This window comes from Pseudomonas sp. GV085, from assembly GCF_003050925.1.
GTDB lineage: Bacteria > Pseudomonadota > Gammaproteobacteria > Pseudomonadales > Pseudomonadaceae > Aquipseudomonas.
Window position 1 is genome coordinate 230,300 of record NZ_QAOV01000007.1, and the last position, 90,011, is coordinate 320,310.

The 90,011-nt window shown below is 58.4% G+C and carries 75 protein-coding genes, 8 tRNA genes and 3 pseudogenes (1 of these 86 cut by a window edge); 29 read left to right on the forward strand and 57 right to left on the reverse strand.

Translation table 11 applies throughout. The annotated features are described in order from the left end of the window. On the forward strand, positions 1 to 903 hold the 3' portion of the coding sequence (locus C8K63_RS16980; RefSeq protein WP_108217771.1) for an FAD-binding oxidoreductase. The gene continues 381 nt to the left of window position 1, outside the view; only the last 903 of its 1,284 coding nucleotides appear in the window; its start codon lies beyond the left edge, outside the window; the stop codon is at positions 901 to 903. A 331-nt stretch (positions 904 to 1,234) separates the two neighbouring features. Here C8K63_RS16980 and C8K63_RS16990 read toward each other — a convergent pair whose 3' ends face one another. The 23 genes from C8K63_RS16990 to leuC all read right to left on the reverse strand — a co-directional run bounded on the left by C8K63_RS16990 (position 1,235) and on the right by leuC (position 26,344). Beyond that, a complete protein-coding gene (locus C8K63_RS16990; RefSeq protein ID WP_108217773.1) occupies positions 1,235 to 2,206 on the reverse strand; it encodes an XdhC family protein in 972 nt (323 codons plus the stop codon). Between the two features lies 1 nt (position 2,207). Beyond that, positions 2,208 to 3,443, reverse strand: coding sequence for a cytochrome c (locus C8K63_RS16995; protein ID WP_108217774.1), 1,236 nt, complete (start codon positions 3,441 to 3,443; stop codon positions 2,208 to 2,210). 2 nt (positions 3,444 to 3,445) lie between these two features. Then, the gene (locus C8K63_RS17000) at positions 3,446 to 3,985 is read right to left on the reverse strand and encodes a (2Fe-2S)-binding protein (RefSeq protein ID WP_007982256.1); all 540 of its coding nucleotides are present in this window, start codon (positions 3,983 to 3,985) and stop codon (positions 3,446 to 3,448) included. Further along, entirely contained in the window at positions 3,978 to 6,809 is a 2,832-nt protein-coding gene (locus tag C8K63_RS17005) for a xanthine dehydrogenase family protein molybdopterin-binding subunit (protein ID WP_108217775.1), read from the reverse strand. The genes C8K63_RS17000 and C8K63_RS17005 overlap by 8 nt, the downstream gene beginning before the upstream one ends. Positions 6,810 to 7,268: 459 nt before the next feature. Next, positions 7,269 to 7,345, reverse strand: a tRNA-Asp gene (locus tag C8K63_RS17010). A 92-nt stretch (positions 7,346 to 7,437) separates the two neighbouring features. After that, a tRNA-Asp gene (locus tag C8K63_RS17015) sits at positions 7,438 to 7,514 on the reverse strand. Between the two features lie 54 nt (positions 7,515 to 7,568). Continuing rightward, positions 7,569 to 7,644 (reverse strand) — tRNA-Val (locus tag C8K63_RS17020). A 253-nt stretch (positions 7,645 to 7,897) separates the two neighbouring features. Then, the gene (locus tag C8K63_RS17025; RefSeq protein WP_108217776.1) at positions 7,898 to 8,674 is read right to left on the reverse strand and encodes an SDR family oxidoreductase; all 777 of its coding nucleotides are present in this window, start codon (positions 8,672 to 8,674) and stop codon (positions 7,898 to 7,900) included. Beyond that, positions 8,671 to 9,882 (reverse strand): O-succinylhomoserine sulfhydrylase, encoded by a 1,212-nt coding sequence (locus tag C8K63_RS17030; RefSeq protein WP_007995100.1) that lies wholly within the window; start codon positions 9,880 to 9,882, stop codon positions 8,671 to 8,673. Before C8K63_RS17030 ends, C8K63_RS17025 begins: the two co-directional genes overlap by 4 nt. A gap of 81 nt (positions 9,883 to 9,963) precedes the next feature. After that, a complete protein-coding gene (purF, locus tag C8K63_RS17035; RefSeq protein WP_108217777.1) occupies positions 9,964 to 11,469 on the reverse strand; it encodes an amidophosphoribosyltransferase in 1,506 nt (501 codons plus the stop codon). 41 nt (positions 11,470 to 11,510) lie between these two features. After that, positions 11,511 to 12,071 (reverse strand): CvpA family protein, encoded by a 561-nt coding sequence (locus C8K63_RS17040; protein ID WP_108217778.1) that lies wholly within the window; start codon positions 12,069 to 12,071, stop codon positions 11,511 to 11,513. A 98-nt stretch (positions 12,072 to 12,169) separates the two neighbouring features. After that, positions 12,170 to 12,829: an SPOR domain-containing protein gene (locus C8K63_RS17045; RefSeq protein WP_108217779.1), complete on the reverse strand. Its 660-nt coding sequence runs from the start codon at positions 12,827 to 12,829 to the stop codon at positions 12,170 to 12,172. Beyond that, the gene (folC, locus tag C8K63_RS17050; protein WP_108217780.1) at positions 12,813 to 14,120 is read right to left on the reverse strand and encodes a bifunctional tetrahydrofolate synthase/dihydrofolate synthase; all 1,308 of its coding nucleotides are present in this window, start codon (positions 14,118 to 14,120) and stop codon (positions 12,813 to 12,815) included. Before folC ends, C8K63_RS17045 begins: the two co-directional genes overlap by 17 nt. Further along, the gene (gene accD / locus C8K63_RS17055) at positions 14,117 to 15,037 is read right to left on the reverse strand and encodes an acetyl-CoA carboxylase, carboxyltransferase subunit beta (RefSeq protein ID WP_108217781.1); all 921 of its coding nucleotides are present in this window, start codon (positions 15,035 to 15,037) and stop codon (positions 14,117 to 14,119) included. Before accD ends, folC begins: the two co-directional genes overlap by 4 nt. A gap of 217 nt (positions 15,038 to 15,254) precedes the next feature. Then, positions 15,255 to 15,881 carry a phosphoribosylanthranilate isomerase gene (locus C8K63_RS17060; RefSeq protein WP_108217782.1) on the reverse strand — a complete coding sequence of 209 codons (627 nt, stop codon included), beginning with the start codon at positions 15,879 to 15,881 and terminating at the stop codon, positions 15,255 to 15,257. Positions 15,882 to 15,944: 63 nt separating this feature from the next. Next, positions 15,945 to 16,769 (reverse strand): tRNA pseudouridine(38-40) synthase TruA, encoded by an 825-nt coding sequence (gene truA, locus C8K63_RS17065; protein WP_108217783.1) that lies wholly within the window; start codon positions 16,767 to 16,769, stop codon positions 15,945 to 15,947. A gap of 281 nt (positions 16,770 to 17,050) precedes the next feature. Next, a complete protein-coding gene (locus C8K63_RS17070; RefSeq protein WP_108217784.1) occupies positions 17,051 to 19,624 on the reverse strand; it encodes a FimV/HubP family polar landmark protein in 2,574 nt (857 codons plus the stop codon). Positions 19,625 to 19,752: 128 nt separating this feature from the next. Further along, positions 19,753 to 20,763: an aspartate-semialdehyde dehydrogenase gene (locus C8K63_RS17075; RefSeq protein ID WP_108217785.1), complete on the reverse strand. Its 1,011-nt coding sequence runs from the start codon at positions 20,761 to 20,763 to the stop codon at positions 19,753 to 19,755. Between the two features lie 252 nt (positions 20,764 to 21,015). Then, complete coding sequence (gene asd / locus C8K63_RS17085) at positions 21,016 to 22,128, reverse strand: aspartate-semialdehyde dehydrogenase (protein WP_095052129.1); 1,113 nt, start codon at positions 22,126 to 22,128, stop codon at positions 21,016 to 21,018. A 66-nt stretch (positions 22,129 to 22,194) separates the two neighbouring features. Then, positions 22,195 to 23,277 (reverse strand): 3-isopropylmalate dehydrogenase, encoded by a 1,083-nt coding sequence (gene leuB, locus C8K63_RS17090; protein WP_108217787.1) that lies wholly within the window; start codon positions 23,275 to 23,277, stop codon positions 22,195 to 22,197. 65 nt (positions 23,278 to 23,342) lie between these two features. After that, a complete protein-coding gene (locus tag C8K63_RS17095; RefSeq protein WP_108217788.1) occupies positions 23,343 to 24,110 on the reverse strand; it encodes a class I SAM-dependent methyltransferase in 768 nt (255 codons plus the stop codon). Between the two features lie 156 nt (positions 24,111 to 24,266). Continuing rightward, entirely contained in the window at positions 24,267 to 24,911 is a 645-nt protein-coding gene (gene leuD / locus C8K63_RS17100) for a 3-isopropylmalate dehydratase small subunit (protein WP_108217789.1), read from the reverse strand. Between the two features lie 2 nt (positions 24,912 to 24,913). Then, entirely contained in the window at positions 24,914 to 26,344 is a 1,431-nt protein-coding gene (gene leuC / locus C8K63_RS17105) for a 3-isopropylmalate dehydratase large subunit (RefSeq protein ID WP_108217790.1), read from the reverse strand. A gap of 148 nt (positions 26,345 to 26,492) precedes the next feature. On the opposite strand from leuC, the gene C8K63_RS17110 reads away from it, so the two are divergent. Both C8K63_RS17110 and C8K63_RS17115 read left to right on the forward strand, forming a co-directional pair. Next, entirely contained in the window at positions 26,493 to 27,383 is an 891-nt protein-coding gene (locus C8K63_RS17110; protein WP_046038174.1) for a LysR family transcriptional regulator, read from the forward strand. Between the two features lie 67 nt (positions 27,384 to 27,450). Next, positions 27,451 to 30,729 (forward strand): PAS domain S-box protein, encoded by a 3,279-nt coding sequence (locus C8K63_RS17115; RefSeq protein WP_108217791.1) that lies wholly within the window; start codon positions 27,451 to 27,453, stop codon positions 30,727 to 30,729. A gap of 173 nt (positions 30,730 to 30,902) precedes the next feature. Here the strand turns inward: C8K63_RS17115 and C8K63_RS17120 are convergent, their stop codons facing one another. The 10 genes from C8K63_RS17120 to gltX all read right to left on the reverse strand — a co-directional run bounded on the left by C8K63_RS17120 (position 30,903) and on the right by gltX (position 36,960). Then, positions 30,903 to 31,349, reverse strand: a complete 447-nt coding sequence (locus C8K63_RS17120; RefSeq protein ID WP_108217792.1) for an Hsp20 family protein — start codon at positions 31,347 to 31,349, stop codon at positions 30,903 to 30,905. A 130-nt stretch (positions 31,350 to 31,479) separates the two neighbouring features. Beyond that, positions 31,480 to 32,439: a tRNA-dihydrouridine synthase gene (locus tag C8K63_RS17125; RefSeq protein ID WP_108217793.1), complete on the reverse strand. Its 960-nt coding sequence runs from the start codon at positions 32,437 to 32,439 to the stop codon at positions 31,480 to 31,482. A gap of 194 nt (positions 32,440 to 32,633) precedes the next feature. Further along, positions 32,634 to 33,068 (reverse strand): thioesterase family protein, encoded by a 435-nt coding sequence (locus C8K63_RS17130; protein WP_108217794.1) that lies wholly within the window; start codon positions 33,066 to 33,068, stop codon positions 32,634 to 32,636. A gap of 49 nt (positions 33,069 to 33,117) precedes the next feature. After that, positions 33,118 to 33,951, reverse strand: a complete 834-nt coding sequence (locus C8K63_RS17135; protein WP_108217795.1) for an alpha/beta fold hydrolase — start codon at positions 33,949 to 33,951, stop codon at positions 33,118 to 33,120. A gap of 29 nt (positions 33,952 to 33,980) precedes the next feature. Next, a complete protein-coding gene (locus C8K63_RS17140; RefSeq protein ID WP_108217796.1) occupies positions 33,981 to 34,520 on the reverse strand; it encodes a TetR/AcrR family transcriptional regulator in 540 nt (179 codons plus the stop codon). 184 nt (positions 34,521 to 34,704) lie between these two features. Continuing rightward, a tRNA-Glu gene (locus C8K63_RS17145) sits at positions 34,705 to 34,780 on the reverse strand. An 80-nt stretch (positions 34,781 to 34,860) separates the two neighbouring features. Continuing rightward, positions 34,861 to 34,936: transfer RNA gene (locus C8K63_RS17150), tRNA-Ala, on the reverse strand. 53 nt (positions 34,937 to 34,989) lie between these two features. Further along, positions 34,990 to 35,065 (reverse strand) — tRNA-Glu (locus tag C8K63_RS17155). 79 nt (positions 35,066 to 35,144) lie between these two features. Next, positions 35,145 to 35,220, reverse strand: a tRNA-Ala gene (locus C8K63_RS17160). A 258-nt stretch (positions 35,221 to 35,478) separates the two neighbouring features. Further along, positions 35,479 to 36,960, reverse strand: a complete 1,482-nt coding sequence (gene gltX / locus C8K63_RS17170; protein ID WP_108217797.1) for a glutamate--tRNA ligase — start codon at positions 36,958 to 36,960, stop codon at positions 35,479 to 35,481. A gap of 219 nt (positions 36,961 to 37,179) precedes the next feature. Between gltX and C8K63_RS17175 the strand changes: the two genes are divergently transcribed. Then, the gene (locus C8K63_RS17175) at positions 37,180 to 38,268 is read left to right on the forward strand and encodes an HlyD family secretion protein (RefSeq protein WP_108217798.1); all 1,089 of its coding nucleotides are present in this window, start codon (positions 37,180 to 37,182) and stop codon (positions 38,266 to 38,268) included. Positions 38,269 to 38,317: 49 nt separating this feature from the next. Further along, positions 38,318 to 39,808, forward strand: a complete 1,491-nt coding sequence (locus C8K63_RS17180) for an MDR family MFS transporter (RefSeq protein WP_177413254.1) — start codon at positions 38,318 to 38,320, stop codon at positions 39,806 to 39,808. A gap of 103 nt (positions 39,809 to 39,911) precedes the next feature. On the opposite strand, the gene uvrB is transcribed toward C8K63_RS17180, so the two are convergent. Continuing rightward, on the reverse strand, positions 39,912 to 41,927 hold the full coding sequence (uvrB, locus tag C8K63_RS17185; RefSeq protein WP_108217800.1) for an excinuclease ABC subunit UvrB: 2,016 nt from the start codon (positions 41,925 to 41,927) through the stop codon (positions 39,912 to 39,914). On the opposite strand from uvrB, the gene C8K63_RS30365 reads away from it, so the two are divergent. The 3 genes from C8K63_RS30365 (at position 41,926) to C8K63_RS17195 (ending at position 43,901) form a co-directional block, all read left to right on the forward strand. Continuing rightward, on the forward strand, positions 41,926 to 42,075 hold the full coding sequence (locus C8K63_RS30365; RefSeq protein ID WP_158273955.1) for a hypothetical protein: 150 nt from the start codon (positions 41,926 to 41,928) through the stop codon (positions 42,073 to 42,075). The genes uvrB and C8K63_RS30365 overlap by 2 nt on opposite strands. 187 nt (positions 42,076 to 42,262) lie before the next feature. Continuing rightward, entirely contained in the window at positions 42,263 to 43,459 is a 1,197-nt protein-coding gene (locus tag C8K63_RS17190) for an amino acid aminotransferase (RefSeq protein WP_108217801.1), read from the forward strand. 232 nt (positions 43,460 to 43,691) lie between these two features. Further along, entirely contained in the window at positions 43,692 to 43,901 is a 210-nt protein-coding gene (locus tag C8K63_RS17195) for a hypothetical protein (protein ID WP_108217802.1), read from the forward strand. On the opposite strand, the gene C8K63_RS17200 is transcribed toward C8K63_RS17195, so the two are convergent. Next, positions 43,898 to 44,128: a hypothetical protein gene (locus tag C8K63_RS17200; RefSeq protein WP_108217803.1), complete on the reverse strand. Its 231-nt coding sequence runs from the start codon at positions 44,126 to 44,128 to the stop codon at positions 43,898 to 43,900. The genes C8K63_RS17195 and C8K63_RS17200 overlap by 4 nt on opposite strands. 227 nt (positions 44,129 to 44,355) lie before the next feature. Here C8K63_RS17200 and C8K63_RS17205 point away from each other — a divergent pair. The 4 genes and pseudogenes from C8K63_RS17205 to C8K63_RS17225 form a co-directional block, all read left to right on the forward strand. Continuing rightward, positions 44,356 to 44,431, forward strand: a tRNA-Asn gene (locus C8K63_RS17205). A gap of 162 nt (positions 44,432 to 44,593) precedes the next feature. After that, positions 44,594 to 45,940 (forward strand): integrase arm-type DNA-binding domain-containing protein, encoded by a 1,347-nt coding sequence (locus C8K63_RS17210; protein WP_046026911.1) that lies wholly within the window; start codon positions 44,594 to 44,596, stop codon positions 45,938 to 45,940. A gap of 886 nt (positions 45,941 to 46,826) precedes the next feature. Further along, positions 46,827 to 47,807 carry an integrase domain-containing protein gene (locus tag C8K63_RS17220; RefSeq protein ID WP_108217804.1) on the forward strand — a complete coding sequence of 327 codons (981 nt, stop codon included), beginning with the start codon at positions 46,827 to 46,829 and terminating at the stop codon, positions 47,805 to 47,807. Beyond that, a pseudogene (locus C8K63_RS17225) lies at positions 47,804 to 48,076 on the forward strand (hypothetical protein); the annotation flags it as partial. The gene C8K63_RS17220 and the pseudogene C8K63_RS17225, both read left to right, overlap by 4 nt. 338 nt (positions 48,077 to 48,414) lie before the next feature. Here the strand turns inward: C8K63_RS17225 and C8K63_RS17230 are convergent. From C8K63_RS17230 to C8K63_RS17240, 3 genes are all read right to left on the reverse strand, one after another. Continuing rightward, a complete protein-coding gene (locus C8K63_RS17230) occupies positions 48,415 to 49,293 on the reverse strand; it encodes a LysR substrate-binding domain-containing protein (protein ID WP_046026913.1) in 879 nt (292 codons plus the stop codon). A 51-nt stretch (positions 49,294 to 49,344) separates the two neighbouring features. Next, a complete protein-coding gene (locus tag C8K63_RS17235) occupies positions 49,345 to 50,121 on the reverse strand; it encodes a creatininase (protein ID WP_046026914.1) in 777 nt (258 codons plus the stop codon). A gap of 65 nt (positions 50,122 to 50,186) precedes the next feature. Beyond that, positions 50,187 to 50,738, reverse strand: a complete 552-nt coding sequence (locus tag C8K63_RS17240; RefSeq protein WP_052961850.1) for a VOC family protein — start codon at positions 50,736 to 50,738, stop codon at positions 50,187 to 50,189. 244 nt (positions 50,739 to 50,982) lie between these two features. On the opposite strand from C8K63_RS17240, the gene C8K63_RS17245 reads away from it, so the two are divergent. Together C8K63_RS17245 and C8K63_RS17250 are read left to right on the forward strand one after the other, a co-directional pair. Further along, complete coding sequence (locus C8K63_RS17245; protein WP_046026915.1) at positions 50,983 to 51,633, forward strand: FMN-dependent NADH-azoreductase; 651 nt, start codon at positions 50,983 to 50,985, stop codon at positions 51,631 to 51,633. Beyond that, positions 51,626 to 52,981 (forward strand): amidase family protein, encoded by a 1,356-nt coding sequence (locus C8K63_RS17250; RefSeq protein ID WP_256594966.1) that lies wholly within the window; start codon positions 51,626 to 51,628, stop codon positions 52,979 to 52,981. The genes C8K63_RS17245 and C8K63_RS17250 overlap by 8 nt, the downstream gene beginning before the upstream one ends. Positions 52,982 to 53,029: 48 nt before the next feature. Here C8K63_RS17250 and C8K63_RS17255 read toward each other — a convergent pair whose 3' ends face one another. Beyond that, positions 53,030 to 54,448, reverse strand: a complete 1,419-nt coding sequence (locus C8K63_RS17255; protein WP_046026917.1) for an APC family permease — start codon at positions 54,446 to 54,448, stop codon at positions 53,030 to 53,032. A 733-nt stretch (positions 54,449 to 55,181) separates the two neighbouring features. Between C8K63_RS17255 and C8K63_RS17260 the strand changes: the two genes are divergently transcribed. The 8 genes and pseudogenes from C8K63_RS17260 to C8K63_RS17290 all read left to right on the forward strand — a co-directional run bounded on the left by C8K63_RS17260 (position 55,182) and on the right by C8K63_RS17290 (position 63,725). Further along, a complete protein-coding gene (locus tag C8K63_RS17260; RefSeq protein WP_046026918.1) occupies positions 55,182 to 55,814 on the forward strand; it encodes a DUF1989 domain-containing protein in 633 nt (210 codons plus the stop codon). A 76-nt stretch (positions 55,815 to 55,890) separates the two neighbouring features. Continuing rightward, positions 55,891 to 56,814, forward strand: coding sequence for a LysR substrate-binding domain-containing protein (locus C8K63_RS17265; RefSeq protein ID WP_046026919.1), 924 nt, complete (start codon positions 55,891 to 55,893; stop codon positions 56,812 to 56,814). A 279-nt stretch (positions 56,815 to 57,093) separates the two neighbouring features. Further along, positions 57,094 to 58,185 (forward strand): annotated as a pseudogene (locus C8K63_RS31260) (chemotaxis protein); the annotation flags it as partial. Positions 58,186 to 58,386: 201 nt separating this feature from the next. Continuing rightward, positions 58,387 to 59,091, forward strand: coding sequence for a methyl-accepting chemotaxis protein (locus C8K63_RS31265; RefSeq protein ID WP_371920770.1), 705 nt, complete (start codon positions 58,387 to 58,389; stop codon positions 59,089 to 59,091). A gap of 401 nt (positions 59,092 to 59,492) precedes the next feature. Continuing rightward, a complete protein-coding gene (locus tag C8K63_RS17275) occupies positions 59,493 to 60,923 on the forward strand; it encodes a cytosine permease (RefSeq protein ID WP_046026921.1) in 1,431 nt (476 codons plus the stop codon). A 968-nt stretch (positions 60,924 to 61,891) separates the two neighbouring features. Then, positions 61,892 to 62,140 (forward strand): annotated as a pseudogene (locus tag C8K63_RS17280) (integrase arm-type DNA-binding domain-containing protein); the annotation flags it as partial. Between the two features lie 101 nt (positions 62,141 to 62,241). Beyond that, positions 62,242 to 62,574, forward strand: a complete 333-nt coding sequence (locus C8K63_RS17285; RefSeq protein ID WP_108217806.1) for a carboxymuconolactone decarboxylase family protein — start codon at positions 62,242 to 62,244, stop codon at positions 62,572 to 62,574. A gap of 44 nt (positions 62,575 to 62,618) precedes the next feature. Beyond that, a complete protein-coding gene (locus tag C8K63_RS17290) occupies positions 62,619 to 63,725 on the forward strand; it encodes an alkene reductase (RefSeq protein WP_108217807.1) in 1,107 nt (368 codons plus the stop codon). A gap of 105 nt (positions 63,726 to 63,830) precedes the next feature. Here the strand turns inward: C8K63_RS17290 and C8K63_RS17295 are convergent, their stop codons facing one another. The 3 genes from C8K63_RS17295 to C8K63_RS17305 form a co-directional block, all read right to left on the reverse strand. Beyond that, entirely contained in the window at positions 63,831 to 64,604 is a 774-nt protein-coding gene (locus tag C8K63_RS17295; protein WP_256594967.1) for a type 1 glutamine amidotransferase, read from the reverse strand. A gap of 67 nt (positions 64,605 to 64,671) precedes the next feature. Beyond that, positions 64,672 to 65,559 (reverse strand): dihydrodipicolinate synthase family protein, encoded by an 888-nt coding sequence (locus tag C8K63_RS17300; protein ID WP_108217809.1) that lies wholly within the window; start codon positions 65,557 to 65,559, stop codon positions 64,672 to 64,674. Positions 65,560 to 65,600: 41 nt separating this feature from the next. Then, positions 65,601 to 66,383: an aldolase gene (locus C8K63_RS17305; RefSeq protein WP_108217841.1), complete on the reverse strand. Its 783-nt coding sequence runs from the start codon at positions 66,381 to 66,383 to the stop codon at positions 65,601 to 65,603. Positions 66,384 to 66,518: 135 nt separating this feature from the next. Here C8K63_RS17305 and C8K63_RS17310 point away from each other — a divergent pair, with 135 nt between their 5' ends. Next, entirely contained in the window at positions 66,519 to 67,055 is a 537-nt protein-coding gene (locus C8K63_RS17310) for a helix-turn-helix domain-containing protein (RefSeq protein WP_108217810.1), read from the forward strand. A gap of 108 nt (positions 67,056 to 67,163) precedes the next feature. Here the strand turns inward: C8K63_RS17310 and C8K63_RS17315 are convergent, their stop codons facing one another. The 7 genes from C8K63_RS17315 to C8K63_RS17355 all read right to left on the reverse strand — a co-directional run bounded on the left by C8K63_RS17315 (position 67,164) and on the right by C8K63_RS17355 (position 75,315). Next, positions 67,164 to 67,493, reverse strand: a complete 330-nt coding sequence (locus tag C8K63_RS17315) for a co-chaperone YbbN (RefSeq protein WP_108217811.1) — start codon at positions 67,491 to 67,493, stop codon at positions 67,164 to 67,166. 63 nt (positions 67,494 to 67,556) lie between these two features. Beyond that, the gene (locus tag C8K63_RS17320; protein ID WP_108217812.1) at positions 67,557 to 68,255 is read right to left on the reverse strand and encodes a DsbA family oxidoreductase; all 699 of its coding nucleotides are present in this window, start codon (positions 68,253 to 68,255) and stop codon (positions 67,557 to 67,559) included. Between the two features lie 220 nt (positions 68,256 to 68,475). Further along, positions 68,476 to 69,249: an SDR family NAD(P)-dependent oxidoreductase gene (locus C8K63_RS17330; protein WP_108217813.1), complete on the reverse strand. Its 774-nt coding sequence runs from the start codon at positions 69,247 to 69,249 to the stop codon at positions 68,476 to 68,478. 98 nt (positions 69,250 to 69,347) lie between these two features. Continuing rightward, entirely contained in the window at positions 69,348 to 69,902 is a 555-nt protein-coding gene (locus tag C8K63_RS17335; protein ID WP_108217814.1) for an OsmC family protein, read from the reverse strand. A gap of 356 nt (positions 69,903 to 70,258) precedes the next feature. After that, positions 70,259 to 70,834 (reverse strand): TetR/AcrR family transcriptional regulator, encoded by a 576-nt coding sequence (locus tag C8K63_RS17340; RefSeq protein ID WP_108217815.1) that lies wholly within the window; start codon positions 70,832 to 70,834, stop codon positions 70,259 to 70,261. 231 nt (positions 70,835 to 71,065) lie between these two features. Beyond that, positions 71,066 to 74,209 (reverse strand): efflux RND transporter permease subunit, encoded by a 3,144-nt coding sequence (locus tag C8K63_RS17350; RefSeq protein ID WP_108217817.1) that lies wholly within the window; start codon positions 74,207 to 74,209, stop codon positions 71,066 to 71,068. Beyond that, on the reverse strand, positions 74,206 to 75,315 hold the full coding sequence (locus C8K63_RS17355) for an efflux RND transporter periplasmic adaptor subunit (RefSeq protein ID WP_108217818.1): 1,110 nt from the start codon (positions 75,313 to 75,315) through the stop codon (positions 74,206 to 74,208). Before C8K63_RS17355 ends, C8K63_RS17350 begins: the two co-directional genes overlap by 4 nt. 219 nt (positions 75,316 to 75,534) lie before the next feature. Between C8K63_RS17355 and C8K63_RS17360 the strand changes: the two genes are divergently transcribed. After that, positions 75,535 to 76,995, forward strand: a complete 1,461-nt coding sequence (locus tag C8K63_RS17360) for an efflux transporter outer membrane subunit (protein ID WP_108217819.1) — start codon at positions 75,535 to 75,537, stop codon at positions 76,993 to 76,995. An 89-nt stretch (positions 76,996 to 77,084) separates the two neighbouring features. On the opposite strand, the gene C8K63_RS17365 is transcribed toward C8K63_RS17360, so the two are convergent. From C8K63_RS17365 to C8K63_RS17375, 3 genes are all read right to left on the reverse strand, one after another. Continuing rightward, the gene (locus C8K63_RS17365; RefSeq protein WP_108217820.1) at positions 77,085 to 78,356 is read right to left on the reverse strand and encodes an OmpP1/FadL family transporter; all 1,272 of its coding nucleotides are present in this window, start codon (positions 78,354 to 78,356) and stop codon (positions 77,085 to 77,087) included. Between the two features lie 199 nt (positions 78,357 to 78,555). Next, positions 78,556 to 79,182: a TetR/AcrR family transcriptional regulator gene (locus C8K63_RS17370; RefSeq protein WP_108217821.1), complete on the reverse strand. Its 627-nt coding sequence runs from the start codon at positions 79,180 to 79,182 to the stop codon at positions 78,556 to 78,558. A 181-nt stretch (positions 79,183 to 79,363) separates the two neighbouring features. After that, positions 79,364 to 79,741 (reverse strand): helix-turn-helix domain-containing protein, encoded by a 378-nt coding sequence (locus C8K63_RS17375; protein WP_108217822.1) that lies wholly within the window; start codon positions 79,739 to 79,741, stop codon positions 79,364 to 79,366. A 100-nt stretch (positions 79,742 to 79,841) separates the two neighbouring features. On the opposite strand from C8K63_RS17375, the gene C8K63_RS17380 reads away from it, so the two are divergent. Further along, complete coding sequence (locus C8K63_RS17380) at positions 79,842 to 80,591, forward strand: NADPH-dependent F420 reductase (protein WP_108217823.1); 750 nt, start codon at positions 79,842 to 79,844, stop codon at positions 80,589 to 80,591. Positions 80,592 to 80,754: 163 nt separating this feature from the next. Here the strand turns inward: C8K63_RS17380 and C8K63_RS17385 are convergent, their stop codons facing one another. Next, positions 80,755 to 82,272, reverse strand: a complete 1,518-nt coding sequence (locus C8K63_RS17385; protein ID WP_108217824.1) for a nucleobase:cation symporter-2 family protein — start codon at positions 82,270 to 82,272, stop codon at positions 80,755 to 80,757. Between the two features lie 256 nt (positions 82,273 to 82,528). On the opposite strand from C8K63_RS17385, the gene C8K63_RS17390 reads away from it, so the two are divergent. Further along, complete coding sequence (locus C8K63_RS17390) at positions 82,529 to 82,810, forward strand: BrnT family toxin (RefSeq protein WP_108217825.1); 282 nt, start codon at positions 82,529 to 82,531, stop codon at positions 82,808 to 82,810. Positions 82,811 to 82,813: 3 nt separating this feature from the next. Beyond that, the gene (locus C8K63_RS17395; protein WP_108217826.1) at positions 82,814 to 83,119 is read left to right on the forward strand and encodes a BrnA antitoxin family protein; all 306 of its coding nucleotides are present in this window, start codon (positions 82,814 to 82,816) and stop codon (positions 83,117 to 83,119) included. Between the two features lie 53 nt (positions 83,120 to 83,172). On the opposite strand, the gene C8K63_RS17400 is transcribed toward C8K63_RS17395, so the two are convergent. Both C8K63_RS17400 and C8K63_RS17405 read right to left on the reverse strand, forming a co-directional pair. Continuing rightward, on the reverse strand, positions 83,173 to 84,003 hold the full coding sequence (locus tag C8K63_RS17400) for an arylamine N-acetyltransferase (RefSeq protein ID WP_108217827.1): 831 nt from the start codon (positions 84,001 to 84,003) through the stop codon (positions 83,173 to 83,175). A gap of 114 nt (positions 84,004 to 84,117) precedes the next feature. Further along, complete coding sequence (locus C8K63_RS17405; protein WP_108217828.1) at positions 84,118 to 84,912, reverse strand: exodeoxyribonuclease III; 795 nt, start codon at positions 84,910 to 84,912, stop codon at positions 84,118 to 84,120. 206 nt (positions 84,913 to 85,118) lie between these two features. Between C8K63_RS17405 and C8K63_RS30490 the strand changes: the two genes are divergently transcribed. Beyond that, entirely contained in the window at positions 85,119 to 85,451 is a 333-nt protein-coding gene (locus tag C8K63_RS30490; RefSeq protein WP_178086789.1) for a hypothetical protein, read from the forward strand. A 35-nt stretch (positions 85,452 to 85,486) separates the two neighbouring features. On the opposite strand, the gene C8K63_RS17415 is transcribed toward C8K63_RS30490, so the two are convergent. Continuing rightward, positions 85,487 to 86,893 carry a DUF1254 domain-containing protein gene (locus tag C8K63_RS17415; protein ID WP_108217829.1) on the reverse strand — a complete coding sequence of 469 codons (1,407 nt, stop codon included), beginning with the start codon at positions 86,891 to 86,893 and terminating at the stop codon, positions 85,487 to 85,489. A 111-nt stretch (positions 86,894 to 87,004) separates the two neighbouring features. Beyond that, complete coding sequence (locus tag C8K63_RS17420) at positions 87,005 to 88,576, reverse strand: GGDEF domain-containing protein (protein ID WP_108217830.1); 1,572 nt, start codon at positions 88,574 to 88,576, stop codon at positions 87,005 to 87,007. A 205-nt stretch (positions 88,577 to 88,781) separates the two neighbouring features. Here C8K63_RS17420 and C8K63_RS17425 point away from each other — a divergent pair, with 205 nt between their 5' ends. Next, complete coding sequence (locus C8K63_RS17425; protein ID WP_108217831.1) at positions 88,782 to 89,249, forward strand: hypothetical protein; 468 nt, start codon at positions 88,782 to 88,784, stop codon at positions 89,247 to 89,249. Positions 89,250 to 90,011: the final 762 nt, after the last annotated feature.

Below are 90,011 nucleotides of genomic sequence, written 5' to 3' on the forward strand. Positions count from 1 at the left end.
TTCGCCGCGATGACCGCCAGGCAGATGGGTCATCTCGAATCGCAGAAGCGCCTGTGGGAACGATTCGGCCATACCCAGCTCGAGCTGATGGATCAACGCCGCATCCGCGAAGTGGTCGCCTGCGATCAATACGTCGGCGGGATGCTCGACATGAGTGGCGGCCACATCCATCCGCTTAACCTGGCGCTGGGTGAAGCGGCAGCCGTCGAGTCCCTGGGCGGGACGATTTATGAGCAGTCGCCGGCGGTACGCATTGTGCGCGGCGCCAACCCTGTTGTGCACACGCCGCAGGGCAAGGTCCGGGCTAAATTCATCATCGTCGCCGGCAACGCTTATCTGGGCAATCTGGTGCCGGAACTGGCTGCCAAATCGATGCCTTGCGGCACTCAAGTGATTACCACCGAGCCACTGGGCGAAGAACTGGCGAAGACCCTGCTGCCTCAGGATTACTGCGTCGAAGACTGCAACTACTTGCTCGACTACTACCGCCTCAGCGGCGACAAGCGTCTGATCTTCGGTGGCGGCGTGGTGTACGGCGCGCGGGATCCGGCGAACATCGAAGCGATCATTCGACCGAAGATGCTCAAGGCGTTCCCGCAACTCAAGGACGTGAAAATCGATTACGCGTGGACTGGCAACTTCCTGCTGACCCTGTCGCGCCTGCCCCAGGTCGGACGCCTGGGCGACAACATCTACTACTCCCAGGGCTGTAGCGGCCATGGCGTGACTTACACGCATTTGGCGGGCAAGGTACTGGCCGAAGCTTTACGCGGCCAGGCAGAACGTTTTGACGCCTTTGCCGACCTGCCCCACTACCCGTTCCCCGGCGGACAAATGCTGCGTACCCCGTTTGCGGCATTGGGCGCGTGGTATTACGGATTGCGGGACAGGTTCGGGTACTGACTGCTAAATCAAAAGGCCCGCTGCGATGCGTAATGCTGTTCAGTTAAGCGAATGCGGTCTCTGTAGGAGCGAGCTTGCTCGCGATGGTCGTTAACGATAACGCGTATTTACTGGCTAAACGCGGCGCTCTCGAGTCCATCGCGAGCAAGCTCGCTCCTACATGGGAATGCGTTCGGCGTAAGAGCTGCCGCAGGTCGTTAACGATAACGCGTATTTACTGGCTAAACGCGGCGCTCTTGAGTCCATCGTCGGAACGCCGCCCGGAGCAAGCTCGCTCCTACATGGGAATGCGTTCGGCGTAGGAGCTGCCGCAGGCTGCGTTCTTTTGATCTTAAAGACGATTCCGTGGGATACCGCTGCGAATCCGCAAAATGTCCGCCAGCACCGCCAAGGCAATCTCCGCCGGCGTCTTGCTGCCCAGGTTCAAGCCGATCGGCGCATGAATCCGCGCCAACTCGATATCCCCCAGCCCACCAATACGCCGCAACCGCTCGAAGCGCTTTTGCGAGGTCTGCAGGGAGCCCATCACACCGATGTAAAACGCCTCGGTGCGAACAGCCTCCATCATCGCCAGGTCATCGATACGTGGATCGTGGGTCAATGCCACCACCGCAGTGTCGCTGTGACAGCCGCCGCTGGCGATGAACAGCGATGGCAGTTGGCGACGAATCTCCACGTTTTCCAGCACGACGCCTTCCAGCACTTCGTCTCGCGGATCACACAGAATCACCTCGAACCCCAGACCCACGGCAAACTCTGCACAGGCCTGGGCCACACTGGAATACCCGGCCAGCAGCAAACGCTGAGCCGCGCCGACGCGCACGCGCACCCGGTCGATTTCTCGCTCGATACGTACACCCTGCTCACGATCATCGAACAGACTGCGCGCACCGCTCTGCAAATCAACTTCACGGATCAACCGACGCCGGCCCGACAGCGCCGACTCCAGCTCGCGCAAATGCGCTTGCACCTCGCAATCGGCATCCAGCTTCTCGACCAGCACATCGAGCACCCCGCCACACGGCAGGCTGACGCGCGAGCGTGGGTCATCGCCTTCGCCGTAACGAACAACGCTGACCGGCTGCACAAACGCGCCCTCGGCGACTCGTTCGAGAAAGTCTTCCTCGACACAGCCACCGGACAGCGAGCCAATCCAGTGCCCATCAGTGTTCACCGCCAGCAGCGAACCCGGTGCACGCGGTGCCGAGCCGTAAGTGGCCAGCACCGTACACAACCAGATGCGCTGACCGGCCGCCGACCACTCCAGCGCCCGGCGCACCACTTGCAGATCGAGATGCTGCATATCAGTGGGCCTTGTGCTCGAGCGGCGCATCGGCCCGCAGCTTCTGCACGTCGTTCACCGCCAGATCATTCGGCTGACCGCCCCAACCCTGACGCAGGTAGTTCAGCAGATCCGTGAGTTGCTCGTCGCTCAACTTCCCGGCGAACCCTGGCATCGGTTGCATGCGTTCGAATCCGGAGAACTTCTGTTCACCGATACCGTCGTCGATCACCCGTACCAGGTTGCGCGGGTCTTCCAGACGCAACGTGGTGTTGCCGCGCATGGCCACGGCGATGTGCGGCTTGCCCTCACCGCCCGGCGCATGGCACCCGGCGCAGACATTCAAATATTCCTGACGGCCGCGCTGTGCACTTGGGCTCAGTTTGTCCAACGGCACTTCGGTGAGCACTTTCGCCGCAGGCGGCTGATCGCCGAGCAGGAAAGTCGCCATCGCCGCCAGATCCGGATCGCTGAGGCCCTGGGTGCTGTTGTGGAACACCGGGAACATCTCGTTGAACATCGTGCCCTGGGCGCTCATGCCGTGCTTGAGGAACGAGCTCAGGTCCTGATGATTCCAGCCACGGGCCGCCAGGTCATTAGCCAGCAGGCTTGGCGCCAGATAGCCATTGAGAATGCCTCCGGTCATGCGCTTGTCCTGCTGCATCGCACCGGGCAGGCCGCGCGGGGTGTGGCACTCGCCACAGTGCCCCAGCACGTCGACCATGTACTGGCCGCGCTTCCAGGCTTCGCTCTTGCCCTCGGCCGGCGCAAGCTTCACGTCCTTGCCGTACATCATGTTCCAGCCCATCAGGCCCAGGCGCACGTTGAACGGGAAGCTCAGGCTGGTGACCGGTGCGGCACGCTCGATCGGCTCGACGGTTTTCAGGTAGGCATGAATCGCGTCGGAATCTGCTCGCGGCATCAGGTGATACGAGGTGTAGGGCATCGCCGGATACAGGTTCGCCCCGTCGCGGCGCTTGCCTTCGGTCAACGCGGCGAAGAACTCGTCATCGCTGTACAAGCCGATGCCGTGCTCTTTGCTTGGGGTGATGTTGGTGCCGTAGATCGTACCGAACGGCGAAACGATCGGCAGGCCGCCCGCATAGGGCGCACCACCCGGTGCGGTGTGGCACGCCATGCAGTCGGCGGCGCGGGCGAGGTATTCGCCTTGCCTGACCTGCACATCATCGGCGTGAGCCGCCAGTACAGGCGCAGCCAGACCAACCGCCAACGCCAGGCGGCTAAGTAGAAGCTTCATGCTTAACCCTCCTTGACCAGGCCGAGATCGGTCAGCACGTTGCGGGTGGCGCTGTAGTAGCGCACATACCCGGTGCAACGGCAGATGTGATGACCGAGGCTGTCCTCGATGACTTTTTCCAGCTGGCTTTTGACGATGGGCTGACGCTGCAGCTTTTCCACCAGCACGGTCGCGGCATTGACGAAGCCCGGCGCGCAGTAGCTGCACTGGAAGGCGAACTCATCGACGAAGCGCTGCTGGATCGGGTTCAGCTCGGTGACCTTGCCCTGCTCGTCGCGGGTCGCATGGCCTTCGATGGTCCGTACCTTCTTGCCTTCGAAATAGTGCGCGCCGGTGATGCAGGTGCGTACTTCTTCGCTGGTGCCGTCCGGGTTGTCGACGATCACCACGCAGGCGTGGCAAATGCCCTGACCGCAGCCCAGGCGCGAACCGGTGAGGTTCTTGTATTCGTGCAGGTAGTCGATCATCGGCAGGTCATCAGGGATGTCCACCGGGCCGACGGATTGACCGTTGAGGGTCAGTTGAAGCGGACGGTTAGCCATTGAGGGCCTCCTTGATGCGTGCAGAAGTGATAGGCAGGTCGCGGACACGTTTACCGATGGCATGGGCCACGGCGTTGCCGATGGCACCGACTACCGGGATCATCACCACCTCGGCGATGCCCTTGGACGGGTCGCTCGGCGACAGTGGCGGCAGGATGTCCGCCGTCTGTTTCCACACCGCAACGTGACGCGCCATCGGCAGGCGGTAACGGTTGAAGTTCCAGTCACCCTCCCCGGGCCCGCCTTCGTACAACGGCATTTCTTCCATCAGCGCATGGCCGATGCCCATGGCGATCCCGCCTTCGAGCTGGCCCCTGACCAGTTCTTCCACCAGAACCCGACCGCACTCGACCCACGAGTGATGATTGAGCACCGACACTTCGTTCGAACCCTTGTTGACCTTCACTTCCACCAGCGTCGCCACCGGGCTGTAGTAAGTCACCGCCGCATTGTTCAGCTGGGTCGCCGGGTAGGCAATGCCCTGCCGATCCAGCAGATGGAAACCGGCGCTGTTCATCTGCGCCTTCTTCGCCTTCGGTGCGCCGTCGCCGTACTTCACGGCCAGGCCGTCGAGCGGCAAGCGCTCACGCACGCCGTCGATGCTGAACTCGGCCTCGGCCCAGCTCCAGCGGTTGAAACCGTGCACGGTGGCGCCGCTCACCAGGCCACGCTCGTGAACACGCTTGGCGAGCATGGCGAATGGCAGTGGCTCCATGCCGTTGGCCGTGAGCTTGCCATCGACCCAATGGGCGTCTTCGCGGCGCACCACGTAAGGGTTGGCCTGACCGCCGTAAGGGCCTTGGCGCCAGATCTCCAGCGCCGCCGGCCACAGGCCGTGGTTGAACAGCACGCGCGCCGCTTCACGGGTGGCGTGACTGAAGTAGTACGCCGAGTTGGTGGCCGACGAGGCCGAAGCGACCTTGCCGACCCAGCGTGGATTGCGCAGAAAATTGTCCTGCTCGGCCTGGCTCATGATGTACGGGTTGCCACCACTGATCAGCTGCAACTCTTTCCATTCGGTTTCGCCGGTCTTCACTTCGTGCGCCGGGAGACCAAGGAAGTCGGCCACGACCATGGCCTGCGAAGTGGACATGCCGGTGCCGATTTCGATACCGATGTGGCGCAGGCTGATGCGGCCTTCGGCAGTGAATTCAATGCTGGCCATTGGGGCTTCGGAACCGGTACCGAAGTCTTTCTGGCAAATGGCGAAACCGACGCCGTACCAGTTATCGGGGTCGGCGGCTTCGCGTTGTTTCTTGATCGCGTCGCGGTTTTTCCAGGTGTCGTGGACCGCCGCCTTGTCGAGAATCTCGTGCAGGCGCAAGGCACCGGCCGGAATCGCGCCCTGGGTGTTTTTCATGCCCGAGCGCAGTGCGTTCTTGCGGCGCAGTTCGATGGCATCGACACCGAGGCGGCCGGCGATTTCATCGACCATCATCTCGGTCGCCGCCATGCTCTGCAGGGTGCCGTAGCCACGCATCGACCCAGCCTCAACGGCGCGGGAGTGATAGGCCGTGACCTGCAGATCGTTCTGCGGCATGTAGTAGATCGACTGTGCGGCCGTGGCGCCCACCGCCGCCACGGACGGGCTGTAGTTGATTCGCCCGCCACCGTCGACGCTCATCTCGGAGCGGAAAATCTTGAAGCTGTAGTCGTTCTTGTCCACCGCCAATTGATAGCGAATGTCGAACGGGTGACGCTTGATGCCGCTCTGGAACTGCTCGTAGCGGTCGTTGGCCAGGCGTACCGGCACACCGGCGCCGTACAACGCGGCCAGCGCTGCGTAGTAGACGAAAATGTTGTGGTCTTTCGAGCCATAACCGACGGTGTAACCCGGGTGCATGTTCAGGTTGGCCAGGCCGAAACGCGACGGCGCGATCATCTTCGCGGTTTCGGTCGCTGTTTCCAGCGGGCACTGGGTGGCGACGACGAAATGCAGGGTCTTGGTGGCAGGGTCGTACCAGCCGTTGCCGTTGTCCGGCTCCAGGGCGGCCGGCTCGATCGACGGGGTCTTGTAGCGCTCGTCGAACACCAGCCAGTTGTCCGGCGGCGTGTCGATCTGTTGCTTCATGCGCTCGGCGTAGAACAACCCGCGCTCGGTCAGATTGCCGTGCAGGTTCGGCTGGGCATTCCACACCGGACGGCGATTGCGCAGCATCGGGAACAGGATCGAGTCCTTGAGGCTGGCGAACTCGTCTTCGTCCGCCGAGGTCGCGCCGCCAACGCGCACATAGCGGAAGCTGCCGTAAGGGTCGCCTTCGTAGAACGGCACCTGCGCACCGTAACGAATCGCCTTGTCATTGAATTTGAGTTGGTTCTTGGCCTGTCGGAAGCGCTCGAAGTCGTTCCAGATCAGGATCGCCACCGGGTGCCCGATGAACATCGGCACCTTGCCGGCCGGCAACAGCGGATCCGGGGCGTGCTCCTCAGGGAACACGATGCCGTCCTTGACCAGGTCTTCGGCGGTGACGATGCGGTCAGGCTGCAACCCGGTACCGAGCCATGAAAGGTCCAGACCCGCGTAGATGCGGTCCGCCTTGATGGTTTTGAGCAGCATGGCGTGACCCTGCTGCTGCGGCCAGCCCGGCATGTCCTTGGCGCGGATGTCGCGGGCAAAGACCTTGCTGCCGCAGACCTTGGACAAGGCATCGTTACGGGCGCGCGCCTTGCCGTTGTTGCCGAGCCACTGCTCGGACGGCACGGTCACGCTGTTTTCCATCAAGGCGGCCAGCGCCTGGCTGCTCAATGGCGTGAGCGTCACGCTCACACCCGCTACCAGCCCGCCCTGAAGGAACGAGCGCCGGGATATATCACGGTTGGACATGGATCATCCTCTGGGCGGTTATGGGGTCCGCCCTTCTGGTTATGTACTGGAAATCTCGAGTCTTGCAGAAGCCCTTTTCGACGATGCAAAGGGCTGTTGTTGACAGTGCAAAGCTGACCGAAAGGTTAAGTTTATAGGCTTATGACCTTACGGAAAACCGAAAACTGACCGACAAATCAAAAAAACGCGACTATTCGACGCAGCACGTTAACAGTAGCCGTGAATCTCGGTAGCGCGAGGCTGGAGGGGCGGCGCTGAACGACAGCGTCGCTAGCGCCCGATAGGCCATTCCGGCAAGGAGGCATGCAGGGAGGTCCGCCTGGAAAAAGGCGAGAGGAGAAAACCTGAATTTCAGACACAAAAAACCCCGGTCTTTCGACCAGGGTCTTTGCTATCGACTCGAAGTAACCAGTGGTTTCTTCGTAGCTCCAAGGCGTTCAGCGGGCCTCGGGGCAGATATGGCGCAGCGGACGGGACTCGAACCCGCGACCCCCGGCGTGACAGGCCGGTATTCTAACCGACTGAACTACCGCTGCGTATCGCTTTGGACTTGCGTCCAAGTAACTCGTCTGATTGAAAACTCAGTAGCTTTTCAATCTCGAGCCAGGCATGCCTGACTCGGAAAATATGGCGCAGCGGACGGGACTCGAACCCGCGACCCCCGGCGTGACAGGCCGGTATTCTAACCGACTGAACTACCGCTGCGCGTCGGTGGAGGCATTTCAGCCTACCTCTTGCTTTCGCAAGTATCTCGGGGAGTGGTGGGTGATGACGGGATCGAACCGCCGACATTCTGCTTGTAAGGCAGACGCTCTCCCAGCTGAGCTAATCACCCGTTTGCATCTCCGAGGCCGCGAAATTTACGCAGGTAGCGAACCTAAGTCAATAGCAGGATTGAAGTTTTTCTAAAAAAGACAAAATCATTTCATTCCGGCCAGTGTCGGCAACCATCAGTCCTCATCGCGAGCAGGCTCGCTCCCACAATAGAAAGCATGTTCTCTGAAGAAACGCGATCAACTGTGGGAGCGAGCCTGCTCGCGATGAGGACCTCACATACAACATCAATGTTGAAGACGGCCCCTGGTCTGTCACTCGCTGTAAATCATCTTCTTGGTCATGCCGCCATCGACCACAAATTCCTGGCCGGTGACAAACCCGGCATTTCTCGACAGCAGCCAGGCCACCATCGCCGCGACATCCTCGACCGTCCCTACCCTGCCCGCCGGATGCTGGGCATGATCGGCTTCGGTCAAGGGTTCGGCACGCCGCACCGAAGGATCGCGCGCGTCGATCCAGCCAGGGCTGACGGCATTGACCCGGATCTCCGGGCCAAGACTGATCGCAAGTGCATGGGTCAGAGCCAACAAACCGCCCTTGCTCGCCGCATAGGCCTCTGTGTCGGGTTCCGACTGCCCGGCGCGGGTCGAGGCCAGATTGACGATGGCACCGCTGTGAGCGCGCAGGTACGGCGCACAGTGCTTGGCCAGCAACATCGGCCCGCTGAGGTTCACCGCCAACACCCGATTCCAGTGAGCCAGATCGAGGCTTTCCAGGGTGATGTTGTGCGGATCGGCAACCGCGGCATTGCAGACCAGCGCATCCAGGCGCCCGAACTGGCCGAGCACCTCGGCCACCCCCAGCGCGACCTGCCCCTCGTTGGAGACATCCATGGTGATGAACCAGGCGCTGTCACCCAGCACCTTCGCCACTTTCGAGCCGCGCTCGCGGTCCAGGTCCGTCAACACGACTTGCCAGCCTTCGCTGATCAGCCAGGCCGAGATCCCCAGGCCAATGCCCCGCGCAGCACCGGTCACCAGCGCTACGCGACCATTCGAGCCGGTGGCCGGTGCAGACAAGTCGATCACAACGCAGCCAGGCCGCGCGCCAGATCGGCTTGCAGGTCCGCCACGTCTTCCAGACCGACCGCAACGCGGATCAGGCTGTCACGAATGCCTGCCGCTTCACGCTCTTGCGGCGCCAGGCGGCCATGGGAGGTGGTGCTCGGATGGGTGATGGTGGTCTTGCTGTCGCCCAGGTTGGCGGTGATCGAAATCAGGCGTGTGGCATCGATAAAGCGCCATGCGCCCTCTTTGCCGCCCTTCACTTCAAAACTGACGACCGCACCGAAGCCCTTCTGCTGGCGCAGCGCCAGTTCGTGCTGCGGATGGCTCTTGAGGCCGGCGTAATGGACTTTCTCGATGCCTTCCTGCTGCTCCAGCCACTCGGCCAGTTGCTGGGCGTTGGCACAATGGGCCTTCATCCGCAGGTTCAGGGTTTCGAGGCCCTTGAGGAAAATCCAGGCGTTGAACGGACTCAAGGTCGGCCCAGCGGTACGCAGGAAGCCGACCACCTCTTTCATCTGCTCGCTGCGACCGGCGACCACGCCACCCATGCAACGGCCCTGGCCATCGATGAACTTGGTGGCCGAGTGCACGACAATGTCCGCGCCCATTTTCAGCGGCTGCTGCAAGGCAGGGGTGCAGAAGCAGTTGTCGACCACCAGCATCGCCCCTTTGGCGTGGGCGATTTTCGCCAGTTCGGCGATGTCGACCAATTCAGCCAACGGGTTGGACGGTGATTCGACGAACAGCAATTTGGTGTTGGGCTTGATCGCCGCGTCCCAGCCGGACAAATCCGCCAGGGCCACGTAATCGACTTCGATGCCGAAGCGCTTGAAGTACTTCTCGAACAGGCTGATGGTCGAGCCGAATACGCTGCGCGACACCAGCACGTGATCACCGGCGCTGCACAGGCTCATCACCACGGCCATGATGGCCGCCATGCCGGTGGCTGTGGCCACGGCCTGCTCGGCGCTTTCAAGCGCAGCGATGCGCTCTTCGAACGCGCGCACGGTCGGGTTGGTGTAGCGCGAATAAACGTTGCCCGGCACTTCGCCAGCGAAGCGCGCAGCGGCGTCGGCGGCGGTACGGAATACATAGCTGGAGGTGAAGAACATCGGATCACCGTGTTCGCCTTCCGGCGTACGGTGCTGACCGGCGCGTACGGCCAGGGTATCGAACGCTACACCTTCTAGGTCGCTGTCCAGCCGACCGGCATCCCATTCCTGACTCATGCTGTCACTCCTTGCCGTGCTCTTGATAGATGAAAGTCTTTTTGCCAGATACAAAACCGGCCCCTCAGGGCCGGTAGTAACTCAGTTGTTGTACAGATCGATGATCGCACTGACTGCCTGCGTCTTGACCTTGGAGGCATCGTTGCGTGCCTGCTCGATCTTGTTCAGGTAAGCCTCGTCGACGTCGCCGGTGACGTACTGGCCGTCGAACACCGCGCAATCGAACTTGTCGATCTTGATCTTGCCGCCACCGACCGCTTCGATCAAGTCAGGCAGGTCCTGATAGATCAGCCAGTCGGCGCCGATCAGGTCAGCCACGTCCTGGGTCGAACGGTTGTGGGCGATCAGTTCGTGAGCGCTCGGCATGTCGATGCCATAGACGTTCGGGTAGCGAACTGCTGGAGCCGCAGAGCAGAAGTAGACGTTCTTGGCGCCAGCTTCGCGGGCCATCTGGATGATCTGCTTGCAGGTGGTGCCGCGAACGATGGAGTCGTCCACCAGCATCACGTTCTTGCCGCGGAATTCCAGTTCGATGGCATTGAGCTTCTGGCGTACGGATTTTTTCCGCGCAGCCTGGCCCGGCATGATGAAGGTCCGGCCGATGTAGCGGTTCTTCACGAAGCCTTCGCGGAACTTCACGCCCAGGTGGTTCGCCAGCTCCAGGGCCGCAGTGCGGCTGGTGTCCGGGATCGGGATGACCACGTCGATATCATGATCCGGACGCTCGCGCAGGATCTTCTCGGCCAGTTTCTCGCCCATGCGCAGACGGGCCTTGTAGACCGACACGCCGTCGATGATCGAATCCGGACGCGCCAGGTACACATGTTCGAAAATGCACGGCGTCAACGACGGGTTGGTTGCGCATTGACGGGTGTGCAGCTTGCCGTCTTCAGTGATGTAGACCGCTTCGCCCGGAGCCAGGTCGCGAATCAGGGTGAAGCCGAGCACGTCCAGGGAAACGCTTTCGGAGGCGATCATGTACTCGACGCCTTCGTCGGTGTGACGCTGGCCGAACACGATCGGACGGATGCCGTGCGGATCGCGGAAACCGACGATGCCGTAGCCGGTCACCATCGCCACGACGGCGTAGCCACCGACACAACGGTTGTGCACGTCAGTCACGGCGGCGAACACGTCTTCTTCGGTCGGCTGCAACTTGCCGCGCTGGGCCAGTTCGTGCGCGAACACGTTGAGCAGCACTTCCGAATCGGAACTGGTGTTGACGTGGCGCAGGTCAGATTCGTAAATCTCCTTGGCCAGTTGTTCAACGTTGGTCAGGTTACCGTTGTGCGCCAGGGTGATGCCGTAAGGCGAGTTGACGTAAAACGGTTGAGCTTCGGCCGAGGTCGAGCTGCCCGCGGTCGGGTAGCGCACATGGCCAATACCCATGTGACCGACCAGTCGCTGCATGTGACGTTGATGGAACACGTCACGCACCAGGCCGTTGTCCTTGCGCAGGAATAACCGGCCATCATGGCTGGTCACGATACCGGCAGCGTCCTGGCCGCGGTGCTGGAGGACGGTTAGCGCGTCATACAGCGCCTGATTGACGTTCGACTTACCGACGATACCGACGATGCCACACATGCGACGCAACCCCTACTTAATGGATCTGAACTGAACACAACTCACTGAGGCGTTTTGGCCATCGGCAAGAGGTGCTCCTTGAACGGGATATCAGCGGGTACGCTGATTCCGCTGGCAAGCCACTGACTGCTCCACCCGAGGATCAGGTTTTTGGACCAGTCGGCGACCAATAAAAATTTTGGCACGAGCTGTGACTCTTTCCACCACCCGTCCTGCTGTACCGGCCCCAGGCTCAACAGCCCGACGGCGATGACCACCAGCAACCCGCCACGCGCGGCGCCGAAGGCCATGCCGAGGAATCGGTCGGTCCCGGAGAGCCCGGTGACGCGCACCAGTTCGCCGATAAGATAATTGATCATCGCGCCTACGATTAAAGTGGCGACAAACATGATGGCACAGCCCGTGATTATACGAGCTGATGGCGTTTGAATGTACCCGCCGAGGTACTCGGACAGTGAGCCACCGAACATCCAGGCAACGACTCCTGCGATGATCCAGGTCAGCAGCGACAATGCTTCTGTGACGAAGCCGCGGCTCAGACTGATCAATGCGGAGATGGCGACGATCGCTACGATCGCCCAGTCAACCCAGGTAAATGGCACAGTGCAGCCTACAGACGGATAAGGCGGCGCATTTTAGCAGAGCCCGTGCTTATCGGTAAGCTGCTATTGCCAGTGCATTTCATATCGGGGCGATAGTTTTAGCCACGTTCCGGTTGAAAACGCACCACAAACCCCTTGAGATTCTGCTGGCGGTTCAACAAGTCACGCAGCCGGTCGGCTTCGGCGCGCTCGATCAGCGGCCCGACAAACACCCGGTTTTTGCCGTCGGCGGTACGAATGTAGGCGTTGTAACCCTGGCTGCGCAGGGTTTTCTGAAGTTTTTCCGCGCTTTCACGACTCGACAGGCTGGCCAGTTGCACCGACCAGCTGACAGACAAGCCATTGGCATCGACACGGCTTTGCGTGGTGTCCGGCTTGCCCGGTGCCGCGGTGATCGGCTGGGCAGGTGCTGTCGCAGGTTTGGCCGCCAAAGCCGGGACCGGCGCAGGCGCAGCCGGCTTGGCTGCTGGCGCTGGCGCTGGGGCTACCGGCGCAGTTGGCACCGCCGATTCCTGCTGGGCGATTTCGTCATCGCTCGGCACGGGTTCCTGAGGCAAGGCTTGCGGCTCGGGCACCACCACCGGCTCGACCTGTACCTGAGGCATCGCAGGCGCCTGCGGAGCCGCGGGCGCCTGGACCGTCACCTGGCGCTGTTCGTCCTGGCGGGAAAACAGCATCGGCAGAAAAATCACCGCCAGCGCGACCAACACCAGGGCGCCAACCATGCGCTGCTTGTATGCCTTATCCAGCAATGCCATTTGCCGCGTCCTCCGTGGAGCGCCGGGCCAGCCATTGAAGGGCCTCGGCGACACAATAAAATGATCCGAACAACAGGATTTCGTCGTTGCTCGTGGCCTGCGCGCACTGCCCTTCCAGGGCGGCCGCGACACTGTCGTATGACGTGACCGACGCACCAAGACCTTGCAACGCATCGTGCAGATCCGCAACCGAACGCGCCCGAGGCGAATCCAGAGGTGCAACGGCCCAGTGCTGGACACTAGCATTCAATTCGCCGACAACACCATCCAGATCCTTGTCCGCCAGCAGGCCGAAGACCGCCAGACGCTTGCCGACCGGCGGGCGACTGGCCAGACGACGCGCCAGATACTCCGCCGCATGCGGGTTATGCCCCACATCCAGCATTAGATTCAAGCGCTTGCCTTGCCACTCGAACTCACGGCGATCCAGGCGACCGACCACCTTCGTTGCCCGCAACGCCTCGATAATCTGCGCATCCACCCAAGGCAAGCCGAGCAGCAGGTACGCCTGCAACGCCAGCGCAGCATTTTCCATCGGCAGATCGAGCAGTGGCAGGTCGCGCAGTTCAACCGTGCGCCCTTGCGCATCGACACCGCGCCACTGCCAGTTGTGATCGGTCATACCGAGATCAAAATCGCGCCCACGCAGGAAAAACGGGCACTTGAGCTCGCGCGCCTTGTCCAGCAGAGGTTGTGGAGGATTCAGATCGCCGCAGAGCGCAGGCGCGCCCTGACGGAAAATACCTGCCTTCTCGAAGGCCACGGACTCTCGGGTATCGCCGAGGTAATCCGCATGATCGACGCCGATACTGGTGACCAGCGCCACGTCGGCGTCCACCACGTTGACCGTATCCAGGCGACCGCCCAGACCGACTTCCAGCACCACGGCATCGAGCCCCGAGCGCTGGAACAGCCAGAACGCCGCCAGGGTGCCCATTTCGAAGTAAGTCAGGGAAGTATCGCCGCGCCCGGCCTCTACCGCAGCAAAGGCCTCGCACAGCTCGGCATCCGTGGCCTCGACGCCATTAAGCTGTACCCGCTCGTTGTAACGCAGCAGGTGTGGGGAGTTGTAAACCCCCACTTTCAAGCCCTGGGCCCGCAGCAAGGACGCCACGAACGCACAGGTGGACCCCTTGCCGTTGGTCCCGGTGACCGTAATCACCCGCGGCGCCGGCTTGCCCAATCCCATGCGGGACGCTACCTGCTGCGACCGCTCCAGGCCCATGTCGATGGCCGAAGGGTGCAACTGTTCGAGGTAGGCGAGCCATTCGCCGAGGGTACGTTGGGTCATAGGCTGGCGGGTACCGGTGGAACCACGATCGGCTCGATAGGTGCAGCCACGAACTGCGGCGTTGGCAGACCCATCATTTGCGCCAGCAGGTTGCCCAGACGCGGACGCAGCTCCTGACGATCGATGATCATGTCGATGGCACCGTGCTCCAGCAGGAACTCGCTGCGCTGGAAGCCTTCCGGCAGTTTTTCACGCACGGTTTGCTCGATTACACGCGGACCGGCAAAACCGATCAACGCCTTCGGCTCACCGACAATCACGTCGCCCAGCATTGCCAGACTGGCGGAAACGCCGCCATAGACCGGATCGGTCAGCACGGAGATGAACGGGATGCCTTCTTCACGCAAACGCGCCAGCACCGCGGAGGTCTTGGCCATTTGCATCAGGGAAATCAGCGCTTCCTGCATCCGCGCACCGCCGGAAGCCGCGAAGCAGATCATCGGGCAGCGTTTTTCCAGGGCGTAATTGGCGGCGCGCACGAAACGCTCGCCGACGATGGCGCCCATCGAACCGCCCATGAAGGAAAACTCGAACGCAGAAACCACGACCGGCATGCCGAGCAAGGTACCACTCATGGAAACCAGCGCATCTTTCTCACCGGTCTGCTTTTGTGCAGCGGTCAGGCGGTCCTTGTACTTCTTGCCATCGCGGAATTTCAGACGGTCAACCGGCTCCAGGTCAGCACCCAGCTCGGTACGACCTTCAACGTCGAGGAAGATGTCGATACGGGCGCGGGCGCCGATACGCATGTGATGGTTGCACTTGGGGCAAACGTCCAGGGTCTTTTCCAACTCCGGACGATACAGCACAGCCTCGCAAGACGGGCATTTGTGCCAAAGACCTTCAGGCACCGAGCTCTTCTTGACCTCGGAACGCATGATCGAAGGGATCAGTTTGTCTACTAACCAGTTGCTCATGCTTTCTTTCTCCAGTACCGGCGGCCCGAACGCTCTGGTTCGCGGCCCCGTGTATGCCCTAGCGCTAAATTCATGTGTGCGAAGAGGGGTGATGGACTGCCACGGTCAGCGCGAAACATGACCTGCGTGCAACCACAAACCCTCGGAACTGCCTGCTGTGAGCAGTGCATCCGCTTTGTACAGTGCAGTGGACGGCGGCAGTCTGCCAGCCGTCACATCAACAGGTGCTACCACGTACCGCTTTGATAAATGCCTGAATCTTTGCGTGATCCTTGATGCCCTTGCTCGCCTCTACCCCGCCGCTGACATCCACGGCATAAGGCCGGACGCGCGCAACCGCTTCGGCGACGTTATCCGGCGTCAGACCGCCCGCCAGAATGATCGGCTTGCTCAAGCCTTGCGGTATCAGTGACCAGTCAAATGCCTCGCCGGTTCCTCCGGGAACGCCTTCGACATAGGTATCGAGCAAGATCCCGCTGGCACTGGCATAGGCATCACAGGCTGCGGCGATGTCATCACCCGCCTTGACCCGCAGCGCCTTGATGTACGGACGATGCCAACCTTCGCACTCGGCCGGGCTTTCATCGCCGTGAAATTGCAGCAGGTCCAGAGGCACTGCGTCGAGAATTTCACCCAATTCGCAACGGCTTGCATTGACGAACAAGCCCACGGTGGTTACGAACGGCGGCAGCGCCTTGATGATCGAGCGCGCCTGCTGGAACGTCACCGCACGAGGGCTTTTGGCGTAAAACACGAATCCGATGGCATCCGCCCCGGCCTCGACGGCTGCCAACGCATCCTCTATGCGGGTAATCCCACAGATCTTGCTGCGAACGGCTGACATGTCGACACAACTCCAAGACAAATCCGGGAAAGTCCCGGATGTTAACAAAAGCATTCGAGGGCGTCAGCCGCCAAGTTCCGAGAAACCTGTCAGGAAGTGTGGACCGATGTAACGCTCGGGCAATTGGAACTCGTCGCGGTATTCAACCTGAACCAGATACAACCCGAACGGATGCGCCGTCACGCCGCCGGACCGCCGAATCCGGCTCTCCAGCACCTCTTTCATCCACTCCACCGGGCGCTCTCCGGCGCCGATGGTCATCAGCACGCCGGCGATGTTGCGCACCATGTGATGCAGGAAGGCGCTGGCGCGAATATCCAGCACGATCATCTTGCCGTGACGGGTGACGCGCAGGTGGTGCAGCTCCTTGATCGGCGACTTGGCCTGGCACTGACCGGCGCGAAAAGCGCTGAAATCATGGGTGCCGAGCAGGTACTGGGCGGCCTCGGCCATGCGCTCGACGTCCAGCGGACGGTGGTTCCAGGTCACTTCTTCGTTCAGGTGTGCGGGGCGGATCTGATCGTTGTAGATAACATAGCGATAACGCCGGGCGATGGCCTTGAACCGTGCATGGAAATGCGCCGGCATGACCTTGGCCCAACTGACACTGACGTCGTGGGGCAAGTTGATGTTGGCGCCCATGGTCCAGGCCTTCATCGAACGCTCGACCCGGGTGTCGAAATGCACCACCTGTCCGCAGGCATGCACCCCGGCATCGGTACGCCCGGCGCACATCAGCGAAACGGGTGAATCGGCGACTTTGGACAGGGCGTTTTCGAGGGTTTCCTGCACGGTGAGCACCCCGGACGCCTGGCGCTGCCAGCCGCGGTAGCGCGAGCCCTTGTATTCGACGCCCAGCGCGATGCGGAAAAAGCCGTCGGCTGCCATTTCGGCGGCCGGGTTATCTATATTTGCCAAGGTGGGACAGCCTGCTGATGTACCAAAGGCGGGCATTATAAGGCCGCCGGGCGGGGATGCCAGAGGGATCTCCATTGACTGCACCGGCCCTTTCGCGGGCAAGCCCGCTCCTACAGTGCTCTGTGGCGTTCGCAAAACCTGTAGGAGCGGGCTTGCCCGCGAAAGGGCCGGAACAAACGACATCAATTCATGGACCAAACAAAAACGGCAGCCTCAATGGGCTGCCGCTCTTTTTACAACCTACCAATCACTCAAGCCAGGCGCGAAAGCATTTCCTCGGCTTCACTCTTCTGTTCGGCACTGCCTTCGCTCACCACCTCATTGAGGATGTCGCGAGCGCCATCGCTGTCGCCCATGTCGATATAGGCCTGAGCCAGATCGAGCTTGGTGGCGGCTTCGTCAGTGCCCGAGAGGAAGTCGAAGTCATCATCGTCGCCCAGCGCGGCATCTGCTTCGGTGAAGGTCGGCTCGCCGATGCTGCTGGACAAGCTCTCCAACTCGGCGTTGACATCATCCAGCTCTGCCGCGAAGGCATCCGGTGCGTCCATTTCGTCGGCCAGCGACAGGTCGAAATCGGCCGGCAATTCCAGATCATCCAGTGCGACCTCGGGAACGGCCGGGGTTTCGGCAACTGGAAAGTCCTTTACGCCTTCGTCCAGATCCAGCAGGAAATCGTCTTCAGCCAGCATCGCCGGCAACGGTTCTGCACCGAGATCCAGGTCGAGGTCGAAGTCCGACAGATCGTCGAGGTTTTCCTTGATTTCAGTCTGTTGCTGCAACACCGACTCAAAACTCAGATCGTCGTCCAGCGGGAATTCATCCAGGTCTGCCAGCGCCGCCACTTCAGGCTCCGGCGCAGGTACAGGCGCCACAGGCGTGATCGCGTCCAGATCATCCAGGCTCAGGTCGAAGGCGCTGTCGAGGTCATCCTCGAACGGCGCTGGCTCCGGTACCGGTGCTTGCGGCTCATCGAGCAACAGATCCTTGACGTATTGCGCATCCAGCTCGGCGGCAACGGCGGCTGCGGCGATGCCACCGGCAGCCACCAGCGCCATGGCCGGGAAACGGCTTTTGAGTTTTTCAACCTTGGCGAAGTTGTCGCCATTGGCCACCAACTGACGCTCCTGGCCGACGAACGCATCGCGATCGCCTTGCTGTCCGTAGACCTCCATCAGTTTCAAGCGCAAATCGCTGCGCTGAGGCTCTTGCTTGACGCCATCCTCCAGCAACGCGGCAGCCTGATTCAAGCGACCGGCATTGATGTGCGACTGAGCCTGGCTCAACACATCATCGGAACGCTCGGCAGCCGGCGCCACCAATGGCGCGGCGATCGGCGTGGTCATCACGACTGGAGCGACTACCGGCGCTGGCGCGGGAGCAGGCGCCGGAGCAGTCGCCAGCTTCGCGCTCGGCAGTGGAACTTCCAGGCCTTCGAAGCTGCTTTCCGGCAAGTCGAAATCGGCCGAGAACGGCTGCTCTTCGGCCAAGGCACGGGCCATGCGCAAATGCTTCTCGGCTGCTTGCCGGGCTTTGCGGCGGCGCGCCAGCAACAGCAGCAAGAGCAGCAGAATCACCGCGCCGCCACCCACCAGGCCCAGCAGCACCGGATTGGTCAGCAACTCATTGAACTTCTGATCGTCGGACGTCGCTGGAGCTGCCTCGGGCGGTGTAACCACTGGCGCAGTTTCAGCCGGAGCAGGTGCCGTGGCCGGGTTGGCAGCAAGTTCGGCCGACATTGCCGGAGCCGTCGCAGCAGCCGGGGCGCCATTTGCGCCCTCGGCCTGCAACTTGGCCAATTGGTTGTTCTTCAGCTCGATCAGGCGCTGCAGCTTGTCCACCTGGCTTTGCAGGTCGGCCATGCGGCTCTTCAGCTCGGCGTTATCACGACGACTGGTGTCGAGGCTTTCCTGGGTCACCGCCAGCTTGTTGCTGAGGGCCCTGGCATCGCCGGCAGGTCCTTTGCCACGGTTCTTGCCGGACTCGGCAGAAACCAGGCTCAGCTTGTCAGTGGCCGCTTGAACCGGAGCACCATCGGTGCGTGCGCGATTGGTGGCGTCGAGCTGTTGCTCTCCTGCCCCGGGTTTCGCCACATAACGACGACCCTGACGCCAAGCCTTGTTTTGCGCGGCCACTTCGGCAATGGCCTTGGGTTGCGGCAGGCCGGCGCTTTGCGCCTGGTCCGGCAGGCGCAGCACCTGGCCGGTTTTCAAGCGGTTGATATTGCCGTCAATGAAGGCGTCCGGGTTCAGCGCCTGGATGGCCAGCATGGTTTGCTGGATCGAACCGCCATTACGCGCCTTCGCGGCGATTTCCCACAGGGTATCGCGCGGTGTGGTGGTGTATTGGGACGCTTTGGTCGCACCGGTGACGGGCGCGGCAACCGTTGACGTTGGTTGCGCTGCCGCTTCAGCGGTTTGCGGCGAGAATTTGGACGGATCGAGCAGCACACTGTAATCGCGCAGCAAACGACCGTTCGGCCACATGACCTGAACCAGGAACTTCACCATGGGTTCGGAGAGTGGCTTGCTGGAGGTCACGCGCAGGATGCTTTTGCCGCTGGCGTTTAGCACCGGAGTGAAGGTCAAGTCGTTCAGAAACGCCTGGCGGTCGACACCGGCCTTGGCGAAGTCGTCTGGTGAGGCCAGGCTCGGCACCACTTCGGCAGCGGTGAGATCCTTGACATCGAGCAGCTCGATTTCCGCTACCAATGGCTGGTTGAGCGTCGATTTCAGGGTCAACTCCCCGAGCCCGAGGGCATGCGCCATACCGGAGGACAGCGCCGAGGCGGCCGCTATTGCTAACACCAGTTTGCGAACTTGAACCATTAGCTCTTCCTTAGTTTGAACATTCCTCGGCCAGCGAGAAGATATTGATAGTCGCTGCCGTAAGGCATTGCGCGCAACGGCGAGGGTCGTCGCGCGTAATCATTCGACAAATTGTTGCAAAGTATCTTTTACAGCAGGTCTTTAAGCAACAACTCGGCCAGCTGCACAGCATTGAGCGCGGCGCCTTTGCGTACGTTATCTGACGTCAGCCACAGATTAAGTTCCGACGGGTCGTCGATACCCTGGCGAACCCGACCGACGTAGACCACATCCTGCCCTACCGCATCGCCCACCGGGGTCGGGTAATCACCGGCCTCCACCAGCTCGATGCCGGGTGCGTCTTCCAGGGCCGCATTGACTTTCGCCAGGTCGATTTCACTCGCGGACTGCAGGGTCACGCTATAGCTATCGCCAAAAAACACCGGGGCTTGAATGCATGTGACGGAAATCTTCAATGACGGCCGCGCCATGACCTGGCGCAGCTCACGCACCAGGCGCTTTTCCAGCAACGTATGACCTTGCTCATCCGGTTTTCCGACCTGGGCCAACAGGTTGAAGGCCATCTGCCGATCAAAGAATTTCGGCTCCAGCGGCCGCACATTCAGCAGCTCGGCAGTCTGCCGCGCCAGCTCGCTCACGGCCTCGCGGCCCTGGGCCGATACCGCGAGGCTGGCGGTCAGGCTGATGCGCTGCAAATCGAGCAAATCCATGAGCGGCGCGAGCACTACCGCCAGCGTGGTGGCCGACGGACTTGGACTGCTGACCTGAAACGGTTTTTTCAAGCCGGCCAACACCTGAGCGTTGGCCTCAGGCACGACCTGCGGCGCCTTTTCGGCCGGCAAGGCACCGGAGAGATCGATCACCGAGCATCCGGCATCGGTCGCGCGGGAAGCAAAACTCAACGAAACCGCCGGGCCGGCCGCAAAGAAAGCCAACTGCACCTTGCTGAAGTCGAACTCATCGACTTCCCGCACCCGCACGTTCTTGCCGCGAAACGGTACGGAACTGCCGGCCGATTCGCTGCTGGCCAACAAATGAAGGGTGCCGATCGGGAAATCGCGCTCTTCGAGAATCTGCACGAGCGTTTCGCCGACAGTACCGGTGGCGCCGATCACGGCAATATCAATGGACTGGCTCATGGGTTTTACCTCTGGCGAAACGGGGGGAGCGGCACTTTACCGGGAGAGTGGCATGCAGGCAATTCCGTGGTGCCCGGCCCGGCCCCATCGCGAGCAGGCTCGCTCCTACAGGGGTTGATGGCAACACCAACCATTGTAGGAGCGAGCCTGCTCGCGATGGGGCCAGATCAGACAACACATCAACCAAAGCAGATAACCATAAAAAAACCCGTACCTCTTGCAAGGCACGGGTTCTTTCATTGCATCAACCGATCAACGCTCGAGCAAGATCCGCAGCATGCGGCGCAGCGGTTCGGCCGCGCCCCACAGCAACTGGTCGCCGACGGTGAACGCGCCGACGAACTGCGAACCCATGTTCAGCTTGCGCAGACGGCCGACTGGCACGTTCAGGGTGCCGGTGACTTTCGTCGGGCTCAGCTCCTGCATGCTGATTTCGCGGTTGTTCGGCACCAGCTTGACCCAAGGGTTATGCTGGCTGATCAACCCTTCGATATCAGCGATCGGTACGTCTTTGTTCAGCTTGATGGTCAGCGCCTGGCTGTGGCAGCGCATGGCGCCGATGCGCACGCAGATGCCATCGACCGGGATCGGGCTCTTGAAGCGACCGAGGATCTTGTTGGTCTCGGCCTGGGCCTTCCACTCTTCGCGGCTCTGGCCGTTCGGCAGTTCCTTGTCGATCCACGGGATCAGGCTGCCGGCCAGCGGTACGCCGAAGTTTTCGGTCGGGTACGCGTCGCTGCGCATGGCGTCGGCAACACGACGGTCGATGTCGAGGATCGCGCTGGCCGGATCGGCCAGTTGATCGGCGACAGCGGCGTGGGTCACACCCATTTGCTTGATCAGTTCACGCATGTGCTGCGCCCCGCCACCGGAGGCCGCCTGATAGGTCATGGCGCTCATCCACTCCACCAGACCGGCTTCGAACAGGCCACCCAGCCCCATCAGCATCAGGCTGACGGTGCAGTTGCCGCCGATGTAGTTCTTGGTGCCCGCGTCCAGCTGCTGGTCGATCACCTTGCGGTTGACCGGGTCCAGAACGATCACCGCGTCATCCTGCATGCGCAGGCTGGAAGCGGCGTCGATCCAGTAACCCTGCCAGCCGGCTTCACGCAGCTTGGGGAAGACTTCGCTGGTGTAGTCGCCACCCTGGCAGGTCAGAATCACGTCGAGGGTTTTCAGCTCTTCAATGCTGTAAGCGTCCTTGAGCGGAGCAATGTCCTTACCCACGGACGGGCCTTGGCCACCGACATTGGAAGTGGTGAAAAACACCGGCTCGATAAGATCGAAATCCTGCTCTTCCAGCATCCGCTGCATGAGCACGGAACCGACCATACCGCGCCAACCGATCAGACCTACACGTTTCATCGCAACTACACCTTCTTGAAATGTGGACCGCTGCCTTGTCTTGAATTTGGCAGCGGGCCCGAGAGATTACAGATTCCGCAGCGCGGCGACTACTGCGTCACCCATTTCCTGCGTACCGACTTTAGTGCAACCGGCCGACCAGATGTCGCCCGTGCGCAAGCCCTGATCCAGCACCAGGCTCACCGCTTTCTCGATGGCATCGGCTGCGGCCTGCTGGTTGAAGCTGTAACGCAGCATCATCGACACCGACAGAATGGTCGCCAGCGGGTTGGCAATGCCTTTGCCCGCGATGTCCGGCGCCGAACCGTGGCACGGTTCGTACATGCCTTTGTTGTGGGTGTCCAGGGACGCCGACGGCAGCATGCCGATGGAACCGGTGAGCATCGAGGCCTGGTCGGACAGGATGTCGCCGAACATGTTATCGGTGACGATCACATCGAACTGCTTCGGCGCGCGTACCAGCTGCATGGCGGCGTTGTCGACGTACATGTGGCTCAGTTCGACTTCAGGATAATCCTTGGCCACTTGCTCGACCACTTCACGCCACAACTGGCTGGAGGCCAGTACGTTGGCCTTGTCCACCGAGCACAGCTTCTTGCCGCGGACCATGGCCATGTCGAAACCGACACGGGCGATACGACGGATTTCGCTTTCGCTGTACGGCAGGGTGTCGTAGGACTGACGTTCGCCGTTTTCCAGGGTACGAGTGCCACGAGGCGCGCCGAAGTAGATACCGCCGGTCAGCTCACGCACGATCAGGATGTCCAGCCCGGAAACGATTTCCGGCTTCAAGCTGGAAGCCTCGGCCAGTTGCGGGTACAGGATCGCCGGGCGCAGGTTGCCGAACAGGCCCAGTTGCGCACGGATCTTCAACAGGCCGCGCTCAGGGCGGATGTCACGCTCGATGGCATCCCATTTCGGGCCGCCAACGGCGCCCAGCAACACGGCGTCGGCCGCACGGGCACGTTCCAGGGTTTCGTCGGCCAGGGGCACGCCATGCTTGTCGATGGCCGCACCGCCGATCACGTCGTGGCTCAGTTCGAAGCCCAGGGCGAACTTGTCGCTGGCCAGTTCCAGCACCTTGACCGCTTCGGCCATGATTTCCGGGCCAATACCGTCACCTGGGAGAATCAGAATCTGCTTGCTCATGCTTTCCTCATGTCATCAGTCGGTGCGCCCTGGGGCGCTCCCGGAAAAATTCTATCGCTCAGCGCCTATCGTTCTGCCATCAGTACCAGCACATCCGTACTGAACGAACCATCGGCCTCAATCTCGAAATATTCGCGTACTTCGTTGCCCATCGACTGCTGCAACGCGCGGATCGCCGCGCGCATCACTTCAGGTGTGCGCATGCGCTCGACCCAGCTCTTGTACTCCAGACGCAGGCGCTGACGAGTGGTACTGCGCGTGTGCAGCCCCGCCTCGCTGACCTGGCGCAACCACTCGCCAGCAGAATAATCGCGCACATGACTGGTGTCGCGCAGCACTTCGACGCTTTGCAGGTAAGTGTCGAACAGCGGGCTACCCGGTGACAATACGTCGACGAACGCCGCCACACCGCCCGGTTTCAACACCCGGCGCACTTCCCGCAACGCCACGCCCAGATCGCTCCAATGGTGCGCCGAATAACGGCTGAAGACGAAATCGAATTCGCCATCGGCGAACGGCAGGCGCTCGGCGGCACCGTTGACCGTGGACACGTTGCTCAAACCACGATCGACGGCGGCAGCGGTCACCACGTCGAGCATCTGCTGCGACAGGTCGTAGGCCACCACTTCTTTCACCAATGAGGCTACGTGAAAACTCACGTGACCGGCACCGCAACCCAGGTCCAGAACTTTCGCATCGCCCTGCCCGGCCAGCTCAGCCTGCAGCAGCGCGAATTCGGTGCCTTGAGCGTGGACGGCGCTGCTCAGGTAGGCCGAGGCCTGTTCACCGAATTGCTTCTGGACTACCTGGGTGTGCTGGGCGGTGCTGGTCATGGGGACTTCCTTTTGGGGGTGAGTCTTGGGGTGTTTGGGCTGCCGCCTTCGCGAGCAGGCTCGCTCCCACATTGGATTTTCAGTGTTTACAAAATCCCTGTGGGAGCGAGCCTGCTCGCGAAGAGGCCGGCCCTACCTACCGAAATGTCGGATCAGTCACGCGTCGCGAAACAACCAAGGCTGGCTAGCCCGGTGCTTGGCCTCAAACGTCGCAATTGCCTCATGGTCCTGCAACGTCAGGCCGATATCGTCCAGGCCGTTGAGCAGGCAATGCTTGCGGAAGGCATCGATTTCGAAGCTCAGCACCTTGCCGTCAGGGCGGGTCACGGTCTGGGCTTGCAGATCGACCTGCAATTGATAGCCCGGAGTGGCCTCGACCTGCTGGAACAGCTCATCGACTTCGGCATCGCTCAAGATGATCGGCAGCAAGCCGTTCTTGAAACTGTTGTTGAAGAAGATGTCGGCATAGCTCGGCGCGATGATGCTGCGGAAACCGTACTCTTCCAGCGCCCACGGCGCGTGCTCGCGGCTGGAGCCGCAACCGAAGTTCTCACGGGCCAGCAACACGCTGGCGCCCTGGTAGCGTTCGGCATTGAGGACAAAGTCCTTGTTCAGCGGACGCTTGGAGTTGTCCTGATAAGGCTGGCCCACATCCAGGTAACGCCACTCATCGAACAGGTTCGGGCCGAAACCCGTGCGCTTGATCGACTTCAGAAACTGTTTCGGAATGATCTGGTCGGTGTCGACGTTGGCACGATCCAAAGGCGCGACAAGACCAGTATGTTGGGTAAATGCTCTCATGCTTACTGCGCTCCCTGGATCAATTCACGGACGTCGATGAAACGACCGTTCACCGCGGCGGCCGCGGCCATGGCCGGGCTGACGAGGTGCGTACGGCCACCGGCGCCCTGACGGCCTTCGAAGTTACGGTTGGAGGTCGAAGCGCAATGCTCGCCACTTTCCAAACGGTCCGGGTTCATCGCCAGGCACATCGAGCAACCCGGCTCGCGCCATTCGAAACCGGCTTCGAGGAAAATCTTGTCCAGACCTTCCGATTCGGCCTGGGCCTTCACCAGGCCAGAGCCCGGCACGACGATGGCCTGCTTGATGGTCGAGGCCACTTTGCGGCCCTTGGCGATCACGGCCGCCGCACGCAGGTCTTCGATCCGCGAGTTGGTGCAGGAACCGATGAACACGCGGTCGAGCTGAATGTCAGTGATCGCCTGGTTGGCGGTCAAACCCATGTATTTCAAGGCACGGACAATGGAGTCGCGCTTGACCAGGTCCATTTCCTTCGCAGGATCCGGCACGTTCTGATCAACCGCCAACACCATTTCCGGCGAGGTGCCCCAGCTGACTTGCGGCTTGATGTCGGCTGCGTCGAGTTCGACAACGGTGTCAAAGACGGCGTCGGCATCGGAAACCAGGTCTTTCCAGGCTTCAACAGCCAGGTCCCATTCCGCGCCTTTCGGGGCGAAAGGACGGCCCTTGACGTAAGCCACGGTTTTTTCGTCCGCGGCCACCAGGCCTACGCGAGCGCCGGCCTCGATGGACATGTTGCAGATGGTCATGCGGCCTTCGACGGACAGGTCGCGAATCGCGCTGCCGGCGAATTCGATGGCGTGGCCGTTACCGCCAGCGGTGCCGATCTTGCCGATCACGGCAAGCACGATGTCCTTGGCGGTGACGCCGAACGGCAACTGACCTTCGACCGTTACCCGCATATTTTTCATTTTCTTGGCGACCAGGCACTGGGTGGCGAGCACATGCTCGACCTCGGAAGTGCCGATACCGTGCGCCAATGCGCCGAATGCGCCGTGGGTCGAGGTGTGGGAGTCGCCGCAGACCACGGTCATGCCCGGCAAGGTTGCGCCCTGCTCCGGGCCGATGACGTGGACGATGCCCTGGCGAACGTCGTTCATCTTGAACTCGACGATGCCGTATTCATCGCAGTTGTCATCGAGGGTCTGCACTTGCAGGCGCGAGACCTGGTCAACGATGGCGTCGATGCCGCCCTTGCGCTCCGGCGTGGTCGGTACGTTGTGGTCCGGGGTCGCGATGTTGGCATCGATGCGCCATGGCTTGCGCCCGGCCAGACGCAGACCTTCAAAGGCTTGCGGCGAGGTCACTTCGTGGATGATGTGACGATCGATGTAGATCAGCGCAGAGCCATCGTCGCGCTGCTTGACCAAATGCGAATCCCAGAGCTTGTCGTAGAGCGTTTTGCCGGCCATCAGACGGTTCCTCATCAGCTTGTTTCTATGCCCCGGATCTTGAAAGTTTTCAATAACCCTCTGGCTTGTGAGGCTGATCCTATGGGGTTACATTAAATAACTCAAATTCATATTTTTTATGCTTTGGATAACCAACTGGAATGCAACCATGGACCTGGCCAACCTCAATGCCTTTATTGCCATCGCCGAGACCGGAAGTTTCTCCGGTGCCGGCGAACGGCTGCACCTGACCCAGCCGGCCATCAGCAAACGCATCGCCGGGCTGGAGCAGCAATTGAAGGTGCGGCTGTTCGATCGCCTGGGTCGTGAGGTGAGCCTGACCGAGGCCGGGCGCGCCCTGCTGCCGCGGGCCTACCAGATTCTGAATGTCCTCGATGATACGCGCCGCGCCTTGACCAACCTCACAGGCGAGGTGACCGGCCGTCTGACCCTGGCCACCAGTCACCATATCGGCCTGCACCGTTTGCCACCCTTATTAAGGGAGTTCACCCGACGCTACCCACAAGTGGCGCTGGATATTCAGTTTCTCGATTCGGAAGTGGCCTACGAGGAAATTCTCCATGGACGCGCCGAACTGGCGGTCATCACCCTGGCACCGGAACCCCATGCGCTAGTCAAGGCCACCCCGGTGTGGGACGACCCGCTGGATTTCGTGGTCGCCCCGGAGCATTCACTGCTCAATAACGGCAAGGTCAGCCTGGCGGACATCGCCCGGCACCCGGCGGTCTTCCCCGGCGGCAATACCTTTACCCACCACATTGTGCAACGGCTGTTCGAAGCCCAGGGCCTGACGCCAAACATCGCCATGAGCACCAACTATCTGGAAACCATCAAGATGATGGTCTCGATTGGCCTGGCCTGGAGCGTTTTGCCGCGCACCATGCTCGATGACCAGGTAGCACGCATACCTTTGCCGGGCATACAGCTCACTCGCCAGCTAGGCTATATCCTGCACACGGAAAGGACGCTGTCGAATGCTGCGCGGGCCTTCATGGCCTTGCTGGACGCTCAACTCGATCCGCCAGGGACTCAAGGCTAACTTGTGCTACTCCTATAGAGCCGAGAATTCCTGCAACAAAAGCCCAAACTCAGCTCAAGGCTTGCCAATGCCGAAATCTGTAGACCGTATTCCGCCGATGCCGCGAATTCAGGCACTTGATCCGAAAAGCTCCGAACAGAGCTGGGAAAGTGCCTCGCAATTACTGGCCGCGCTCAACGGCGCCCGCCTGGGCGCCTGGTATTGGGACATCGAGCGCGGGCAGATCAGCTGGTCCCGGGGCACGCAGGCGCTGTTCGGCTTCGACCCCCGCAAACCGTTGCCATCGGATCTGGAATACCTCGACCTGCTGCCCCCGGAGGATCGCGCGAAAACCCTTCGCGCCTTCCACGCGGTCATCGCTGGCGCGCCGCTGGAGCAAGCGATGCATCACCGCATCCGCTGGCCCGATGGCAGCCTGCACTGGCTGGAAATCAACGGCAGCCTGTTGCCGGACAAACACGGCAGGCCACGGATGATCGGCGTGATCCGCGAGATTACCCACCAGCGCCAGCGCGAACAGGCGTTGAGCAGCTCGGAAAAACGCTTCGCCACCCTGTTTCACCTGTGCCCGAACATGGTCCTGCTGACCCGCCAGGAGGACGGCCTGATTTCCGAAGCCAACCAGCATTTCGAAAGCCTGTTCGGTTGGCCGGTACAAAACGCGATCGGCCGCACCACCCTGGAACTGGGGCTGTGGGTGTATCCCGAGCAACGGGCCGACCTGGTCAAGGCCACCAAGGCCAAAGGCGAACTGGTGAGCATGGAAGTGCAGTTTCGCGCCAGCAATGGTCAGATCCATGACGGTATCCTCAGCGCGCAAAAAGTCGAGCTCGAAGGCCAGCCCTATCTACTGAGCACGTTCCTGGACACCACCGAACGCAAAATCGCCGAACATGCCCTCAAGGACAGCCAGGAACGCCTCGACCTGGCCCTGGACTCCGCGCAGCTCGGCACCTGGGACTGGCACATCCCCAGCGGCATGCTCTACGGATCGGCACGGGCCGCCCAACTGCACGGCCTGGAGGCCAAACCCTTTCACGAGTCCTTCGACGAGTTTTTCGAAGGCGTGCCCGGCGAAGAACGCGACACCATGCGCGACGCTTACCGCAGCCTGCGTGAAGGCCCGGCCGGCAACTATCAATTGACCTACCGCGTGCAATTGTCTGACGGCAGCTCGCGCTACCTGGAAAGCCGCGCCCGCCTCTACCGCGATGACAACGGCGTGCCGGTGCGCATGGCCGGCACATTACTCGACATCACCGACCAGGTGGAGCGCGAACAACGGCTGGTGGCCTCTGAAGAGAAATTCGCCACGCTGTTCCAGGTCAGCCCCGATCCGATCTGCGTCACCCACCAGGACAGTGGCCTGTTCATTGAAATCAACTCCAGCTTCACCCAGACCTTCGGCTGGAGCACCGCCGATGTGATCGGCCGCAGCGCCGACGAAATAGGCCTGTGGGACGCGTCAGCGAAAAGTCTGCGACGGATCGAACAAGTGATCCGCGAACAAGGCCTGAACAACGTCGCCATTCTCGTCCAGCACAAGGACGGACAGGTCCTGACCTGCGTGATTTCCAGCCGCCAGATCAGCGTCGGCGACCAGCCCTGCATCGTCACTACGCTGCGCGATATCACCCAGCAACAGCGCTCGGAAGCGGCGCTCAAGGCCAGTGAAGAGAAATTCGCCAAGGCGTTCCACTCCAGCCCCGACGCCATCACCATCACCGAGCGCGACACCGGGCGCTACCTGGAGGTCAACGACGGCTTCTGCCGCCTGACCGGCTACCGGGCCGAAGATGTGGTGGGCCGCACGGTGTATCAGGTGGGGATTTGGGCTGAAGAAAAACAACGCTCGGCGCTGCTGGCGGAACTGCAGATCAAGGGCCGGGTTCATCACCAGGAAATGCTCGGGCGCAACAAGCGCGGCGAACTGCTCACCGTCGAAGTCTCGGTAGAGCCGATCACCCTCAATGAAACCGCCTGCCTGCTGTTGACCGCGCGAGACGTCAGCCTGCTGAAAAACGCCGAAGCGCAGATTCGCCACCTGGCCTACCACGATTCACTGACCAACCTGCCCAATCGGGCATTACTGATGGACCGCCTGAGCCAGCAGATCGCCCTGCTCAAACGGCATAACCTGCGCGGCGCGCTGATGTTCCTCGACCTCGACCACTTCAAGCACATCAATGACTCTCTCGGGCATCCGGTGGGCGATACCGTGCTGAAAATCATCACCGCGCGCCTGGAGGCCAGCGTGCGCATGGAAGACACCGTTGCGCGCCTGGGCGGTGACGAATTCGTGGTACTGCTCAGCGGCCTCGAAGGCTCGCGCAGCGAGGTCAGCGACCAGGTTCGCGAACTGGCCGACACCCTCCGCGAACTGCTGTCCGAACCGATGTTCCTCGATGGCCAGCGCCTGCAAGTGACGCCAAGCATCGGCATTGCGCTGATCCCCGATCACGGCTCGACCCCGACCGACCTGCTCAAGCGCGCCGACATCGCGCTCTATCGTGCCAAGGACTCGGGGCGCAATACCGCGCAGATGTACCACAACACCATGCAAAAGGCCGCGAGCGAACGCCTGCGCATGGAAACCGACTTGCGCCTGGCGCTTTCCCGGGGCGAATTTCGCGTGCATTACCAACCCCAGGTCGACGCCCGGGGCGACCGCATCGTCGGTGCCGAGGCCTTGGTGCGCTGGAATCATCCGGAGCTCGGCAAACAGTCACCCACCGAGTTCATCAAGGTGCTGGAAGACAGCGGACTGATTCTGGAGGTCGGCACCTGGATCCTCGACGAAGCCTGCCAGGCCTTCAAGCAACTGATCGACAAAGGCTTGATAGACCCTTACAAATTCAGCTTGTGCGTGAACATCAGCCCGCGCCAGTTCCGCCAGAACGACTTTGTCGAGAGCGTCGAAAACAGCCTGGCCAGCTATGGCCTGCCCTGCTCCCTGTTGAAGCTGGAAATCACCGAAGGCATCGTCATCCAGAACCTGGAAGACACCATCAGCAAAATGCGCCGCCTGAAAAAACTCGGTGTGAGCTTCGCCATGGACGACTTCGGCACCGGCTATTCCTCGCTGACCTACCTCAAGCGCTTGCCGGTCGACACCCTGAAAATCGACCAGTCGTTCATCCGCGACGCCACCAGCGACCCGAACGACGCCGAGATCATCCGCGCCATCGTCGCCATGGCCCACAGCCTGGACTTGAAAGTGATTGCCGAAGGGGTCGAAACAGCAGAGCAGCTGGAGTTCTTGCAGGGGTTGGACTGTCACTTCTACCAAGGGTATTTGCACAGTCAGCCGTTGCCGGTTGAGGAGTTTCAAAAACTATTGAAATAACACCCCCCCCCTGTAGGAGCGAGCCTGCTCGCGATGCACGCGAACGATTACGCGTGCAGGCTGGAAAAATCCGGTTTCCTTCACATGAGTGCAAAAAAAGACCCCGACAAGTCGGGGTCTTTTGGTGTCAGTCGGCTGGGTGACGTTCACCCAGTCCAACCTCTGGCTCTGACTCAGTGTTGCAGAGCCTTCTTCTGCGTGCCGTTGATCGGGATGCGCTTGGCTTTCGCCTCTTCCGGTACCACTCGCAGCAGGTCGATGCTCAACAGACCGTTGCTCAGGCCGGCAGCCTTGATCTCGATGTGGTCCGCCAGCCGGAAGGACAGTTTGAAGGCACGTTGCGCAATGCCCTGATACAGATAAGTGACGTCTTCGTTCGCATCGCGTTTACCGCCACTGATCGTCAGCACACCCTTCTCGACTTCGAGCTCCAGATCTTCTTCCTGGAAACCTGCCGCGGCAATGACGATGCGGTATAGATCGTCGCCGTGTTTTTCCACGTTATAGGGTGGATAGCTGCTGCCTGGCTCGTTGCGCAGGGCGGTCTCGAACAGATCGTTGAAACGGTCGAAACCTACCGAGGAACGGAACAGTGGGGCCAGGGAAAATGTAGTAGCCATGATTCAAATCTCCTGAAAACAATCAGCAAGGTTTTTTGTCTCCGCGACCCGAATTCGGCATCGCGTAATCCTTAGATAGGGACCGCTGATTGCATTTCAAGAGATTTTTTTCAGCTTTTTTTAAAAAAATTCAGGCCGCTTCCGCCACGGGCAGACCTAGCAAATGCGAGACATTATCCAGCTCGGTCTCACGGCGCAGCACGGTGAACAGCTCTACCGCCTCGGGATAATTGCGGGTCAGCATCGCCAGCCATTGCTTCAAGCGACCCGGCGATTGACGCGGCGTCATCTGCGCCTTGGCTTGCAGCCAGAAGTCCTGGATCAGTGGCAGCAACTCGGCCCAGGTCATCTCGACTACCTCCTCCCCGGCCCGCGCTGCCGCGATCTGCCGGGCGAGATCCGGACGCGACACCAGGCCACGACCGAGCATGATGTCTTCCACGCCGCTGATCTCGCGGCAACGCCGCCAGTCTTCGACGCTCCAGATGTCGCCATTGGCGAACACCGGCACCTTGACCACGTCCTGCACTCGAGGGATCCACTCCCAGTGCGCTGGCGGCTTGTAGCCGTCGACCTTGGTCCGCGCGTGCACCACGATGTGCTCGGCGCCGCCTTCGGCCAGGGCCGTGGCACACACCAGCGAACCGTCCGGGCTGTCGAAGCCCAGGCGCATCTTGGCGGTGACCGGAATGTGTGCGGGGACGGCGCGGCGGACGTGTTCGACGATCTGGTTGAGCAGCTCGGGTTCCTTGAGCAGTACCGCGCCACCACGGGACTTGTTGACGGTCTTGGCCGGGCAGCCGAAGTTCAGGTCGATCACTTCGGAACCCAGCTCGCAGGCCAGCGCGGCATTTTCCGCCAGGCACACCGGATCGGAACCGAGCAGTTGCACACGCAGCGGCACACCGGAGGCCGTCCGGGCGCCGTTGAGCAACTCCGGGCCGAACTTATGGAAATAGGCAGGTGTCAGCAACTGGTCGTTGACCCGAATGAACTCGGTCACGCACCAGTCAATACCACCCACGCGGGTCAGCACATCGCGCAGGATGTCGTCGACCAACCCCTCCATGGGCGCCAAGGCAATTTGCATGAAAAACACACTCGAGGAAAAACGTGCGGCAGTTTACTGGTTTCAGCAGGACTCTGCAGAACATCGCAGATCCCCCCTGTAGGAGCAGCCGGTCGACGCTCGATTGCTCGCGAAAAACCTGAGACCACCGTGGGGAGCCAGGCTGGTCGCGTTATCGTTGACGACCATCGCGAGCGAGCTCGCTCCTACATTGGTTAGAGCGATAGCAATGCCGGGCCATAGCCCTCGATGAACTCCGCCGGCATGCGCTTGGGTTTGCCGCTCGACAGCTCGATACAGACGAAGGTGGTTTGCGCGCGCAGCAAGGTCGAATTGTCGCTGGGTCGCTTCAACTGGAAATGCCGGGTCATTCTCAGACGCTGATCCCAATCGACGATCCAGGTCGCCAATTGCAACTCGTCGTCCTCATAGGCTGCCGCCAGATAATCGATCTCGTGGCGCACCACTGCCATCGCCCGGTCCAGCCGCCGGTATTCGACCAGGTCCAGGCCAAGGCGTTGGGAGTGGCGCCAGGCACAGCGTTCGAGCCAGGTCACGTAGGCCGCGTTGTTCGCGTGCCCCAACCCGTCAATGTCCTCGGCGCCCACTTGCAGATCAATGATAAATGGCGTTTCCCGATCCCAGCCCATGCCCGACTCCCTGGTCAGATAATTTCGACCGGGGCAGTGTAACGGATGCTCAAGCGGATTGGCGCGATTGCAGACGGCGACCGGCCAGCAGTGATAACACGCCATCAATCACCCGAGGGTCAGCCAGCACCCGCTGATGCCCACCTTCTTGCAGGCGCAGCAAACGGCTGTCGAACCAGGCTTCGTGAATCAGCTGAGACTCCTTGACCGAGACCATGCTGTCATCTTCGGCGTGGACGATCAGGCCAGGCATATCCAGCTGATAGTGAGCGACATCCAGCGTCGCGGCGCGCATGCCGACGTCTTGCTCGACCTGGCGAATGAACGCCGAACGGGCTTTCGGTGGCAGTCCGACGTAGCGGGCGAATCCACGCAACACGCCCAGAATCCGCGCCGGGGCGGCGATGCTGACCAGGGTTTCCGTGCGCAGGCCCAACTGCACCGCCAGCATGGCGCTGGCGCCCCCCATGGAGTGGCCGATGACCGCTTGCAGTGGCGGCAATTCGGCGGCGGCTTCGAGCATGGCACGCGCAAAGAGCACCACATTCGCCTCGCTGCCCGGCGAGCGGCCGTGAGCCGGACCATCCAGCGCGACCACGGAGTAACCGGCATCGACCAATGCCGTGATCAGGCTGGCAAACTGCGTTGGCCGCCCTTCCCAACCGTGCATCAGCAACACGGCCGGGCCTTGCCCCCAACGCAACGCCGAGAGGCCGAAACGCAAGGTGATCCGCTCGGACTTCGCCAACAGCGGCAGCTCCCAGTCACGGGGCGGCAGATCCCGCGGTGTCATGAAGGCCAGTCGCATTTTGCTAGCGACCAGTTTCGGGGCAAACCAGCCCAAGGTGCCATTAACGCCACGAACCCACTTTAACGCGCTCATCGCATTCTCCTCAGGCCGCAGCCCTCAGGTCAACGCACTGCCGATTTGGCGGCACGCAGTAATCGATCGGACAACTCTCCCGGCCCCAGCGCCCGCGCCAGAGCCAGCCCACCCACCATCAAGGCCAAGTCGGCCAGGGCTTTTTCGGTTTCTTCAGGACTGGCCGCCAACTGCGCAACCATCATTTCGACGTGTTCATTCAATGCAATACGAAACGCTTCCGGCAGCCGTCCCAGTTCACCGACCGATGCCGGGATCGGGCACGCCGATTCGGAGGAATCACGGTGCTTGCGCGACAGGTAAAACGCTGCCACCAGAGTGCGGCGCTCTTCGCCGGTCAATTCCTTGTCCATGTCGGCAATCAGGTCGCGGCGGTGACCGAGCAATTGCTTGAACGCCTCCAGCATCATCGCGTCCTTGCTTTCGAAGTGTGCGTAGAAGCCGCCGACCGTCAGGCCCGCCGCGCCCATCACTTCGCCCACGCTTGGCTCGGCCGGGCCGCGCTGAATCAGCGCTGCGCTGGCAGCCTTGAGGATGCGTTCGCGGGTTTGAGCTTTTTTATCGTTCATCGTTGCCTCCGAATATTACGATTGAAATATTATTCTCATAATAAATTTTAGCAAGTCATGGGTGTGACCGCTGGTCTGAAGAACAGTTTTTTGGAAATGGAGGAATTTGGCCAAACGCCAGACAAACAAAAGGGCCATTCAATAATTGAATGACCCTTATAAAATCCCGCAGAGCGGGTAATCGTGGCGTCCCCTAGGGGACTCGAACCCCTGTTACCGCCGTGAAAGGGCGGTGTCCTAGGCCACTAGACGAAGGGGACACAAACCCTTCTATACAACTGATCAGTGCTGAGAGCTGATCGATTCAAGGCCGGTGTGGCCAGACCTTGAACTGTAAAATTGGTGGAGCTAAGCGGGATCGAACCGCTGACCTCCTGCATGCCATGCAGGCGCTCTCCCAGCTGAGCTATAGCCCCGGATTTTTCGCCTCGCGGCGGAGCGACATCTTGCAACATCGCTTCTGTAAAACTGGCGTCCCCTAGGGGACTCGAACCCCTGTTACCGCCGTGAAAGGGCGGTGTCCTAGGCCACTAGACGAAGGGGACGCAAACCCTTCTATACAACTGATCAACGCTGAGTGTTGATCGCTTCAAGGCCGGTGTGGCCAGGCCTTGAAGTGTAAATTGGTGGAGCTAGACGGGATCGAACCGTCGACCTCTTGCATGCCATGCAAGCGCTCTCCCAGCTGAGCTATAGCCCCTCATCGTTGATGTCATCGCTGAGGACGGGGCGAATCTTAAGGGCGTATCGAAAGTCTGTCAAACTTATTTTTCAAAAAATTTAAAGTTTTTTGCCGACATAACAATCACTTACCGCCCTCGCCCCGAAAAATCGGGAGGTTTTCGCAGAACGCGGACCTGTAGGAGCTGCCGCAGGCTGCGATCTTTTGATCTTGCTTCTGAAAGCCAACGTCAAAAGATCGCAGCCTGCGGCAGCTCCTACACAAGGTCAAATGCTCTTAGGCGATAGCGCCCAACAGCTTTTCCCACTCCTTGTTTTCTTTCTTCGACACGCCGCCCAGCAGATCGATCGCCTGGCGCAGACGGAAACGGGTCAGGTCCGGCCCGAGGATTTCCATCGCATCGAGCACCGACACCGAGCTGGCCTGGCCAGTGATCGCAGCGAACATCAGCGGCATGGCATCACGCAACTTCAACTCCAGGGACTCGACCACCGCTTGAATGGTCGCGGTGATGCTGTCCTTCTCCCACTGACGCAGGCTTTCGAGTTTCCACAGGATCAACTGCATCAACTGGCGGACCTGATCGCCCGACAGCTTCTTCGATTCGAACAGTTTGACATCGGGGTTCACGCCACCGGCAAAGAAGAACCCGGCCAGCGGTGCCACCTGGCTGAAGGTTTCGACGCGGCCCTGCACGTGCGGTGCGATCTTCATCATGTATTCGGAATTGAACGCCCACTTCTGCACGCGGGCGGCGAACTCTTCCACCGGCAGGTCACGCAGCCACTGACCGTTGAGCCAGGACAGTTTCTCGATATCGAAGATCGGCCCGCCGAGGGACACGCGCTTCAGATCGAAGTTGTCGACCATTTCCTGCAACGAGAACTTCTCGCGCTCGTCCGGCATCGACCAGCCCATGCGCCCCAGGTAGTTGAGCATCGCTTCGGGCATGAAGCCCATGCGCTCGTAGAACGTCACCGAAGTCGGGTTCTTGCGCTTGGACAGCTTGCTCTTGTCCGGGTTACGCAGCAGCGGCATGTAGCACAGCTCCGGTTGTTCCCAGCCGAAGTACTCGTAAAGCAGGATCAGCTTCGGCGCCGATGGCAGCCACTCTTCGCCGCGCAATACATGGGTGATGCCCATCAGGTGATCGTCGACCACGTTGGCCAGGAAGTACGTCGGCAGGCCGTCGGTCTTCATCAGGACTTGCATGTCCATGCGGTCCCACGGGATTTCAACGTCGCCACGCAGCATGTCCGGCACCACGCAGACGCCTTCGCTCGGCACCTTCATGCGGATAACGTGCGGCTCACCAGCCGCCAGGCGACGGGCGACTTCTTCCTTGGACAGCAGCAGCGCGCGGCCGTCGTAGCGCGGGGTTTCGCCACGGGCCATCTGCTCGGCGCGCATCTGGTCCAGTTCTTCGGCGGTGCAGAAGCACGGGAACGCATGGCCCAGGTCGACCAGTTGCTGGCAATACTTCTGATAAATATCGCCGCGCTCGCTTTGACGGTATGGACCGTGCGGGCCGCCGACGTCAGGGCCTTCGCTCCATTCGATGCCGAGCCAGCGCAAGGCGTCGAAAATCTGCTGTTCGGACTCGCGGGTCGAACGCAGTTGGTCGGTGTCTTCGATCCGCAGGATGAACTCACCGCCGTGCTGCTTGGCAAAGCAGTAGTTGAACAAGGCGATGTAAGCGGTACCTACGTGGGGATCCCCGGTAGGCGATGGCGCGATGCGAGTGCGGACGGTGGTCATGGCATGTCTCGAAAAGAAAAAAAGCAAAGTTCAAACAAGGCGCGAATGGTAACAGGCGACACCCGCCCGGCTCCAGCGAACAGGGCATTTAAGCCAAGGTTGCGGCTGTAACGCCCGTATGCCGCGGATATCGGCCGACGGCATTTACCGTTTATCGGCTGTATGCCAGATTCACCTGCCGATAACTTCTCTTACAATTTCTCGACTACAGTTTTCCTCATGCCTGCCCAACTCAAGCGTCGCCTCTTCACCTTCCTGCTGATGGTCCTGTTGATTGCGGGGGGCCTGTTTGCCCACTGGTTCTTCAAGGGGCGCTTTTATGAAAGCACCGACAACGCTTATGTCCAGGGCGAGATCACCCGTGTGTCGAGCCAATTGGGCGCGCGCATCGACCAAGTGCTGGTGCAGGACAACCAGCATGTCGAGAAAGGCCAGTTGCTGGTCAAACTCGAAGGCGACGACTTCCGCCTCGCTGTCGACCGCGCCAATGCCGTCCTGGCCACTCGCCAGGCCGAGCGCCTGCAAGCCCAGAGCAAACTGACCCAGCAGGCCAGCCTGATTGCCGCCAGCGAAGCACAAGTCGCGTCCAGCCAGGCCAGCCTGGGTCGCTCGCAGATCGACCTGACTCGCGCCGAGACCTTGCGCAAACCCGGCTATGTCTCGGAAGAGCGGGTGACCACCCTCTCCGCCGAATCCCACATCGCCCGCTCGCAACTGGCCAAGGCCCAGGCCGACGCGCAAAGTCAGCGCCAGCAGGTCAATGCACTGACCGCCGAGATCAAACGTCTCGACGCACAGATTGCCAACGCCGAAACCGATCGGGCCCAGGCCGAGCTGAACCTCACCCGCAGCGAAATCCATGCGCCCATCAGCGGCCTGATCGGCCAGCGCGCTGCACGCAACGGCCAATACGTGCAGGCCGGCGCTTACCTGTTGTCGATCGTGCCGGACGAAGACATCTGGATTCAGGCCAATTTCAAGGAAACCCAGATCGGCCACATGCAGCCCGGCCAGAAAGCCGAGCTGACCTTCGACGCCTACAGCGACACTCCGATCGAAGCCCGGGTCGACAGCCTGTTCGCCGCCTCGGGCGCGCAGTTCAGCCTGTTGCCGCCGGACAATGCCACGGGCAACTTCACCAAGGTCGTACAACGGATTCCGGTAAAACTGACCTTCGCCGCGGACAACCCGCTGCGCGGCAAGATCCGCCCCGGCATGTCAGTGACCGCCAAGGTGAACATCAAGGACGCCCCTGAGGACGTCACCAGCAAAGTGAGCAGCAAAGACGCCGCTGACAATGGCCGGTGATCAACTGATCCGCCCGGTCGGCGAACCGACACGGCGGGACTGGATCGCGGTGATGAGCGTGATGCTCGGCGCCTTCATGGCAGTGCTCGACATCCAGATCACCAACTCCTCGCTCAAGGACATCCAGGGCGCGCTGTCGGCGACCCTGGAAGAAGGCTCGTGGATTTCCACCTCGTACCTGGTGGCGGAAATCATCATGATTCCGCTCACCGCCTGGCTCGTGCAGTTGCTGTCGGCGCGACGCCTGGCCGTGTGGGTGTCCCTCGGGTTTCTAGCGGCCTCCCTGCTCTGCTCCATGGCCTGGAGCCTGGAAAGCATGATCATGTTTCGCGCCTTGCAGGGCTTTACCGGCGGCGCGCTGATTCCGCTGGCGTTCACCCTGACCCTGATCAAACTCCCGGAACACCACCGCGCCAAGGGCATGGCCATGTTCGCCATGACCGCCACCTTCGCCCCCTCCATCGGCCCGACCCTCGGCGGCTGGCTGACGGAAAACTGGGGCTGGGAATACATCTTCTACATCAACATCCCGCCCGGCCTGATCATGATCGCCGGCCTGATGTACGGCCTGGAGAAGAAAGAAGCGCACTGGGAATTGCTGAAAAGCACCGACTACACCGGCATTCTCACCCTTGGCGTCGGGCTTGGTTGCTTGCAAGTGTTTCTGGAGGAAGGCCATCGCAAGGACTGGCTGGAATCGAACCTGATCGTGACCCTGGGCAGCATCGCGCTGGTCAGCCTGATCACCTTTGTGATCGTACAGTTTTCCAAACCCAATCCGCTGATCAACCTTGGCATCCTCGGCAACCGCAACTTCGGTTTATCCAGCATTTCCAGCGTCGGAATGGGGGTCGGGCTGTACGGTTCGATCTACCTGCTGCCGCTATACCTGGCGCAGATCCAGAACTACAACGCCCTGCAGATTGGCGAAGTGATCATGTGGATGGGCGTGCCGCAGCTGTTTCTGATCCCGCTGGTGCCCAAGCTGATGAAGTTCGTCTCGCCGAAATGGCTATGCACGCTGGGCTTCGGGCTGTTCGGGTTGGCGAGTTTCTCGTCGGGCGTGCTGAACCCGGACTTTGCCGGGCCGCAGTTCAATCAGATCCAGATCATCCGCGCCCTGGGCCAGCCGCTGATCATGGTCACCATCTCGCTGATCGCTACTGCCTACATCCTGCCCCAGGATGCGGGATCGGCATCGAGCCTGTTCAACATCCTGCGCAACCTCGGCGGCGCCATCGGCATCGCCCTGCTCGCCACGCTACTGGATGCGCGGACCAAGGTTTACTTTGACTACCTGCGTGAATCGATCGTGCCGAGCAATCCGCAGGTGGCCGAGCGCATTGCCTCGTTGACCGACCGACTGGGCAGTGAAACGGCGGCACTGGGCAAACTCAGCGAAATTGCGCATCAACAGGCGTCGATCATGGCCTATAACGATGCGTTTCATTTTGTCGGGATTGCGCTGGGGATCAGCATGCTGGCGGTGTTGCTGACCAGGAAGTTGCCGGTGGGGTTGAAGGCGGGTGAAGCGCACTGAGACCGAGTTGCCCCAATCGCGAGCAGGCTCGCTCCCACAGGGATCACATTGAACCCTGTGGGAGCGAGCCTGCTCGCGATGAGGCCAGTTCAGACACTACAAATCAAACAGTGATCAACCGCTCGCGCAACTTGGTAATCTCGTCGCGCATCTGCGCCGCCGCTTCGAACTCCAGGTCGCGGGCAAGCTGATACATTTTCTCTTCCAGGGCTTTGATACGCTTGGCGATCTCGCCCGGCGAGCGCAATTCCGCTTCGTACCTGGCGTTTTCCTCGGCGGCCTTGGCCATGCCTTTGCGCTTCTTGCTGCGCGAACCGGGCACGGTGGCGCCTTCCATGATGTCGGCAACGTCCTTGAACACGCCTTTGGGCGTGATGCCATTGGCCAGGTTGAAGGCGATCTGCTTGTCGCGACGACGCTCGGTTTCACCGATCGCCCGCTCCATGGAACCGGTAATGCGGTCGGCATAGAGAATCGCCCGGCCATTGAGGTTACGTGCCGCCCGGCCAATGGTCTGGATCAGCGAGCGCTCGGACCGCAGGAAGCCTTCCTTGTCGGCGTCGAGGATCGCTACCAGCGAGACTTCCGGCATGTCCAGACCTTCACGCAACAGGTTGATGCCCACCAGCACATCGAAAGTACCGAGACGCAGGTCGCGGATGATCTCGACCCGCTCCACGGTGTCGATGTCCGAGTGCAGATAACGCACGCGCACGCCGTGGTCGGCCAGGTAATCGGTCAAGTCTTCGGCCATGCGCTTGGTCAGCGTAGTGACCAGCACCCGCTCCTCGACTGCGACGCGCTTGGTGATTTCCGACAGCAAGTCATCGACCTGGGTCAGTGCCGGGCGGATCTCGATTTGTGGGTCCACCAGCCCGGTCGGGCGCACCACCATGTCAATGACGCGCCCGGCGTGTTCGGCTTCGTAGTTCCCCGGCGTCGCCGAGACGAAAATCGTCTGCGGGCTGATGCTTTCCCATTCGTCAAAACGCATCGGCCGGTTGTCCAGCGCCGACGGCAGGCGGAAACCGTATTCGACGAGGGTTTCCTTGCGCGAGCGGTCACCTTTGTACATCGCGCCAACCTGCGGCACGCTGACGTGGGACTCGTCGATCACCAACAAGGCATCCGGCGGCAGATAGTCATACAGCGTCGGCGGCGCCGCGCCGGCTTCGCGGCCGGACAGATAGCGCGAGTAGTTTTCGATGCCGTTGCAGTAACCCAGTTCGAGGATCATCTCCAGGTCGAAACGGGTGCGCTGCTCCAGGCGTTGGGCTTCCACCAGTTTGTTGTTGGAACGCAAGTATTCCAGGCGCTCCTGCAACTCGACCTTGATCCCTTCGACCGCGCCCATCAGGGTTTCCCGTGGCGTCACGTAGTGGCTCTTGGGGTAGAAGGTGAAGCGCGGCAGTTTGCGAATGACTTCGCCGGTGAGCGGATCGAACGCCGACAGGCTTTCCACTTCATCGTCGAAGAGCTCGATGCGGATCGCTTCGAAATCGGATTCCGCCGGGTGGATATCGATCACATCGCCACGCACGCGGAAGGTCGCGCGGGCAAAATCCATGTCGTTGCGGGTGTATTGCAGGTCGGCCAGGCGTCGCAGCAATTCACGCTGGTCAAGCCGGTCGCCGCGATCCACGTGCAACACCATTTTCAAATAGGTTTCCGGGCTGCCCAGACCGTAGATGCAAGACACCGTGGTGACGATGATCGCGTCCTTGCGCTCCAGCAATGCCTTGGTCGCCGACAGACGCATCTGCTCGATGTGGTCGTTGATCGACGCATCCTTCTCAATGAAGGTGTCCGAGGACGGCACGTAGGCTTCCGGCTGGTAGTAGTCGTAGTAGGAAACGAAATACTCCACCGCGTTGTTCGGGAAGAACGCCTTGAACTCACCGTACAACTGCGCCGCCAGGGTCTTGTTCGGCGCCAGCACCAGGGTCGGGCGCTGCACCTGGGCGATCACGTTGGCGATGCTGAAGGTCTTGCCCGAGCCGGTCACACCGAGCAGCGTCTGGTGCGCCAGCCCGGCTTCGATGCCCTCGACCATCAGGCGGATGGCTTCCGGCTGATCGCCGGCGGGCTCGAAACGGGTGACTAGCTGGAATTCAGACATGAAAAACCTCTGGATCACTCTTGCCGGCAAAACCGGCACGAACGAGAAAGACCGCAAACGACCGATGTCGCCCGAGGAAAATACTGGATTGTGCTCAATGTGGAGCCGATTGCCCGCGCTTTCAAGGCAAACGTCCTACATCCCTTGAAGTCTTTGGCGCTGGCATTCGACTAACGGTCGAAAAATAATCGGAAAAACTTAACCGAAAAGCCGATTCGTCTGTCGCCATCACTCGCGGATGGCCTCTATACTAGCTCCCCGTTTGTGCACCGCTCTAGTGCATTCGGCTGGAGCGCGACACGTCCCTCCACTCTCCATTCAGAGCCGCCGCAAAAATGAGCCTGTTCTCCGCTGTCGAAATGGCACCACGCGATCCAATCCTGGGCCTCAACGAAGCATTCAACGCCGATACCCGTACCAACAAGGTCAACCTGGGAGTCGGTGTTTACTGCAACGAGGAGGGGAAAATTCCACTCCTGCGCGCCGTTGTCGAAGCCGAAACCATTCGCGCCGCTCAACACGTTTCCCGTGGCTACCTGCCAATCGACGGTATCGCCGCCTACGACCACGCCGTGCAGAAATTGCTGTTCGGCAATGACTCGCCGCTGATCGCCGCTGGCCGCGTCATCACCACCCAGGCCGTTGGCGGTACGGGTGCTCTGAAAATCGGTGCCGACTTCCTCAAGCAACTGCTGCCGAACGCCGTTGTGGCAATCAGCGATCCGAGCTGGGAAAACCACCGCGCGCTGTTCGAAACCGCGGGTTTCCCGGTGCAGAACTACCGCTACTACGACGCCGCGACCCACGACGTGAATCGCACCGGCATGCTGGAAGACCTGAAGGCGCTGCCAAACGGCTCGATCATCGTGCTGCACGCCTGCTGCCATAACCCGACTGGCGTGGACCTGAGCCCGGCCGACTGGAAAAACGTCCTGGAAGTCGTTAAAGCCAAAGGCCACGTGCCATTCCTCGACATGGCGTATCAAGGTTTCGGCGATGGCATCGACGAGGACGCCGCTGCCGTGCGTCTGTTCGCCGAGTCGGGCCTGACCTTCTTCGCTTCCAGCTCGTTCTCCAAATCGTTCTCGCTGTACGGCGAGCGCGTAGGTGCCCTGTCGATCGTCAGCGAATCGAAAGAAGAAAGCGCGCGCGTGCTGTCGCAAGTCAAACGCGTGATCCGCACCAACTACTCCAACCCGCCGACCCACGGTGCCAGCGTTGTCGCTGCAGTGCTGAACAGCCCGGAACTGCGCGCCCAATGGGAGGCCGAACTGGCCGAAATGCGTCTGCGCATTCGTGGCATGCGCACCCAGATGGTCGACCTGCTGGCACAAAAAGCGCCTCAGCGCGACTTCAGCTTCGTCGGTCGTCAGTGCGGTATGTTCTCGTACTCCGGCTTGAGCGTTGAGCAGGTTCACCGCTTGCGCAACGAGTTCGGCATCTACGCCCTGGACACCGGCCGCATCTGCGTGGCTGCGCTGAACCAGAGCAACATCAAGGCCGTTACGGATGCCATCGTTCAGGTGATCTGAATCGCGTCGTGATACGAAAAACGGGAAGCCATGGGGCTTCCCGTTTTTTATTTGTCGCAGATAAATCTCAAAGCCTTGTCCCACCCCTCTAAACTGCACACATCTACCCTGTAGGAGCCGGCTTGCCGGCGATGGCGGTCGATCCACCAACATCAATGCTGACCGTTATGGCCTCTTCGCTGGCAAGCCAGCTCCTACAGGTTGTCTTCACCCGGATGTTTCGAGAACCCACATGAAAAACGATGACCTTCGCGCTGACCGCGATGACCTGGATGACCTGGATCACTTCACCCCCCGCGCCCCGACAAAACGCGGCAACCACCTGGTGATGCAAGTGGCCGCCGGTGTGTTTCTCGGCGGCCTGGCCCTGTGGCTGGTGCAATTGGGTGCCACGGCGCTCTACGCCAAGCTGATGGTTGCCACGATTACCTTCGGCGGTTAAGCCAGTTCGCTCGCACGCTGGCTGGCAGCGTCGTCATAGGCGACATAAAGCGATTCGGCGACCTGACTCTTGATCGCCTTGGTGCTTTCCAGCCCCAGGACGAAACCTTCCGCCTTGCCGCCAGCGCGGTTCAATGCTTCAGCGGTGCCGGCCTGAGTGATGGCGTCGAACAACTTTTCGGCGTGGGGGCCGACACCTTTGGGCAGGCTGATCTGAGAGATGCTCATGGGCGCACCCCGTGGTGTCGAGGTGTGAGGGTCAAATGATTCATGGCGCATACCTTTTCGGCGAATGGCCGGCAGCGCGTGTCACCACTTCCGGGCGGCCATGGTAGACCCCTGGGGCGATCCTGGTAACCGCCAATCGCCGCTAAACCACCGCCCGTCCCGATGATTCGCTCCAATTGTTATTAGATGCTTGACTTCCCTTTTTGAATCAGTAAGATACGCGCCATTCCGCGATAGCTCAGTTGGTAGAGCAAGTGACTGTTAATCACTGGGTCCCTGGTTCGAGTCCAGGTCGTGGAGCCATACAAGGTTCCAGAGAAGGCTTTTAAAATCTCTGAAACCCCCGAAAAACCCGCCTTCTGGCGGGTTTTTTCGTTTTGGCGTTCTGTCGGATTCCGGTGGATACCAGCCATTTTAAGGGTAGAGTTTGGGATAAAGGTCAGTTCGATAAAAGGGAGTACCCTTATGTCGCGTACTACTGCTCCACTCTCCGACGCCGCTTGCCGTTCGGCCAAGCCCACAGACCGCGCCTACAAGCTTTTCGACGGCGACGGCCTTTACCTTCTAGTCCAACTCAATGGCCGAAAAGGCTGGCGTCTCAGATACGTCAAACCTGATGGCCGGGAAGGACTGACCTCATTCGGCAACTATCCCATCGTTGGCCTCGCGGATGCGCGCCGCAAGCGCTTGGAGGTCAAGCGAATGCTGGCGGATGGCATTGACCCTATAGGAGCCAAGAACCAAGCCAAGACGGACGCTCTGATCAAAGGCCGCACCTTTGAAAGCGTTGCCCTCGGCTGGCACACGGAAATGTCAGCCAAGTGGGCACCGGACTATTCCAAGACAGTGATGAGTCGCCTCAAAACTCACCTCTTCCCGCTGATCGGCGCTCGCGCCATTGTCGACCTCGACACCCACGACCTTATGCGGCCCTTGGACGTGATCAAGAAGCGCGGAACGATAGACGTTGCTTTAAGGGTACAAAACTACCTGCAGAGCATCATGCGCGAGGCAAAGCGCCTCCGGCTTATCACCGTAAACCCTGCTTACGACCTCGTAGGCTCGATCAAAGCCTCGCGGGTCGTCCACCGCCCCGCCTTATCCTTATCGCGCTTGCCTGAATTGCAGGAACGGATCGACACCTATAAAGGCCGCGCACTTACCCGGCTGACGGTCTTGCTGTCGCTGCACGTGTTTGTACGCTCCAGCGAGCTGCGCTTCGCGCGCTGGAGCGAGTTCGACCTCAAACGTTGCGTCTGGGAAATACCCGACACGCGACCAGCGTTGGAAGGCGTACCCTTTTCCACAAGGGGTACGAAGATCGCAGGCGATATCCATCTTGTACCCTTATCGCCGCAAGCGATCGCCCTACTCGAGCAGATCCACGCAATCACAGGCAAATTTGATTTGGTGTTCGCAGGCGATACCAAATCTTGGAAACCAATGTCCGAAAACACGGTGAACAGCGCGCTTCGGAAGATGGGGTACGACACCAAATCCGAGATCTGTGGGCATGGGTTTCGTTCCATGGCCTGCAGCGCACTAATCGAGTCAGGCTTGTGGATGGATACAGCCATCGAGCGGCAGATGAGCCACAAGGAACGCAACAGCGTCCGCGCCGCTTACATCCACAAGGCCGAGTTCATCGAGGAGCGCAGGCTGATCATGAACTGGTGGAGTCGCTACCTTGAGGCTAATCAGCAGAAGCATGTCAGCCCACGCGAATTCGCCAATCAGACGGGTGCGAATGTCACTCGCCTAAAAGCAAAACGTGGCGCACTGAGTAAGCGCTCGGTCCTCATATCTCAGTGATCCGCTTGTCCACGCGGGTCCACGCAAGCAGGGCTGCAAAGCCGCCCTGCTTGCATGGACCTCACTTAAAAAATCTAAAGCCAACGCAACTATCTGTGGAAAACCACGGTTTTCCATTAGTGGATAATTTCATCCACAGCCGCAGAACTCCCAAAAATTCGAGCATTGACCCGAACTCTTCACAGGCGTAGAAAAGTTCGGGCAAAGCGCTGTCGTTGACAGCAACCCAGGTAGCCAGAACCTTTAAGGCTACGCCACACCGTGGTGGTTCTCCCAAAGTGCGATTAGCGTCCGGCGGCTCGCACAGTCACAGCGATGTGATGGATGCCTACTTTTACCAGCGTACCCACTGCGGCAACTCATTCCCTTTCATAGCTGCTCTGCAGCAACCTATCCGCTTGGCCATTTCCTTGCGCCAACCTGCGCCCGTCTCTTTCTTCCGGAAAGAGACGGGCGCTCCTACCACTGCTGCAGCCCAACTCGTACAAGGCTTTGCGGCATTTCCCCTCGTGACAATTGGCGTGACAAACACCGAAGTTACCCGCAACAGCGATGCAGATGATGGTGCCGCAGCCCACGGAATGGACTGCACCTGACTGACAGTCAGGTATGCCCCGGTCATCGCTTCACTGCCTTCACCCGACTCAGGATCTCGCGGCGCAGGTCTCGTCAGCCAGTGCAGCCTCCACCCGCCCACTTCCTCGGAAGTGTTCAGGAGGCCAGATCATGAGATGCCCAAGCTCCCGGTCGTAAGGAGCCGCCAGTCCTGCGTTAGAGGACAACCCTCACAGGTCGCAGGGGCCTTGATCCCTGATAACACTCAACATTCTTGGCGGGATGACGTGGGGACGGTTTCAATAGTTTTGGCTTCGAGAGGAGTTCGATCATGGCACTGGTAGGTAAACGTGACGGGCGCAATTTTGGCTATGGTCGGCAATTGAGTTATGCCGGGCCGCAAGCGCTGAAAGATCTATTTGGCAGCGGGCATTTCGGCACGGTCAAGGCGCACAGTGATCGCTGGCAGGCGTTTGTACGCTGGTGCCGGTCGGAGGAAGGGCCGGGGTTTAACGATGCGCGGCAGATTAGTTGGCAGACCTTGCTGGACTACGCCGGACATCTGCGTCAGCAAGTTGAACAAGGTGAACTCGCCATCTCCACTGCACAAAACCGATTGTCCAGCGTGAACCGGACCCTGGCCGCGCTTCGCGGTGATCAGTATGTAAAAGTCGTGAGTCCGAGCAAGGCGCTGGGAGTGCGGCGCACCAGTGTTCGTCGTTCTGTGCCGCAAGGCCAAGACCGCGAACAGGTGAAGCGGGTCGTAGAGGTGCTTTGCGAAAACCAGCAGGCACGCGCCGCGGCCATCGCTCAGTTAGCGCGAGCCACCGGTATGCGCTTACGCGAGGCGATTTTGGCCGACCTTCCGCGCCTGAAGCGTGAGTCCGAACAATACGGGAAGATCAACATCCAGGATGGCACCAAAGGTGGCCGTTCAGGCGCGTCAGCACCTCGTTGGATTACGGTAAATGATCATATTCGTGACGCACTGAGGTTTGCCGAAAAGGTCTCGCCTGACGGTAGCCACAACCTGTTAGCCCCGCACGAAAGCTACCTGGATTTCATACAGGGCAGCGTCCGTCCCATTCGAGACCTCCTCCATATGCACAACCTCAAAAGCTTTCATGAATTACGGGCGGCCTTTGCATGCGAACGCTATGAGCAAATTACCCAGCATCCCGCGCCTATCAATGGCGGCCATTGCCAGCAACTCGACCGACGCCTCGATCAAGAGGCCCGAGTGCAAATCAGCTATGAACTCGGACACGGCCGTATCGACGTAGTGTCGGCTTACATTGGTGGTCGAGCATGAGCAGGGCATTCGATATGGAGCTTTTCCTAGCGGGCTTCCTGACCGGAGCGCATGCCACACGCCAACGCCATCTTCGTCAGGCGAAGGCTATCCAAACAGCAATCGCTGAACGCTGGCAACGCGACAATCCATGGACTTGGCAGAAAAAGCATCTCACATGGTTCCTAAATCACCATGTGTACCAGCACGCTGAATCGACGCGCTACTACTATCTGCTGACCGTGCACTTACTTGCTCATCGTCTAGGAAAGGCCTGGCAGTTCAACCGTCAGGCGAAGGTCAACAACCGGCCGAGGTTGTGTAAAAACGTTTTTGAGCGCGACAGGTACTCAAAAACGGACTGGAAATCGCGCATCTACTCGAAACCCACATGTGCTGACGTGCCGATAAATTTCAGATTTAACATAGACTCGCACACTTCAATTTGGTGAAGCTTTTTACACACTTTTGGCCAAAAGCTGCCGTTAGGTCACTGTTACTAATCGCTCCAATCTGCCCCAAGGTATTGTCCATACGCAACTGTCATCCTGCACTTGTGAATGCTGTAGGCACGCATTCCTACAAGCACTATCCGATGGAAAACTCGTAAGCATTCAAGGTAAGGAAGTTACGGCGCGCGGAGCATCTCCTTGAGCACCGTAATGAACTCCAGAGCGACCTGGGATGGTTCTTCCTGGATTGGAAGTAATAACGCAATTTGGTACTTGATGGCCGGAAAGAAAGGTTTCGTCACCAAATTCTTAGTGAATGGGAGGCTCACGACAGGGTCGATGATGCCCACCCCCATCCCGCAGCACACCAGCTCACAGGCCGTTGAGAAAAACTCGGTTTCAGCTACTACATTCCAAGCTGCCTCATAGTCGGAAAAGGCAGTGGCCATTTGCTGATAAATCGGGTCACCTTTAAAAAGCGATATAAAGGGTACACCGTCAAGGTCGGTGGGTGTAATGACGTCCAGTTTGGACAGTGGATGATCCATCGGCATCATGCATTGGCATTCGTATGAAATCACCTCCATGTTTGATGACGGATAGTCGAGTGGCAGTTCGGCAATGGCGAGATCAAATTGCTGCGTGGACATAAGTTCGCGTATCGTCTGGGAATTGCGCGTGATGATTTTTATCTGAAGGCCAGGACGCTCTTTTGCGAAGTTGGCGATCAAGCGCGGCAGTACGTTAATGGAGACACTGGCATAAGCGGCGATAGCCAAATGTCCTCGTTTACCCGTCCGAATTTCCTTTGCGATGCGCGTTGTTCTTTCTACCGCCTCCAATGCTCTCTCAGTTTCGACAAAAAACAGGCGAGCTTCCGGTGTCGGGTGCAGTCGCCCCCCTTTTCGGACAAATAATGACAAACCCGTTTCGTGTTCCAGGGTCGCGATAGTGGTGCTTATAGCCGGCTGAGATACTCTGAGCAGCTCTGCCGCTCGGGTCATTGTGCCGTGAATCATCAGAGTTCTGAAGCACTCAAGCTGACGTATACGCATCTCAACCTCTTGCTAATGTCTCGCGCATTGGCCGCGGAGGACAACGATTTCTCAAGATGCCTCCGGCAGTAAGAACTCATACCGAACCGCTCTCGAAATCCCTTCCACCACATCATCTACAAGTAGCTTCCCCTTCTGAGCCGTCGAGCCCTTAGCCGATGACAGAACACCACTTTCTGGAACCCACTCAATCCGCGTCGGGTAAATATCGTAGACGGGGAATTCTGCAGGTCCGTGTTCCGGGATTTTATGCAGCGCCACCATATCCGGGTGATAGTGCAGCATCATCGAGGTTTCGATGACGGCGGCATGTTCAAGGGCAATACCTGGGAAGCCATTGGGGAATATCGTTGCCAGAGTCGATGCGTTGACGAACTCCCAGTGCTCCAGGCGCATGACTTCCAATCCGGTGTCGGACCCAATGTCGCGCAGCGCCAGCTCAATGCCTTCGGTGACGAACCACTGGTTCTCGTAATGGCCGATCACCAAGACCAATCGTTTGACGCCATGGCGATGAAACTCTTTGACGGCATCGCGAACTATAGCCGTCAGCGTCGCCCCGTCGACACTAGTGGTACCGCAGAAATGCTGCCCGCCGCCACACTTGGGCTGCGATTTATAACCGTAGGACAGCGCGGGAGCGACGATGCCATTTATAGCAAGGGCAACGTCCTCACTGATCGCGCTGGCCAGCAAAGCATCCGTGCCAAGTGGCAGATGCGGACCATGTTGCTCGGTAGCGCCGCAGGGCAGAAAGACAACCGCACCAGCCTTGACCCGACTTTCGTATTCAATCCAGCTCATGTTGTCCATGCGCACGTTGTTCATGGTGAAATCTCCAGAAGCATCAGAGGCAATTCCGGTGCGCCTGCCAGGCACACCGGAAATGGATATCAGCCGCGCGCGGGGTACCACTCGTCCGGCTCTGGGTATACCCAGTCATCGGGGAAGGCATAAGTTTCGAAAACGGTGGTTGTGTCCGCTTCAGTGCCAAAGAAAGCAAAGTGGTTACGACCCAACCAGGAACCAGACTGCACGCATTTGAAGCCACGACGCTCCAGTTCAGCGATTCGATCCTCGAACGGGATGTTGTTGCAGTCATAGGCAACGTGCTGAATGCCCTCTCCATGCTTTTCCAGGAAGTCGGCGAAGATGGTTGGGCCCGAGACCGGCTCCATCAATTCCCACACCATGTTGCCGCTCTGGGCAAAACAGACCGTGAGAACAAACTCCGCAGGCTGTCCGTGATAGGTCTGATTCTCGGTGTTTTTAGGGCTGAAGGTATAAACGCGCCAAGGCCCGATACCGAGTTTAAGGAGTCCGTCCATGGTACGTTTATGGTCAGCCGTGACGATTGCTATCTCCACGACGTTGCCCAGAAACGGGTCGACCTCAGCGCCGTCGGTCAGTGCGTTGAGCACGTTGTTCTGTAGTAGGGTGGACATGGGTTACCTCAATGTCGGATGGGAACAGAGGTATTTAAGCGGCTGGGCAAACTAAGCGAAATCGAGTAATTCTCAAGCAGGGTTGAGAAAATCTTTTTCTTCAGGGCGACCTAATAAGCAGATCCGTGACTTGAGATAAATTGCACTCATGCAAAAAAAAAATCGAATGTGATACCTCCCGGGGTCATGGCCCACTTCGCTTCTACGGTAGGGAAAGTACCTGCCGTCCATTGAGGAATGTGCCATGACCCATCTTCTACACATCGATGCCAGCGCCCGGGGCGAACGATCCCTAAGCCGAAAGCTATCCAGAGCATTTATCCATGCGTGGATTGAGGCCGATCCGAACGCCCAAGTGATTGTGCGCGATATCGGAGCCAACCCTCCGCCCTTCATGACCGAAGACTGGATCGGCGCTGTTTTCACTCCAGAAGAAGATCTCACCGTCGTGCAACGTGAACGGATCCATCTGTCCGACGAGTTGATCGATGAGATTGATCGTGCCGATGTGATTGTCATTGGTAGCCCCATGTACAACTATGGAATGCCTGCCGCATTGAAAGCCTGGTTCGATCAAGTGATCCGAATCGGCAAGACGTTCACATTCGACCTGGCGCGCGGCGACTTCCCGCTGGAGCCGATCATGAGCGGCAAAACCTTGGTAATTTTGAGTTCACGGGGTGAATTCGGCTTCGGCGCGGGCGGCATCCGCGAAAAAATGAATCATCTGGAAACGCATATTCAAACATGCGCTCATTATCTTGGCGTCGAACAGACCCACGTCATCACCATCGACTTTCAGGAGTTTAACGACGCGCGTCACGAAGTCTCGATTGCCGAAGCGTTCGAGGCAATTCAACAACTGGTGGGTGAGTTGGTGCATTGCCATGAATAATTCTGAGAACAGGATGGATACGGTCGTAGAGACCCTGAAAAAACTGCACGACGGAAGCATCAGCGCGACTCAGTTGGTGCAAGCCGCCTTTATCCAAGCGCGGGAGGCCGACTCAGTATTCATCTCGCTGCTCGAAGAATCGGCATTGGCAATGGCCCATGACTCCGATGTTCGACGCCAGCATGGGCAACCCTTGAGTCCGCTCGACGGGTTGCCGCTGGCAATCAAGGATCTGTTCGACATCGAAGGCACCGTGACCACCGCAGGTTCCACCACCCGAAGCGCAATCGCGCCAGCCACACGGGACGCTGCTGTAATAGAAAAACTTCGAGCCCTTGGCGTGGTGTTCATTGGCAAGACTAACCTCAGCGAATTTGCCTACTCTGGACTCGGGCTAAATCCGTACTATGGTACGCCCACAGCACTGTTCGCGAACTGTGATCCTCGAGCGCCAGGTGGTTCATCATCGGGATCGGCCATCGCGGTCCAGCGAGGGATTGTGACTGCGGCCCTGGCCACGGACACAGCCGGGTCAATTCGTGTGCCGGCCGCGTTCAATGGGCTAGTCGGTTTTAAGACATCCACCAGTCGCCATGACATGAGCGGTGTCCATCCGCTGGCCGTGACTCTCGACAGCCTCGGCCCCATCGCCCAAACAGTGGAAGATTGCAGGTTGCTGGACAATGCAATGCGTGGCCTCTCAGACTCTCCCGCCAGCGCTGTCGACCTGAGCGAAGTTCGCTTCATCGTCGACACCAAAGTCTTGCAGGACCCTCGACTCCAACCTGCAGTAGCACGCAATCTCGAGCGCGTCATGGACATCCTGCACCAATGCGGAGCTCAAATAGAAAGGCGCCCGGTGCGCGCCGTCGAGCGTGCTCGGGAGCTGATTTCGTCGGTGGGCTGGCTCGGGGCGATCGAGGCCTGGAAGCTATTAATTGCCGTGGTTGAAGGGCCTGATGCAGAGCGCATGGATCGCCAGATCAGAACCCGCCTGTTGAAGGCACGGGACCTAACCGTCGAAAAAGAAGTTCAGCTACGCGTTGTTCGTCAGCAGTTGATCGCAGACATGGCCGAGGAACTGGGTGATTCCATTCTGGTACTGCCTACGGTATTCCATGTGGCGCCTGCCTTGGCACCGCTGGAAGCTGACGACGCGTTGTTCGCTCAACTCAATCTGGACACGCTGGCAATCACCATGGTCGGCAGTCTGCTGGACATGCCTGGCGTCGCGATGCCTTCGGGCGTCAATGAATCAGACCTGCCGACCTCCATCCTGTTCTCCAGCATTACCGGGAAAGACGATCGCTTGCTAGACATCTGCTGCGCCATCGAACGCGCGCTCTGATCACCCCGGCTCGGCATCACGACCACGATGCCGAGCCGGTTCCAGCACTCAGGATTTGACCGGGAATCGCCGCTGGAAAGGACGCGCCTGAATCAGGATCAAAAACACCCCAGAGGCCAACGTCAGCGCTCCAAGATACCAAGCGGTGTATTGATCCTCGGGTGAAACCGGGTTGGCGCCAGCGGTATAGCCGATGTAACCGAGCATCAGTATCGCCAGCACCGCCGGCACACTAAGAAAGAACGACACCCAGCCGCCTTGCCGTTTCCAGGTCATCGCAATGAACGCCGCAATCGCGGCCATGTAAGACATCACCAAAGTGATTGTGACCACGTCGTAATACCAGACGATTTTGTCCAGTGGCTTCCACCACAATAAACCGATGGCAACCAGCGAGACGATCACGTTGGCCAGCCATGGAGACTTCGCCACATTCACCGAGCTCAACGCGGTAGGTAAACGACCCTCCTCGCTCATGCGGTACAACGTCCGCGCGGCAGCACTGGAGGATATCTGCAGTCCGGCACACGCCGACGTAATAACCACGAACAATGCAATCCAGGCCATAGACGGCGGAAGATAAACATTTGCTACGGCAGCGATAGGGCCGCCATTGCCGTCCTCGACGATAGCTGCCAACTTCTCTACCGGCACCGCGAACTGCCAGCCAATCGCGGCTAGGCTGTAGATCACGAAAGCCGCTGTCAGCACCAGCAACAGTGAACGCTGAACCGTGCGCACAGGAATCCGCGCTTCTTCGATGTAGTTAATAGCCGAGTCGAAGTTGGCCAGCATCCACACCCCGAACAACACGCCGGGACCGATCACCGACCAACCACCCGCGTCTTCCAGCGAATACATCGACAACACTGAAAGGTCTGGCACTTGTGGATTCACCAGCCCGAGCACGCCCAGCCCGGCGACGACAGCAATCTCGAATACCAAAAGCACACTCGCCACTTTGGCAGTCAGGCCGACGCCTTTGCAGGAGATTCCCAAGAACACCACCACCAGTGCTGTGCCGATGCATTTAGCCGCCAGCGCGCCTGTGAGCGAAGGGAATAGCGCCTGGATATATTCAGTGCCGATGATCGCGCACATCGGTGTCACTGCCATGCAGGCCACGGCGTACGCCCAGCCCAATACACTGCCTATGTGGGGGTGCAAAAATCGGCTGGCGAACGTGAAAATTCCGCCCGCCGACGGCGCCTGCCGAGTGAGCGCAACCATGCACAGTGCCATGACCAACATTGGGAAGAAATACGCAATAAGGATCGCCAGCGGTGCGTGGTGACCGGAGATCGAGTACAGAATCGACATGGAGGACGCCGCGATCCAGCCCGGAGCGTTGAAGCCCAGCGCCGAGAATGTTACATCACGAGTCGTCAGGGTACCCTTGTCGAGGTTGGTGTCCAGTTCGCGGACCGTGCCATTACGGTCGTAACCAATCAATTGTGAAAGATTCATTTTTCGAGACTCTGATTCTGTGCAAAGAGGGAGTGTTACGCCTACGACAAAGCCGTCGACGCACAGTTTTTTATGGTCCAGCTCAGCAGTACGGTACGAATGCCGAGAACAGCTCCGTAGAAGAAATCAAATCGTCGAGTCAGGCTCGGTGATTGTTATTTTTGAATCAGGCGTCAAAGGGCGTGACGATTTTGCTCAAGTACCTCATGTTTGAGCCAGTCGATGAAGCGCTAGACACCACGCTTTTGGGTGGGAGCGAGGCGCTCGATTTTCACGAGTAAACCTCGCAAGTACGGTCCCTCGATTCTGCACATGCGGTCGATGCGCTATTCCTCAGCAAACAAAAATTTCCTACACAACAGCAATCCCAATCCGCGCACTGCAGCATGTAGCGCGAGCGTTTCGTCGCGCACTCGAGTTGGAATTGCTTACGTACAGGTGATCATGGGGCACCACTAAAATCCAATAATATAATTTAGGTTAGTTATAAATTTAATTTATAGAGTGAGGCCATACGCCCCTCCTTTAACTTCACACGCTCCTACTTCTCTGATGTTTTATGGTTATCAGTGAACTTACGCGGACAGGCAAGCTATCTAGCTCGCCTACTTACACCTATAAAATCCTCTTATACAGAGGCTAAGTTTTATTATTGTATTTAGGTGTTGCGCTGTGATTTCCTAGGCTTCTCAGTGCAGGATCGTTGGCACATTGACGAATTAGGAGAATCAGAATGAACGCAATCTCGGCAGTCCAGCACGATGAACTCGTGTGCCTTCCTGCTCGTCGTGGTACAGCGATCAAGCTCGAAAAGGGGCAAATAATTAAGGTGATCAATACACACGGTAAGCAGGTCGTCGACACTTGGGCTTTCAACCCTAATGACCTTCACGAGGCGATGTCGATGGAGCATTGCCGCGCTTCGTGGCTGAAGGTCAACCCTCAAGTTGGCGACACCCTGATCACCAACAATCGTCGTCCCATTCTCACCATCGTTGAAGACACCACTCCTGGAGTGCATGACACCTTGATTGCAGCCTGCGATCACACTCGCTACCAGCAGCTCGGAGTTGTTGGCCATCACGATAGTTGCAACGAGAATCTGTTCCTCGCACTGGATGCTCTAGGTCTGGTCGCAGAGGCCCCCCCTAGCCCACTGAACCTTTTCATGAACGTTCCCTTATCTGCCAATGGCCAAATTAAGTTTGCTGAGCCTGTGAGTAAACCGGGGCAATACGTGGCACTGCGAGCTGAAATGGATTTGATCATTGTGTTATCTGCGTGCCCTCAGGACATCACCGCAGTCAACGGGATGATGCCCGCTGACGTGCATTACGCGGTCGTCTGTCGTTCACATGAGCAATAGAAATACAGGCCAGGCAAGCGCCAGAGGTTTAGGCTATTGACAGTTTGATTGACGTTCGATCGTCGGGAGTCTAGCCATGCGTAAATTACCCCCCCTCAATTCGGTACGAGCATTTGAATCCGCGGCCCGGCACCAAAGCTTCACTGCTGCGGCAGCTGAGCTTTGTGTAACCGTTACCGCTGTGAGCCATCAGGTTCGTCAGCTCGAATCGTGCATCGGGCACAAGCTGTTTGAAAGGACGGGGCGGAACGTGGAGCTTACTCCGGTAGGGAGGACGATTTACCCGTTCCTGCGTGATGGCTTTGATCAGATCGCGCATGCCTTCTCGATAATCAGCGCTCCGAAAGACGGCGATGCTATTCAGCTCTCCACCACCCGCGCATTTGCCGAGCGCTGGCTGATGCCTCGTTTGGCTCGATTCAATCAGCTCTATCCAAACATCGTCGTGCACATCCATGGCTCAGAAAAAGCAGTCGACTTGCGCTGTGAAAGTATCGACCTTGCTATTCGATACGGCCCAGTCGAAGACTGTGATCGGGGTTCGGTAATATTGGAGGACTTTTACATTGCAGTCGCGGATCAAAGTCTTTGTCCTGCGGACAGATGTCCAACCATTGATGATTTTAGAAACCGCCCACTGCTTGCCTATAAGTGGAAGAACCAGGATTTGGAAGCGCCTGCCTGGTCTGCATGGCTGGCGCGAGTTAATTATCGTCAGGGTACGGATTTCCGCATTTCCTGGTACAGCGAGGAGACTCTCGCGCTCCACGCCGCTGAGCGTGGCCTAGGCCCATTGTTATGCAGTGACGTGCTCATTGAGGACGAGATCCGATCCGGGCGTATGCGTCAGATTGAAGGTCCGCGCATGCCTGGCTTTGCATACCGATTGGTTGAGGTTTCCTCTCCTGGTCGCAAGCAAAGTCTCGCGGTATTTATCGATTGGTTGAGACAAGAGGCGGATCTGTGTCGAGGTATGCCAGCACTTTCTGTAGTCAAGTAATTAAAGGCTCTGAATAAAATAAACGACATCGAACATCCTTTTTGACGCTTTTTGGCATACCCAGATGTGCTTTCGGATAGTTATTGGGTTTTATTAATTCCCAGTGCGGACAACTATAATTTGTCATGGGCGACTAACATGTTTAACAACGCATCTTTTCGACTCAAAGTAGTTTCTATGACAGGATTTTGTCTGTTTGTAGTTGTTGCGCTTGTTGTGAGTGTGAATATTTATCAAGCCAACTCCAGCACTAGACAAGTGAGTACCGAGAGCGAGCAGATGATTGCCAAAAAAGTCAAAGACATTCTTAAAAGTAACGCAAGCGAGAAGGCGGCCAAGTTACAGAACAAGTTTTATGCGAGTCGTGCTGTTGTCAGTGCACTGGCGGATCAGCTACTAAATATCCGCGCTCAGGGACTGCGTCGCGGTTTACAGCCCGCAGCCTTGAGAGAGGACCTCAATGAAGCACTTAAGAAAGTATTTGACCGCAACACAGACGTCCTTGGCGTCTGGATGGCATTTGATCCTAACGCATTAGACCCCACCGACTCAAAGTTCAGAGACGATATGGCACACGGTTCGAACGAGGCCGGAAGGGTATCGAGTTATTGGAGTCGCCCCGATGGGAAGGGCCAGAATACAGCATTTCCTGAAAGTTATTTTAGCGATGCCTCTGTAGGTGCCGACGGAACTCCGTACAACAACTGGTACCTCTGTTCTAGGAGCAGCGGGAAAGAGTGTTTGTTACAGCCTTACTCGGACACGGTAGGCGGTCGTTTGTTGCTCCTAACCACCATCACCTATCCACTGGTCGTGGATCAGAAAGTCATCGGCACTGTTGGCATCGACATCACCCTGGACTCCATTCAAAGCGAAGCGCAAGCATCCCAACGTGATTTGTTTGATGGTGCCGGCAATGTTCTGATTGTCTCTGGCAGTGGAGTTCTTGCCGGGGTTGGAACCAACCCAACAATGGTCGGTAAAAACATCAAAGAGGCAACAGGCCTTGAAGCAACCATGATTGCAGAACTCATGAAAGCGGTGACACCCGAAGTGGCCGATACAGGCGATCAGATATCCGCTTTGCATACATTCACTCCTGTCGAAGGTACGCCGGCGTGGAGAATCATTATTAGCCTGCCCAAGAAAGTCGTCCTGGCCGACGCGCTAAAACTGCAAAAGACGCTCGACGACTCCTTAAGCGCCAGTACACGCCAATCCGTATCCGTTGCTTTGCTGGTCGCAGGTATGGGTCTACTCATGATGTGGGTGGTGGCGTCTGGCGTCTCTCGGCCGATTAGTGTTGTGGCTGCAATGCTGAAGGACATCGCGAGCGGCGACGGCGATCTTACGCAGCGTCTGAAGTACTCAAAGCGAGATGAACTTGGCGAGTTAGCCGACTGGTTCAATCGCTTTCTAGACAAACTGCAACCCACCATCTCGCAGATCAAGCGGAGCGTTGTTGATGCCCGATTTACGGTGACTAAGTCCTCTGAAATATCTCAGCTCACCAGTGGTGGTATGCAGGCACAATTTCGGGAGATTGATCAGGTCGCTACCGCTGCAAATGAAATGAGCGCGACAGCGCACGAAGTCGCTTTTAGCGCGTCAAACGCAGCTAGTGCAGTGCGGGGTGCAGGCCAATCAGTCAAGGAGGGTGTTGCGATATTTGAGCGAAGTACGCATGAAATCGATAGCCTCGTTCAAGAGGTAAGCAAGGCCGTTCGAGAGGTTGAGGAACTCGCGAAGAACAGCGAAGAAATCGGTTCGGTGTTGGAGGTCATCCGTAGCGTTGCCGAACAAACCAATTTACTTGCATTGAACGCAGCTATCGAGGCCGCAAGAGCCGGGGAAAGTGGACGTGGATTTGCAGTGGTTGCCGATGAAGTCAGAAGCTTGGCCAAGCGAACTCAAGATTCTGTGGGAGAAATCGGTAGCGTCATTGAGCGTATCCAGAACGCGACGCAAGGAGTAGTGACAACGATGCACTCAAGCCAGACCAAAGCTCTCGACAGTGCTAAGCAAATTCAACTGGCATTGTCAGCGCTAGGCAGCATCAACGATGCAGTCACCATAATTAGCGATATGAACTTGCAGATTGCTAGCGCAGCTGAAGAGCAGAGTGCAGTCGCGGAAGAGGTTAGTCGCAATGTTTCCGCAATCCGGGGCGTTACGGAAAGTCTAGCCGAGCAAGCATTGGAGTCTGCCAATGTCAGCAGCCAACTTGATGCGTTGGCAAATCATCAATTTAGTTTGGTAAACCAGTTCAAGGTTTAACATCTTGGACCATCGTCCCGCGGCGCAATAGCGTAATTCCGAAATAGAAGTAGCTGTTATTGACCGAAGCCTGGTTGTGATTCCTTAGTTAAAACTGGCCATCAATTTTTTCTGCCTGCCTTCACTGAACCTGCAGCTTTATTTCGGCATCCGATTTTCACACAGAAAATCATCAGTGATATGAGGCTCACGACTTCGACTCGTGAATGGCATTGCGACATCAGTCATGTCCAGCACGCTTCAATCTACCGTATTTAAAACAATTCAGGCCATTGTCTATTTTTATATGGTCTATTTGTTCTCAACCATTCTTGAGAACTACTCAATACCGCTACCTTCCGCTTCTCACTTAAAATAGCCCCTGAGCGATTCGTTATTGCCGACCAGCGAGGAAAATAAAAATGTCAGCAAATCGTGCCACTGAGTTTAGTACAACTGCTAAGTCGCATTATGACGCCTCGGGAATTGAGAAAGTTCCTGACAAATATCGAACTTCGAGTCAACTGGATCAATTCTGGATATGGGCTGGAGCGAACGTTGCACCCATTAACTGGATTCTGGGTGCTATTGGGATTCAGTCAGGTCTTAGTCTAGTTGAAACTTTAGTTGTGATCTTACTTGGCAATCTTTTGGGAAGTGCGCTGTTTGGAGCAATGTGCATAATGGGGCATCGTACTGGTGTGCCACAGATGGTTCTTTCTCGTCTCGCATTTGGTCGTCGAGGAGCATATCTCCCGACGGTCATGCAAGTGCTCATGCCGATGGGCTGGGTTGCGATGAATACTTGGATTGTATTGGATCTGGCGGTTGCTGCTCTTGAACGCATGGATATCAGAGGTGGAATGGAGTTGAAATTTGGTATTGCTCTAGTAGTCATGTTCATCCAAGTAGGAATCGCGGCTTGGGGGTTCAACGCCATCAAATACTTCGAGCGCTACTCGATGCCTTTCATCCTGCTAATCATGGTGGTGATGACCGCATTAGCCTTTACGCACGTAGACGTACGCTGGCAACAGTCGACAATCCAAGGAATCAGCAAACTCTCAGCGATGAGCAGCCTCATGACGGCTATCGGGATTGGATGGGGTATCTCGTGGTTGGTGTATGCATCGGACTACACTCGTTTTACGCAGACCAAGCTCACTGACCGTCAGGTCTTCCGCTCAACTTTTCTGGGCATGTTCGTGCCAACGGTATGGCTGGCATTCCTAGGGGCTGCAATTGCCTCTGCTGGTGGTGGTTCTGACCCCGCCCAACTGATCATCGCAGTGTTTGGCGTGATGGCTCTTCCTGTTCTGCTGGTTCTGCTTCACGGCCCAATCGCTACCAACATCGTTGTCATTTACTCCGCAGCGCTAGCAACGCTTTCTCTCGATATGCGTGTGCCACGTTGGATTGTCTCAATTATCTCTGGCATTGTGGCCTTGTTCATTCTCTACCTGTTCGTTCAGTCCGGAGAGCTTGTCCATGCGTTTGAAAACATGATGATTTTCTTCGTTGTGTGGATTAGCCCATGGGCAGGAATAACACTTGTCGATTTTTTCATGCTTCGCCGTGGAGATATTGATGTCAACTCTCTCTATTGTCATCACTCCACAAGTCATTATGGGGATGTCAACTGGCGGGGAATTATTTCGTTGGCATTTGGCGTCGTTGCGGCTTGGCTTTTCCAAGTTGGAACTATCGAGTCAATGCAAGGGCCGATCGCTATGGCAATGAGTGGTATAGATCTCTCATGGCTTGCCGGCTTCAGTGTCGCTGGCGGTATTTATTACGCACTACATCGCTCTAGAAATTCAAAAATCAACAACCAGGCTCTACTCACAGAGTAACTAATAACTAAAGCCGCATGCATTTAATCCACCCACTTCAAGAAGAGACAACTATTGTTTCATCACCAACAGAAAAGCACTTTCGATTCTCTATCTAAATTGTCTTGAGAGGAAAATAATGACGGACTTCGACGCACTCCCATTTCAGCACCTCTCGTATATTTCGTTGTCAACCGTGGCTTCATGTTTACAGCTCAGCCAAGTTTCACGAAATTTTTATCCCGGTGGGGAACGTGTGTCTTCGTCATTCTCGGGCCTTTCATCCAGCGTATTAATGCTAATGTATCGTTACGCATTTAATACGAAACGTTAGCACGGTCTCCTAGCGTCGATATTGAAAACCCAATCTGATATTTTTATACACTCTGGGTTGTGGCCATTGGCGAAAGACAGCTATCGGCCGATTGTGTTGAAAAAGTTGGCTTCTGTTTCCACAGCAGTAAAGTATGCGTCTGAGATTGAAATTTGTGTTTTATACAGAACGTTCAGGACTCAGATTTGACGTAGCTGCGTGAAAAAAGGCGCTTTCACCTCTTAATGCATGGATAGCCGGGCCGGGTCGACTTTTTCAACACAATCGGTCAAAAGCAGTCACTTGGATGTGTTTTCCTGATCCAGCACAGAATTGCCTGCGTACGCCACCTCTAGACTTACTGCTGCCGTGTGCTAATGGGGTATCGAAAGAATGCCAATAAAATACGGGCTAGATTAGGATAATCGTAGGGATATATACTTTATAAACAAGAATAATTTTATTATAAAACAAATACTTACTTACCTATTCGAGTCCAGGTCGTGGAGCCATACAAGGTTCCAGAGAAGGCTTCCAAAACCTCTGAAACCACCGAAAAACCCGCCTTCTCAGGCGGGTTTTTTCGTTTTGGCGTTCCGTGGAATCCCGGTGGGTACCAGCCGTTTCAAGGGTAGAGCCTGGGATAAAGGTCAGTTCGATAAAAGGGAGCACCCTTATGTCGCGCACTACTGCCCCACTCTCCGACGCCGCTTGCCGTTCGGCCAAGCCCACCGACCGCGCCTACAACCTTTTCGACGGCGACGGCCTTTACCTTCCAGTCCAACCCATGGCCGCAAAGGCTGGCGCCTGAGATACGTCAAACCTGATGGCCGGGAAGGACTGACCTCATTCGGCAACTACCCCATCGTTGTCCTCCCCCGATGCGCGCCGCAAGCGCTTGCAGGTCAAGCGAAATTGCGTTGATAGTGAACATCAGCACGAGCACTTTGTTTGCCTACCAACTGGATGGTAGTTTATTAGCAAGTTTTAAATAACTGCAATCAACACCATCCCTGTGAGAATCCCATGCAAGATTGGAAGCAAACCCGCAAAGACATCAATACTCGCCTGGTAGAACTAAACGGCCTGTCTCCGGAAACAATGAAAGGCATGGCGGCGCTCGGCGCTGCCGGTGGCAAGACCAATCACCTGGACGCGAAGACCCGGGAACTGATCTCCCTCGCCGTGGCCGTGACCACCCGCTGCGACGGTTGCATCGCCTTCCACGCCGCCGAAGCCAGGAAACTTGGCGTCACCAGTGAAGAAGTCGCCGAAGCACTGGGCGTGGCAATCAACATGAACGCCGGTGCCGCGTTGGTGTACAGCACACATGTGCTGGACGCATTCGATAAGTCGTAAATCAAACGCTGACTTTCAACCTGTCAACGACTTCGAGACTCATCATGAATAAGCTGCTCACCCCTTACGATCTGTCCGGTACTGCGCTGAAAAACCGGGTCGTCATGGCCCCCATGACCCGCACCCGGACCCTCGACAACATCCCTGACGGGTTCACCGCGCTGTATTACGCACAGCGTGCTTCTGCTGGTCTGCTGATCACCGAAGGCCTGCCGATTTCCGACGAAGCCCGCGGCTACCTGTACACCCCAGGTATTTATGCCGACGAACACTTGCCAGGCTGGCGCCAGGTCACCGACGCGGTGCACGCCAAGGGCGGGAAGATCTTCGCGCAGTTATGGCACGTTGGCCGTATGTCCCATATTTCGGTGCATGGCCTGGTTCCGGTTTCTTCGGGTACTCAGCCGGCGGTCGATACCACGGTATATGCCTGGATCGAGCCTGGCGAATCCGGTCCTGTGCAACCCAGCGTGCCCCGTGCGCTGGAAACGGATGAAGTGAAACGTGTCATCGCTGACTTTGTGAAGTCTGCGCGTATGGCGATGGAGGCCGGTTTTGACGGTGTTGAAATCATGGCCGCCAACGGGTTCCTGTTCGATCAGTTCCTCAGCAGCGCCTTGAACACCCGTACCGACCAGTACGGTGGCTCGATCGCCAATCGCCAGCGCTTTCTGCTGGAAACCATTGACGCGATTTCTGCCGAAATCGGCGGCTCGAAGATTGGCGTACGGTTCTCGCCGTTTGGCCGCCTGTATGACTTTGGTGTGTACGAAGGTGAAGCACAAACCTGGATGAGCATGGCGGCAGCGCTGAATGAACGCGAACTGGCCTACGTCCACCTGAACTACCAACCGACCATCGTCGCCGCTGAAACGCCGCCGGGGTTCGGCGCCGCGTTCCGTGAAGCCTACAAGGGCACCTTGATGGCCGCCGGTGGGTTTAACCAAGCCCTCGCTGAGTCGGAACTGGTTAAAGGTGAACTCGATTTGATCGCCTTCGGTACGGCCTACATTGCCAACCCTGACCTGGTCGCGCGTATGCAAAATGGTTGGCCACTGGCAGAGGGTGACCGCGCGACTTACTACGGTGTCAGTGATCGCATTGCCAAGGGTTACACCGACTACCCGGAATACGTTGCAGCCAAAACCTGATTATTTGCACGGCCATGACCGGCAGAGAACGACTCAATATAGCGGCCTGTCGTAGCTGGCACACAAACGCCACTGCCTCCCAAACAGCGACGTTGTCTTGAGTCGTTACTCGGCCTGGTAATCGGCAACGAGCTTGTCCAGAAATACGAATAGCTTCTGGTTCATCTCATCGTAATCGTTAGCCCGCAACACGGCGGGTTGCTGAACAAAACGCCGGTCAGTGAGCGTTATCAGTTCCGCCTCCGATGCCTGGATCAGCAGTTCCACGACGTCTTTGGTGAGTTCCATATGGCATTGAAAGCCGTACACCAGTGGGTTGTATTCAACGATTTGGCGCGGGCAGCCCTGGCTGTACGCAATCACCCTGGCGTCCAGGGTGAGCCCCGGCATGTCGTTGTGCCAATGGCCGACTTCCAGGGTTTCCCCGAAGTGCGAAAACTTCGGATTAGCCAACCCCTCTTGGGTTAGGTAAATCGGGAATTTTCCAATTTCCTTTTCGGGGCTGTGGTTGAACGTGGCACCCAGTGCTTCCCCGATCAATTGCGACCCCAGACAAACCCCAACCACAGCCCGCCGGGCCGAGATGGCTTTGCCAATGAGTTCCCGCTCGGCCAAGGCATTGAAATGCGGGCATTGCTCCAGCGTAGTCGCCGGATCTTGCGGGCCACCCAACACCACCAGAAGGTCGAACGATTCTGCGGTATCTGGCAGGACATCATGTTGGTAGACGCGGGAATAGGTGGCTTGATAACCGCGAGCGTTTACCCAGTCCTCAAATGCACCGGGTGCTTCGAAGGACTCGTGCATCACGAAATGGACTTTCAACGTTTTACCCTCGGCTTCCAGATATTCAGGTCTATGGTGATCGCGCTTGCGCAATCACCAAAATAACAACGCTCGCTGCCCTGTAGGCAGCGAGCACCTCATACGCTGCGTCGACCAGCGACTACGATGCCAACTCGTCCAGCAGCCCTTTCAGGAAGATGCAACCTTGAGTATCGAGCGGCTGAAGTGGAAGGCGGGGGCCGCCGACGTCAAGCCCCTGCATCTTCAAACCTGCCTTGATAGTGGTCGGCAGGCCACGACGAGTGATGTATTCCAGCATTTCGTACTGTCGATAAAACAGCGTACGGGCTACTTCCAGCTTTCCACACTGCACGGCATCCCAGAGCGCCAGGTTCAGCTCGGGAATGAGGTTGGGGGCGGCGGTACACCAACCCGTGGCACCGGCAACCAAGGCCTCCAGGGCCAACGGGTTGCAGCCGTTGTAGAAGGCCACCTTGCCATCTGTTGCCTTGAACAGGCGGTGCATGCGTTGAATGTCGCCAGTGCTTTCCTTGACCATGGTGACATTCTTCACTTCGCTCAGAATGCGCAGGATCAGATCGACCGACAGGTCAGTGCCGCTGGTGCCTGGGTTGTTGTAGAGCATGATCGGGATGTTGATGGCTGCACCTACAGCCTTGAAATGATCGACGATTTCAGTATCAGTCAGCTTCCAGTAAGAGACCGCAAGCACCATCACAGCCGTGGCACCACAAGATTCAGCCAGTTGGGCACGCTGTACGGTACGGGCAGTGGTCAGGTCTGAAACGCTGACTACAGTCGGAACTCGACCAGCAATCTGTTCCTGGCTGAAGCGGACAACCGACTCCCATTCGCTATCGGAAAGATAAGCCCCCTCTCCGGTACTCCCCAGAGGGGCGATGGCATGCACGCCGGAAGCGCTCAGCCTATCGATGGATTGCCCCAAAGCGACCAGATCCAGTGAGCCGTCGACTGCGAATGGAGTGATGGTGTAGCCGATAACGCCGCGAATTACAGAAGTAGACATACAGGCACCTTTGCCGTTTCTATGAATGAGTGGAAGTACGATCAGGCCAGGCAGTCGCCATGGGCACGCAGTGCGCGCCGTGCGTAGTAGTTGAATGCAGCACCGTGACGTTTCGGGGTGGAGATCCAGTCGTGAGCTTCTTTGCCTAACGCTTCAGGAATGGGGCGAATCTCCCCTGCGCTCATGGCCAACAATTGCATCCTGGCCGCACGTTCGAACAACAGCGCCAGCACGCAGGCCTCTTCAATCGAACCACCCGCAATCAGCAAGCCATGGTGGGAGAGCAAGATGGCGCGCTTGTCACCGATAGCCTTGGAAATAATCTCGCCTTCTTCATTGCCCACCGGGACACCTGGCCAATCCTTGAGAAAGGCGCAGTCGTCGAAAAGCGGGCAGATGTCCATATGGGAAACCGCGAGCGGAACTTCCAGCATCGACAGCGTGGCGCTGTGCAGTGGGTGCGTATGGATGATGCAATTCACGTCCGGGCGGGCCCGGTAGAGCCAGCTGTGAAAGCGATTGGCAGGGTTCGCCATGCCTTGACCCTTAAGCACCTTGAGGTCTTCATCGACCACCAGCAGGTTCGACCCGCAAATCTCGTCAAAGCCCAGGCCCAGGCGCTGGGTATAATAGGTGCCCGGCGTTTCGGCACGGGCGGTGATCTGCCCGGCCAGCCCTGAATCATGGCCGCCGTCAAAAAGAATTCGGCAGGTGAGTGCAAGCTTCTGTCTCGGGGTATATTCGTTATCGATCAGCGCAGTCACCATTTGCTTCTCAGCGAGGGTGACGAGTTGATCCTTCGGGGTCTGCATGGTCGTGGTCACGGTCAGCACCTGGTCGAAAACAGTTCAAGTTGCCAAGGAGTCGCTGCAACGACCCTCAAGGACACAGAGTGATCCTAATGACACCTTGTGTCATAATCAAGCCAAGTGTCATTATTTTTCAAGGAACAGCGTTGGATGGCGGTACAGCTGAGAATTTTGCGTAAGAAGATGGGGATAACCCTGGAGCAGCTGGCCGGGCAAACCGGATTGACCAAGAGCTACCTGTCGAAGGTGGAGCGAGGTGTGAGTTCGCCCTCCATTGCGGTGGCGCTCAAACTGGCCAAGGCATTGAATGCCCAAGCCGAAGAGTTGTTCAGCACCGAAGCTGTGCCCGCCGAAGGCTACAGCCTGGTGCGACGCCAGCAGCGCGAGGCCAATGAAGGCGGTGTACCAGCGGCTCACGTACCGCTGGCGCGCCATATTGGCCATCGGGCATTGTTGCCATTTCTGGTCTATCCGCCACGCTCGTTTGGCCAGTCCGCCTTCAAGGAGCACCTGGGAGAGGAGTTCATCTACGTGGTTCGTGGCCGTGTCGAGGTCGATTTCGGTAACGAACGGCAGACCCTGGATGAAGGCGACGCCCTGCATTTCAATGCGCAGAAATCTCACCGTTTGCGCACGGTTTCTGACGAGCAAGCAGAGTTGCTCGTAGTCGTACATAGCTCGGATTAGGCGCCAGGGTTCGATCAGATCCGGGCGCCACGCGTCCTCAAGGCATTCAAATAAGTGGTTTCATCGTAGAGCGTCCTGATCTGCCAGCAGCGCAGATAAGAGGTCCGGTTAAATCGCCTCTTCCAACTCCGCAAGAATGGCTTTTTTCATGGCTCCAACTGAACGGGATCCAGGCATGACCCGCAGCAGCCGCCCCTCATGGAACACCGCCAGGGATGGCACCGCCCGGATACCGTACATTTGCGCGATCGTCGGCGACACCGCCACATCAATCTTTGCAAAAGCCGCCAGGGAGTGAAGCTTTTCTTCCAAAGCATGAAAGACCGGCTTCATCTCCTGACAAGGCTTGCACCAGGACGCTGAAAACAGCACGACGCTGCTGCCTTTGGCCACAAAGCGGGCGAACTGCCGAGCACTCAACTCAACGATACGGCTCATTTGGATCTCGCTCTCAATATGGATGAAAGGCGGCACAACCCGGTGCCGCACCGCTTCTGTCGATCAAATTTTGCAGCCATCCATACCGCAGACTTGACTGCTGAATGCGTCATCTTCGACTTTCGACTTCTCCTGCATCTTGTTCAGCGCTTCAAGAAAAGCAGCCTCAGGCTGAGCACCGGACAATGAGAAGGCATTGTCGAATACAAACAAAGGCACGCCCGAACCCAGTTGCGCGGCGATATGTTCGTCCTCCTCCATCTCTACGTGCAATTCAGCGGATGACCACGCCCGTTGGATTGACGCGTCCGAAACACCTACAGCCCTGGCTATGGCCTCCAGGCTGCCACGATCAAACAGCGACTGACCATGGGAGGTGCTTTGCTCATACAGCGCCTCGACCAAGCGTTTTTTAACGGCGTCGTCCGCAACTGCCTTGACCAGTACATGGGCATCTGCGGTATCGCCAAACAGCATGCTGTCAAAGTGGTAATCAAGCCCATCGGCCCGGCCATATTTACTGACGGTGTTCATCATCGCGACAGCGGAATCCGGATTGCCGAGCTTGCGTTCAAGGGCAGCGATCATAGGCTCTGGCGCGTGATTCGCCGCCAGACGATAGGCCCTGACGTTGATTTGTACATTGTCTTTTTCAGCAAATTTATCGAGCGCCCGCTCGAATCGACGCTTGGCTATCCAGCACCAAGGGCAAACAAAATCAGACCAGATATCCACTGCATATTTTTTCGAAGAAGTTTGCATGACTCGTCCTGTACCCAAAGAAATCAAGACCGCGTTACCAGCGTTCAGCCTGCTTTCACCTGTACTGAGTGAAGGTGTGAAGGCTCCCGCGATGGGTAATGTTGTTCAGTTAAGGACGTTGTAGGAGCGAGCTTGCTCGCGATGGACTCAAGAGCGCCGCGTTTAGCCAGTCAATACGCGTTATCGTTAACGACCATCGCGAGCAAGCTCGCTCCTACCATCAGGCCCGGACAGCCATAATTCCAGCATCCACGTCCCAGATTGCGCCGGTCACCCAGGACGCCTTGTCCGACAGCAGGAACAGGATGGTGTTGGCGACATCTTCGGGAACGCCGACTCGTCCCAACGGGTGGAAATCGTTCAGCGACTTCATCGCTTCCGGGATCGCCTCTTTGTCCATGAACCCTTCATAGATCGAGGTGTGAACGATCCCTGGCGAGACAGCGTTGACCCGAATTCCCGAGTGAGCCAACTCAATTGCCAGGTTGCGTGTCAGCGCATGCAAACCTGCCTTTGCCATGGAGTAGGCAGAGGCTGGCGAACCTGCCAATGCGGCCTGTGCACCGATGGAGCCGACGTTGACAATTGCCCCTTCAAGCTTGGCGGCCAGCATGTTCTTGACCACGGTCTGAGTGATGAAGAAGGTTGCACGATTGAGAGACAGGTACATGTCGTACTCGGCCTCATCGTGCTCGGTGAACGGCTTGGGAATAAAGATCCCGGCGGAGTTCACCATCAGGCTGATATCGCGATGGTTGGCATTGATTTCCTTGCGAACGAAATTCATGCCCTCTTCAGTCATCAGGTTGGCGACAATCACCGACACAGGGCCCAGCGGGCTCAGCTCGTTACGCACCGCATCGGCCTTGTCTTGCTTGCTGCCGGTGAGCACTACGCTGCCGCCTGCCTTGAGCACCATGCGGGCCGTTTCCAGGCCCATGCCACTGGTGCCACCGACAACCAGCAGTTTTTTACCTTTGAAAAAATCGTTCATTGCAGACTCCGGTTATCCAGAACCAATCAGGGTCGGCACCAAGGCGGTTGCCTGCCTGCTGGTGCACGCAAGATTTGAATCTCTTTGAAACGAGCGAATCAGCCCTCACGCACTTCGAGGGTTGGCACCATGCGGATGGCTTTCGAGAAGTTGGCGTAGTTGACCGAGGTTTTGAGCACCACGTTGTGCAGCTCTTCAACGCGCTCACGGGAGGCGTCGGTGTGCAGTCGAATCACCACACTCACTTCGTCGTAACCTGGGTTGACGCTCTCGTCGAGGCCAAGAAAGCCTCGCAGGTCGAGGGTGCCGTCCGTTTCGATTTCCAGGCTGTGAATCTTGATACCCATCATCGCGGCGTTGGCGGCATAACCGACCGACATGCAGGCGTTGAGAGCGGCCATCAGCAGCTCTTGAGGATTAGGCGCAGTGTTTTGGCCCAGCAATTCATCAGGCTCATCGGCGACGATTTCGAAATCCCGCGAATAGGTTTCACCGGCCAGGCTGTAGCGATTGACTTTGGCCACAGAGCGAGTCTGGCCTTGCCACTGAGTTTTGACGTTGAAGCTCGCGTGGCGCTTGGTCGCATCCTCAGCAACGCCTTGGGCAAACTGCTGGAGTGCGGCGACATCGATACCATTCAGGTTGTTGCTCATGTGTTCGTTCCTCTTCGGATGGACCGGGCGTTCGGCCCGAAAGAGAAACAAGCCTACCAACTAGTAGGTTGTCTATCAACAGATTATTCTTCTTATAACCCATCGTCCAAAAAACAGCTTCGACAGCGTTTTCTGAACAGGGATATCTGCGGGTCACACACCGCAAGTTTAGACATGGGCAGGTATCCGCAACCCAAATGCGAGACCAGGCGTCCGCTCGTCAGATTGAGTGCGCGCAAAAAGAATTCAGAGAGTGTGAGCCAAGTGGTTGAAACCACTTACGGGGCGGGAAAGCGGACCGAGCCAGCAGGGGCAGAATCGGTCGTTTCATGACGCAGAAAAAGGCCGGTCGAACCTCAGTGATGCGTTTCGGTAACCCGAAGTCCATCTAAAATGAAATCAAATCCGGAAGACTGTTCGTAATTGTCGTTCAGCGCCCAGGATACAAAGCTGCCGCCTTCCAACGTATTCAAGATGAACCTGGCAACCTTCACGCCGTCCAGCTCGGCTTTGAGTTCCCCTGCCGCTTGGCCCAGTGCGATATTGGCCTGAAGCCAATTGAGATGGATTTCGAAAAAGTCCCGCGTCAATTCCTTCAGGCTTTCAGGCAAAGCCAGCAATTCCGCCGCCAGAGCGCCGCAGAGTGGAAGCATCGCGTTTTTACTGCTTTGTGCGAACATCAAGGCGAAGGCATTGAGCCGATCGATAATGCCGGTATTTTCATCATTGATGCATTCCAGCTGAATCTTGAACCGGAACAGATAACTCTCAACGATGGCAATCGCCAGACTTTCCTTGGTGGGAAAGTGGTGGTGAATACTCGCCTTCTTGATACCGATGTCTTCCGCCAGATCGGCATAACTGAAGGCTGCGTAGCCCTTGGTACGCAACAGAATCTCAGCGCTGGTCAGGAGGTCGGAACGTGTACTCATGATGCCGTTTCCAGATTTATCAATGCGGCATCATAAATTAGTACTTATTCATAAGACAGCGCTCAGGTTGCGCACCTATGCCCCCCCCCCGAAAAACCCGCCTTCTGGCGTAATGCTGTTCCGTGTAGGAGCGAGCCTGCTCGCGATGGTCGTTAACGATAGCGCGAATTTACTGGCTAAACGCGGCGCTCTTGAGTCCATCGCGAGCAATCGAGCGTCGACCGGCTGCTCCTACAGTGTCTGGTGAGCGGCGAGAGGACGGGGTGGCGCCCTGTCCACCAGGCTTGCCTGCTTATTCGCTGCTTCAGTTTGACCCGTATGGTCAGGACGGATCTTGAACCAGATGGCGTACATCGCTGGCAGGAACACCAGCGTCATGATGGTTCCGACGAAGGTGCCTCCGATCAGCGTGTAGGCCAGCGTCCCCCAGAAGACGGAGTGTGTCAGCGGAATGAATGCCAGGATGGCCGCAAGCGCTGTCAGCAGTACCGGGCGGGCACGTTGTACCGTGGCTTCGACCACTGCGTGAAACGGGTCCAGCCCTTCTTGCGCGTTGTGATGGATTTGCCCAATCAGAATCAGCGTATTGCGCATCAAAATGCCCGAAAGGGCGATCAGGCCGACCAGAGCGTTGATACCAAACGGCTGCTGGAAGATGAGCAGTGTCGGCACCACGCCAATCAACCCCAGTGGCGAGGTGAGGAACACCATGATCATCGCCGAGATCGAACGGACCTGCACAATGATGACCAGCAGCGTCATGGCAATCATGATCGGGAATAATGGCAACATCGCTTTACCGGCCTTGCCCGACTCCTCGATTGCACCCGCCTGCTCGATCCGGTATCCACCAGGCAGCTTGTCGATGACCGGCTGCAGCTCCTTCATGATCACGCTCGATACATCTGGCGGCTGCAAGCCTTCGGCAATGTCGCCACGCACGGTGATGGTCGGCGTGCGGTCACGACGCCGCAGGACCGGATCCTCCATACGCACATCGACCGCGCCCACCTGAGACAACGGAATCCGCTGACCCGCCGCACCTACCAGCGTAAAGCCTTCTATCCTGGCGGGATCGAGCCGGATATCACCCGCTGCGCGACCAACCACCTGCACCGAACGAATGTCCTCACGAACCGCGGTGATCGGTACTCCGGCCAGCAGGAACTGCAATTGCTGCGCGACTGAATTCGACGTCAACCCCACCGCCTCCAGGCGATCCTGATCCAGAGCAAAATGCAGCGTCGGCGTCAGCGGTCCCCAATCGGTGTTGACGGTTCTCATCATCGGGCTCGACTGCAACACGTCCTGTACCTGGCCCGCAATCTCGCGCAACTTTGACGGATCAGGTCCCATCACCCGGTAGGCAACAGGGAATGGCGAGTACGGACCAAACACAAGCTGGGTCACCCTGACCCGCGCTTGCGGGGCAAGTCCCTCAGCCGTCGCTTCGCGGATACGGAACTTGAGGGCCTCGCGCGCCTCCTGGCTGTCCGTCAGCACCACAATCTTCGCGAACGACGGATCAGGGAGTTCCGGCGCCATTGCCAGATAGAAGCGCGGCGCGCCTTGCCCGATATAGGCCGTGACGATCTTTGCCTCATCCTGCTTTTGCAGCCAGGCCTCTATCCTGGCGGTGGTCGCGCTGGTCTGCTCAATGGAGGCCCCATAAGGCATTTGCACTTCAATCAATACCTCGGGACGGTCCGAGGTCGGGAAGAACTGCTTCTTGACCAGGCTCATGCCGAGGATCGCCACGACAAACGCAGCGATGACAGTGCCGGCCACCAGCCATTTGCGAGCGATGACTCGCGTCAAAACCTGGCGGAAGCGGTTGTAATTAGGGGTGTTGTAGATGGCCGCATGACCACCCTCGACTTTCTTGATGTCCGGCAACAGCTTCACCCCCAGGTACGGGGTAAAAGCGACCGCAACCACCCAGGAGGCAATCAGGGCAATGCCCACGATCCAGAACATGTTGCTGGTGTACTCGCCGGCCGTCGATTGCGCGAAGCCGTTGGGCATGAAGCCGATAGCCGTCACCAGCGTACCGGAAAGCATCGGCGCGGCCGTATGACTCCAGGCGTACGCGGAGGCTTTGATGCGGTCGTAGCCCTCTTCCATTTTCACCACCATCATTTCGATAGCGATGATGGCGTCGTCCACCAGCAGTCCGAGCGCCAGAATCAACGAGCCGAGGGTAATACGGTCAAAGTTCTTTCCAGTGGCCGCCATCACCACAAACACCACGGCCAACGTCAACGGCACAGCCGCAGCGACCACAACGCCTACCCGCCAGCCCATACTGAGAAAGCAGACAAGCATCACCACAAGCAGCGCGACGAAGAATTTGACCATGAACTCGCCGACGGCCGAACCGATATTCACAGATTGATCGGTGACCTTGGAGAGCGTCATGCCCAATGGCATGCCTTCATTTATCCTGACCGTCTCCGCGTCCAGCGCCTTGCCGAGGTCAAGGCCGTTCCAGCCCTCACGCATCACGACCCCCAGCAACAAGGCTTCTTCACCGTTATTGCGCACGAGAAAGGTTGCCGGATCTTCATACCCACGTTCGATCGTCGCCACGTCGGCGAGCTTGAGCGTGCGCCCCTGAACCGCAATGGGCGTGTCACGAATCTTCTGCACCTTATCGAAGGCGCCATCCAGCCGGAGAAAGACCTGTGGCCCATTGGTTTCGATCGAACCTGCGGGCGTGAGCACGTTTTGATTATTCAGCGCGGCAAAGATGTCCTGAGGAGATACACCCAAGGTGGCCAACCGATCATGGGAAAAGGAAACAAAGATACGTTCGGGCTGCTCCCCAATAATGTTGACCTTCTTCACGCCCGGCACATGCAACAGTTGTTGGCGCAACGACTCCGCATCACGCACCAACAGTCGCTGCGGCTCGCCTTTGGCTTTCAGGGCGAAAAGCGCAAATGTCACGTCCGAAAACTCGTCGTTGACCATTGGCCCGATGACACCCGCCGGCAGCTTCCTGGCCTCGTCGTCGAGTTTTTTCCGCGCCTGATAGAACTCCTCCTGCACTTGCGAGGGCGGCGTACTATCGAGCAGTGACACCATCGTGAAAGCAAGGCCAGGACGGGTGTAGGTTTCCGTGCGGTCGTACCATTTCAGTTCTTGCAGGCGTTTTTCAAGTGGCTCTGCTACCTGATCCTGCATCTCCTGCGCCGTGGCGCCCGGCCACGCGGTAATGACCGTCAACTGCTTGACCGTAAACGGAGGATCTTCCGCACGCCCCAGCTGAAAGAACGCCAGGATGCCCGCAACGGCAATCAGGAAGATCAGAAACACCGTGACAGAGCGCTCACGAACGGCGATCGCGGAAAGATTGAAGCGCCCCTCGCTCATGGACGACCCCCGGCAAACTTGACGTCATCCTGTTGAGACAATCTCACCTCTTCACCTTCGCGCAGCAGATGTGCGCCTAACGCTACGATCTGTTCGCCGACCTTGAGGTCGCCCGCGACTCGCACTGTGTCGTCGCTCAAGCCCAGGACTTGGACAGGTCGCCAGGCCACCTTCGCCGGCGTACCGGCGATGACCCACACGCCAGCGCCTTGGCCTGGGTCATAAACGGCAGCGATCGGTACTTGCAGCCCCTGCCCTTGCGGGGTGCCTTCAGCGATCCGAAGCGTGACGGTCGAACCTATCGGTGCATTGGCCAGCGCGCCCTCAAGCACATACCGCGCCTCGAAGGTACGTGTCATTCGGTCGGCCGAGTCAGAAAGCAGCCTCAGCTTCGCTGTAACAGCATCCGCGGCATTGCCATAAAGCGTCGCCTGCGCGGTGGATCCTGCTGCGGGGCGCAACGTCTCGGGCAAGTGCACGATCGCTTCGCGCTGCCCTGCCCGCGCCAACCGAACCACGGGCTGTCCCGGGCTGACGACTTGTCCGGGCTCGGCGAGCGTCTCCACCACCACGCCGTCGGAATCCGCCAACAGCTCCGCATAACCAGAAGCATTGCGGGCTACATCAGCCTGCGCTTCAGCGGCGCCAAGCTGCGCCTTTGCGGTATCCGCTGCGGCTTTGATCTGGTCATAGGCCGATGCGGAAATAGCGCCTGCGGCGACCAGACTGCGGTATCGCGCCTCGTCATCTGCTGTCTGTTTGGCTCGGGCCCGAGCGGCTATGACTGACTCTTGCTGTGCTCGCGCCTGCAACCCCAGGTCGATTGGGTCAAGGCGCATGAGTGGCTGACCACGTTTAACGGTCTGACCGGTGTCAACAAGACGCTCAAGCACCTTGCCTGATACCCGAAAGCCAAGGTCGCCCTGGACGCGGGCCACCACAACACCCGTGAAAGAGCGCGAGACGTCGGACGAAGCCTGAACAGCAGCGGACCTCACCAAAGGGGCATGCGTGCGTGGATCCTCAACGGTGGATGAGTCGCCACATGCCGTCAGGACGAGAGGCAACAAGCAAGCGGCAATGGGGAAAGGTCGAAGCCGGCGCATAGGTTCCCTTCACTTGAAAATAGGACGAGCGTCATATTCTCAATCGAGTGACCATAAGTGTCAATAGTCACCAGCCATGAAACATCCAGCTTCTCAAGCCCAACACAGAAATCGCAATTTTCATTGAGCAAAGCCAAGAATTTGCTCAAATCACTTCAATTGACAGAGTGTGACTATTGCGTAATATGGTCACAAACATCCTCTGTTGAAGGACTCTCAATGCCTCCCCTCCGCCCCATTGCTCTTTTGGTCTGCACCGGCTTATTGGCAGGTTGCGCGGTCGGTCCGGACTACCATCGTCCAGACGCTCCGCTTTCGGATCGTTACTTGGGTCAGCCTTCTGTCGAACAGCGGCGTGGAGCAACGCCGACCAGCCTTGTCGCCTGGTGGGAAGGCTTTGGTGATCCAGTGCTATCCGACTTCATCTCCAAGGCGCTCGAGCAGAATCTGGACCTGGCGCAAGCTTCGGCCCGAGTCACGCAGGCGCGGGCCGGACTAGGTGCTGCAAATGCCGCTTTACTCCCCTCAGGGAACATCAGCGCACAGGCCGCGCGCTCCTACCAGTCAATCGAGACGCCGCTCGGCCAGGTATTGAACTCAACGCCTGGCAATGATCGGTACGCAAGTTCCTACGAGGCCAACCTCGATGCCAGCTGGGAGGCAGATGTCTTTGGCGGATTGCGCCGTGGACGCGAGGCTGCTCTGGCCGAGTACCAGGCTTCCCGGGCGGGCGTCGCTGCCACACGACTGGCCATCGCCGCGCAGACCGCTGATATCTACATCACTATCCGCGGACTGCAGTCCCGGCTGGACATTGCGAATCGGCAAGTCAAAACGCAGCAGGATTTGTTAGAGAAAGTCCAATTGCTCTACAGCAAGGGGCTCGCCGCCAATTATCAGGTTCGCCAGACCGAGGGGGAGCTATCGCAGGTCCAAGCGACAGTGCCGGTCCTGCAGACCGGTCTGGATGCTGCCATGAATGCGCTGGATGTCATGCTCGGCACGCCGCCAGGCACTCACCGCACGCAACTGGCAAGTGCGGGGAGCATTCCTGTAGCGCCGCAGATAAAGGCGATGGGAACGCCGGCCGATTTGCTGCGCCGCAGGCCGGATCTCATTGTGGCTGAGCGCCGTCTTGCAGCCTCAAACGCACGCATCGGCGAGGCGATTGCCGAGTACTACCCGAAATTCTCCCTTAGCGCATTGCTGGGCAGTGCCACGGCCGTATCCGCAGGCAACCTTTTTACCGGCGGCGCCAGCCAGTCGGCGGGCGTATTGGGACTGCGCTGGAGACTCTTCGACTTCGGTCGCATAAACGCCCAAATCGACCAGGCCAAGGGACAGGAAGCCGAAACCCTGGCCGCTTACCGTCAGTCAGTGCTGCGCGCCACCGAGGATGTCGAGAACGCGTTGTCCTCACTGGTGAATCGGGAAGCTCAAGCAACCATCCTCACCGCTGGAGAGGCGTCTCTGACACAAGCTCGCCAATCGTCGTTCATTGCCTATGAGAAAGGCACGGCCAGCCTGATCGATGTCCTGCACGCTGACGAGACGCTGCTGCAGGCTTCTGATGCCCGAGCCCAAGCACGAACGGAATCGGCACGAGCGGCGGTTGCGGCATTCAAGTCGCTAGGTGGTGGCTGGCAACCGCCTGAAGCCCAGCCTGTTGCGACACGATGACCTGATCAGGTGACGTAGCAGATGTGCTCCTAAAGGTCAGAAGGCAACGCGTGCTCCCGACCGGACAGTTATCGCGTAACAGCACTCAACTAGAAACGGTAACTGACAGAAGTACCGAGCCCGCTCGCACTGTTCTTGTATCTGGCACTGTATGCACCTCTGGTCGGCGAGGTTTCGTTGACCTGCACGCTCTCCTCCCACAGGTAGGAATAAGCAACATCGATCGTGACGTTGTCCGCCGGAGTCCAGCCAGCACCGAAGCTGACAACCTTCCGGTCGCCTGTAGGAATGCGTGGTCCCCGGTTGGTGTTGTTGGTGGGCGACTGATCAACCGAAAAACCTGCGCGAAGTACCCATTGGTTGTTCAGTTGATACGCCGTACCGATAGCGTGTGCCCAGGTATCGTGCCAATTCTGTTCTTCGGTAATGGTGCCCAGCGCGCCGCTCAACGCAGGGGGTAAACCTGTGTTCTCGATGGTCAGCTCCTTGAAGCGACTCCAGCGAGTCCAGGTGCTCCCCAAGTAGAGGGTCCAGTCGTTATCAAACTGATGAGTCACCGAGAAATCCACTGACTCTGGTGTATTCACATCCAGCGAAGCGTCATAACTCCGGCCGCTGACCCCCAACACGCTAAAGATGCCGTCAGTGACCTTGGTCTTGGCATCCAGTTGATAACTGACTTTGGAATGGTAGGTCATGCCCAAACGGGTTCGGTCTGTAGCCTGCACCAGGATACCGGCGTTGAAACCGAGGGCCGTGTCGTCGCCAGTGCTTTTGAGTTTTCCGTCGTTGCGACCAGGGCTGAGTGGGTTGGGCACCATACCGGACAGCTCACCGCTGATACGGTTGATGGTCGGACCGAACCCGATCGAAACCTTGTCGTTAAAGGCATAGCTGATGGTGGGCTGGAACGTAAAAGTCGTGACCTCGCTTTTGTTGGCGTAGTAACGCCCGGCATAACCGCTGCCATAGTCAGTCATCAGACCGAAAGGTACATAAAAACCCACACCAAACGCCCAATGCTCATCGACAGGTTTGACGTAGTAACCCATAGGTACCGTGGTGGTTGGCACCATGTCGCCGTCTTCCTGGCCGCCGAAGGTACTGCGGGTCTGGCTTATGTCGGACTTGGCGAAAAGCGTCGCCGCCCCCACGCTGATCTGCTCTCTTTTCAAGCGAGACATTCCCGCGGGATTACCGAAGACCGTGCTCGCATCTTCAGCGGAGGAGGAGCGACCGGCAAACCCGGATCCCATCCCGCTGATGCTTTGTTCATTGAGAGCGAAGCCGCTGGCAAAAACGTTTGAGGAAGCGAGCACGACAGCAAGGCCCAATGGGCTCTTGAGCAATATTGTTTTCATTGTTTGAACTCTATGGGTATCACTGAGATGAAGCAGTAGAAGCGACGGATCCCCATATTTATTCATGTGACCAATTCAGTCAATAGTCACAAAGCAGATAAATAAAATGCCCTTCGACGGATGGGAAGAAGGGCAAAGTGAGAAGCCGTTTTGATAATCTGGTGCTGACGCGAGTATGCCGTGACCGTTTAGCCGAAGGTCAAGGCATGAGGCTACGCAAGATGAGGCTGGAGGTGAGCGTGGGCGCTTGCTCGACGAAATCGAGGTTGTACTGCAGCAGCAAAGGGTTGACGAATGGTCGCAGCGCGAGATGTATCGCTTCTACTGTCTCGTCCAGCGGAGTCTTGCGTTCAAATTCACCAATCTCTCGCCCTTCTCGCACTATTTGCGACACGAAGCGTTTGATCTGTGCGTCATAAGCCTGCGTACTGGGCCAGCTTTCCGACGCCGCGAACGCTGCAATGTCATAGAGTTTTCGATCGTTGAAGAACAGATTCACACCTGTGGCGATCACCGTCTTGACCAAGCGTCGAAAGCGCTCCGTCGGCGACAGGTCTTCCACATTGATAGCCTGCTCCACAGTCGCGACGATTTCTGCCAGACAATTTGCGCAGATGGCTTCACCGATCGCCTGCTTGGAATCAAAAAATTTGTAGATGTAGGCCTTTGAAAACCCGATGGCCTTGGCCAGGTCGGAAACCGTGGTTTTGCCGTAGCCGTACTGACTGAAATGTTCATTGGCCGCCGCGACAATCTGGTCTCGAATGTCGTGATCGGCTGGGCCACGGAGGCTGGGCGAAGATGAGGATATCGATGGCTGATTCATGAGCACAGCTTACTCACCCAATCGAAGACTGACAACTTGTGACCGATTGGTTTTATAGTCACGAATCGAACATTTTCAACGACTTTTCCTAGCGATCACAAGCTTCAGCCAATGAGGCGTCAAACGAGCTGATGTTTGAGTGATCGAACATGACGGATCAGCTTGCGCAAGTCCATCGTCGCTAAGTAGTTTCCATGCGCTTGGCGTCGTGCAGGTAACGAAGCTCAGCCCAGTCTATAAGGGCTGTCATAGCCGGGCCGAGTGCGTGACCAAGCGCCGTCAGCGCGTATTCCACTCGCGGCGGTACCTCGGGGTATACGGTGCGCTGAATGATGTCGTCCTGCTGGAGCCCTTTCAACTGCTGAATGAGCATCTTCTGCGTGACATCGGGAATGAGCTTTTCCAATTCGGAGAAGCGAAGCGGCCGGCCTTTAGCGGCCATCAGCTCATTGATGATCACAATTTTCCACTTCCCCTCCAGAACGCGAAGCGTAGCGTTGATAGCGGCAGACCAGGCCTGCCGTCGCAAAGGGTTCTCACACTCCCACTCGCGCTCCATTGATACTTACCTTTTGGTGGGTTACAGACAAAAACGTCGGTTCTTGCGGATATTGCAGTATCGATAATAACGTACCCGGACTTTGAATCCCGGAGGCATCATGAAAATTGCGATCATTGGTATTGGATCTATCGGCGCAACCCTTGCCCGCAGGCTTGTCACTGCTGGCCACGAAGTCAGTGTGGCCAACTCTCGGGGAAAAGAGTCGGTGAGCGCCTTTGCCAAGGAAGCAGGTGCCGTTCCTTGTGACTTGAAAGATGTCTGCGACGGCGCCGATGCTGTGATTATTTCCATTCCCCAGCCGGCTATGGCGACTCTCCCAAAGAGCCTGCTGGCCGCACTGCCATCCTCGGTTCCAGTGCTCGACACCAGTAACTACTACCCAGGCCTGAGAGATGAGCGCATCGCCGCACTGGAAAATGGTCAAACGGAGAGCGTGTGGGTCAGCGAGCAGCTTGGCCGCCCCGTGATCAAAGCCTTCAACAATATTCTGGCTTATTCACTAGAGAATCTTGGTAAGCCAAAAGGCGCGGAAGGCCGCCTGGGAGTCGCCATTGCCGGTGACGATGCAAATCACAAGCGTCTTGTGATGCAACTTGTCGATGAGGTTGGATTCGAGCCGGTCGACAGCGGCAGCCTGGAGGACTCATGGCGTCAACAACCCTGCACGCCAGCGTACTGCTGCGACTACACCGCAGATGAGATGCGCCCGGCATTGAATGTTGCTATTAAAGGAGCCGCAGCGCAGAAGCGAGAGGCATTCAATGCGCAACTCCCTGCACTATTCGCCAAAAATCCCTCTCATCGTGACGTCGTTGAGTTTAATCGGAGCTTCAACGCGGCCAGCTAAATTCCTCGCACTCAGGGGCCACTGTTGTTGGAGCGCGACACGCCACAGAGTTATTGGACAACTTTATCTGGTAGTCCTCCAGTGGTACGGCCTTCCGCCTCCTGAACAGCAAAAAGCCGATCTGTCTATTCGACAGATCGGCCCTTTTCAGTCGCCGTGAACGTCAGACATGCTCACTGCTTTTTAAGTGCGCCGCGTGTGGTTCGCCATGCCCGTGATCCACCTCAACCACCGGAATCTCCTTGCCGTCGCAATCGTGCAGTTTACCGTCGCTGAAGTAGTCCCCTTCGCGCAACGCCGCCAGGTCCTGATAACGCAGCACCCGCTCGGTACCGGCCGCAAATACCGATTGCTGGTCAGAGTTACCGGCGGTGAGATGGTTGAAGGTCAGGTTCAGCACGATAGCCATGATCGCCGAAGAACTGATGCCCGAATGGAAAATGGTCGCGAACCAGCTCGGGAAGTGATCGTAGAAGTTCGGCGCCGCGATCGGGATCATGCCGAAGCCAATGGAGGTCGCGACGATGATCAGGTTGACGTTGTTGCGATAGTCGACCTTGGACAGCGTCCGAATGCCGCTGGCTGCGACGGTACCGAACAGCACGATGCCGGCGCCACCGAGTACAGAGGTCGGCACGGCGGCGATAACCCGGCCCATGAAGGGCAGCAGGCCGAGGATCACCAGGAACAGACCGCCAGTGGCCACCACGTAACGACTCTTGATGCCGGTGACCGCCACCAGGCCGACGTTCTGGGCAAAAGCGCTCTGGGTGAAGGAACCGAAAATCGGCGCGAACATGCTCGACAGCATGTCGGCGCGCAGACCGTTGCCCAGGCGCTTGGAATCGACCTTGGTGCCGATGATCTCACCGACGGCCAGAATGTCCGCCGAAGTCTCCACCAGCGTCACCATCACCACGATGCACATCGACAGGATCGCAGCGAAGTGGAAGGTCGGCATGCCGAAGTGGAACGGCGTCGGGAAGCCGAACATCGGGCCCTGGGTCACGGACGAGAAATCCGCCATGCCGAGGAACACCGCGATGATAGTGCCGATCACCATGGCCAGCAGAATCGACAGGCGGGAAATGGTCGCACTGCCGATTTTGCTCAGCAGCAGCACCAGCACCAGCGTTACCGCCGCCAGGCCGATGTTCGCCATGCTGCCGAATTCCGGTGCGTGGCTGTTGCCGCCCATGGCCCAGCGCGCGGCTACCGGCATCAGCGTCAGGCCGATGGTGGTAATCACGATGCCGGTCACCAGCGGCGGGAAGAACCTGGTGATACGCGAGAACACCGGGGTTATCAGCAACCCGATCAGGGACGCCGCTATCACCGCCCCCAACACCGACTGAAACCCGCCCTCCCCGCCACTGCTGACAATCGCCACCATGGTCGCTACACCGGAGAAGGACACGCCCTGTACCAGCGGCAATTGACAACCAAAAAACGGTAAACCCAGGGTTTGCAGCAACGTTGCCAGCCCCCCTGCAAACAATGAAGCAGCGATCAACAAACCGATGTCCGCCGGCGAGAGCCCGGCCGCCTGGCCGATGATCAAAGGCACCGCGACAATACCGCCATACATGGTTAGAACATGTTGCAGGCCATAAGCCATATTCGCGCCGATCCCAAGATTTTCGTCCTCGGGCCGTTGGTGTGAAACATGGGGCGTTTTCATGGTAGGGGGTTCCCTGGTTTTTGTTATTCGCACACTGTATGCAATAGTCAGGACAAATGTCTATAGAGTTGTATACAACTTATCGGTCACAAAATGGATACCTGTCCATTTCCACCTGACCCTCACCCTCCTGGCTCTGCCAAAAAACCTTGAAATACATCCCTCGCTGCCCACCCCCGAGTGCTGGCTAGTCTTTTGAACTCTTGGCGACCATCGGTAAGGCCCGCTCCTTCTATATACATATAAAGTATGCATAATGAAGCCATTCGAAATTCAGTTCCACAAGGCAAAGAACGCAGCCAACAAACTCAAGCACCAAGGCATCAGCCTCGCAGAGACTGAACCGGTATTCCATGACGAACGGGCGCTGACCATCGAGGACAACCACCATGATGAACAACGCTGGATCACCCTGGGGCTGGATGCCAAAGGCCGGTTGCTGGTCGTCGCATACACCCACCGCGACCCGAATTTCGTTCGAATCATTTCCGCGCGCATCGCCACCAAAAGCGAGCGCCGTCAGTACCTGGAGGCATGACCGATGAAAGACGAATACGATTTCAGTAACGCCAGGCGCGGGGCCGTGGTGCCCGCCAAAGGCAAGACCCGCATTACCATCATGCTCGATGACGCGGTCATCGAAGCGGCCCGCGCACTGGCAGAACATGAGGGGTACGGCTACCAGACCGCGATCAACAATACGTTGCGCCGGGCCCTGCTCAACGAAGGCAAGACCACACACCTGAAACAAACCCTCACCCCTGCCGAACTCAAGGGCCTGGAGCAGAAGCTGGCAGAGGCCTTGCGCGAAATTCAACGGGTGATGGAGCCGGGTGCTCGGCCCTGAAACACCAAGGGCCGATCAATCGGATCAGCCCTTGGTAATCTACGGTCAGCCCGCTATTGCGGCGCTGCGATCAATCGTTCCAGCGTCCGCACCAATTGCGCCTGTTCCGGTACGCGAATGCCGAACTCGCTACCCAGCAGGCCAATCAGTTCCTGCACATCCGTCACCTCCCGCCGCTCGCTGTCCTGACCAATCCGGTGAATCGCGAAGTGGCCGTTGTTGAGCGTACGCCGCCACCCCTCCCCGGTGCGCGCCACCATCAACTGCTTGACGAAAGACGACTCGGGGTGGGTCGAGACGTACCAGTTGCCCACGGCAAAATCGATATCTTCCTGGCGTTGCAGGTCGAAGATGTACATCGCTCGCCATTCCCCCGTAACGTTGGCGCGCAGGGTAAAGCCGTCGACGTGCAGGTCGATGCGATACGGCTCGTGAGGGGTGAGTTGTTCGGCGCGGGAATCGAGCAACAGGGGCGCGGTCGGTACCATGCCGCCGAAGCCGACGTCGGTGATATAGCGTACGTCATCGATGATGACCAGGCTCAGGCGGTGGGTCCGGGCCGTCCAGGCGCCCTCCGGCTGGCCCATCACCACCCGGCCGCTGATGGCGCGGGCGTCGAAACCCAATTCCTGAAGCAAGGCCAGAAACAGGTTGTTGAGTTCGTAGCAGTAACCGCCACGTCCATTGTGCAAGACCTTCTGCTCGATGGACGGCAAGTCGATCAGCACCGGTTCGCCGGATAACGTGGTGAGGTTTTCAAACGGGAAAACGCCGGTGTGGCGCAATTGCAGTTGGCGCAAGGTTTCCAGGGTCGGTGCTGGAGGTGCATCGAAGCCCAGGCGTCGCAGATACAAAGCTCGGTCAGTCAGGCGTGGCTCGCTCATCGTTCAATCCTTTTGCACGCAAGCGGCGGATTACTCCGCCAGTGGCCGCTATGTATAAGGGATCAAGCACTGCCGCCGACAATTGATTTAGCCAATCGCCCGGCATGAAAAAACTCAACGCCACTTGTGCGAACCCAATTCAATCCAGGTCGGCGCGTGGTCGCTGGCATGGGGCTCGTTGCGCACCCACGTATCCACCCCGGCATCTTGCAGATACGGACTCAAGGCCCGGTTGAGCAGCAGATGATCGATGCGCAGCCCCGAGTTCTTCTGCCAGTGCTGACGGAAATAATCCCAGAACGTGTAGAGCCGGTCCTGCGGATGCAAATGCCGCAAAGCATCGGTCCAGCCCTGGTCCAGCAACCGCTGATAGCACTCGCGACTTTCCGGTTGCAGCACGGCGTCCTTGAGCCAGGAGCGTGGGTTGTAGATGTCCAGGTCGGTGGGCACCACGTTGTAGTCCCCCGCCAGCACCACCGGATGTTCGCTGCCTTGAAGTGTCTGCGCGTGACGAATCAGCCGTTCGAACCACGCCAGCTTGTACTCGAATTTCGGCCCCGGTTGCGGATTGCCGTTGGGCAAATACAGGCAGCCCACCAGAACCCCGTGGACAGCGGCTTCCAGATAACGACTGTGATTGTCGCTGTCATCGCCGGGCAATCCGCGTCGCCTTTCCAGCGGCTGCGCATCCCGCGCCAGGATCGCCACGCCGTTCCACGACGCTTGCCCCTGCCAGATGGCGCCGTAGCCGGCCGCTTCAAGCTCGGCAGCCGGGAATGCGCTGTCCACTGCCTTCAATTCCTGCAAGCAGGCGATGTCCGGTTTCTCCCGCTCAAGCCAGGCCAGCAGATTCGGCAGCCGTGCGCGCAGGCCATTGACATTGAACGTGGCTATCCGCAATTTCTTCATGAACGGACACTCCTGAGGACAAGGTGCCTGACGTGTGACACCAGCATGTTTCGCAGGTTGCGTCAGCAATCTCGGGTGCGGTAGTACCTTGAGCGTAAACTGGACGATGATGGCCGGCGCTGAAACAGCCATTTGTCATCCGGTCGGCACCAACCGCGTGCCTCTTCACACCAACATCTGGTAACGACTCATCCCGGGAGACGACCATGATGAACATCAGAATGACTTCGCTGCTCTTGGCGGGATTGTTGTCGGCAACGCCCCTGGCCATGTTTGCGGCGTCCGGCACTGGCACTGGCACTGGCACGACCGGTACGGCACCCAGTGCAACCCGCCACTCAAACATGCTGCCAGGCAACAACAGACCCAGTGGACCCTCGGGTGACTACAGCCGCAGTCATGGCCCCGGCTCGTCAATCGGCAGCACCGGCGTCAATGGTCCGGGTAGCGGCGCGGGTGGTGGAACCGGCGCCCCCGGAGGTGGAACCGGCGGTGCTGGTGGCGGGACGGGCAGCTGGACAGGCAAAAGCAGCCGATGACGTGCGGTCGTTGGCTGCTTTTTGTCGCCTGGGGCTTACATCGGTTTGACCGCCGGCGGGTTCCATTGGCCATTCAGCGCCTCGGCTTTCGGGCCGTACAGACGCATGGTCAGGTTGAACGGGCCTTTGGGCGCCGGCAGCCAGTTGGCCTCCAGATCCTTGCCGGGGCTTTCGTTCTGGAAATAGAGGTCCAGCGAGCCATCGGCGTTGGCCTTGAACGGCATCCAGCTACTGACCGCAAAACGATTGAGCGAGTTGCCGACCTGAAAACCTTCCGGGTCATACAGGGTGATCGACCAGAAGGCGCTCACCGGCGGCGTCTGGCCCTTGCTGAAATGCAGCACGTATTTGTTCGCACCGTCGAGTGACTTGCCGTTGCTGTCGCCGATGTTCAACGGATAAATCGCATCCTCGGGCAGGTTGGCACCGAGCCCCACCTGCGTAACGATAGCGCGCTTGAGGTAGTAGTTGCCGTAGACGCCCATGGTGTCGGTGTTCATCGACCAGCCATTGACCTCCCGCGCCAGGGTCGGCACTTTCCAGGTCATCAAGGCCTGTGCGTCCTGCGGCACCGTCTGCAGCGCGGCCTGGATCTGCGGGTCCAGCGCGTCCATGTCGAACGGCTTGCCGGCTTCGATGCCGATACGCTTGATCTGCGCCAGCATTGGCTGGTCGGTGCTGTGCGGCGGGTTCACCTTCAGCAGTTCGGCAGCATAGGTGAAGTAATTGGCAGCCGACATGGAGTCGACCTGAATCTTCGGTGGCGTTTTCATGTCCACCGCCGGATCGATTTTCACGGTGACGGCTTCAGGCTCCTTGCCCAAGCGGGACAACGGCGTCACCGTGTAGCCGGCCTGAATCTTGTGCACCGCCGCGTAATCCGCCGCACCGTCGGTCTTGGTACGGCCGATGACCCAGACAAACGGGGTTGGCGCCGGCAGATGACTCATCCCGTCAGGCACCGTGCCGGTCCACCCCGGTGGCGTCACCAAAAATTGCCCGGCCTCGGTGCCCGTGGTGCGCCAGCCCGGCGACGCGAACACATCAGTCCACATATCGAGCATTGGCAACAGGTAGAAACGCCCGTCGGTATCCGGCGCGGCGATCACCAGCGGTTCCTTGGTCAAATCCAGCCAGGCAATCGAATACAAGGTGTCGAAATTAGCGCGCACCACCCCTTTGAACTCGGCCGGCGGATACTGCGGAACACTCACAAACATGTTCATCGGGCCTTTGCCGAATTCCTTGCCCGGTTCGATGTTGGTGAATTGCTTGCGGGTAATGTCCATGCTCAGCAGCGGGTAAAAATAGATGTAGGCATCCACGCCGATTGCGTGAGCTTCTTCGGCAGTGATTTTCGTTTGCGCGTGGCTGGCCAGCGGGAAGATGGCGGCGGCTGCGACGGTCAGAGCAACGGCTGTCAATGTTGGAGGTAGCAACATGTTGGCGATCGTCCGTGCGAGGGGGGCCTGCCGGGTTCGGCAGCGCTAACGGAACTCTAGACGATCAATTCAGCCAGGCCCGGGAGACGGACCACCGGCAACAAAAACACTTCAACGGTCGGAACGCATCAACGCCTCGACTCCGCCGGCCATCGACAACGTTGCCACGCGGTTTCGCCCCGAATGCTTGGCCTGATACAACGCCGCATCCGCCCGCTCGACAAACACGTCCATGCTGTCACGCCCCGACGGCACGAACGAATAGCAACCCAGACTGACCGTTACGTAGCCATTGGGCGAGCCGGTGTGGCTGATGCTCTTGTCAATGACGCTGCGGCGGATCTGCTCGGCAATCGTCATGGCACCGTGGATGTCGGTGTCGGGCAGCAGCACCGCAAACTCTTCACCGCCGTAACGCACCGCCAGATCGGCCTTGCGGTGGCAGCAACTCTTCAGCGCCCGTGCCACTTCGGCCAGGCAGTGATCTCCCACCACGTGGCCGTAGGTATCGTTGTAGCGCTTGAAGTAATCGATATCGAGCATGATCAGGCTCAAGGGGCTGGCCTGCCGGGCGCCGCGCCCGAACTCGATGCCCAGCGCCCGCTCGAACAATCGGCGGTTGGCCAGCCCGGTCAGGCTGTCGTGAGTGGCGATCAGCTCCAGCGCTTGCTGGGCCCTGCGCAAATCCGCCTCGACCCGCTCGCCAACGCGCACCTGATGCAGGAACACCCAGCCGAACAACCCTACGCCCAGCAACACCAGGGCCACGATGAGACTGGAGTGAAACGCCGTGTCGTACCAGTCCGCGAGAATGGTCTCCGTGGACGATGCAGCGGCGACCACCAGCGGATAGGCCTCCAGCTGTCGGTAACTGTACATGCGTGTCACACCATCGATGATGGAGGTGAACAGCGCATTGCCAGAGGTGGTCAGCGGCAGGAACTTCTGGAAAATCTCGCTCTGGGCCAGCGATGCACCGATCTGCGCCTCTACAAAAGGTCGACGCGCCAACAACGTGCCATCGCTCAAGCCGAGAAACATCGAGCCGTTGTCGTCGAGGCTGAAGCTTTTGAAGAACTGGTCGAAGTACGACATCTTGATGCCGGCCAGCAACACGCCCTGGAAATGCCCGTTCCTGTCGTTGACCCGTTTGGAAACCGGAATGATCCATTCGCCGTTTTCCCGACTGCGGATGGCCGGGCCGATGTGCGCCAACGTCGATACGTTCTGCTGGTGATACCTGAAGTATTCACGGTCCGCGACCCCGGCACCCCGGGGCAGGTTTTCAAACGAGGTCACCACCCACTGGCCCTTCTGGTCGAACAGCAGGATGCCGTGCAACTGGTCCAGCGCCAGCATTCGCCGGGCGAACGTCTGCTGCAGGCGTGGTCGTTGGTCCGGGCCGAAACCGTCGACCTGAATCCAGTCCACCAGACTGGTCAGCACCAGGTCGGCCTTCATGAAGGTGTCTTCGGCTTGCTGCGCCATGGCCCGCGTCAGGTTCGAAGACGCCACTTGCGCCAGGCTCAGATCATGGCGACGGGATTGTTCCAGTTGCAGGTAGAGCAAACCGCACAGGCACAGACACACCGTGGCAATGAACAACACCGCGGCCTTGCGCAGCGGTATGCGTTTCAATGCGACGCCAGGGGCGTGGTCCGGATTGTTGAAGCGTGTGGGCAAAAGTTCATCCTGTCGGGGCAAGGCATGGGCAACGCCCCAAAGCCCTCAATCTTTGTGGGCCGTAGTTTACGGGGTTATCCAGGACAAATGGCGGCCACTTGCCCAGTGGTACCACACCTGCCCGGTGGTGCAAACATGACCCAAGGCAAGCGCGTCCCCGCATCTACGAGCTACGATTAGTCTGAACTCCACACAGGGAATCGACATGAGCAAGGCAGACGAGCTCGCGGCAAAATTGAAACAGACACGGCTTACCAGCGCGGATCAGGCGATCGATGCCTGGCCGGGCCAGGTCTACGAACTGTATCAACGGATAGAGACCTGGCTGCTGCCCCTGACCGAAGCGGGCTTGGTCCTGCGGCGCAACCCCACCCACGTGTTCGAGAGTCACCCCAATGGCGACTCTTACAACTACGCCATCGACCAGTTGGTGATTGCCGGCAACGGACACAGCATGACCTTTGACCCGGTGGCGCGCTTCACCGCCGATGGCGAGGGGCGGGTCGAGATTCACACAACAGGCAACGAACTCGCCCTGTTGCGTACCGTGGACGAACACGGTGAAACACACTGGTGGCTACAAACGATCGAGCAGGCCACAGCGCAGCTGGACGCGGTGGCGCTGACGGAAAGCGATCTGCTGGCAGTGGTGCAACAAGGGTTGGCGCTTTAGGGGATTGGCCGAATACCAGTCTGTTGAATGCCACAAATCCTGTAGGAGCGAGCCTGCTCGCGATGGTCGTTAACGATAACGTGTACTTACTGGCTAAACGCGGCGTTCTTGAGTCCATCGCGAGCAGGCTCGCTCCTACAGGGTCCGGGGTGATTCATTACTGTTGGTTCTGCCCCTTCACCGCCAGCGATACCTCTGCACGACGCATTCAGTTAAGCGAATGTGGTCCTTTGTAGGAGCGAGCCTGCTCGCGATGGTCGTTAACGATAACGCGTGCTTACTGGCTAAACGCAGCGTTCTTGAGTCTATCGCGAGCAGGCTCGCTCCTACAGGGTCCGGGGTGATTCATTACTGTTGGTTCTGCCCCTTCACCACCAGCGGAATCTCTGCACGACGCATTCAGTTAAGCGAATGTGGTCCTTTGTAGGAGCGAGCCTGCTCGCGATGGTCGTTAACGATAACGCGTACTTACTGGCTAAACGCGGCGTTCTTGAGTCCATCGCGAGCAAGCTCGCTCCTACAGGGTCCGGGGTGATTCATTACTGTTGGTTCTGCCCCTTCACCACCAGCGGAATCTCTGCACGACACATTCAGTTAAGCGAATGTGGTCCTCTGTGGGAGCGAGCCTGCTCGCGATGGTCATTAACGATAACGCGTACTTACTGGCTAAACGCGGCGTTCTTGAGTCCATCGCGAGCAGGCTCGCTCCTACAGGGTCCGGGGTGATTCATTACTGTTGGTTCTGCCCCTTCACCACCAGCG

Coding starts and splice junctions, on each gene's coding strand:
- C8K63_RS17000 (WP_007982256.1), bottom strand. CDS start 3,985: ATGGCTAACCGTCCGCTTCAACTGACCCTCAACGGTCAATCCGTCGGC.
- C8K63_RS17115 (WP_108217791.1), top strand. CDS start 27,451: ATGCCGAAATCTGTAGACCGTATTCCGCCGATGCCGCGAATTCAGGCA.
- C8K63_RS17395 (WP_108217826.1), top strand. CDS start 82,814: ATGAAAGACGAATACGATTTCAGTAACGCCAGGCGCGGGGCCGTGGTG.
- C8K63_RS17135 (WP_108217795.1), bottom strand. CDS start 33,951: ATGAGCGCGTTAAAGTGGGTTCGTGGCGTTAATGGCACCTTGGGCTGG.
- C8K63_RS16990 (WP_108217773.1), bottom strand. CDS start 2,206: ATGCAGCATCTCGATCTGCAAGTGGTGCGCCGGGCGCTGGAGTGGTCG.
- C8K63_RS17230 (WP_046026913.1), bottom strand. CDS start 49,293: ATGCGTATACGTCAGCTTGAGTGCTTCAGAACTCTGATGATTCACGGC.
- C8K63_RS17240 (WP_052961850.1), bottom strand. CDS start 50,738: ATGTCCACCCTACTACAGAACAACGTGCTCAACGCACTGACCGACGGC.
- C8K63_RS17175 (WP_108217798.1), top strand. CDS start 37,180: ATGCCTGCCCAACTCAAGCGTCGCCTCTTCACCTTCCTGCTGATGGTC.
- accD (WP_108217781.1), bottom strand. CDS start 15,037: ATGAGCAACTGGTTAGTAGACAAACTGATCCCTTCGATCATGCGTTCC.
- C8K63_RS17335 (WP_108217814.1), bottom strand. CDS start 69,902: ATGAGCAACAACCTGAATGGTATCGATGTCGCCGCACTCCAGCAGTTT.
- uvrB (WP_108217800.1), bottom strand. CDS start 41,927: ATGTCTGAATTCCAGCTAGTCACCCGTTTCGAGCCCGCCGGCGATCAG.
- C8K63_RS17070 (WP_108217784.1), bottom strand. CDS start 19,624: ATGGTTCAAGTTCGCAAACTGGTGTTAGCAATAGCGGCCGCCTCGGCG.
- C8K63_RS17320 (WP_108217812.1), bottom strand. CDS start 68,255: ATGCAAACTTCTTCGAAAAAATATGCAGTGGATATCTGGTCTGATTTT.
- C8K63_RS17285 (WP_108217806.1), top strand. CDS start 62,242: ATGCAAGATTGGAAGCAAACCCGCAAAGACATCAATACTCGCCTGGTA.
- C8K63_RS17375 (WP_108217822.1), bottom strand. CDS start 79,741: ATGGAGCGCGAGTGGGAGTGTGAGAACCCTTTGCGACGGCAGGCCTGG.
- C8K63_RS17190 (WP_108217801.1), top strand. CDS start 42,263: ATGAGCCTGTTCTCCGCTGTCGAAATGGCACCACGCGATCCAATCCTG.
- C8K63_RS17405 (WP_108217828.1), bottom strand. CDS start 84,912: ATGAAGAAATTGCGGATAGCCACGTTCAATGTCAATGGCCTGCGCGCA.
- C8K63_RS17235 (WP_046026914.1), bottom strand. CDS start 50,121: ATGAACAACGTGCGCATGGACAACATGAGCTGGATTGAATACGAAAGT.
- C8K63_RS17075 (WP_108217785.1), bottom strand. CDS start 20,763: ATGAGCCAGTCCATTGATATTGCCGTGATCGGCGCCACCGGTACTGTC.
- C8K63_RS17380 (WP_108217823.1), top strand. CDS start 79,842: ATGAAAATTGCGATCATTGGTATTGGATCTATCGGCGCAACCCTTGCC.
- C8K63_RS17385 (WP_108217824.1), bottom strand. CDS start 82,272: ATGAAAACGCCCCATGTTTCACACCAACGGCCCGAGGACGAAAATCTT.
- C8K63_RS17390 (WP_108217825.1), top strand. CDS start 82,529: ATGAAGCCATTCGAAATTCAGTTCCACAAGGCAAAGAACGCAGCCAAC.
- C8K63_RS17120 (WP_108217792.1), bottom strand. CDS start 31,349: ATGGCTACTACATTTTCCCTGGCCCCACTGTTCCGTTCCTCGGTAGGT.
- C8K63_RS17210 (WP_046026911.1), top strand. CDS start 44,594: ATGTCGCGTACTACTGCTCCACTCTCCGACGCCGCTTGCCGTTCGGCC.
- C8K63_RS17275 (WP_046026921.1), top strand. CDS start 59,493: ATGTCAGCAAATCGTGCCACTGAGTTTAGTACAACTGCTAAGTCGCAT.
- C8K63_RS17265 (WP_046026919.1), top strand. CDS start 55,891: ATGCGTAAATTACCCCCCCTCAATTCGGTACGAGCATTTGAATCCGCG.
- C8K63_RS17125 (WP_108217793.1), bottom strand. CDS start 32,439: ATGCAAATTGCCTTGGCGCCCATGGAGGGGTTGGTCGACGACATCCTG.
- C8K63_RS17200 (WP_108217803.1), bottom strand. CDS start 44,128: ATGAGCATCTCTCAGATCAGCCTGCCCAAAGGTGTCGGCCCCCACGCC.
- C8K63_RS16995 (WP_108217774.1), bottom strand. CDS start 3,443: ATGAAGCTTCTACTTAGCCGCCTGGCGTTGGCGGTTGGTCTGGCTGCG.
- C8K63_RS17130 (WP_108217794.1), bottom strand. CDS start 33,068: ATGGGCTGGGATCGGGAAACGCCATTTATCATTGATCTGCAAGTGGGC.
- C8K63_RS17400 (WP_108217827.1), bottom strand. CDS start 84,003: ATGAGCGAGCCACGCCTGACTGACCGAGCTTTGTATCTGCGACGCCTG.
- C8K63_RS17255 (WP_046026917.1), bottom strand. CDS start 54,448: ATGAATCTTTCACAATTGATTGGTTACGACCGTAATGGCACGGTCCGC.
- C8K63_RS17350 (WP_108217817.1), bottom strand. CDS start 74,209: ATGAGCGAGGGGCGCTTCAATCTTTCCGCGATCGCCGTTCGTGAGCGC.
- C8K63_RS17260 (WP_046026918.1), top strand. CDS start 55,182: ATGAACGCAATCTCGGCAGTCCAGCACGATGAACTCGTGTGCCTTCCT.
- C8K63_RS30490 (WP_178086789.1), top strand. CDS start 85,119: ATGATGAACATCAGAATGACTTCGCTGCTCTTGGCGGGATTGTTGTCG.
- C8K63_RS17140 (WP_108217796.1), bottom strand. CDS start 34,520: ATGAACGATAAAAAAGCTCAAACCCGCGAACGCATCCTCAAGGCTGCC.
- C8K63_RS17330 (WP_108217813.1), bottom strand. CDS start 69,249: ATGAACGATTTTTTCAAAGGTAAAAAACTGCTGGTTGTCGGTGGCACC.
- C8K63_RS17095 (WP_108217788.1), bottom strand. CDS start 24,110: ATGACCAGCACCGCCCAGCACACCCAGGTAGTCCAGAAGCAATTCGGT.
- C8K63_RS17415 (WP_108217829.1), bottom strand. CDS start 86,893: ATGTTGCTACCTCCAACATTGACAGCCGTTGCTCTGACCGTCGCAGCC.
- asd (WP_095052129.1), bottom strand. CDS start 22,128: ATGAAACGTGTAGGTCTGATCGGTTGGCGCGGTATGGTCGGTTCCGTG.
- C8K63_RS17060 (WP_108217782.1), bottom strand. CDS start 15,881: ATGTCAGCCGTTCGCAGCAAGATCTGTGGGATTACCCGCATAGAGGAT.
- C8K63_RS17195 (WP_108217802.1), top strand. CDS start 43,692: ATGAAAAACGATGACCTTCGCGCTGACCGCGATGACCTGGATGACCTG.
- C8K63_RS17315 (WP_108217811.1), bottom strand. CDS start 67,493: ATGAGCCGTATCGTTGAGTTGAGTGCTCGGCAGTTCGCCCGCTTTGTG.
- C8K63_RS17005 (WP_108217775.1), bottom strand. CDS start 6,809: ATGTCCAACCGTGATATATCCCGGCGCTCGTTCCTTCAGGGCGGGCTG.
- C8K63_RS17245 (WP_046026915.1), top strand. CDS start 50,983: ATGACCCATCTTCTACACATCGATGCCAGCGCCCGGGGCGAACGATCC.
- C8K63_RS17045 (WP_108217779.1), bottom strand. CDS start 12,829: ATGGCATTGCTGGATAAGGCATACAAGCAGCGCATGGTTGGCGCCCTG.
- leuC (WP_108217790.1), bottom strand. CDS start 26,344: ATGGCCGGCAAAACGCTCTACGACAAGCTCTGGGATTCGCATTTGGTC.
- C8K63_RS17360 (WP_108217819.1), top strand. CDS start 75,535: ATGCCTCCCCTCCGCCCCATTGCTCTTTTGGTCTGCACCGGCTTATTG.
- C8K63_RS17355 (WP_108217818.1), bottom strand. CDS start 75,315: ATGCGCCGGCTTCGACCTTTCCCCATTGCCGCTTGCTTGTTGCCTCTC.
- C8K63_RS17340 (WP_108217815.1), bottom strand. CDS start 70,834: ATGAGTACACGTTCCGACCTCCTGACCAGCGCTGAGATTCTGTTGCGT.
- C8K63_RS17365 (WP_108217820.1), bottom strand. CDS start 78,356: ATGAAAACAATATTGCTCAAGAGCCCATTGGGCCTTGCTGTCGTGCTC.
- C8K63_RS17370 (WP_108217821.1), bottom strand. CDS start 79,182: ATGAATCAGCCATCGATATCCTCATCTTCGCCCAGCCTCCGTGGCCCA.
- C8K63_RS17290 (WP_108217807.1), top strand. CDS start 62,619: ATGAATAAGCTGCTCACCCCTTACGATCTGTCCGGTACTGCGCTGAAA.
- gltX (WP_108217797.1), bottom strand. CDS start 36,960: ATGACCACCGTCCGCACTCGCATCGCGCCATCGCCTACCGGGGATCCC.
- C8K63_RS17220 (WP_108217804.1), top strand. CDS start 46,827: ATGGCACTGGTAGGTAAACGTGACGGGCGCAATTTTGGCTATGGTCGG.
- C8K63_RS17030 (WP_007995100.1), bottom strand. CDS start 9,882: ATGAGTCAGGAATGGGATGCCGGTCGGCTGGACAGCGACCTAGAAGGT.
- purF (WP_108217777.1), bottom strand. CDS start 11,469: ATGTGTGGCATCGTCGGTATCGTCGGTAAGTCGAACGTCAATCAGGCG.
- C8K63_RS17425 (WP_108217831.1), top strand. CDS start 88,782: ATGAGCAAGGCAGACGAGCTCGCGGCAAAATTGAAACAGACACGGCTT.
- C8K63_RS31265 (WP_371920770.1), top strand. CDS start 58,387: ATGAGCGCGACAGCGCACGAAGTCGCTTTTAGCGCGTCAAACGCAGCT.
- leuB (WP_108217787.1), bottom strand. CDS start 23,277: ATGAGCAAGCAGATTCTGATTCTCCCAGGTGACGGTATTGGCCCGGAA.
- truA (WP_108217783.1), bottom strand. CDS start 16,769: ATGGCAGCCGACGGCTTTTTCCGCATCGCGCTGGGCGTCGAATACAAG.
- C8K63_RS17110 (WP_046038174.1), top strand. CDS start 26,493: ATGGACCTGGCCAACCTCAATGCCTTTATTGCCATCGCCGAGACCGGA.
- C8K63_RS30365 (WP_158273955.1), top strand. CDS start 41,926: ATGAAAAACCTCTGGATCACTCTTGCCGGCAAAACCGGCACGAACGAG.
- leuD (WP_108217789.1), bottom strand. CDS start 24,911: ATGAGAGCATTTACCCAACATACTGGTCTTGTCGCGCCTTTGGATCGT.
- C8K63_RS17300 (WP_108217809.1), bottom strand. CDS start 65,559: ATGTCTACTTCTGTAATTCGCGGCGTTATCGGCTACACCATCACTCCA.
- C8K63_RS17250 (WP_256594966.1), top strand. CDS start 51,626: ATGAATAATTCTGAGAACAGGATGGATACGGTCGTAGAGACCCTGAAA.
- folC (WP_108217780.1), bottom strand. CDS start 14,120: ATGACCCAACGTACCCTCGGCGAATGGCTCGCCTACCTCGAACAGTTG.
- C8K63_RS17310 (WP_108217810.1), top strand. CDS start 66,519: ATGGCGGTACAGCTGAGAATTTTGCGTAAGAAGATGGGGATAACCCTG.